Annotated in this window: 134 protein-coding genes, 1 tRNA gene, 6 pseudogenes and 1 other annotated feature (1 of these 142 running past the window's edge); of the genes and pseudogenes, 44 read left to right on the forward strand and 97 right to left on the reverse strand. The window is 39.4% G+C overall.

All coding sequences use genetic code 11. The features are described 5' to 3' along the window. Positions 1-49: 49 nt before the first annotated feature. From pezA to I872_RS04450, 23 genes and pseudogenes are all read left to right on the forward strand, one after another. Positions 50-526 (forward strand): type II toxin-antitoxin system antitoxin PezA, encoded by a 477-nt coding sequence (gene pezA / locus I872_RS04330; RefSeq protein WP_015604930.1) that lies wholly within the window; start codon positions 50-52, stop codon positions 524-526. After that, positions 526-1,293: a type II toxin-antitoxin system toxin PezT gene (gene pezT / locus I872_RS04335; protein WP_015604931.1), complete on the forward strand. Its 768-nt coding sequence runs from the start codon at positions 526-528 to the stop codon at positions 1,291-1,293. The genes pezA and pezT overlap by 1 nt, the downstream gene beginning before the upstream one ends. A 358-nt stretch (positions 1,294-1,651) precedes the next feature. Next, positions 1,652-1,885 (forward strand): Imm74 family immunity protein, encoded by a 234-nt coding sequence (locus tag I872_RS04340; RefSeq protein ID WP_006145693.1) that lies wholly within the window; start codon positions 1,652-1,654, stop codon positions 1,883-1,885. 20 nt (positions 1,886-1,905) lie between these two features. Next, a complete protein-coding gene (locus tag I872_RS04345) occupies positions 1,906-2,460 on the forward strand; it encodes a hypothetical protein (RefSeq protein WP_015604932.1) in 555 nt (184 codons plus the stop codon). Between the two features lie 69 nt (positions 2,461-2,529). Beyond that, the gene (locus I872_RS04350) at positions 2,530-2,952 is read left to right on the forward strand and encodes a hypothetical protein (protein ID WP_015604933.1); all 423 of its coding nucleotides are present in this window, start codon (positions 2,530-2,532) and stop codon (positions 2,950-2,952) included. 141 nt (positions 2,953-3,093) lie between these two features. Next, positions 3,094-3,900, forward strand: coding sequence for an Imm59 family immunity protein (locus tag I872_RS12415; RefSeq protein ID WP_015604934.1), 807 nt, complete (start codon positions 3,094-3,096; stop codon positions 3,898-3,900). Beyond that, on the forward strand, positions 3,897-4,085 hold the full coding sequence (locus tag I872_RS12420; protein ID WP_015604935.1) for an Imm59 family immunity protein: 189 nt from the start codon (positions 3,897-3,899) through the stop codon (positions 4,083-4,085). The genes I872_RS12415 and I872_RS12420 overlap by 4 nt, the downstream gene beginning before the upstream one ends. A 23-nt stretch (positions 4,086-4,108) precedes the next feature. Next, on the forward strand, positions 4,109-4,441 hold the full coding sequence (locus I872_RS04370) for an Imm59 family immunity protein (RefSeq protein ID WP_015604936.1): 333 nt from the start codon (positions 4,109-4,111) through the stop codon (positions 4,439-4,441). Positions 4,442-4,493: 52 nt separating this feature from the next. Further along, positions 4,494-4,967, forward strand: a complete 474-nt coding sequence (locus tag I872_RS04375) for an SMI1/KNR4 family protein (RefSeq protein WP_015604937.1) — start codon at positions 4,494-4,496, stop codon at positions 4,965-4,967. A gap of 89 nt (positions 4,968-5,056) precedes the next feature. Next, positions 5,057-5,392, forward strand: a complete 336-nt coding sequence (locus I872_RS04380; RefSeq protein ID WP_015604938.1) for a DUF7957 family protein — start codon at positions 5,057-5,059, stop codon at positions 5,390-5,392. A 41-nt stretch (positions 5,393-5,433) separates the two neighbouring features. Further along, entirely contained in the window at positions 5,434-5,835 is a 402-nt protein-coding gene (locus tag I872_RS04385) for a hypothetical protein (protein ID WP_015604939.1), read from the forward strand. A 45-nt stretch (positions 5,836-5,880) separates the two neighbouring features. Beyond that, positions 5,881-6,231, forward strand: a complete 351-nt coding sequence (locus I872_RS04390; RefSeq protein WP_015604940.1) for a hypothetical protein — start codon at positions 5,881-5,883, stop codon at positions 6,229-6,231. Positions 6,232-6,249: 18 nt separating this feature from the next. Beyond that, entirely contained in the window at positions 6,250-6,603 is a 354-nt protein-coding gene (locus I872_RS04395; RefSeq protein WP_015604941.1) for a hypothetical protein, read from the forward strand. A gap of 20 nt (positions 6,604-6,623) precedes the next feature. Next, positions 6,624-6,971, forward strand: coding sequence for a hypothetical protein (locus I872_RS04400; protein WP_041826799.1), 348 nt, complete (start codon positions 6,624-6,626; stop codon positions 6,969-6,971). 22 nt (positions 6,972-6,993) lie between these two features. Next, positions 6,994-7,344, forward strand: a complete 351-nt coding sequence (locus I872_RS04405; RefSeq protein WP_041826800.1) for a hypothetical protein — start codon at positions 6,994-6,996, stop codon at positions 7,342-7,344. 18 nt (positions 7,345-7,362) lie between these two features. After that, positions 7,363-7,719 (forward strand): hypothetical protein, encoded by a 357-nt coding sequence (locus I872_RS04410; RefSeq protein WP_015604944.1) that lies wholly within the window; start codon positions 7,363-7,365, stop codon positions 7,717-7,719. A 34-nt stretch (positions 7,720-7,753) separates the two neighbouring features. Continuing rightward, positions 7,754-8,401, forward strand: a complete 648-nt coding sequence (locus I872_RS12425) for an Imm59 family immunity protein (protein WP_015604945.1) — start codon at positions 7,754-7,756, stop codon at positions 8,399-8,401. Between the two features lie 159 nt (positions 8,402-8,560). After that, positions 8,561-9,220 carry a DUF6572 domain-containing protein gene (locus I872_RS04425; protein WP_015604946.1) on the forward strand — a complete coding sequence of 220 codons (660 nt, stop codon included), beginning with the start codon at positions 8,561-8,563 and terminating at the stop codon, positions 9,218-9,220. Between the two features lie 93 nt (positions 9,221-9,313). After that, positions 9,314-9,745 (forward strand): annotated as a pseudogene (locus I872_RS04430) (substrate-binding domain-containing protein); the annotation flags it as partial. Between the two features lie 1,005 nt (positions 9,746-10,750). After that, entirely contained in the window at positions 10,751-10,954 is a 204-nt protein-coding gene (locus I872_RS04435; RefSeq protein ID WP_003010127.1) for a hypothetical protein, read from the forward strand. Continuing rightward, a complete protein-coding gene (locus I872_RS04440; protein ID WP_015604948.1) occupies positions 10,947-11,933 on the forward strand; it encodes an ABC transporter ATP-binding protein in 987 nt (328 codons plus the stop codon). Before I872_RS04435 ends, I872_RS04440 begins: the two co-directional genes overlap by 8 nt. Then, positions 11,930-12,685 (forward strand): ABC transporter permease, encoded by a 756-nt coding sequence (locus tag I872_RS04445; protein WP_015604949.1) that lies wholly within the window; start codon positions 11,930-11,932, stop codon positions 12,683-12,685. Before I872_RS04440 ends, I872_RS04445 begins: the two co-directional genes overlap by 4 nt. A 39-nt stretch (positions 12,686-12,724) precedes the next feature. Then, the gene (locus tag I872_RS04450) at positions 12,725-13,510 is read left to right on the forward strand and encodes an ABC transporter permease (RefSeq protein WP_041826889.1); all 786 of its coding nucleotides are present in this window, start codon (positions 12,725-12,727) and stop codon (positions 13,508-13,510) included. Between the two features lie 447 nt (positions 13,511-13,957). Here I872_RS04450 and guaA read toward each other — a convergent pair whose 3' ends face one another. Beyond that, on the reverse strand, positions 13,958-15,517 hold the full coding sequence (guaA, locus tag I872_RS04455; protein ID WP_015604951.1) for a glutamine-hydrolyzing GMP synthase: 1,560 nt from the start codon (positions 15,515-15,517) through the stop codon (positions 13,958-13,960). Positions 15,518-15,756: 239 nt separating this feature from the next. On the opposite strand from guaA, the gene I872_RS04460 reads away from it, so the two are divergent. From I872_RS04460 to xerS, 6 genes are all read left to right on the forward strand, one after another. After that, complete coding sequence (locus tag I872_RS04460; RefSeq protein WP_015604952.1) at positions 15,757-16,455, forward strand: GntR family transcriptional regulator; 699 nt, start codon at positions 15,757-15,759, stop codon at positions 16,453-16,455. A gap of 115 nt (positions 16,456-16,570) precedes the next feature. Further along, positions 16,571-16,903, forward strand: a complete 333-nt coding sequence (locus I872_RS04465; RefSeq protein ID WP_005590307.1) for a putative DNA-binding protein — start codon at positions 16,571-16,573, stop codon at positions 16,901-16,903. Positions 16,904-16,958: 55 nt separating this feature from the next. Next, on the forward strand, positions 16,959-18,527 hold the full coding sequence (gene ffh, locus I872_RS04470) for a signal recognition particle protein (protein ID WP_015604953.1): 1,569 nt from the start codon (positions 16,959-16,961) through the stop codon (positions 18,525-18,527). A 60-nt stretch (positions 18,528-18,587) separates the two neighbouring features. Continuing rightward, positions 18,588-19,379 (forward strand): alpha/beta hydrolase, encoded by a 792-nt coding sequence (locus I872_RS04475; protein ID WP_015604954.1) that lies wholly within the window; start codon positions 18,588-18,590, stop codon positions 19,377-19,379. Positions 19,380-19,428: 49 nt separating this feature from the next. After that, complete coding sequence (locus tag I872_RS04480) at positions 19,429-19,872, forward strand: MepB family protein (protein WP_015604955.1); 444 nt, start codon at positions 19,429-19,431, stop codon at positions 19,870-19,872. A 181-nt stretch (positions 19,873-20,053) separates the two neighbouring features. Continuing rightward, entirely contained in the window at positions 20,054-21,124 is a 1,071-nt protein-coding gene (xerS, locus tag I872_RS04485; protein ID WP_015604956.1) for a tyrosine recombinase XerS, read from the forward strand. Positions 21,125-21,201: 77 nt separating this feature from the next. Here xerS and I872_RS04490 read toward each other — a convergent pair whose 3' ends face one another. The 37 genes and pseudogenes from I872_RS04490 to I872_RS04670 all read right to left on the reverse strand — a co-directional run bounded on the left by I872_RS04490 (position 21,202) and on the right by I872_RS04670 (position 59,366). Next, complete coding sequence (locus I872_RS04490; RefSeq protein WP_015604957.1) at positions 21,202-21,834, reverse strand: ABC transporter ATP-binding protein; 633 nt, start codon at positions 21,832-21,834, stop codon at positions 21,202-21,204. 1 nt (position 21,835) lies between these two features. Further along, positions 21,836-23,845, reverse strand: a complete 2,010-nt coding sequence (locus tag I872_RS04495; RefSeq protein WP_015604958.1) for a DUF1430 domain-containing protein — start codon at positions 23,843-23,845, stop codon at positions 21,836-21,838. Positions 23,846-24,157: 312 nt separating this feature from the next. Next, a complete protein-coding gene (locus tag I872_RS04500; protein ID WP_015604959.1) occupies positions 24,158-25,147 on the reverse strand; it encodes a lipoate--protein ligase in 990 nt (329 codons plus the stop codon). Positions 25,148-25,161: 14 nt separating this feature from the next. After that, on the reverse strand, positions 25,162-26,865 hold the full coding sequence (gene lpdA / locus I872_RS04505) for a dihydrolipoyl dehydrogenase (RefSeq protein WP_015604960.1): 1,704 nt from the start codon (positions 26,863-26,865) through the stop codon (positions 25,162-25,164). 72 nt (positions 26,866-26,937) lie between these two features. Next, positions 26,938-27,981 (reverse strand): dihydrolipoamide acetyltransferase, encoded by a 1,044-nt coding sequence (locus I872_RS04510; protein ID WP_015604961.1) that lies wholly within the window; start codon positions 27,979-27,981, stop codon positions 26,938-26,940. 219 nt (positions 27,982-28,200) lie between these two features. Beyond that, on the reverse strand, positions 28,201-29,193 hold the full coding sequence (locus I872_RS04515) for an alpha-ketoacid dehydrogenase subunit beta (RefSeq protein ID WP_015604962.1): 993 nt from the start codon (positions 29,191-29,193) through the stop codon (positions 28,201-28,203). Between the two features lie 18 nt (positions 29,194-29,211). Further along, positions 29,212-30,180, reverse strand: coding sequence for a thiamine pyrophosphate-dependent dehydrogenase E1 component subunit alpha (locus tag I872_RS04520; protein WP_015604963.1), 969 nt, complete (start codon positions 30,178-30,180; stop codon positions 29,212-29,214). 297 nt (positions 30,181-30,477) lie between these two features. After that, positions 30,478-31,644, reverse strand: coding sequence for an ATP-grasp domain-containing protein (locus I872_RS04525; RefSeq protein ID WP_015604964.1), 1,167 nt, complete (start codon positions 31,642-31,644; stop codon positions 30,478-30,480). 27 nt (positions 31,645-31,671) lie between these two features. Beyond that, positions 31,672-32,412, reverse strand: a complete 741-nt coding sequence (locus tag I872_RS04530) for an esterase family protein (protein ID WP_015604965.1) — start codon at positions 32,410-32,412, stop codon at positions 31,672-31,674. Between the two features lie 26 nt (positions 32,413-32,438). After that, the gene (locus tag I872_RS04535) at positions 32,439-33,263 is read right to left on the reverse strand and encodes an alpha/beta hydrolase (RefSeq protein WP_015604966.1); all 825 of its coding nucleotides are present in this window, start codon (positions 33,261-33,263) and stop codon (positions 32,439-32,441) included. 104 nt (positions 33,264-33,367) lie between these two features. Next, positions 33,368-34,702 carry a methylenetetrahydrofolate--tRNA-(uracil(54)-C(5))-methyltransferase (FADH(2)-oxidizing) TrmFO gene (trmFO, locus tag I872_RS04540; protein WP_015604967.1) on the reverse strand — a complete coding sequence of 445 codons (1,335 nt, stop codon included), beginning with the start codon at positions 34,700-34,702 and terminating at the stop codon, positions 33,368-33,370. 177 nt (positions 34,703-34,879) lie between these two features. Beyond that, positions 34,880-35,803: a hypothetical protein gene (locus I872_RS04545; protein WP_015604968.1), complete on the reverse strand. Its 924-nt coding sequence runs from the start codon at positions 35,801-35,803 to the stop codon at positions 34,880-34,882. After that, on the reverse strand, positions 35,800-36,300 hold the full coding sequence (locus tag I872_RS04550) for a hypothetical protein (protein WP_015604969.1): 501 nt from the start codon (positions 36,298-36,300) through the stop codon (positions 35,800-35,802). The genes I872_RS04545 and I872_RS04550 overlap by 4 nt, the downstream gene beginning before the upstream one ends. A 55-nt stretch (positions 36,301-36,355) precedes the next feature. Continuing rightward, entirely contained in the window at positions 36,356-38,449 is a 2,094-nt protein-coding gene (gene topA, locus I872_RS04555; RefSeq protein ID WP_095666418.1) for a type I DNA topoisomerase, read from the reverse strand. Positions 38,450-38,533: 84 nt separating this feature from the next. Next, entirely contained in the window at positions 38,534-39,376 is an 843-nt protein-coding gene (gene dprA, locus I872_RS04560) for a DNA-processing protein DprA (protein ID WP_015604971.1), read from the reverse strand. A gap of 106 nt (positions 39,377-39,482) precedes the next feature. Next, entirely contained in the window at positions 39,483-40,046 is a 564-nt protein-coding gene (locus tag I872_RS04565; protein ID WP_015604972.1) for a sugar O-acetyltransferase, read from the reverse strand. A 29-nt stretch (positions 40,047-40,075) separates the two neighbouring features. Further along, positions 40,076-40,843 carry a ribonuclease HII gene (locus I872_RS04570; RefSeq protein ID WP_015604973.1) on the reverse strand — a complete coding sequence of 256 codons (768 nt, stop codon included), beginning with the start codon at positions 40,841-40,843 and terminating at the stop codon, positions 40,076-40,078. After that, positions 40,830-41,681 (reverse strand): ribosome biogenesis GTPase YlqF, encoded by an 852-nt coding sequence (ylqF, locus tag I872_RS04575; RefSeq protein WP_015604974.1) that lies wholly within the window; start codon positions 41,679-41,681, stop codon positions 40,830-40,832. Before ylqF ends, I872_RS04570 begins: the two co-directional genes overlap by 14 nt. A gap of 105 nt (positions 41,682-41,786) precedes the next feature. Continuing rightward, positions 41,787-42,701, reverse strand: coding sequence for an MBL fold metallo-hydrolase (locus I872_RS04580; RefSeq protein ID WP_015604975.1), 915 nt, complete (start codon positions 42,699-42,701; stop codon positions 41,787-41,789). Positions 42,702-42,704: 3 nt separating this feature from the next. Next, positions 42,705-43,817: an acyl-CoA dehydrogenase family protein gene (locus I872_RS04585; protein WP_041826801.1), complete on the reverse strand. Its 1,113-nt coding sequence runs from the start codon at positions 43,815-43,817 to the stop codon at positions 42,705-42,707. An 11-nt stretch (positions 43,818-43,828) separates the two neighbouring features. After that, positions 43,829-44,743, reverse strand: coding sequence for a LysR family transcriptional regulator (locus I872_RS04590; RefSeq protein ID WP_167320510.1), 915 nt, complete (start codon positions 44,741-44,743; stop codon positions 43,829-43,831). 186 nt (positions 44,744-44,929) lie between these two features. After that, positions 44,930-45,583: a 3-oxoacid CoA-transferase subunit B gene (locus tag I872_RS04595; protein WP_015604978.1), complete on the reverse strand. Its 654-nt coding sequence runs from the start codon at positions 45,581-45,583 to the stop codon at positions 44,930-44,932. 1 nt (position 45,584) lies between these two features. Next, a complete protein-coding gene (locus I872_RS04600; protein WP_015604979.1) occupies positions 45,585-46,310 on the reverse strand; it encodes a CoA transferase subunit A in 726 nt (241 codons plus the stop codon). 16 nt (positions 46,311-46,326) lie between these two features. Next, positions 46,327-47,106 (reverse strand): enoyl-CoA hydratase/isomerase family protein, encoded by a 780-nt coding sequence (locus tag I872_RS04605; protein ID WP_015604980.1) that lies wholly within the window; start codon positions 47,104-47,106, stop codon positions 46,327-46,329. A gap of 284 nt (positions 47,107-47,390) precedes the next feature. Beyond that, the gene (locus I872_RS04610) at positions 47,391-48,569 is read right to left on the reverse strand and encodes an acetyl-CoA C-acetyltransferase (RefSeq protein ID WP_015604981.1); all 1,179 of its coding nucleotides are present in this window, start codon (positions 48,567-48,569) and stop codon (positions 47,391-47,393) included. Between the two features lie 18 nt (positions 48,570-48,587). Then, the gene (locus I872_RS04615) at positions 48,588-49,436 is read right to left on the reverse strand and encodes a 3-hydroxybutyryl-CoA dehydrogenase (RefSeq protein WP_015604982.1); all 849 of its coding nucleotides are present in this window, start codon (positions 49,434-49,436) and stop codon (positions 48,588-48,590) included. 94 nt (positions 49,437-49,530) lie between these two features. Beyond that, the gene (gene fadE / locus I872_RS04620) at positions 49,531-50,739 is read right to left on the reverse strand and encodes an acyl-CoA dehydrogenase FadE (protein WP_015604983.1); all 1,209 of its coding nucleotides are present in this window, start codon (positions 50,737-50,739) and stop codon (positions 49,531-49,533) included. Between the two features lie 303 nt (positions 50,740-51,042). Next, positions 51,043-51,381 carry an ATP cone domain-containing protein gene (locus I872_RS04625; RefSeq protein ID WP_015604984.1) on the reverse strand — a complete coding sequence of 113 codons (339 nt, stop codon included), beginning with the start codon at positions 51,379-51,381 and terminating at the stop codon, positions 51,043-51,045. Between the two features lie 15 nt (positions 51,382-51,396). Then, positions 51,397-51,897 (reverse strand): GNAT family N-acetyltransferase, encoded by a 501-nt coding sequence (locus tag I872_RS04630; RefSeq protein ID WP_015604985.1) that lies wholly within the window; start codon positions 51,895-51,897, stop codon positions 51,397-51,399. A gap of 336 nt (positions 51,898-52,233) precedes the next feature. Beyond that, entirely contained in the window at positions 52,234-52,890 is a 657-nt protein-coding gene (locus tag I872_RS04635) for a hypothetical protein (RefSeq protein WP_015604986.1), read from the reverse strand. Between the two features lie 53 nt (positions 52,891-52,943). Beyond that, positions 52,944-53,879 (reverse strand): 4-hydroxy-tetrahydrodipicolinate synthase, encoded by a 936-nt coding sequence (gene dapA / locus I872_RS04640; RefSeq protein ID WP_015604987.1) that lies wholly within the window; start codon positions 53,877-53,879, stop codon positions 52,944-52,946. Positions 53,880-53,958: 79 nt separating this feature from the next. Next, a complete protein-coding gene (locus tag I872_RS04645; protein ID WP_015604988.1) occupies positions 53,959-55,035 on the reverse strand; it encodes an aspartate-semialdehyde dehydrogenase in 1,077 nt (358 codons plus the stop codon). Positions 55,036-55,502: 467 nt separating this feature from the next. Next, a complete protein-coding gene (locus I872_RS12380; protein WP_261765027.1) occupies positions 55,503-55,628 on the reverse strand; it encodes a hypothetical protein in 126 nt (41 codons plus the stop codon). A 197-nt stretch (positions 55,629-55,825) separates the two neighbouring features. Next, positions 55,826-56,479: pseudogene (locus tag I872_RS04655) on the reverse strand (DNA alkylation repair protein). A gap of 3 nt (positions 56,480-56,482) precedes the next feature. Beyond that, complete coding sequence (locus I872_RS04660; RefSeq protein WP_095666419.1) at positions 56,483-57,094, reverse strand: DUF5052 family protein; 612 nt, start codon at positions 57,092-57,094, stop codon at positions 56,483-56,485. Positions 57,095-57,096: 2 nt separating this feature from the next. After that, entirely contained in the window at positions 57,097-57,624 is a 528-nt protein-coding gene (locus tag I872_RS04665; RefSeq protein ID WP_015604991.1) for a GNAT family N-acetyltransferase, read from the reverse strand. 71 nt (positions 57,625-57,695) lie between these two features. Then, entirely contained in the window at positions 57,696-59,366 is a 1,671-nt protein-coding gene (locus I872_RS04670; protein WP_015604992.1) for a formate--tetrahydrofolate ligase, read from the reverse strand. Between the two features lie 207 nt (positions 59,367-59,573). Between I872_RS04670 and I872_RS04675 the strand changes: the two genes are divergently transcribed. From I872_RS04675 to I872_RS04695, 5 genes are all read left to right on the forward strand, one after another. Next, positions 59,574-60,266, forward strand: a complete 693-nt coding sequence (locus tag I872_RS04675) for a phosphopantothenate--cysteine ligase (RefSeq protein WP_015604993.1) — start codon at positions 59,574-59,576, stop codon at positions 60,264-60,266. After that, entirely contained in the window at positions 60,263-60,814 is a 552-nt protein-coding gene (gene coaC, locus I872_RS04680) for a phosphopantothenoylcysteine decarboxylase (protein ID WP_015604994.1), read from the forward strand. The genes I872_RS04675 and coaC overlap by 4 nt, the downstream gene beginning before the upstream one ends. Then, positions 60,798-61,361 carry an ECF transporter S component gene (locus I872_RS04685; protein WP_015604995.1) on the forward strand — a complete coding sequence of 188 codons (564 nt, stop codon included), beginning with the start codon at positions 60,798-60,800 and terminating at the stop codon, positions 61,359-61,361. Before coaC ends, I872_RS04685 begins: the two co-directional genes overlap by 17 nt. A 194-nt stretch (positions 61,362-61,555) precedes the next feature. Further along, the gene (locus I872_RS04690) at positions 61,556-63,274 is read left to right on the forward strand and encodes a phospho-sugar mutase (RefSeq protein ID WP_015604996.1); all 1,719 of its coding nucleotides are present in this window, start codon (positions 61,556-61,558) and stop codon (positions 63,272-63,274) included. Between the two features lie 111 nt (positions 63,275-63,385). Continuing rightward, positions 63,386-63,733, forward strand: a complete 348-nt coding sequence (locus tag I872_RS04695; RefSeq protein ID WP_015604997.1) for a DUF6568 family protein — start codon at positions 63,386-63,388, stop codon at positions 63,731-63,733. Positions 63,734-64,523: 790 nt separating this feature from the next. Here I872_RS04695 and mutY read toward each other — a convergent pair. The 5 genes from mutY to yjbM form a co-directional block, all read right to left on the reverse strand. Then, on the reverse strand, positions 64,524-65,687 hold the full coding sequence (mutY, locus tag I872_RS04705; RefSeq protein ID WP_015604999.1) for an A/G-specific adenine glycosylase: 1,164 nt from the start codon (positions 65,685-65,687) through the stop codon (positions 64,524-64,526). 215 nt (positions 65,688-65,902) lie between these two features. After that, positions 65,903-66,877 (reverse strand): phosphate acetyltransferase, encoded by a 975-nt coding sequence (pta, locus tag I872_RS04710; protein ID WP_015605000.1) that lies wholly within the window; start codon positions 66,875-66,877, stop codon positions 65,903-65,905. Positions 66,878-66,896: 19 nt separating this feature from the next. After that, on the reverse strand, positions 66,897-67,790 hold the full coding sequence (locus tag I872_RS04715; RefSeq protein WP_015605001.1) for an RluA family pseudouridine synthase: 894 nt from the start codon (positions 67,788-67,790) through the stop codon (positions 66,897-66,899). After that, positions 67,787-68,605 carry an NAD kinase gene (locus tag I872_RS04720; protein ID WP_015605002.1) on the reverse strand — a complete coding sequence of 273 codons (819 nt, stop codon included), beginning with the start codon at positions 68,603-68,605 and terminating at the stop codon, positions 67,787-67,789. Before I872_RS04720 ends, I872_RS04715 begins: the two co-directional genes overlap by 4 nt. Continuing rightward, positions 68,589-69,260: a GTP diphosphokinase gene (yjbM, locus tag I872_RS04725; protein WP_015605003.1), complete on the reverse strand. Its 672-nt coding sequence runs from the start codon at positions 69,258-69,260 to the stop codon at positions 68,589-68,591. The genes I872_RS04720 and yjbM overlap by 17 nt, the downstream gene beginning before the upstream one ends. 95 nt (positions 69,261-69,355) lie before the next feature. On the opposite strand from yjbM, the gene I872_RS04730 reads away from it, so the two are divergent. The 6 genes from I872_RS04730 to I872_RS04755 all read left to right on the forward strand — a co-directional run bounded on the left by I872_RS04730 (position 69,356) and on the right by I872_RS04755 (position 74,189). Further along, positions 69,356-69,916, forward strand: coding sequence for a CYTH domain-containing protein (locus I872_RS04730; RefSeq protein ID WP_015605004.1), 561 nt, complete (start codon positions 69,356-69,358; stop codon positions 69,914-69,916). A gap of 95 nt (positions 69,917-70,011) precedes the next feature. Further along, positions 70,012-70,950, forward strand: coding sequence for a ribose-phosphate diphosphokinase (locus I872_RS04735; protein WP_015605005.1), 939 nt, complete (start codon positions 70,012-70,014; stop codon positions 70,948-70,950). Positions 70,951-70,962: 12 nt separating this feature from the next. Further along, a complete protein-coding gene (locus I872_RS04740; protein WP_015605006.1) occupies positions 70,963-72,075 on the forward strand; it encodes a cysteine desulfurase family protein in 1,113 nt (370 codons plus the stop codon). 1 nt (position 72,076) lies between these two features. Further along, complete coding sequence (locus I872_RS04745) at positions 72,077-72,424, forward strand: DUF1831 domain-containing protein (protein ID WP_015605007.1); 348 nt, start codon at positions 72,077-72,079, stop codon at positions 72,422-72,424. Positions 72,425-72,824: 400 nt separating this feature from the next. Beyond that, positions 72,825-73,472, forward strand: a complete 648-nt coding sequence (locus I872_RS04750; RefSeq protein ID WP_015605008.1) for a redox-sensing transcriptional repressor Rex — start codon at positions 72,825-72,827, stop codon at positions 73,470-73,472. Between the two features lie 24 nt (positions 73,473-73,496). Next, a complete protein-coding gene (locus I872_RS04755; protein WP_015605009.1) occupies positions 73,497-74,189 on the forward strand; it encodes a gamma-glutamyl-gamma-aminobutyrate hydrolase family protein in 693 nt (230 codons plus the stop codon). Here I872_RS04755 and radC read toward each other — a convergent pair. From radC to gyrA, 14 genes are all read right to left on the reverse strand, one after another. Continuing rightward, a complete protein-coding gene (gene radC, locus I872_RS04760) occupies positions 74,186-74,869 on the reverse strand; it encodes a RadC family protein (RefSeq protein WP_015605010.1) in 684 nt (227 codons plus the stop codon). The genes I872_RS04755 and radC overlap by 4 nt on opposite strands. Before the next feature lie 133 nt (positions 74,870-75,002). After that, a complete protein-coding gene (locus I872_RS04765; protein WP_015605011.1) occupies positions 75,003-75,317 on the reverse strand; it encodes a hypothetical protein in 315 nt (104 codons plus the stop codon). Positions 75,318-75,334: 17 nt separating this feature from the next. Further along, the gene (locus I872_RS04770) at positions 75,335-75,748 is read right to left on the reverse strand and encodes a hypothetical protein (RefSeq protein ID WP_015605012.1); all 414 of its coding nucleotides are present in this window, start codon (positions 75,746-75,748) and stop codon (positions 75,335-75,337) included. Beyond that, positions 75,730-77,130, reverse strand: coding sequence for a hypothetical protein (locus I872_RS04775; RefSeq protein ID WP_015605013.1), 1,401 nt, complete (start codon positions 77,128-77,130; stop codon positions 75,730-75,732). Before I872_RS04775 ends, I872_RS04770 begins: the two co-directional genes overlap by 19 nt. Beyond that, positions 77,127-77,555, reverse strand: coding sequence for a hypothetical protein (locus I872_RS04780; protein ID WP_015605014.1), 429 nt, complete (start codon positions 77,553-77,555; stop codon positions 77,127-77,129). The genes I872_RS04775 and I872_RS04780 overlap by 4 nt, the downstream gene beginning before the upstream one ends. 299 nt (positions 77,556-77,854) lie before the next feature. Beyond that, entirely contained in the window at positions 77,855-78,271 is a 417-nt protein-coding gene (locus tag I872_RS04785; protein WP_015605015.1) for a hypothetical protein, read from the reverse strand. 237 nt (positions 78,272-78,508) lie between these two features. Next, on the reverse strand, positions 78,509-78,688 hold the full coding sequence (locus tag I872_RS12230; RefSeq protein WP_051089035.1) for a hypothetical protein: 180 nt from the start codon (positions 78,686-78,688) through the stop codon (positions 78,509-78,511). Between the two features lie 49 nt (positions 78,689-78,737). After that, positions 78,738-78,935, reverse strand: a complete 198-nt coding sequence (locus tag I872_RS12235; protein WP_015605016.1) for a hypothetical protein — start codon at positions 78,933-78,935, stop codon at positions 78,738-78,740. Between the two features lie 275 nt (positions 78,936-79,210). After that, complete coding sequence (locus tag I872_RS04795; RefSeq protein ID WP_015605017.1) at positions 79,211-79,636, reverse strand: hypothetical protein; 426 nt, start codon at positions 79,634-79,636, stop codon at positions 79,211-79,213. A gap of 286 nt (positions 79,637-79,922) precedes the next feature. Then, the gene (locus tag I872_RS04800; RefSeq protein WP_015605018.1) at positions 79,923-80,231 is read right to left on the reverse strand and encodes a hypothetical protein; all 309 of its coding nucleotides are present in this window, start codon (positions 80,229-80,231) and stop codon (positions 79,923-79,925) included. 192 nt (positions 80,232-80,423) lie between these two features. After that, positions 80,424-80,732 carry a hypothetical protein gene (locus I872_RS04805; protein ID WP_015605019.1) on the reverse strand — a complete coding sequence of 103 codons (309 nt, stop codon included), beginning with the start codon at positions 80,730-80,732 and terminating at the stop codon, positions 80,424-80,426. A gap of 264 nt (positions 80,733-80,996) precedes the next feature. Further along, the gene (locus I872_RS04810) at positions 80,997-81,419 is read right to left on the reverse strand and encodes a hypothetical protein (protein ID WP_015605020.1); all 423 of its coding nucleotides are present in this window, start codon (positions 81,417-81,419) and stop codon (positions 80,997-80,999) included. Positions 81,420-81,589: 170 nt separating this feature from the next. Next, on the reverse strand, positions 81,590-82,336 hold the full coding sequence (locus tag I872_RS04815) for a class A sortase (protein ID WP_041826803.1): 747 nt from the start codon (positions 82,334-82,336) through the stop codon (positions 81,590-81,592). 7 nt (positions 82,337-82,343) lie between these two features. Then, positions 82,344-84,794: a DNA gyrase subunit A gene (gene gyrA, locus I872_RS04820; RefSeq protein ID WP_015605022.1), complete on the reverse strand. Its 2,451-nt coding sequence runs from the start codon at positions 84,792-84,794 to the stop codon at positions 82,344-82,346. Positions 84,795-85,000: 206 nt separating this feature from the next. Here gyrA and I872_RS04825 point away from each other — a divergent pair, with 206 nt between their 5' ends. Beyond that, the gene (locus tag I872_RS04825; RefSeq protein WP_015605023.1) at positions 85,001-85,987 is read left to right on the forward strand and encodes an L-lactate dehydrogenase; all 987 of its coding nucleotides are present in this window, start codon (positions 85,001-85,003) and stop codon (positions 85,985-85,987) included. 37 nt (positions 85,988-86,024) lie between these two features. Here I872_RS04825 and I872_RS04830 read toward each other — a convergent pair. The 4 genes and pseudogenes from I872_RS04830 to I872_RS04845 form a co-directional block, all read right to left on the reverse strand. After that, positions 86,025-86,282, reverse strand: a pseudogene (locus I872_RS04830) (NUDIX hydrolase); the annotation flags it as partial. Between the two features lie 169 nt (positions 86,283-86,451). Next, a pseudogene (locus tag I872_RS04835) lies at positions 86,452-86,595 on the reverse strand (NUDIX hydrolase); the annotation flags it as partial. 57 nt (positions 86,596-86,652) lie between these two features. Then, a tRNA-Arg gene (locus tag I872_RS04840) sits at positions 86,653-86,724 on the reverse strand. Between the two features lie 272 nt (positions 86,725-86,996). After that, positions 86,997-88,961: a peptide ABC transporter substrate-binding protein gene (locus I872_RS04845; RefSeq protein WP_015605026.1), complete on the reverse strand. Its 1,965-nt coding sequence runs from the start codon at positions 88,959-88,961 to the stop codon at positions 86,997-86,999. A 269-nt stretch (positions 88,962-89,230) separates the two neighbouring features. Here I872_RS04845 and I872_RS04850 point away from each other — a divergent pair, with 269 nt between their 5' ends. Continuing rightward, positions 89,231-89,485 carry a metal-sensitive transcriptional regulator gene (locus I872_RS04850; protein WP_015605027.1) on the forward strand — a complete coding sequence of 85 codons (255 nt, stop codon included), beginning with the start codon at positions 89,231-89,233 and terminating at the stop codon, positions 89,483-89,485. A gap of 200 nt (positions 89,486-89,685) precedes the next feature. Here I872_RS04850 and I872_RS04855 read toward each other — a convergent pair whose 3' ends face one another. The 10 genes and pseudogenes from I872_RS04855 to I872_RS11265 all read right to left on the reverse strand — a co-directional run. Beyond that, the gene (locus tag I872_RS04855; RefSeq protein ID WP_015605028.1) at positions 89,686-89,979 is read right to left on the reverse strand and encodes a rhodanese-like domain-containing protein; all 294 of its coding nucleotides are present in this window, start codon (positions 89,977-89,979) and stop codon (positions 89,686-89,688) included. Continuing rightward, positions 89,976-91,628, reverse strand: coding sequence for an FAD-dependent oxidoreductase (locus I872_RS04860; RefSeq protein WP_015605029.1), 1,653 nt, complete (start codon positions 91,626-91,628; stop codon positions 89,976-89,978). The genes I872_RS04855 and I872_RS04860 overlap by 4 nt, the downstream gene beginning before the upstream one ends. A 13-nt stretch (positions 91,629-91,641) precedes the next feature. After that, the gene (locus tag I872_RS04865) at positions 91,642-91,950 is read right to left on the reverse strand and encodes a rhodanese-like domain-containing protein (RefSeq protein WP_015605030.1); all 309 of its coding nucleotides are present in this window, start codon (positions 91,948-91,950) and stop codon (positions 91,642-91,644) included. Positions 91,951-92,080: 130 nt separating this feature from the next. Further along, complete coding sequence (gene rpmA, locus I872_RS04870) at positions 92,081-92,374, reverse strand: 50S ribosomal protein L27 (protein ID WP_003032879.1); 294 nt, start codon at positions 92,372-92,374, stop codon at positions 92,081-92,083. A gap of 17 nt (positions 92,375-92,391) precedes the next feature. After that, positions 92,392-92,736, reverse strand: coding sequence for a ribosomal-processing cysteine protease Prp (locus I872_RS04875; protein WP_015605031.1), 345 nt, complete (start codon positions 92,734-92,736; stop codon positions 92,392-92,394). A gap of 15 nt (positions 92,737-92,751) precedes the next feature. Then, on the reverse strand, positions 92,752-93,066 hold the full coding sequence (gene rplU / locus I872_RS04880) for a 50S ribosomal protein L21 (RefSeq protein WP_015605032.1): 315 nt from the start codon (positions 93,064-93,066) through the stop codon (positions 92,752-92,754). A 36-nt stretch (positions 93,067-93,102) separates the two neighbouring features. Beyond that, positions 93,103-93,192: a sequence feature (ribosomal protein L21 leader region), on the reverse strand. A 178-nt stretch (positions 93,193-93,370) separates the two neighbouring features. Beyond that, positions 93,371-93,895, reverse strand: a complete 525-nt coding sequence (locus tag I872_RS04885; RefSeq protein ID WP_015605033.1) for a hypothetical protein — start codon at positions 93,893-93,895, stop codon at positions 93,371-93,373. A 74-nt stretch (positions 93,896-93,969) separates the two neighbouring features. Beyond that, positions 93,970-95,184 (reverse strand): tRNA uracil 4-sulfurtransferase ThiI, encoded by a 1,215-nt coding sequence (gene thiI, locus I872_RS04890; RefSeq protein WP_015605034.1) that lies wholly within the window; start codon positions 95,182-95,184, stop codon positions 93,970-93,972. An 8-nt stretch (positions 95,185-95,192) separates the two neighbouring features. Continuing rightward, a complete protein-coding gene (locus I872_RS04895) occupies positions 95,193-96,329 on the reverse strand; it encodes a cysteine desulfurase family protein (protein ID WP_015605035.1) in 1,137 nt (378 codons plus the stop codon). 120 nt (positions 96,330-96,449) lie between these two features. Then, a pseudogene (locus tag I872_RS11265) lies at positions 96,450-96,575 on the reverse strand (phosphoenolpyruvate synthase regulatory protein); the annotation flags it as partial. Here I872_RS11265 and I872_RS04900 point away from each other — a divergent pair. Together I872_RS04900 and I872_RS04905 are read left to right on the forward strand one after the other, a co-directional pair. Then, positions 96,558-96,920, forward strand: a pseudogene (locus I872_RS04900) (putative PEP-binding protein); the annotation flags it as partial. The pseudogenes I872_RS11265 and I872_RS04900 overlap by 18 nt on opposite strands. 171 nt (positions 96,921-97,091) lie before the next feature. After that, on the forward strand, positions 97,092-97,511 hold the full coding sequence (locus tag I872_RS04905) for a DUF6556 family protein (RefSeq protein ID WP_015605037.1): 420 nt from the start codon (positions 97,092-97,094) through the stop codon (positions 97,509-97,511). 156 nt (positions 97,512-97,667) lie between these two features. Here I872_RS04905 and I872_RS04910 read toward each other — a convergent pair whose 3' ends face one another. From I872_RS04910 to I872_RS05035, 26 genes are all read right to left on the reverse strand, one after another. Beyond that, positions 97,668-98,156 (reverse strand): prolyl-tRNA synthetase associated domain-containing protein, encoded by a 489-nt coding sequence (locus I872_RS04910; RefSeq protein WP_015605038.1) that lies wholly within the window; start codon positions 98,154-98,156, stop codon positions 97,668-97,670. A gap of 12 nt (positions 98,157-98,168) precedes the next feature. Then, positions 98,169-98,753 carry a uracil-DNA glycosylase family protein gene (locus I872_RS04915; protein WP_015605039.1) on the reverse strand — a complete coding sequence of 195 codons (585 nt, stop codon included), beginning with the start codon at positions 98,751-98,753 and terminating at the stop codon, positions 98,169-98,171. A 55-nt stretch (positions 98,754-98,808) separates the two neighbouring features. Continuing rightward, complete coding sequence (gene pepV / locus I872_RS04920; RefSeq protein WP_015605040.1) at positions 98,809-100,209, reverse strand: dipeptidase PepV; 1,401 nt, start codon at positions 100,207-100,209, stop codon at positions 98,809-98,811. 71 nt (positions 100,210-100,280) lie between these two features. Further along, the gene (locus I872_RS04925; RefSeq protein ID WP_015605041.1) at positions 100,281-100,886 is read right to left on the reverse strand and encodes a nitroreductase family protein; all 606 of its coding nucleotides are present in this window, start codon (positions 100,884-100,886) and stop codon (positions 100,281-100,283) included. Between the two features lie 220 nt (positions 100,887-101,106). Next, positions 101,107-102,702 (reverse strand): hypothetical protein, encoded by a 1,596-nt coding sequence (locus I872_RS04930; RefSeq protein WP_015605042.1) that lies wholly within the window; start codon positions 102,700-102,702, stop codon positions 101,107-101,109. Positions 102,703-102,819: 117 nt separating this feature from the next. Further along, positions 102,820-103,269, reverse strand: a complete 450-nt coding sequence (locus tag I872_RS04935; RefSeq protein WP_015605043.1) for a hypothetical protein — start codon at positions 103,267-103,269, stop codon at positions 102,820-102,822. A gap of 136 nt (positions 103,270-103,405) precedes the next feature. Next, positions 103,406-103,876, reverse strand: coding sequence for a hypothetical protein (locus I872_RS04940; RefSeq protein ID WP_015605044.1), 471 nt, complete (start codon positions 103,874-103,876; stop codon positions 103,406-103,408). 40 nt (positions 103,877-103,916) lie between these two features. Further along, a complete protein-coding gene (locus I872_RS04945; protein WP_015605045.1) occupies positions 103,917-104,477 on the reverse strand; it encodes a PoNe immunity protein domain-containing protein in 561 nt (186 codons plus the stop codon). A 297-nt stretch (positions 104,478-104,774) separates the two neighbouring features. Further along, a complete protein-coding gene (locus tag I872_RS04950; protein ID WP_015605046.1) occupies positions 104,775-105,155 on the reverse strand; it encodes an immunity protein YezG family protein in 381 nt (126 codons plus the stop codon). 256 nt (positions 105,156-105,411) lie between these two features. Next, positions 105,412-105,744 (reverse strand): DUF7957 family protein, encoded by a 333-nt coding sequence (locus I872_RS04955; RefSeq protein ID WP_015605047.1) that lies wholly within the window; start codon positions 105,742-105,744, stop codon positions 105,412-105,414. A gap of 115 nt (positions 105,745-105,859) precedes the next feature. After that, positions 105,860-106,270 carry an SMI1/KNR4 family protein gene (locus I872_RS04960; protein ID WP_015605048.1) on the reverse strand — a complete coding sequence of 137 codons (411 nt, stop codon included), beginning with the start codon at positions 106,268-106,270 and terminating at the stop codon, positions 105,860-105,862. 186 nt (positions 106,271-106,456) lie between these two features. Then, positions 106,457-106,936: a DUF6985 domain-containing protein gene (locus I872_RS04965; protein WP_015605049.1), complete on the reverse strand. Its 480-nt coding sequence runs from the start codon at positions 106,934-106,936 to the stop codon at positions 106,457-106,459. Positions 106,937-107,052: 116 nt separating this feature from the next. After that, entirely contained in the window at positions 107,053-107,193 is a 141-nt protein-coding gene (locus tag I872_RS12490) for a hypothetical protein (protein ID WP_015605050.1), read from the reverse strand. Between the two features lie 12 nt (positions 107,194-107,205). Beyond that, positions 107,206-107,496, reverse strand: coding sequence for a hypothetical protein (locus I872_RS04970; protein WP_015605051.1), 291 nt, complete (start codon positions 107,494-107,496; stop codon positions 107,206-107,208). Positions 107,497-107,617: 121 nt separating this feature from the next. Next, the gene (locus I872_RS04975) at positions 107,618-107,929 is read right to left on the reverse strand and encodes an SMI1/KNR4 family protein (RefSeq protein ID WP_015605052.1); all 312 of its coding nucleotides are present in this window, start codon (positions 107,927-107,929) and stop codon (positions 107,618-107,620) included. 166 nt (positions 107,930-108,095) lie between these two features. Continuing rightward, a complete protein-coding gene (locus I872_RS04980) occupies positions 108,096-108,923 on the reverse strand; it encodes a metallophosphoesterase family protein (RefSeq protein WP_015605053.1) in 828 nt (275 codons plus the stop codon). A gap of 276 nt (positions 108,924-109,199) precedes the next feature. Further along, a complete protein-coding gene (locus I872_RS12240) occupies positions 109,200-109,493 on the reverse strand; it encodes a DUF4274 domain-containing protein (RefSeq protein ID WP_015605054.1) in 294 nt (97 codons plus the stop codon). 3 nt (positions 109,494-109,496) lie between these two features. Beyond that, a complete protein-coding gene (locus I872_RS04990) occupies positions 109,497-109,982 on the reverse strand; it encodes an Imm6 family immunity protein (RefSeq protein WP_015605055.1) in 486 nt (161 codons plus the stop codon). Between the two features lie 10 nt (positions 109,983-109,992). Then, positions 109,993-110,481 carry an Imm6 family immunity protein gene (locus tag I872_RS04995; RefSeq protein WP_015605056.1) on the reverse strand — a complete coding sequence of 163 codons (489 nt, stop codon included), beginning with the start codon at positions 110,479-110,481 and terminating at the stop codon, positions 109,993-109,995. Between the two features lie 90 nt (positions 110,482-110,571). Beyond that, a complete protein-coding gene (locus tag I872_RS05000; protein WP_015605057.1) occupies positions 110,572-111,045 on the reverse strand; it encodes a hypothetical protein in 474 nt (157 codons plus the stop codon). Between the two features lie 203 nt (positions 111,046-111,248). Then, positions 111,249-111,524 (reverse strand): hypothetical protein, encoded by a 276-nt coding sequence (locus tag I872_RS12245; RefSeq protein WP_015605058.1) that lies wholly within the window; start codon positions 111,522-111,524, stop codon positions 111,249-111,251. Further along, positions 111,521-111,910, reverse strand: a complete 390-nt coding sequence (locus tag I872_RS05010) for a hypothetical protein (RefSeq protein ID WP_015605059.1) — start codon at positions 111,908-111,910, stop codon at positions 111,521-111,523. The genes I872_RS12245 and I872_RS05010 overlap by 4 nt, the downstream gene beginning before the upstream one ends. Before the next feature lie 10 nt (positions 111,911-111,920). Beyond that, the gene (locus I872_RS05015; RefSeq protein ID WP_015605060.1) at positions 111,921-112,301 is read right to left on the reverse strand and encodes an immunity 22 family protein; all 381 of its coding nucleotides are present in this window, start codon (positions 112,299-112,301) and stop codon (positions 111,921-111,923) included. Between the two features lie 526 nt (positions 112,302-112,827). Next, positions 112,828-113,208: a hypothetical protein gene (locus I872_RS05025; protein ID WP_015605062.1), complete on the reverse strand. Its 381-nt coding sequence runs from the start codon at positions 113,206-113,208 to the stop codon at positions 112,828-112,830. Between the two features lie 129 nt (positions 113,209-113,337). Next, positions 113,338-113,649 (reverse strand): hypothetical protein, encoded by a 312-nt coding sequence (locus tag I872_RS05030; protein ID WP_015605063.1) that lies wholly within the window; start codon positions 113,647-113,649, stop codon positions 113,338-113,340. Between the two features lie 40 nt (positions 113,650-113,689). Then, a protein-coding gene (locus I872_RS05035) for a hypothetical protein (protein ID WP_145980501.1) crosses the window boundary here: on the reverse strand, positions 113,690-114,028 show its 3' portion. It continues 27 nt past the right edge of the window; 339 of the gene's 366 nt are visible here — the last part of the coding sequence; the start codon falls outside the window, past its right edge; the stop codon is at positions 113,690-113,692.

Here is a 114,028-nt window from a genome sequence, read left to right on the forward strand (position 1 = left end):
CGTTTTTATTTTTTGTGCTATAATAGAAATAAATAAAAGGAGGAGTTACATGATTGGAGAAAATATAAAAACGTTACGCAAGGCACATAACCTAACTCAGCCTGAGTTCGCAAAGATTGTTGGTATCTCTCGAAATAGCCTAAGTCGTTATGAAAATGGAACAAGTTCAGTTTCGACAGAATTAATAGATCGTATCTGCCAGAAATTTAATGTTTCCTATATCGATATCGTAGGAGAGGAAAAGATGCTCACACCAGTAGAAGATTACCAGTTGACCCTGAAAATTGAAGTGATTAAAGAACGAGGGGCGAATATCTTAGCGCAACTTTATCGTTTTCAAGATGAGCAAGGAATTGCATTTGATGATACTTCTAATCCTTGGGTTCTAATGAGCGATGATTTGTCTGATTTAATTAACACGAGGATTTATCTTGTTGCAACTTTTGAGGATATAGAGCGATTTAATGGCTATTTGGATGGCATTGAACGTATGCTAGAACAAGCTAGTCATCTGGTGGTGGCTTAATGAAACTAGAAGAATTTAGTCAAGATGATTTTGAACGAGCATCCAGACGACTCGTTCGTTCTTTAACTCGTGGTAAAACAACCTCATCTCATCCTAAGGCTATTTTGCTCGGTGGACAGAGTGGTGCTGGGAAAACAACGATTCATCGTATTAAACAAAGGGAATTTCAAGGTAATATCATTATCATTGATGGAGATAGTTATCGCTCTTTTCATCCGAACTACCTTGGCCTACAGGAAAAGTATGGCAAAGATAGTGTAGATTATACCAAAGTGTTTGCGGGACAAATGGTTGAATATCTTGTAGATGAGTTGAGTAAAAAAGGTTATCATTTGTTAATCGAGGGTACCTTGAGAACAACAGAAGTTCCCCGAAAAACGGCCCAATTATTGGCAACTAGAGGATATCAAGTCTCACTTGCACTGATTGCGACCAAGCCAGAATTGTCTTATCTCAGTACCTTGATTCGTTATGAGGAGCTCTACGCCATAGATCCTAGTCAAGCAAGGGCGACTCCCAAAGAGCACCATGATGGAATTGTAGAACATTTAGTTGATAACTTACGAGAGTTAGAAAATGACAAAATTTTTAATCAAATTCAAATTTATCAAAGAGATCAATCGTGTGTTTATGATTCGCAAGTAGACGGAACCTCAGCAGCAGAAGTTCTACAAGAATGCCTATTTGGAAAATGGAGTAAGGTGGAGGAAGAAATGTTGAATTGGGGACAGGAACGGTTGAGAGAGTTGGGGGAAATTGATAAGTGACGAAGGGATAATTTATGAGTACATTTAAAAAAGTAATTTATTTTTGTACCAGATTTAACTACTCATAATCTATGGGAATTGGTTGAACAGTATAAAACAGGGAATTTAAGAGATTATGAATAGGTGCGTTCAAGAAGCGTAAAGAAACATAAAGAAACAAAAGGAACACTGGTTATCCAGTGTTCCTTTTGTTAGTTTTTAACTAGCAAACCCCTCATATCAAGCGCTTGTATGGTATAATAATGGAAAACGTTAACATTGATTTTCAAGGTAGTTCTATCATGCTGAAATACCAAATAAAAATACTATGAATGCTCTACAAGTTTAGTCTAAAAGGAATATAAGAAAAGGAAGAAAAATGAAAATTTCTGGTACAAGGTCTATCATCACATTTGACTATGAAAATGGTTATGTTTTAAAAGCAAAGGGAGAATTGTTGACCGATGGAAGTTTTACTGTATATAGGTCAAGTATACAGAATTGGGAGCCACCATACAACCATATTCGTATCACACAGAACGAGATAGATAAACTTGTCGAGGAAGTGGATTCCATGATGACTGAGCAAACAATACAGATCGAATTTATCTGAGTTAGAGTAGGAGAAGGATGATGAAAATCGATTACAGTGAACAGATGCTCACATGGGAGTGGGATGATTCTGTAATAAAGATAGAACTACCAGATATCATTCATGCGGAATATAATAAAGATGAGAACATTGTTGTCGTCTATAATGGAGAAAACTTTGTAAGTAATATCATTTTCTACTTTAGTTTAGAAGGAAAATTGTTAGGGCAACAAAATCTACTTGAAGGAACCCTAGATTGGAATCATAATGGGAAGCAACAGATTAGTTTTCATCATTTACATTGTCTTCGCTTTAGCCCTAAATGTCAGCGTATCTTGAGCATATTTCGCTCATCCAGCGATTTTGATGTTCCATCAGAACTAGGGGTTTATAATTTAGAAGGTGAAAAAATCTACCAAATTGAATCTCCTGCAGGATTTACAATGCTATATATTTCTGAGATAAGTAAAGAAAAACTGAGAATTGTGTGTGAAGCTCTTAAAGAGGATTGTTTTGATAAATCTGGTCGAAGTGATTTTTATTTTAATTTGGATTTAGAAACTAGAAAAAGGGTAAAAGATGGCATAGCCTATTGAGGAAGAGAAATAGAAACCTGATTTTATGATATTCTGGTTGAGAGAATAACTTGTACTAGGAGAATACAAATGAAACCAACAAACCTACAATGGGAAGATGTTATCCAGTTTGAAGAAGTTGAAGGATACGGGAAATCCATCTGGAAAAATGAGGACAAGTATTATTTAGTTTTAGAAGAAGGAACCGTGGCTTCTTGGTTAGCGGTTTATGAATTACCAAATGACTTATTTTCCTTACTAGAGAGTGGGGAGAGAACACCACTAGAAGTATCTTGGAAGATTCGGAACGATTGTTGGCCACCGACGGAAGAAGAAAAGAAAGCTAGTGAGAAACAATTTATATTAAAAGGCTTAACTCCTTTAATAGCTAGTCCTAAGAGTTGGGAATTATTTACTCAGGAAGAGCTTGAGACATTAATTCCACTTGCTGAACAAAAATGGATTGACTGGAGAGGCAAACTTCCAGATGATTATGTATCGCCACTTAAGTAAAAGAAGGTATAAAATGAAACCAATGAAGTAGCTGGAAAAATTCAATCAAAAATATCAAGAGAATGAACGGTTTTCCATTATTGAGTGATAGTGATGGGAGTTGTAACTCTGTATAGATGAACTGTCAGTTGGGATAAAAATATGAATGAGAATTTAAATTTTGATTTGTTAAAACAAGATGTAGAAAAAGAAGTCAGAGAAAAAGGCTTTGAAAATCTTTATTATGCATTATTTGATGAGGACAGTAATTTGCCTTGGGCTATTCACCTGTATTATAAAAATAATAAATTTCTAGTTAATAGTCGAGATGATCGTTCCTATATTATTGGGAAATCATGGGAATTTGAGAACTATGAGGAGGCAAAACATTTTTTTATCAAAAAAATGGAAACCTTTGTCCAGTTAAATAGACTTGAAATTCAAACTGGACACCCTCCATATTATCCATCACCATTATGGGATGAAAAAGAGGATTACCCAAAGATGAGAGACGAATCCAAAGAACGTTCTGAACTTTTATTAGCCATTCAAGAGTTAGGTTACGAGAGTTTGAGATATTCCATTTTCAACGATCATAGCCCAAGGGAGTGGGAAACAAGAATAGAATATAATCCTGAATTAGAAGTATATGAAGTATATTCGACAATGGACAGAGCAAGTACGAATGGAAAAGATTCATACCAAAACTTTCAAGAAGCACGGAGTCGTTTCATAGAAATTCTTGAAAATGTTGTTTTCATAAATAGATATTATGTTGACGAGGGTATAGGTGCAGAATACTCCTCTCCATTATGGGATAAATCGATGAATGATATTGAGAACATGAAATGTATAGTCGAACAAGAGATTAAAAAACGACATTTTGAGAGCTTACAGTATGTTCTTTTTGATGAAAACAAAAATTTCCATGGGCATTTCACTTATTCTATAGAGATGGGAAATTTATGATTAATGGTCGAGATGATAGATCATATGTGATGGGGAATACGATAGAGTTTACTCGTTTTGAAGACGCAAAAATAGCTTTTTTGGAACGATTAGAACATTTTGTAAAATCTAATCAATTAAAAGTACGGATAGGGAAAAAACCGTATTATTCTTCCCCACTTTGGGACAATGAAAAGGCGGATTGATGGTTAATTGCAGGAGATAATGTATGAAAAATTTAGATAAAGAAAAGCAAGAACTCTTATCAGCTATTCAAGATTTAGGTTACGAGAGTTTGAGGTATTCTATCTTTAACGAATATGGTCCTGGTGAATGGGAAGTGGTAATCGAATATGACGATTTTAAGCAAGTCTACAATGTCTACGCTACCATGGATAGAGCAAGTAAGGGGGGAATTTTCAACTTTACAGACTTTTCAGAAGCAAAAGAGAAATTTTTAAAACTTTTAGGAGATATTATTTTTTTCAATCGTTATTATGTTCAGGAAGGAATGGGTAAGATGTATTCCTCTCCATTATGGGACAAGGAAGAGACTGATTAATTTCTCAGAGCTAGTGGTATAAAGATTTTAAATAGAGAAAGAAGCTGAAAATATGACTCAGAAAAAACAAGCAATCATCTCCCCTATGCCAACTGATGCCTTATTGCATGAAAGAGAAGTAGCGTGGAGAGTTAAACTACCTGATGATTATAAGAAATTTATAAAGAATGAGAATGGATTGATTCCGTCAAAACGGTATTTTCATTTTGGGAATAATGAGAAAGTAATCGAGCACTTTTTAGCCATACTAGCTATTTCAGGTGAGAAGGCAGAAGAGGCTTATGATATCGGAGTTGTGAGTACACAATTGGAAGGTCGCATTATTTTTGATGAAGATTATGTCGGATTGCAACTAATCCCAATAGCAGCATTGTTTGGTGGTGATTTTGTTTGTCTAAATTATGTCGAGGATTCCGAAAATCCAAGCATGTGTATCTGGTACCACGAGGAATCCTACGAGCTAGAGCCAGCTATAGAGTTAGTAGCAAATAACTTTACAGAGTTTTTAGCTATGTTACAGGATTAGCTATGTGCTGGATATTGATTTAACACGAAGACGAAGAAACGATTAAAAGACTGTTTAACGTAGGAATTCTCAGATGAAAGGTGGATACAGTGCTAGAAAATAAAAAACATCAGCTAATAGTAAATGGTGAAGTTATAAAATCTTTTACATTTGAAATCCGTAATATCATTGAACTAGGTGATGGATGTATTGTTTTATTAGAGATTCCTTTTGATAATGAGATTGAAAAGAATAACATTTTAAGAGTTGATGCTAGTGGAAATGTGGTTTGGAAGATTGATAATAGTGGATACAGTAATAATATTTATCCCTTTGAACAGATGACTTTGAGAGATGGCTGGCTTTATGCGACTGATTTTTATGGCAGAAGATTAAAAGTCGATATAAAAACGGGGAAAATAGTTGATTTGACTCTATCAAAGTAATAGAAGTTTGAGAATTTCGAAAATATGTGGAGGTCTCGTAAATGAGCGAAGGTTACTTACCTACAAGAGATAGTTTGGGTTATCAGAATGTCAAACAAGCTTTAGAGAAAATTTTTTCGATTGACCTTGATACGATTGCCATTCATGAAGGAGAAGATGAAAATTTTAATTTTCCGTTCATGTATAAGGGTTATCATATGACGATGGGGATATCATCAACTGGTAAAAATACCCAATTAGAAGCTGGAGAGGGTGGCTTGTTTAACATTTGGTTCACTCAAGCTGATGAACAGAGATTTTCAGTCACATTGTTGTCACAGATAATTGATGACAAAAGCATAAAAAGAGTGTATGGCCGTGATAAAAAGTCTGTTGAACACACCTTGCAACTATTGAAAGACTTTCTAGATTCAGATAGAGCAGAAGTTTTATTAAAGAATTGATCAAATAGATTTTAGAGAAATGATGTCTTTGAGGAGAATAGTGGTATGGAATTAAATGAAACTGAGAAGTTTGCTGTAGAAACGAGCAGAATGATTCGAACTTATTTTGATCATAAGGTGGACTCTTCTGGCATTTATGATGTTGTTGAAGAAGACAACCATCGCGCGTTTAAAATAGACTTTAGGGCATATGATTACTTTACTATTGAATTTGATTATGAGAATGACCTCTGCGAGTTCTTCATTGTCTTAACGAAAGAAGTGAAATTATCCCTGACTAAAGAACCAGCTGTTTACAGCCAGATATCAGATTGGGATGAATACCTAAAAGGAATCAAGGATGAGCTCGAGCTTCGCATTCCAGATAAGTTTTTAAAAGCCAAGGGCTGGTTGTAAGAGAAAAGGAGGAATCGAATGGAAGATAATAAAATGCTTCGACTAGCAGAAGAAACGAGAGAAAAAATCAAAAGTGTATTTGGTGATCGCATCACTGAACCGAAAATCGTAGATGTTGTTGAATATCCGCAGTACAGAGCTTTTAGGCTTGAATTTATAGCGTATGATTATTTCTTTATGATGTTTAACTATGAAGCTGATTTTTGTGGATTTACAATCTCTATTGGTGATCGTTACGGTGCTTCTTTGAACAAAGGGGATAAGCCAACTTTTTATAGTGAGATTAGAGACTGGGACAAATACTTGAAAGAACTCATGATAGAAGTTGAGTCTCGCATTCCCGACAAGTTTTTAAAAGCTAAGGGATGGTAGAAAAGAAGAGGTATATTGCAATGTTTGAAAATGAAATGGATATTTTAGCGGATAAATTCTGCGATATATTGGATAGAGTGTTTGCCAAGCGAATTGGAACATTTTGTATATACGATATAGTTGATGAACCCAGTCATCAAACTTTTAAAATAGAATTTGAGGCTTACGATTTTTTCGCGATTGAATTTGATTATGAAAATGACATGTGTGAGTTTTTTATAGTTTTGACAAAAGAAGTGAAGGTGTCAATCACTAAAGAGCCAGTCGTATTTAGCCAGATAACAGATTGGAACAGCTACTTAAAAGAAATCATGGCAGAGATTGAACTTCGCATTCCAGACAAGTTTTTGAAAGCCAAAGGATGGTAGTAAGATGAAAGAGGATCGGAGTATGCAAATAAACGATATGCTAGAGCTCGCAAGAGAAACTAGAAAGCAAATAAGGAAGGTATTTGGAGAAAGAGTGGATACGATTACTGGTTACGATTATGTTAATGAACCCAGTCATCAAACTTTTAAATTAGACTTTGAGGCTTACGATTACTTCTCGATTGAATTTGATTATGAAAGTGATCTCTGTGAATTCTTTATTGTTTTATCGAAAGAAGTGAAGCTATCCCTTACTAAAGAGCCAGCTGTCTATAGCCAGATAACAGATTGGGATAGTTACTTAAAAGAAATCATGGCAGAGATTGAACTTCGCATTCCAGACAAGTTTTTAAAAGCCAAGGGCTGGCTATAAAGAATAGAAGGAGTTTTTATGGAAGAGAATCAAATATTTCAACTAGCATTGGAAACTAGTGAAAAAATCAAAAGTGTATTTGGTGAGCGTATCACTGAGCCAAAAATTGTGGATGTTGTTGAGTACTTACCGTATCAGCGATTTGGAATTCGGTTTGTTGCGTATGATTATTATTTAATATTCTTCAACTATGATAGAGGATTTTGTAGCTTTTCTATTTTTGTAGGTGAGCGATACGGAGCCTCTTTGAATGGCGGCAAAAGTATGATAGTTTTTGGTGAAATAAAAGATTGGGACAGCTACTTAAAAGGGATCATGGCAGAAATTGAGCTTCGCATTCCAGATAAGTTTTTGAAATCCAAGGGATGGTTGTAGTTTAGTCTGAAACTCTTAGAGGAGAAAAGGAACTATGTTTAAAAGAGAGCAAGAACGAATGGAGCTTTTATCAGAGATTCAAAAACTAGGCTATGATAGTTTGAGATTTTCTATTTTCAACAACCATGATCCCTGGGAGTGGGAAACGAGAATTGAATTCAATCCTCAAACTCATAAGTATGAGGTATATCTAACAAGGGACAGGGCTGGAAAAGGAAGAGTTTTTGAGTATCCTGATTTTCCTCAAGCAAAAGAAAAATTTTTAGAGTTGTTAGACCATACTGTTTCAAGAAATAAGTACTATATTTCCAATGGCTGGGTGCCACAATATCCTTCCCCACTTTGGGGTAAACCAGAAATCGATATCGAGTCTTTGAAAAATATAGTGGAAAAGGAGATTAAAGAAAGAGGTCTAGAAAGCTTGTCTTATGTCTTATTTGATGAAGATAGCAGCCAACCATGGGCAACACATTTGTTTTTTAAAGATAACAAGTTTCAAATTAACAGTAGGGATGAACGCTCATATATTGTGGGGAAAACATGGGAGTTTGATACGAGGAAGGAAGCAAAGGATGAATTCTTTAAGATTCTAAGTCAGACAGTTCATGCGGAACAGTTGGCAAATGAACTTGGCTTTTCACACCCCTATCCTTCGCCATTATGGGACGAGGAAGGAAAATGATTTAATTTGAGACAGGATATACGAACCTTGTAAAAGATGTGTTTAGCTTTCTAGGTCATTGAGAACTAGCTAAAGTTTGGTTAGTACAAAAGAGAAGATAAATGTGTTTTAGGGAAGAAATAATCAGTAGACATTTAGTAAAAGACAAAGGAGATAAGAATGGAATCAATTTATGTAAGTCAAAAAGATATGTTGGAAATCTGTCAAGATGGTGATAAGTATTTCTTGCGTTATCCAACTTTTAATATTACCTGCCCAGAAGTGGTTCAAGAAATCCCAAAGGAAGCTGCCGATAGCTATATTTCGGGAGAACATACTGGCAAAGAGTTGATGAATTATGCGCAGTATGGTTTTTGGAAATCTAAAAAACAGTATACACAAGAAGAGTCAGACAAAATTTTTATACGAAATAATCCTGATCTAATTTTTAATGATTTGTCTGATAATCAAAAAATATTTTCTTCTGAAGAGTTTACTCAAATTGTCACCCAAGCCATCGCTTCAAAATTGAAACCTAGCGAACTTGACGCAATTGGTACAGTTGATAGTCATTTAGAACTTCTTCTGGTGGATCCAGTTGGCTGGGAGGAAGAGATAGAAGCAGTACATCTGGAAGTTTTGCAGGAAAAAATTAACAATTATATTCACTTCCTCGAAAGCAAGCAGTATGTGGAGCGATATGGTGATAAGTTTGACAAAAAAGTTATCCATATCACGTTCCAGTATTCTCCATCAGACAACGGTCTATCATTCCTCGCAGCCGTTCAGAAAGTGTTACAACCGACAGATATGAGCTTGAAGGTAGAATTGCCGGAGTGAGTTGGATAAAAAGTTAGCGAAATTTTTGACCAAAATTGACCAAGTAAGATAGAAAAGCCTTTAGAATAAGGCTTTAGGACTGATATTTTATTCCTGCAGGGGGAATCTCTTGTTAATAAGGATCGTGAAAAAGGTATTCGTACTTTTTTGACTGATAAAAATTATTTAATGGATTTGCAAGTTATTTATGGCTTAACTACAATTGATTCAGTTTATTCATATGCAATAAATAATTTATCTAATCAAAATCATCCGGATATGATATTTGTTTCTGGGGATGAGAAGGTTCAAGGGCTGATTCGTGCGTGCTATGAGAAGGGGATTACCATTCCTGATGATATTTCAATAATTGGATTCGATAATATTCCTATTTCGCAATATTATACTCCAGCTCTGTCTACTATTTCTCCTAATTATGCTATGTTAGCTCAAAAAATGATAGAAGGTGTTTTAGCAATCATTAACGATAAAAATATAGAATCCGTTGAAATATCTTCAAAAATTATTAGAAGACAAAGCTTTTAATCGGTAAAAAATACCGATTTTTTATTTGATAAAATATTAAAATAGTAGTAGAATGCAACTTATGACACCGATGTCATTTTAGAGTAGGAGGGATTAATGTCTACAATTTTTAATCATTCATTTAATAGTATTGTCGAGTTAAGGTATATAAAAACAGGCCTAAGCCTGCTCTGTTTTTTGCCCTGTTTTCTACCAAAGTTCATTTTATAAAAAAGTAGAGAAAACACAAAGGGTAACTAAAAGGTTAATTAAATTGATGTGTTCAGTAAGCAAGTAAAATATAATAAAAGTTTCCATTCCTATAAACAATATAGGAGAATATTAACAATTTAAATGGTGTGAACTTTTTAGTAAATTCTAGCTCAATTCGTGTATTTTTAGGGTAAAATTCACACCATTTAATTGAAACTTATTCAAATTAGATGAAATTGGTTTTCTAAAAAAAGCGGGGAAACGCTGATTTAAAGGGGATTTTGAAACTTATTCAAATATAAATGTATCCAACCAGGTCTTAAGAAAGCTCGTAAAGCATCACAATTATCAAAACGTTAATCAACACGCTTATATCAACGTTTACAGACATTTAAGAAATTTCTCTTGGATGTCTTTTTTTGTCTAGCTAAATTTTACAAATTGGGCAATTTAGGTTACTCAATAATATAAAAAGATAAAAATTTAAAGTTCGAATTTTAATTTTAAAAAAAGTAATTATTATTGAATATCTGTTCAAACATTTTTTCTTTTCTAAGGTTAATATAAGTATATATACTTTAAAAAAGGAAGTCAAACATCTTGCTCATAGATTTTTGCATTTTTAAAAAATACATTTTGTCATATAATAATGTGGAAAATTGACGGATTCCTTAAATAATCATATAATATGAATATGTAAACCCTTACATACTATTCTACTTATACTTGATAAAATGCAAGTTCTTGAGGATCTATAAATATATAGACACTCTTCTATTTATAAAGTGAAATAAAGAATCACGGAGAAAGTTTATGGATATTAAAGAGACATTCAACCAGCTAGACAATACAAAATTTAATGATTTCAATAATCGCCTTGAAGGTTTTGAGAAACTTTTTAAAGACAAATATTATTTTACCCATCCCGAAGATTTTAGCTCAATCTTTAGCATTTTGGTAAAGTATGGAAAAAGTACAAGTAAATATATTTTATCGAAAGGAGAGATATATGAGTGAAATAGTTATTAATGCTCAGAATTTATCTAAAAATTTTTATAATTTTGATTCAAGACTCCCATTTATCAAGAGATTTTTGAAACGTAATCAAATAACGATTCGAGCTGTTCAAGATATTAGTTTTACGATTAAGAGAGGGAGTATAGTTGGCTTTATTGGGAGTAATGGAGCTGGTAAATCCACAACGATTAAAATGTTGACTGGGACTCTTTATCCTAGTTCCGGAAAATTAGAAGTGAATGGAGAAATTCCATTTAAAAGAAGTATAAATTTTAGAAAAAAAATTTCAATAGTAGTAGGAAATAAATTACAGTTATTTCAAGATGTTTCGGCTATGGATTATTTTCAATTGATTGGTACTTTATATGAGGTAGAACCGGCGATTTTACAAGAACGAATTCAGGAATTAAGCAATTTGTTGAATGTAAAAGATCAGCTTTACCAGCAGGTCCGGACCCTCTCTCTTGGACAAAAAATGAAAATGGAGTTTATCGCGGCATCTTTAACAAGTCCGGAAATATTATTTTTAGACGAGCCTACTATAGGGTTAGATATACAGTCTAAAAAAGATATCAGAACATTTTTAAAGAAAATGAATGAAGAATGTCATACTACTATTATTTTAACGAGTCATGATATGGATGATATTTCGTCTGTTTGTGACGAATTAATCGTCATTGACAAAGGAAAAATTATTTTGCAGGAGTCAATGGATGTTATTTTATCTAAATTTTCTGATTTTAAATATTTAAAGATAAAAATGACATTAGATTTGGTACCAGAGTTATGCTATGTTAAAGGAGTAGTAGTCATTTCTCAAACAAAATCGGAATGTATACTAAAAATACCTAGAGATTTTGTCTTTGAGACATTAGAATCAATCAATAAGCTTGTAGATATAGAAGATTTTGAAATATCAAATCTTTCTTTAGAAGAAATTATTTTACAAAACTATTTTACAAAAAAGGAGCACAATTGAAAAAAGAAATGTCTATTATTCTGATATCATTTCGATCTATTTTGAACTATAAATCAAGTGTACTATTGTTAATGTTACAGGCAAGTATACAAATTATGATATCAGTATTTTTATGGACGTATATATATCAGAGTAACCAGATAAATATAGCAGGATATGATTTTACCTCAATGGTTCAATACTATTTGGGGACTATAATTTTTTCATATTTTGTTTTTTATCCAGTTGATTGGGAAATCAATGACGATGTTCATTCAGGAAATTTTTTTAGCATATTAATAAAACCTGTTACTTTTTATAAGTATTATTTTTGTAAAATGCTTGGAGATAGGCTTGCTCATTTATTATTTATCATCATTCCTGTCATTTTATTCTCCAGTGTTTATTACAAGAATGAGTTATTAACCATTGAAATTCTTATTTTAGGAAGTATTGCAATTATTCTATCTATGGTTCTATGGTTTTTAATATCATGTTGTGTAGGTATGCTTTCTTTTTGGTTAGAAAATATATTTTTTGTCCTTACTGTTAAAGAAATAGTAATTCAGTTTTTATCAGGAATATTATTGCCTTTAAGTTTTTTTTCAAATAATTTTCGTCTGTTTTTAGATGTATTACCTTTTAAATACTTAGTATATGAACCGCTTCAGATGTTTAGTAATGATACATATAAATTAATAGACTATTTGAGAATTATTTGTATTCAATTGATTTGGTGCATCATTTTTATATTATATCAAGATTCATATTGAGAAAAGGAGTGGAGCACTTCTCAAATGTGGGAGGATAAAATGTTTAGAATAAAAGTAATTTTTAGGCTACTTCATTTTGGTTTTAAATCTGATATGAATTTTCATTTTGACTTCTTTTGTGGTCTATTTTCGTCGATACTGTGGATTGGTTTACCTATTGTATTTTTTAGATTGATTTTCTTAAACATAGACTCTTTTAATGGTTGGGACTATTATCAAATTTTATTTTTGGTAGGTTCCTACACTATTGTAGATGGAGTTATGATGGGATTGTTAATTAGAAGTATGGGAATTTTAGAATCAGATATTTTGAGTGGTAACTTGGATCAAATTTTATTGAGGCCGTTTGATACTCAGTTGTTCTATATTTTTAGATCATTTAATTTAGTTCAATTCGTGAATACTTTTTTTTGGTCTTGCGATCATTTTTATAAGTTATGGAAATTTAAATGTACATTTAAATTCATTAAAATATTATTTTATATCCTTTCTTTAATGTGTGGTTGTATTATATATTATTCAATTTGGTTTCTAATAACGATTAGTTCATTTTGGTTCCCAACTAAATTTTCAAAAGTAGATGTATTTTTGAATTATATTGGAATTTCTAAGTATCCATATAATATTTTTACAGGTATTAACAGATTGATCACTATGTTATTTGTTCCCAATTTATTAATTGCCAATCCTGCAGTATTAATATTTTTAGGGAAAGATACATTGAACCTATTTTTCTATCAAATAGTTTTTACAGTTTTTTTGATTATTATCAGTCGTACAATTTTTAGAAAAGGATTGAAAAAATATGAAAGTGCAGGAAGATAAACAATGTTGTTCAGTTATATGTTTGACTAAAGGAAGTGATTCGCTGTACTTTGTTTTGTGGTCATTGAAACATCAGATAATTATAAACTATAATTTAAAGAATAGTATTATTAACTTATAGGTGCTAAGAAAAAATTTAAAGAAATTCCCTCATTCAATCAAACTTATTCATATTTTTTAAAATAAGAAAATAGTTGGATTTTGATGATGGTTGATATAAAGCTAAACTGAAAGTACCTGAAATCCAACTGTGTCAAACCAGGTCTTAAGAAAGCTTATAAAGCATCAAATAATAGAAAAATAAAATTTAATATAAAAAAATCCCATCAGAATATTTCTGGTGGGATTTTTGGTGGGGAACCAATCAATTTTGATTTATTTTTAACCTTTTATAACAACTGAAAATGCTGTTAAATCAACCATTTCACTTCAAATCATATTTATAAATCATTCCCACTCCACAGTTGCAGGTGGTTTACTTGTAATATCGTAGACGATACGGTTGACGTGATCTACTTCGTTGACGATACGGACAGAGATCTTTTGCAGAACTTCCCAAGGGATCTTGGCAAAGTCAGCTGTCATACCATCGATAGAAGTAATAGCGCGAATGGCAATCGTGTAGTCATAAGTCCGACCGTCGCCCATAACACCTACTGAACGAACGCCTGTGTTGACAGTGAAGTATTGCCAGATGTCTCGGTCAAGACCAGCCTTGGCGATTTCTTCGCGGAGGATAGCGTCCGATTCGCGGACAGTTTCTAATTTTTCCTCAGTGATTTCACCCATGACACGGATAGCAAGCCCAGGACCTGGGAATGGCTGGCGCCAGACAATTTCATCAGGCATACCAAGCTCTGTACCCAAAGCGCGCACTTCATCCTTGTAAAGTGTATTTAGAGGTTCAATCAACTCAAACTGCATATCTTCTGGCAGACCACCAACATTGTGGTGAGACTTGATAGTTTGAGCAGTGTCAGTCCCAGATTCGATAACGTCAGTATAAAGTGTACCTTGAGCCAAGAATTTCACATCTTTCAGTTTGCTGGCTTCATCGTCAAAGACATAGACAAACTCGTTTCCGATGATTTTACGTTTTTGCTCTGGATCTGAAACGCCAGCAAGTTTGTCAAGGAAACGCTTCGCTGCGTCCGCTTTAACGATATTAAGGCCAAACTTGCCGCCCAGCATCTCCATAACTTGATCAGCTTCGCCTTTACGCAAAAGACCGTGATCTACAAAGATACAGATCAATTGATCGCCGATAGCTTTCTGCAAGAGGACACCTACGACAGAAGAGTCAACACCACCTGATAGACCGAGCAGGACACGCTTGTCACCGACTGTTTCACGGATTTTTTGAATCTGCATATCGATGAAGTTATCCATAGACCAGTCGCCCTTAGCGCCACAGATATTGAGAGCAAAATTGCGCAGAATATCATAACCGTACTCAGAATGACGAACCTCAGGGTGGAATTGAATTCCGTAGATTTTCTTGTCAGGATTTTCAATAGATGCAAATGGACAGTCTGCAGATGTACCAGTGCGTACAAAGTCTGCAGGAATCTCTGTCACCGCATCACCGTGGCTCATCAGGACAAGCTGCTCTTCTGGTGTGCTTTCAAAGAGAGGGGAAGTAGTACGTGTTAGTTTTGATTGTCCATATTCACGATTACCTGCGTCACCTGCTGGCACCACCTTCCCGCCCAATTTATGAGTCAAAAGCTGCATACCATAGCAAATCCCCAAAATTGGGATCCCCAACTCAAAAATCTCTGGGTCAATATCAAATGAATCTTCTTCATAAACTGAGTTAGGTCCACCTGAAAGGATAATCCCGACAGGACGGATAGCACGAACTTCATCCGCTGTGATCTTGTGGCTCTTGAGTTCAGAAAATACACCAATTTCACGGATACGGCGTGAAATCAGCTGGTTGTACTGGCTGCCGTAATCAAGCACGATGATTTTTTCAACATCTTGCAATTCAGTTGTAGTTGTCATCTTTTCCCTTTCTTAAAAGAAGTAATCTTTTCCCCTCATTCTATCACAAAAATCAAATTTTTCCAAGGTAATAGGGCTAGCTGCAAGTAAAATAACTGAAAAGCTAAGATATTTGTTCTAAAGAATGATAATCAAATAGGATTTCCCTACAATGATTGATATTTAGTTTGACTTTTAAACTAATTGATAATACAATAAATGTATAAAAAGCTGCTTAAAATCAGAAAAGAGGGCTATTGATGTTACCTGCTTATGTGAAAATACATGATCAAATAAAAAAAGATATTGACGAAGGGGTTTGGGATATTGGCGAGCGTTTACCAAGTGAACGTGATCTTGCTGAAACTTTCGAGGTTAGCAGAATGACCCTGCGCCAAGCGATCACTCTCTTGGTCGAAGAGGGGGTTCTTGAGCGACGAGTCGGCAGCGGGACTTATGTCGCAAGTACACGCGTTCAGGAAAAAATGCGTGGAACAACTAGTTTTACAGAAATTATGAAGTCTCAAGGAAAAATACCGTCCAGCCAGCTGATTTCCTACCGTCGGACGCTGCCTAGCGAGCGAGAGGTCGAGAAGTTGGGCATCCATAAGACAGAGAACATCATCCGCATGGAACGGGTTCGCTACGCTGACGATATCCCTGTAGTCTATGAAGTTGCCTCGATTCCAGAGAAATTTATAAAGAATTTCAAAAAAGAAGAAGTGACCAGCCATTTCTTTCAAACCCTGCAAGAGCACGGCTATAAAATTGGCAAGTCCCAACAGACCATTTACGCTCGTTTGGCCAAGGAAAAAATCGCTAAATACTTGGGAATTCCCCGTGGTCATGCTATTTTAGGCTTGACACAAGTTTCTTATTTTGATGATGGAACGGCCTTTGAGTATGTAAAAAGCCAGTATGTTGGCGAACGCTTTGAATTTTATTTAGAAAACAAATGATTACATAATTTAAATTACGTAATAAAACTGTCGATCGACAGTTTTTTATAATCCTCTATTTTCAAATATACCGAAAGAGTGGAGTTTAAAGGGATTATTTGGTATAATATTCTTTATGGAAATTGAAAAAACAAATCGAATGAACGCTCTGTTTGAGTTTTATGCGGCTTTGCTGACCGACAAGCAAATGAACTATATCGAACTCTACTATGCTGATGACTACAGCCTTGCTGAGATTGCCGAGGAGTTTAATGTGAGCCGCCAAGCTGTCTATGACAATATCAAGCGGACAGAGAAAATTCTGGAAGACTACGAAATGAAACTGCATATGTACTCTGACTATATCGTCCGAAGTCAGATTTTCGATCAGATTATGGAGAAATACCCTGATGATCCCTATCTGCAGGAGCAGCTTGCGGTTTTGTCCAGTATTGATAATCGAGAATAGGACGGATAGAAATCTGTCCATTTCCATCATTTGATAATTAAGAGGAGAAACATTTATGGCTTTTGAAAATTTAACTGAACGTTTACAGAACGTCTTTAAAAACTTACGCAGAAAGGGAAAAATTTCTGAGAGTGATATCCAGGAAGCGACCAAGGAGATCCGCCTTGCTCTTTTGGAGGCTGACGTTGCCCTGCCTGTTGTCAAAGACTTTATTAAAAAGATTCGTGAGCGAGCTATCGGACACGAAGTTATTGACACGCTCAATCCAGCTCAACAGATCATCAAAATCGTAGACGAAGAGCTAACAGCCATTCTGGGTTCTGATACTGCCGAGATTATCAAGTCACCAAAGATTCCGACTGTTATCATGATGGTCGGTTTGCAGGGGGCTGGTAAAACGACCTTTGCGGGTAAATTAGCCAATAAACTCAAGAAAGAAGAAAATGCTCGTCCTCTGATGATTGCGGCGGATATCTACCGTCCAGCGGCTATTGATCAGCTGAAAACACTGGGGCAACAGATTGATGTGCCAGTCTTTGCCTTGGGTACCGAGTTTCCAGCAGTAGAGATTGTCCGTCAAGGTTTGGAGCAAGCCAAGGCTAATCACAACGACTATGTCTTGATTGATACGGCTGGTCGCCTACAAATTGATGAAAAGCTCATGCAGGAGCTAGCTGATGTCAAGGCATTAGCACAGCCAAATGAAATTCTGCTGGTGGTCGATGCCATGATCGGTCAGGAAGCAGCAAACGTAGCCCGTGAATTTAACAATCAACTCGAAGTAACCGGGGTTATCCTGACCAAGATTGATGGGGATACCCGTGGTGGTGCAGCTCTGTCAGTCCGTCAGATCACTGGCAAACCAATCAAGTTTACTGGTACCGGTGAAAAGATTACCGATATCGAAACCTTCCACCCAGACCGTATGTCTGGCCGTATCCTCGGCATGGGGGATATGCTAACCCTGATTGAAAAGGCCGCTCAAGAGTACGATGAGAAAAAATCGCTTGAAATGGCTGAAAAAATGCGGGAAAATACCTTTGATTTCAACGATTTCATCGACCAGCTGGATCAAGTTCAGAACATGGGACCTATGGAAGACCTGCTCAAGATGTTGCCAGGTATGGCCAATAACCCTGCTCTTAAAAACATCAAAGTAGATGAAAAAGAAATTGCCCGTAAACGTGCCATCGTATCCTCTATGACACCAGCCGAGCGGGAAAATCCAGACCTGCTTAACCCAAGTCGTCGTCGTCGGATTGCAGCTGGTTCTGGTAATAGCTTTGTCGAAGTCAATAAGTTTATCAAGGACTTTAACCAAGCCAAACAGATGATGCAGGGCGTCCTATCTGGAGATATGAACAAAATGATGAAACAGATGGGGCTCAACCCTAACAATCTTCCTAAAAATATGCCGGGCGGCATGCCGGATATGTCAGCTTTAGAAGGCATGATGGGGCAAGGAGGTATGCCGGATTTATCTGCCCTAGGCGGAGCAGGAATGCCAGATATGAGTCAACTTTTTGGCGGTGGCCTCAAAGGGAAAGCGGGAGAATTTCTCATGCGCCGCAGCATGAATAAAATGGCCAAGCAAATGAAGAAAAACAAGAAAAAACGGAAGTAATCGTAAATAAGTTACATAATTTAGTTTATGTAACTTATTTTGTACATTTAGGAAAAAGAAATGGAAAAGTTGATTAAGTATCTAATTCGATTTTATAACGACATACAAGCGAAACTCACTTCCTATCCCATCAGTCATCTGCCCTTGAGCAAAGTTGACATACAACCAATTATTATGATTCCGGGCAGTTCAGCAACAGAGAATCGTTTTAACAAAATGGTCCAAAAGCTCAATCATGGCCAACATCCGCACCATAGTCTTATTCGCATCAAAGTCTGGAATGACGGTCGAATGACTTATCGTGGGCATTTGAAGCGAAAGGACAGAACCCCCATTTTTGTGATTGGTTTTCAAAATAATCGCGATGGTTATAAAAATATCAAGAAGCAGGCTGCTATGTTTAACGCTGCCATAACTATTTTGCGAGAGAAGTACCCTTTTACCAGCTTTAAAGGCTTGGGGCATTCTAATGGCGGACTGGTTTATACAGTATTCCTGCAGCAATACCTAGCAAACCATTCTGGGTTAGAGATGGAAAAGCTCCTGACTATTGGCAGTCCTTATAATCTAAACAAGAAGAATCTCAATCATCGAGTCCCAATGCTAGATGACTTTGTAGCCAATCGGGAAAAACTGCCTAAGAAGCTGCAGCATTTGTCGATTTTGGGAATCTTTTTCCGAGATGGAGATGGCATTGTCCATAGAAGCAGTGTAGAGGCTGGGAGCTTGATTTACAAAGGAAAGATTGCTTCGTATAGAGAAGTCGTCATCACAGGCAAGGCTGCTCATCATTCATCTCTACCACAAAATGAACAGGTAGTTGATTTGATTAAAGGGTTTTTATTTCAATAATTATTTTACATAATTTAAATTCAGTAAAAATCAGAAAGACAATAAAACAATGAAAATGGCAGAGATTCTTCATAGGTATTATGGTGATTTTGATCTGATAAATGAAAAATGGAACGAAGACTATGAAAGTATTTTAATTAAGCCAAAGGTTGATCACGAATATAAAAGATGCCGTTTGGCAAAGAAAACACCCAAAAAAGAAGGATACTTTACAGTCTTTTGGAAAAAAGACCAAGACAACAAGAATATTCCTTATACTGATAGAGACTTGGGTGATGAACTGGTTATTGTCGTCATCGACGACTGTCATTGCGGTTTATTTATTATTCCCAAAGAGGTGGCTATCAGTAAAAAGATTCTTTCTACAAAGGATTGTAAAGGAAAGATGGCTATGCGGTTTTATCCGTCCTGGTGCACACATTTAAATAAAACAGCTCAGACAACACAAAAATGGCAACTGGATTATTTTCGAACAATCCAGTTAGAAGAATAAGTTTTAGTGAAACAAGACAGAGTTTAGTTTCTCAATTCTGTCTTGTTTTTATTATCTGTTTTGTAGTGAAGTTAGGTCATATACCTCCCCTCCAACATCTTTCCGAAAAACTATAATTTTCTTGATAAATATAGCTAGTTATGCTATACTTCTTTTATAGAAAAATCATGAGGAAGATGGAATGGAACGCGAGATTTTATTGGAACGAATTGATAAACTGAAGCAGATTATGCCCTGGTACGTTCTAGAATACTACCAATCCAAGCTGGCAGTGCCTTATAGTTTTACAACCTTATATGAATACCTCAAGGAATACGATCGATTTTTTCGCTGGGTTTTAGACTCCGATATTTCTGACGCTTCAGAGATTGCTGAGATCCCTCTTTCTGTCTTGGAAAATATGAGCAAGAAAGACATGGAGGCCTTCATTCTGTATCTGCGAGAGAGGCCGCTCCTCAATGCCAACACGACACAAAACGGTGTTTCCCAGACAACCATCAATCGGACTCTGTCAGCTTTGTCCAGCCTCTACAAATATTTGACTGAGGAAGTGGAAAACGAGCAGGGTGAGCCCTACTTCTATCGAAATGTAATGAAAAAAGTTGCTACTAAGAAGAAAAAAGAAACTCTGGCTGCTCGTGCAGAGAATATTAAGCAGAAGCTCTTTTTAGGGGATGAAACCGAGAAATTTCTCCAGTATATCGATACGGAGTACCCTAAGAAGCTCTCTAATCGGGCCCTGTCCTCTTTCAACAAAAACAAGGAACGAGATTTAGCCATCATTGCCTTGCTGCTAGCCTCTGGTGTTCGTCTGTCTGAAGCTGTTAATCTGGACCTAAAAGATATCAATCTCAAGATGATGGTTATTGAGGTGACAAGGAAAGGTGGCAAACGTGACTCAGTCAATGTTGCTGCTTTTGCCAAACCCTATTTAGAGGAATATTTGAGCATTCGGAGCAAACGATACAAGGCCGAAAAGACGGATACAGCCTTCTTTTTGACTGAATACCGTGGCACTCCTAACCGAATCGATGCTTCCAGTGTCGAAAAAATGGTGGCCAAATATTCTGAGGACTTCAAGGTGCGGGTGACACCTCACAAACTCCGCCATACACTTGCTACACGTTTGTATGACGCAACAAAATCTCAAGTTCTCGTCAGTCACCAGCTAGGTCACGCCAGCACACAAGTCACTGACCTCTATACCCATATCGTCAATGATGAGCAAAAGAATGCTCTGGATAAGCTCTAGTTTACAGAACTAAAATTATGACACATATAACAGTAAATGCTCTATGAACAAAAAATCATAGAGCATTTTTACCTAACTTAAATAGTATTTAACCGAATAACTTCATCAGCTTTTTCCCAAATCGCTGGATTATGCGTTGCAAGAATCATCAAGCGGTCTGGCTTTTTCAATGATAAAAGCAAGTTCATAATTTCTTGTGAAGTTTCTGGATCAAGTGCTGCAGTCAGTTCATCTGCCAAAATCAAAGGAGGATCCTTGAGGATGACTTTGGCCAAGGCGACACGTTGCGCTTCTCCACCTGATAATTCATAGATTTTTCGATCGAGTGTGAGATAATTCAATCCCACCTTTTCTAAGACTTCTTCTTCTCGCTGCTTCTTCTCTTGTTTAGTCCATTTTTGACCAATCAATCCAAGTTCTAAATTGGCCGCTACGGTCTCGTTTTCAAGAAGACCAAAATTTTGAAAGAGATAGCCCAATTCATTTTTGAAAAAGTGATGAGATTTGATTTGCTTAAGCTCTTGCCCTCGGTAGCTGATGCTTCCCTTATCATAAGGTTCTAGCTTAGCCAGGATATTGAGCAGGGTTGTTTTGCCACAACCGCTATTTCCGATTAGCGCATAGACTTTTCCTGCTGTAAATTGCAGATTGATATCCTGAAAGACAGTCCGTTCTCCAAATGATTTTGCCATGTGTTCTATTTTTATCATATTAGGCTCCTTTCAGAATAATGGGCAAGAAATGCTCCTCTTTATGCGAGCGGTAAAGGAGAATCAGCCATGCATTGGCCGCAAACAATAAGAGCGTGACGAGAGCAATCCACCATTCCTGTGTGAGAAAGAAAATCAGGACACTACCTAATAGCAGCATGACAATCTCTGATATGAGCATGCTTTGGTGAATTTTCAAAAAGTCCATACCCGCAATCTTCTTCAGGAATATCGGTCTTCTAAACTCTTCAAAATAGAGGAAATTCATGGTGTTAAAGAGTAGAATGGAGGTCGCCATTCCGAAGATACCGCCAGCAATGGCCATGAGGTTCTCTAATTGAATGGATTGCATCATCTGCTGATAGACAGCTGCTGCATAGTCGTATTGACTTACGTTTTTTTCAAGCCCATTCTCAGCTACTAGCTTCTTGCTTTTTTCAAGTCCATCAAAATACAGATAAGGATTCAGATGAGAGAAATAAGGATTGTCGTAGCCACCAAAACTTTTAGGTCGAACAACAACTAAAATCGGGTCTGTCAGAAATTGCTGATAGTTCATCGGTGTATTATTATAAATAAACCGTTTTTGGTTGTTAGGAAGATAGGTCACCCGTGCTTTCATGGGTAACTGGCTCTTTCCTTGATCATCTCTAAGAGTCAGATAATCTTCATAGCGTTTTTTCAACTCCTCTTCTTGACCCTTTAACTTTTCAGGGAGCAAGAGTCCAAATTCTCCAGCTTGCAAGTGATTCAAGCGCTTTTTTTCCTCAGGAGAAACTGAGATCCTTTGGATATCAAGATAATTTGGAGTGACATACAGGGTATTGGCAAGAGGATCGTAATCTGTGATCGAAAGATCTCTCCCTGTTCTAGGATTATTCATGAAGCCTTTTGAATCAAAAGATGCGAGCTGATGATGGACCAAGAGACCACCTTTTTCGATGCCAGACTCGATGAGCTTAGACCATTTGGCTCTGTTCTCAATTTGCGTCTCTTTGTTTGTACCCTGTGAAAAATCCTCCCGATTTACACCAATTTGAACCCAATTCGTCTCTTTAGACCAAGCCAAACTTCCCTCTTGATAAGTCTGCCAGACAGAACCATAGATACTGACTCGATGGATAGCAAGGCCAATGAGAGCAACAGCGAGAAATTGACAGGTAAAGAGAAAAACTAAAATCCTTTTTACTGGAATTTTCCCTTTTAAAAGGCTAACCAAGTGCACCGTCTGGATGCTGAAAGCAAAGATAAAGGACAGGAGAGCTGATACGATGAGTAAGAGCATATTGTAAATGATACTACTCGAAATGATGAAGGAATAGGCAAAGGGGGTTAATTGTAAACAATAAATCAAAATGGATCCTAAGGCACTGGCTCCAATACATCCTAAAAGCAGCTCTCTGCTGTCTTCCATGAGAGAACGTCCAAAGAGTTGGTAACGTCTCATCCCTGCAATGTAACGAATCCCTGCACTCCTCAATTCAAGTGTTTTTTGAATAATGGCCAATGCACTAAAGCTAAGAATAAAAATAACCAAGGCTAAGGATTGGGAACCGGAACCAAAAAATGCCATAAAATTCTGCAAGAGATTAGGCTTATTCATGAAAGTCTTTGAGAAAGCAAGTTCGTGTAGTTTTTGATCCAACTTTTCGAGTGGTAACTTCCCTGAGAGTATATAGTAATTGGTAAGTAAGCTTTTCTTAGAAGCGACTTCTTTATCTGCTTTTTTGATGCCCTTTGGAAGCTCTCCCTCTCCGTAGATATCATAGGAGAACTTGATCTGACCTTGCGAATCTGTTTGTTGAATCTGGCGAGCGATTACACTATTGCTTTCCCTTGCTAACTGATCTAAGTTGGCCGAAAGCTCCTCATTGGTGATATTTCTTTCTTGTTTAAGAACTCCTACCACAGGGAGACTTCGGTGGATAAGCGTATTTGGCGAAATAAAGGCAATCCAAAGAAGAAAGCTGGTGACAAAAAGATTAGAAAAGATAATAAAGACTCGTTTCATAAGATCACACTTTCTAAAGAGAGATTGAAGAAAGATACTTCAAACTTTTCAAATGACTTTATCCATCTATAGTATATCATAAAAGCAACATATTAGAAATTATTTATAGGTAAAAATGAGTTCAAAAAAGAGGCTAGGACAGAAGTCCTAGCCTCTCAATTGTCTTTGGATTGTCGAGCAAGACGCAGTGGCTGAGTGGGCTCTACTACGCCAATTTCATCAGCTTTTACAGCCCTACTCAACTGTGCGGAGGTGGGACGACGAAATCGAATTCTAACGAATTACCGATTTCTGTCCCACTCTCTTATGATTTTATCCTACTACTGCTTCAGCGATTTCTTCACGACTGATACCGGCAAAGTAGCGGGTAATATCTATTGTTTCCAGTGCTTTGAGGACATCCTCACGTTCATATCGAACACCGCGAAGGACATCTTCTACTGCTGCGACGTCTTCGATACCAAAGAAGTCACCATAAATCTTGATGTCTTGGATTTTAGACTCGATAACATTGGCAAAAACTTCGACCTTACCACTAGGGAATTTTGTTCCACGACGGACGTTAAACTCAGGTGATTTACCGTAATTCCAGTCCCAAGTACTAAATTTAGTATCCTTGATACGATTGATTTCCGCCAATTCTTCTTCTGAGAAGACGTATTCTGTCATCTCAGGGTATTCTTTTTTCATATAAGCCAGGAGAAGATCTTTAAACTCTTCAACAGTGATTTTCTCTGGTAGCTCGTCCACAATATTGGTCACACGAGCACGGACAGATTGAACTCCCTTGGATTCAAACTTATCCTTAGAAACCTTAAGGGCATTGGCCAAGACTGACAAATCCACATCAAAGAGCAGACAGCCATGGTGCATGATACGGCCATTGATATAGGCTTGGGCATTGCCACAGAATTTCTTGCCATCAATTTCTAAGTCATTCCGGCCAGTGAATTCAGCCTTTACACCAAGTTGAGCCAAGGTATTGATTACTGGCGTTGAGAAAGATTTAAAATCAAAGGCTTTATTCTCATCTTCTTTGGAAATAATCGTGTAGTTGAGGTTGTTAAGATCGTGGTAGACAGCTCCACCACCGCTAATGCGGCGCACAACTTCGATACCATGTTCCCGTACATAGTCGCGGTTGATTTCTTGGATGGTGTTTTGATGGCGCCCGACAATAATTGATGGCTTATTGATCCAGAGCAGGAAAATTTGATCCTCATCAAGGAGATGCTTAAAAGCATACTCCTCGAGAGCGATATTAAAGGCAGTATCATTGCTATTGTTAATGATATATTTCATTGACGAGACATCCTTTATTTTTTCTTAGGTGAGTGGATAGCCATTCCCAAAACATCCGCAAACGCTTCGTACATCACTTCAGAATATGTAGGGTGTCCGTGGATGGTCTTGAGCATTTCTTCAACAGTGATTTCCATTTCGATGATGCTTGATGCTTCGTTGATCAATTCTGCAGCTGCAGGACCAATGATGTGAACACCAAGGATTTCTCCGTACTTCTTATCAGCGATAACTTTCACAAAACCTTGAGCCGCGTCAGAAGCAATCGCACGACCGTTAGCCGCGAAGTTGAATTTACCGATGGCAACATCGTATTTCTCACGAGCTTGTTCTTCAGTCAAACCAACTGCAGCAACTTCAGGAAGCGTGTAGATAGCGGCTGGAGTCAAGTTGAGTTTCGCTACGACGTGGTTTCCTTTAAGCGCATTTTCAGCTGCTACTTCACCCATACGGAAGGCTGCGTGGGCCAACATCTTGGTACCGTTGATATCGCCCGGTGCGTAAATACCTGGAACAGATGTTTCCATGTACTCGTTGACTTTGATACGGCCACGATCCAATTCGAACTCGACATCGCCAATACCTTCTAGATCTGGCACACGACCAATTGAAAGAAGGGCTTTGCTTGCGATGATATCATCTTTTCCTTCAACCTTGATACGAAGTTTGCCGTTTTCTTCGATGATTTCTTCCAACTTAGTTTCAGTCAGAATTGTCATACCCTTGCGCTCCAAGATGAGACGAAGGTTCTTAGAAACTTCCGCATCCATGGCTGGAACGATACGATCCATCATTTCAACAACCGTAACTTTTGAACCAAAGGTCATGAAGGCTTGGCCAAGCTCAATACCAACAACCCCACCACCGATGATCACGAGGCTTTCTGGCACTTCGTTCATTTCAAGAATGTCATCACTGGTCATCACAAGAGATGATTCCATACCAGGAACGTTAATCTTGCTGACTTTTGAACCACCAGCAAGGATGATCTTCTTAGTTTCAAGCAATTCTGAACCATTTACCAAAACATTCTTGTCTTTAGTAATGGTACCGACACCCTTATGAACATCTACGCCATAGCTGCGGAGAAGACCGGCAACTCCACCTACCAAAGTATTGACAACTTTAGACTTGGTTGCTAGGAGTTTGTCCATATCGACTGTGAAGTTTGGATTTTCGATGACAATACCACGGTTTGCTGCATGACCGATGTTTTCGATGATTTCAGCATTGTGAAGGTAAGTCTTGGTTGGGATACAGCCACGGTTCAAGCACGTTCCACCGAGTTCAGATTTCTCAACAAGGGCAACCTTGCCACCAAGTTGAGCCGCTTTGATGGCAGCTACGTATCCAGCAGGACCACCACCGATAACAACGATATCGTAAGCATCATCGCTCTTACCATCGTCGTTTGAGGCACTAGCTGAAGGTGCAGGGCTAGCTGCTGGCGCTGCTGCTCCTGCCGTTGGGATATTTTCGCCTTCTTCACCAAGGTAACCGATAACTTCCGTTACAGGGACAGTTTCGCCATCACCCTTGAGAATGGCAATCAGGTAGCCATCTTCTTCTGCTTCCAATTCCATGCTGACCTTGTCAGTCATGATTTCCAAAAGGATTTCCCCTTCTTTGACAAATTCGCCGACTTTTTTATTCCATTGGACAATTTGTCCTTCGGTCATATCCACGCCGGCTTTTGGCATAATTACTTCTAAAGCCATTTTTCTTTCCTTTTCTAATTAGTTCTTCATTTGCTGAGCGATTCTTTGCTTTTCAGACTAGCAAAGAAAATCTTATACCAACATTGAAATTGGGTCTTCAATCAGAGCCTTCAAGTCCTTCATGAACTTAGCTCCTGCCATTCCATCAACTACACGGTGGTCAATGGTCAAGCCCAAGCTCATAATTGGACGGATAACGATTTCTCCATTCACAACGACTGGTTTTTCAACCGTTGAGCTGACACCCAAGATAGCAGAGTTTGGTTGGTTGATGATTGGTCCAAAAGACTGTACACCAAACATTCCCAAGTTACTAATCGTGAAGGTTGAGTTTTGTAGCTCGCTCGGTGCCAATTTGCCATCCAAAGTACGTCCGATAACGTCTTTAAAGGCCACAACTAACTCTGACAAGCTCATTTTTTCTGCGTTGTAGACGACTGGCGTCATCAGACCATTGTCCATACCGACCGCCATAGCCAAATTCACATAATTGTGAGTGATGATCGTCTTACCTTCGTCCGTCAATGAAGCGTTGAGATAAGGGTGCTTCATCAATGTCTTGACAACAGCAAGCGAAAGCAGGTCTGTCACCGTGACTTTCTTGCCAGTTGCTTCTAGGATTGGCTCTAGAACTTTTTTACGCAGAGCCAACATCTCTGTCATGTCAACATCATAGTTGAGGGTAAAGGTTGGCGCAGTTAGGTAAGATTCAACCATCCGTTGTGCGATAACCTTCCGCATTGGCGTCATTGGAATCCGCTCAATTTCACCGTAAGGAGTGATGTTGTCTGGAACTTCTTCCACTTTCTCGATTTGAGCAGGAGACTTAATCGTATCCGACTCAATATTTTCAGGCAGAAAGGCAAGGACATCTTTTTTCATAATCTTGCCACGATGGCCAGTTCCTTGAATTTCTTGCCAAGCGATATTATGTTCTTGGGCAATTCGTTTTGCCAGTGGTGAAATCCGCACCACGTTTGTATCTTTAAAAGTTTCCACGTCTTCTTTGTGGACACGACCGTTTGCGCCTGAGCCAGAAACATCATAGAGGTTGATTCCCAAATCATCCGCTAACTTTCTGGCAGCAGGAGTCGCTCTTAGCTTATCATCAGCCATGACCTCTCCAATTCTAATTATGATACTAAGGGCACTGACTGCAAAGAAAAATAGTTTCAATTCCTTCCAGTCGTAACCCTACAAGTTATTTTAATGCTATTTGTAACGACTAGCAGCCATCACAAAAGTTTTAACTTCTTTGACCCTCTACACAAGATTAGATTACATAAATAATTCTATGTAATCTAATCCACGAGAAAGCCTTTTCTTTATTATACCTTATTCTTTATGATATGTCTTCCGAATAGCGTCTTTGATGCTTTCAACAGTCGGAATCATCGCGTTTTCCAAGTTTTGTGCATAAGGCATTGGCACATCTTCACCAGCACAACGGCGGATTGGTGCATCTAGATAGTCAAATGCTTCAGACTCGGCAATAATCGCTGAAATTTCACCAATAAAACCGCTGGTTTTGTGAGCATCATTGACCAGAACGACCTTACCAGTCTTTTTAACAGAGTTAATGATAATGTCCTTATCAAGCGGCACCAATGTACGTGGGTCAACGACTTCTACAGAGATACCTTCTTCTGCCAATTCTTCAGCTGCCTGCATGACACGACGCAGCATTTTTCCGTAGGTAACAACTGTTACATCAGTACCTTCTTTTTTGATTTCGCCAACGCCAAGCGGAATAATATACTCAGGATCGACTGGCACTTCCCCTTTTTGGTTAAATTCAGACTTGTATTCCAAGATAATGACTGGGTTATTGTCTCGGATAGAAGCTTTGAGGAGGCCTTTCATATCAGCCGGAGTACCTGGTGCTACTACCTTCAATCCTGGAATGTGGGTAAACCAAGATTCCAAAGACTGAGAGTGCTGGGCAGCAGAGCCAACTCCATTACCAGCTGCGCAGCGAATGGTCATTGGAACTTGCCCTTTACCGCCAAACATGTAGCGAGTTTTAGCCGCTTGGTTGACGATATTATCCATGGCAATCACAGCGAAGTCCATGAAGGTCATATCGACGATTGGACGAAGGCCAGTCATGGCTGCTCCTGCTGCTGCTCCAGAAATAGCTGCTTCTGAAATCGGACAGTCACGTACACGCTCAGGTCCAAACTCTTCCAGCATACCAACGGATGTTCCGAAATCTCCACCAAAGACCCCGACATCCTCTCCCATCAAGAGTACATTTTCATCGCGACGCATTTCCTCAGACATAGCGAGGATAATGGTGTCACGAAAAGACATAGTTTTAGTTTCCATTTTCTTTTCCTCCTCTCTTTAGTCTGCGTAAATATCTTCAAAGGCAGATTCAAGCGGCGGGAATGGGCTTTCTTCTGCAAACTTGACAGATGCTTCTACTGCTTCTTTGACTCCAGCTTGGATAGCTTCTAGCTCTTCCTCGCTTGCAATCTTGTTTTCCAGCAGGTATTTACGAAGATTTTCGATTGGATCTTTCTTCTTCCATTCGTCTACTTCTTCACGAGTACGGTATTTACCTGGGTCAGAAGATGAATGTCCCAACCAGCGATAGGTCACACTCTCGATTAAGACAGGTCCTTTACCACTGCGAACATGCTCGACAGCCTTTTGGAAGCCTTCATAAACATCCAGAACATTATTGCCATCTTCGATGAACATACCTGGAATGCCATAGGCTGCACTACGTTGGTGAATATGGTCAACATTAGTCATTTTCTTAATATCAGCAGAAATACCATAGCCGTTATTGATACAGTAGAAAATAACTGGCAGATTCCAGATGGAAGCCATGTTAACAGCTTCGTGGAAAACACCTTCGTTGGTCGCACCGTCACCAAAGAAGCAGACAACAATCTTGCCTGTCTTTTTCATTTGCTGGGTCAGAGCTGCTCCGACAGCGATTCCCATACCGCCACCTACAATACCATTGGCACCAAGGTTTCCAGCATCCAGATCGGCAATATGCATAGAGCCGCCTTTTCCTTTACAAGTACCATTATACTTACCAAGGATTTCAGCCATCATACCATTCAGGTCAATGCCTTTAGCAATGGCTTGACCGTGTCCACGGTGATTAGAAGTGATTAAATCATCCGGGTTCAAAGCTAACATTGCACCAACGTTTGCTGCTTCCTCACCAACTGAAAAGTGAGTCATGCCTGGAACTTTTCCTTTTTTTACAAGTTGCGCAATTTTCAAGTCCATGCGACGGATCTCTTCCATCTTACGGAACATCTCTAATAAGAGAGATTTATCTAAAGTTGACATTTCTTTGCCTTTCTAAAACGCTGTTCAATCGTGAACTAAGACAATCGTTGGTAGCTGACCAAGTCGTACTGAGCTTTCATGAATATCACACGCGCTCGAATTGTCCTATAATTCCGAATGATACAGGGTATAAGCATTATTTATTTCTATTCTATTCTAGCGAATATTGAAAGCACTGTCAAAGTTTTTGCTCAAATTTTTTCACAAAGAAAAATCAGCATATCGCATGGATACGCTGATTGATGAAACAAAAATAACAATTTCACAAACTATTATTCCTAGATTTTTTGAATGCTTCTATTCTGCTTTCTTTCCAAAGTCAGCAATCATTTCTTCCATCTGCTCCCGACTTGGAGTGGTCAGCATGTAGAGATAGTCTCCTTGCAACTCTGCAAAGGCCGCTGGCATGTCTTTTTTGACTTTAAAATTATCCCGATATTTCTCTAGCAAATCCGCCTCTGAATAAGCATAATGAGAGCTTGCGCGACGAGACGTTGCCAAGCAGAATAATGGCTCTACGTCTGACTCAGGGAAAGGCTCACCCACCACAATATTCGCGTATCCACGATAGAGATCAATCGAATGAGCATAGTTATAAACATCGATGGTAAAGCCACCTGCTGGACGATTATTGTATTCGATAGCTATGTAATCACCGTCTTGACGGAAAAACTCGATATGGAAAAAGCGCTCTTTCATGCCAAATGCTTGGACGATGGCCTCGCCATAAGCACGAAGTTTTGGATCCATCTCCTTGAGGATATAGTAAGAATTATCCATTTTATAAAGCATGAGGTCTAGCGGGGTATAGGCGTAGTCAAAAGTCGTTGAAAAGACTATATTTCCCTCAGAATCAATCAGCCCATCAAACGTACAAATCTCACTAGAAGTCACAAATTTTTCAAAGAAATAGACGGTTTCCTGATCCCACTCAGCCTTGAAATGCTCGACATCTGCAGCTGTTTCAATCTTAAACGTGGCTGCAGCTCCTACTCCATTATCTGGCTTGGCAATCAGAGGCAGACCGATTTTTTTGACAGCCTGATCCACATCCGATAGTTTTTTAACAACCTGGCCTGGAACGACTGGCACACCAGCTTTTTTAAAGAGTTTCTTCATCTCTGATTTAAACTTGGTCTTTTTCAGATCATTCGGTTTGGCTCCAAAAACGTTGAATTGTTCCCGCAATTGGGCATCTTGCTCCAGCCAGTATTCATTGTGGGATTCAATGCGGTCAATCGGTCCATGTTTGTAGAAAAGGAAGGCTACCGCACGTTTCACTTCGTCCAGATTTTCCAAATTGTCAACACGGAAATACTCGGTCAATGCGTTCTGGAGGCCTGGACCTAACTGCTCATAGGGCTCCTGTCCGATACCAAGCACTCTAACGCCCTTGTTAGCCAGCTCAATCGTAAACTGCTGGAAATTTTCCGGATAATAAGGTGAAATAACAATATAATTCATAGTAAGACTTCCTTTCTACTTAACATTTTAGAGATTTAACTGGCTCAAGAAATAAGGCATCTGCTTGCGCCACCAAATCCAATCATGGGACACATCATGGCCCCATTCAGCAAACCAGGCTGGAATATTTTTGTGTTCGCAGGCTTCTTTCAGTGTATAGAATGAAGGAAGACCATCCTGCTCCCAGTCGCCCAAACCGGTACAAACAATAATATCAGCCTGTCGATAGCGGTCAATAAACCAGCCATCATTTTGGTTCCAGATATAGTCAGCAGGTGAGTTTTGATAAATGGCTTCGTCGTTCAAATTGTCACCAACAAAGAAGCGTGCGTCATAGACACCACTGAGGGCAATCACTTTATTGAAAACATCTGGATGCTGGAGGAAGAAATTGACAGCATGATAACCCCCCATAGAGCAGCCTGTCGTCATCATTGGGTTAAACCAGCCTGTCTTGTGTTTGATAAAGGGAATCGCTTCTTCAATAACATAACGCTCATAAGCACGGTGCATCTCAGCACGGTCATGGGGATGTTTCCAGTCCGCCAGCCAGCTTTCGCTATCTACGCTGCTCAAGGTGAAAAATTGCACCTTCCCTGTCTCAATGAACCAAGAGCAGGCTTCAATCATGCCGAAGTCAGCATATTCGTTGTGAGAACCACCTGACGAAGCAAAGACTACCACTGGAATTCCAGCATGACCGTAACGATTGACATACATTTCACGGTTCAAGTGACCGCTCCAATGACTTAAAAATTCTACATGCATTTCTTTTCTCCTTTTTGCTTCTTTTCCTACCACTTTTCACTGATAAAGCGGAAACAGTCGGGCAGATTTTCCGCCCAGTCCACTTCATTGTGAATCGCTCCTGACTGGATTTTGATGTGGAGATTGTCCAGCTCCACACCAGCAGCGATCAGCTGACGGTAATAACTGAGCGAAGAATCAATGTAGGCTTGTTTGATATTGCCTGCCATGAGGGTCTTGTCAGTATCATCAGCTTCCTCTGTTCCAACATAGATGAATACTCGCTGGTCAGAGTGCAACTTCTGGCGTTCTATATAGCGATCAAAAGCTTCCTGATGGAGCCAGTTTGCTGATGAAAAAACGCCCAGACAGCCGACCTGATCCTGATATTCAATGCCAATAAACTGGGTAATATTGCCACCCAATGAAGAACCAATCATAGCTGTATGCTGGCGGTCAGCCTTCGTCCGATAGTTTTCGTCAATAAAAGGTTTGACGACATCCATGACGAACTCAGCGTACTCTGTGCCCTTACCACCAAACTGGACACCAGGAATATTGGATTCTTGAAATTTCCAAGCGGAATACTCATCCATCCGTCGTGGTCCATCATTATCAATGGCCACGACTATCATTTTTTCAATATCGGGATTGCGCTTGATTGTCGGAATCACTTTCCAAGAATGGCCACTGAAAGACTCCTTGCTATAAAGGACATTTTGGCCATCGTGAAAATAAACGACAGGATAGGTCTTTTTAGTATCTTGTTCATAATTTTTAGGAAGCAAGACTCGCACGCGCCGCTTTTGTTTAGTGTAAGGAACCACCAACTCATGAGTTTTCATATCAAGATAGAAATAGGATTTATTCATTTTCAGAAAACTTTCTATTTTCAAAATTTTATTTATTATATCATAATTTAAGCAAAAAAGTTAGGAAATACCTAACTTTTTGAGATTTTCAGGGAAAAATTACTCTACTTTTCTAAATAGGGCGCTAAATCTGCCAGTGCCCGCTCAGCAATCTTCTCATAGCGCTCCTTCTTATCACGAATCCGAGGGCCTTCCAGTTCTTTGATGATACCAAAATTAACATTCATGGGTTGGAAATGCTTGCTGTCAGCATGAGTGATATAATGCGGCAAACTACCGATAGCTGTTGTTTCTGGAAAGACAAGCGCTTCTTCTCCATTGAAGAGTCGAGCGGCATTGATACCAGCTACCAAACCAGAAGCTGCTGACTCTACATAACCTTCAACACCTGTCATTTGACCAGCAAAGAAAAGATTGGGCTGTTTCTTAGAGCGGAAAGTCTGCTCCAGCAGGTTTGGAGAGTCCATATAAGAGTTTCGATGCATGACACCGTAGCGAACAAATTCGGCATTTTCAAGGCCGGGAATCATCTGAAAGACCCGCTTTTGCTCGCCCCATTTGAGATGGGTCTGGAAGCCAACGATATTGTAGAGACTGCCTGCTGCATTATCCTGACGAAGCTGCACCACAGCGTATGGAGTCTTATATTCACCATCCCGAGGACCTTGGTAATCATCTGGGTATTCCAAGCCAACCGGCTTCATCGGTCCATAAAGCATGGTTTTAATGCCTCGCTTAGCCATAACTTCAATAGGCATGCAGCCTTCAAAGTATTTTTCCTTCTCAAAGGAATTAAGCGGTGCTTCCTCCGCATTGACCAAAGCCTCATGGAAATCCATAAATTCTTGCTTGGTCATGGGAGCGTTGAGATAGGCTGCTTCCCCCTTATCATAGCGTGATTTGAGGTAGACCTTGGTCATATCAATGGTATTGACATCAATGATTGGTGCTGCCGCATCGTAGAAATAAAAGCCGTCGCCGCCGTTGAGCGCGTGAATTTTTTCGGCCAAAGCATCGCTAGTCAGCGGACCTGTCGCAATGACTGTAATGGCATCTTCTGGAATTTCGGTGATTTCCTCGCGCATGACTTCAATCAGTGGATGATTGGATACTAGCTCAGTCACCATCTGCGAAAAACCTTCTCTATCAACTGCTAGAGCACCACCCGCTGGCACCCGAGTCGCTTCTGCTGACTTTAAGATGACTGAGTCCAACCGTCTCATTTCTTCCTTGAGCAGACCGACTGCGTTGGTCAGCGCATCTCCTCGCAGAGAGTTAGAGCAGACCAATTCTGCAAAGTCTGCAGTTTTGTGTTGAGGCGTCGACTTGACACCCCGCATTTCATAGAGTTTAACTGGAATTCCACGCTTAGCAATCTGATAAGCCGCTTCGCTGCCAGCAAGACCAGCTCCGATAACATTGATATAAGATTGAGACACGACACTAATACCTCTTTGGGTGGAACCTAAGTCCATATCAAAACAATCCACTGAACTGTTTGCACCCACAAATCTTTCTAAATTAATACTTGGTCCATTATACCAAAAAGCTAAGTAAAAAGACAGACAGGAGAATTCCTGAATGTCTTTCATAAATTAATGTTTGTTGAAGCTGAATTATTTAAAATCATACCATTTTAGTTTGCTTCCATATTTTATAGTAAAACCTACTTCTGTATTCCTAGGTAGTTTTTCAATTTCAACTATTTGAGCAAGTAAATATTGGAAATCAGAGTCTGTCCAATTGTCAATATTTTCATTAGTTACTTGGAGATTTTGTTTTCGTACCTGTTCTATATCAGTGTGTATGTGGATACTAAAGGTCGAACGACTATCAACAACTCTTTTTAAGAGTATATCTTGATTTCGAACAAGCACCTCTTCATCAAGATTGTTGACTCTACTTGGGTCTAAATCCTCAATTAAAGGAGTGAGTTCTTCTACATCCGCCTTCAAAATTGCCTCTCTTTTTTCTCTCTCTTCAAGACGGGTTTTAGGATTGCCACTATACTCTTCTTTTGGAACCAAAGAATAATATGAGTCAAATGAGTCCAATTCAATTGAGTTTTTAATATAAAGTTTTCTAATCGCATCATCGCTTAAATATGTTGAAGTCAAGCTACCACTTTGAAGTAATATATTATAAGCTTCCTTAAGCCGATCATAGTTGTCATCACCAGAAACATACTCCATTTCTAAACGGTAGACTGTTTTCTTGGAAAAACCAAAGAATTTTTTCTTTTCAACTTCTTTAAGCCTCGGATTGTATTTAAGGACTGGAGTGCTCTCAACATAATCTTTTTCAAAATCCACATAGACATCAACAAATTTCTTATTTCCTTCAACGTAAAACGGAGATCCATAATATCCAAAGGTATCAGCTGTCGAGTATCCTTCTGCTTCTAACCCTGCAGCTTCTACTACAGAACGAATGTTTGAAATAGCTGTTTTAGCTAAATCACGATCGACTCTGTTGTTACATGCAGACAAGATAAATAATGCGAGAATGGAAAACAGTACACTAATTACTTTCTTAATCACTTTGCTTTTAACTTCTCCTCCAAGTAAGCAATCTTAGCAAAATCCTTATGATTGTTATTTTCATTTCGGTAAGAATCTTGGGAAGAGGCACGGTAGATCGCCAGAAATTGCTCTGATGTCGGCAGTAGAAATTCAACACCTTCCACTTTTCTCCGAGTCAGCGCCGCTATTGGTACACCTGAAAAGGACTCCAAAGTTTCCATGACCCCAAGTTCAACAGACAAGTCTTCTTTTTGAAATTCATGCTCATGCAGGTCAACTAAACGATAGCCTAGCCGCTCCATCATGGGCTCAATCTTGTCCATATCGTAAATACGCTCTTCGTCAGGTGCTTCCCAGCCACGCTCATCGCCATGAACGTGAATGTCGATATCGCGCGCTTGCCAGTCTTGCCCAGTAACTTGCTCCAGACCTAGAGAACCCATCAGCAGTGGAACAATTCCCATCTTATTCAGTTGAGACGCGATTTTTAGAAATTCTGCAAATTTATCTATCATAAAACTGCACCTCTTCTTTAGGAAAATATTTTACGTAATATAAATTATGTAAAAACTATTTCACTTTTTCTTCTTGATAGTCACCATTGCTGCAGACCACTTGCTTGCCGCCACCGCGAACTTTCTTTTCAACTAGATAGTGGTCGCATTTTGGACAATTGCGTCCAACTGGCTTGTCCCAAGATGTGAAATCACAGTCTGGATAACGATCACAGCCGTAGAAAATGCGATTTCGTTTAGTCTTACGCTCGATAACTTGACCTTTTTGGCACTGCGGGCAGGTCACGCCGATTTCCTTGACGATAGCCTGAGTGTGACGGCAGTCTGGGAAATTGCTGCAGGCGTAGAACTTGCCAAATCGACCCAACTTGATAACCATGGGACTGCCGCAGACCTCACAGTCAAAACCGGCTGGCTCATCCTTGATTTGGATTTTCTCCATCTCAGACTCAGCTTTTGCTACTTCCTTTTCAAAAGGTTTGTAAAATTCGTCAATAATCTTCTGCCACTGCTCTTTGCCAACTTCTACATCATCCAGCTTTGCTTCCATTTCGGCTGTAAATTTCACATTCACGATGTCTGGGAAGAATTCGACAATTAGCGAATTGACAATCTCACCTAGTTCAGTCGGTTCAAAGCGCTTGGAAACTAGCTTAACATAGTAGCGTTTCTGAATAGTTTCAATGGTCGGTGCATAGGTAGACGGCCGGCCAACACCATTTTCTTCCAAAGTTTTGATGAGAGTTGCTTCAGAATAACGTGCAGGCGGCTGGGTAAAATGCTGTTCTGGATTGGTATTGACACGTTTGACGGTATCGCCCTTTTCCATATCTGGCAGCATTTTATTCTTGTCAGAGTCGTTGTAAATAGCCAGATAACCATCAAACTTGACCTGACTGCCGTTAGCTGCAAATTGGACACCGTTTTGCTCTAGTTTCACATTCATAGTATCAAAGACCGCTGCTGTCATTTGGCTGGCTACAAAACGGTTCCAAATCAGAGTATAGAGCTTAAGCTGATCCTTATCCAGATACTTTGCGATACTTTCCGGTGTATTGAAAACGCTGGAAGGACGAATGGCTTCGTGGGCATCTTGAGCGCCAGAAGCGTTCTTGGCCTTGCTGCCATGTTTGGAATATTTTGCACCAAACCGTTCCGTAATAAAACTTGCTGCTTCATTTTGCGCCACAGGGCTGATACGAGTCGAGTCGGTACGCATATAGGTAATGAGACCTTGTACGCCAGAACCGATATTAATCCCTTCATAAAGCTGCTGAGCCACCATCATGGTCTTACGAGTTCGGAAATTAATCTTATTAGCGGCATCTTGCTGCATAGAGGAAGTCGTGTAGGGAAGCGGAGCATTGCGTCGGCGCTCCTTCTTTTCAACGCTGTCGACAGTAAAGTCATCACCCTTGAGGTGAGACAGAACTTCTTTGACCTCATCGTTGTTGGTCAGCTTCATCTTCTTGCCATTCATGCCGTAGAAGCTAGCCTGAAACTGACGAGTTCCTTTCTTGAAGGTTCCGTCAATTGTCCAGTATTCTTCAGGTTTGAAGGCATTGATTTCATTTTCCCGGTCGATAATCAGCTTGAGGGCGACAGACTGCACCCGACCAGCTGATAGGCCCTTTTTGACTTTCTTCCAAAGAATAGGAGAAATGGAGTAACCAACCAAACGGTCCAGAACCCGACGAGCTTGCTGGGCATTGACCAAATCCATATCAATCTGACGTGGCTCTTTAAAAGCATTCTTGACCGCATCTTTGGTAATTTCGTTGAAAACGACACGGTTTTTCTCTTTTTCATCTAGATCGAGAATATGAGCCAGATGCCAAGAAATAGCTTCTCCTTCGCGGTCCGGGTCACTTGCTAGAAAGACTTGCTTGGCTTTCTTGGCTTCTTTTTTCAAATCGTTAATCAAAGGACCCTTACCACGAATATTGATGTACTGTGGCTCATAGTTGTTCTCAAAATCGATGGACATGGTAGACTTTTTCAGGTCACGAATATGCCCGACACTGGCCAAAACCTTATAGTTTCGTCCCAGATATTTTTCTATTGTTTTTGCCTTGGCAGGCGACTCTACGATGACAAGATTCTTCTTGACCGCAGACTTTTTCTTTGTTTTTGTTACCAAATTAGACACCTTCTATAAGAAATAAATCTTATAGAGTTTAAACTATTTTTTGATAGATGTCAACTCGTAACTATTTCTATAGGAAAACTTATTTTAAAATTTGAACTCAGAAAGGACGTCAGAACCTGATGTGATGCACTTTGCTCCCTCTTGAATCAAATGATGACAACCGTCCGATTTTCCATCCAAAATGGACCCTGGAATGGCAAAGACATCCCGCCCCTCTTCCATTGCCCGCTCACAGGTAATCAGACTGCCCGACCGCATCTTGGCTTCCGCCACAATGACTCCACGGCAGAGACCAGCGATGATACGATTTCGCTCTGGAAAATGAAATTTCAAGGGTTGCTCACCCGGCCCATACTCCGTCAGCAATAAATGATTTTTGCCAATATAAGCCTGCAGTTTTTGATTGGCCTTGGGATAGAAGACATCTAGCCCCGTTCCAATGACAGCAATAGTTTGGCCACCATTTTGCAGGGCAGCCATGTGGGACACAGTATCAATCCCACGAGCCAGCCCGCTGACGATAACCAGCTCATTATTCAACTCCTTAATGATTTTCTGCACAGCAGCATTTCCCTGCTTACTGCTATCTCGACTACCGACAATGGCTATCTTGGGCATTTCTAGCAAGTTTAGATTTCCTTGATAAAATAGCAAAGTCGGTGCATCATAAATCTCGCATAAATCCCAAGGGTAAACATCATCCAAAATAGAAAAGGATGGAAATCGGTCAAACTCTTCCTTCAAAGCTTGCAGATCGAGCCGCTTGTACTTCTCCATAAAGAGAGCAGGATTGCGGCACTCAGAAACGACTGCCTTGTCTCGCAAAGATAACTCTCCCTCTTTATTTTCTGCATACCTCAAGATATTTAAGACCTGTTGATTGGTCAAGCCAGCTTTTTTCATTTTATAAATTTCAAAATTATTCATTTTTATCACCTCACTTTCTTATTCGTAAAAAAGTTCAAAAAAAAGAACTGCAATACAGTTCCTTGTTTCTTATTCGATTAATTATTGAAAAAATGGTTAAGTTCTTCTATTCTTTATGAACAGAAATTTCCTTAATAATCTTAGCAGGATTGCCGGCTAAGACTACATTATCGCCGAATGATTTAGTCACAACTGCACCTGCTCCGACTACCACATTATCTCCTAGAGTCACTCCTGGCAGAATGGTTACACCACCGCCCGCCCAGAAATTGTCACCAATCTTAATGGGAGCCCCATATTCAATACCGGAATTTCTTTCCACTGGATCAAGCGGATGCAGCGGTGTCAGAAACTGGCAATTGGGTCCCAGCATGGCATTCTTTCCAATGGTAATAGGACATACATCCAGCATGGTCAAATTCCAGTTAGAATAGAAATTCTCCCCCAAGTGAATGTTAACTCCATAATCACAGACCAAATCTGGATGCAACCAAAGATTCTCCCCTGTACTGCCAAACCACTCCTTGACGATAGCACTCCGTTTCTCAATATCTCGTTCTTGGTTAAAACGATACTGAAAATCTCTTGAGCGAGCAGCCAATGCTCTCAATTCAGGATCTTGAGGGCTGTAGTTCTCTCCTCCAATCATTTTTTGGTATTCACTAGTCATACTTGTCTCCTCATAACGATTAGGATTTCTTATGAATTTGTCATGGATTTAATCGGTTCAAAGCTTCTGCGGTGAATCAGTGTGATACCGTATTTTTCCAAGCCTTCCAGATGTAGCTTGGTGCCATAACCAGCATTCTGGGCAAAGTCATAGCCCGGATAAACCTGGTCAAATTCTGCCATTATCTTGTCCCTCGTCACCTTGGCTACGATAGAAGCCGCAGCGATGGACAGAGAATTGGCATCGCCCTTAATAATGGACTGCTGAGGCAAGGGCAAGTCTAACTTCATTGCGTCAATCAAGAGGTAATCTGGCTTAATCTTGAGCTGGCCTACAGCTTCTGACATGGCTAGCTTGGTTGCTTCATAGATATTGACTCGGTCAATCATTTGATTGTCCATAATGCCCAAACCAACGGCTAAGGCCTGATCTAGCACCGCTTGATAAATTTCCTCATGCTTTTTCTTGGAAATCTTTTTACTGTCATTCAGCCCTTTGATTTTGCAGTTAGGAGGCAGAATGACTGCTGCTGCGACTACTGGACCAGCTAAAGGACCTCGTCCAACTTCATCAATGCCAGCAAGGGCTTTGAATCCTTGACTGTAGAGTTCTTTTTCATAGCGCAGCATGTACTCTAGGCGTAAATTTTCATCCAGCTCTGCTTGGATTTCTTTTTGGCGCTTGAGTAGCAGTTTTTGAACACCGCTCCGCTCATCCTGCTTTAAAGCCTGAAAAAGCGGATCCTGTAAGTCAGATACTTGAGCCAACTGCTCTTGGATTTCCTTAGTTGTGGCCATCCAATTCCTCCAGACCATCCAGTGTATAACGCCCTAAGCGTCCATCACGCACTTCCTTGACAAAGAGACTGTAAAAGCGATCGTAGTCCTCTCTAAAGCCCAATTTCTGGGTCATATCCATAATCATGTCTGGCGCTTCCAGTTCTAAATCCAGCTGCTTAAAGCGCTCCTGCAGTGCCTTAGGATAATGCTCTTTGAAATAATTGAGTCCAAAAATAGTAACTTCATCCATTGGCAGCAAATTGTCCTTGATAGCACCCGTCAAAGCGAGTTTCAAAGCCACCATTTCATCTTCAAATTTTGGCCAAAGAATCCCCGGTGTATCTAGAATTTCCAAATCCTTATTGGACTTGAGCCATTGCTGCCCTTTGGTAACCCCCGGTTTGTTGCCGACTATCGCAATTTTCTTACCAGCCAGCCGATTCATCAGCGTTGACTTTCCAGCATTGGGAATCCCGATAATCATAGTTCGCAGAGTCTCGATTTGAATTCCTCTTTCTCGCTGGCGAGCTAGCTTATCAGCCATCAATTTCTTGGCTGCTTCAGTCACTTTTTTGACTGCAGATTGCTCCTTAGAATTAATAGCCAAGGTTTTGATTCCCTGACTTTCAAAATAGGCTTGCCATTCCTTGGTTAAGTTTGGATCCGCTAAGTCGGCCTTATTTAAAATCAATAACTTGGGCTTGTCCCCAACAATTTTGGTCAACATAGGATTTTGACTGGACAAAGGCAATCTCGCATCCACCAAAATCGTCACAAAATCTACAAATTTAATACTTTCTTGAACCTGTCTCCGAGCCTTGGACATGTGCCCCGGAAACCATTGAATCGTTGCCATTAAAAACCTCTTTCCTACACTCTTCTAGTATCTCATTATACCAAAAAAATAGAGAATAAAATAGTAAAATCGCTCCCTCAGATTGATAGAAGCGATTCTCTATTCTTATAAAAATGATGGTTTGCGGTCTTGTTTATCTGTGAATGGAACTCGCGGTTCACGAATCCTAGTCACATAATCAACAAACTCCTCGCCAGTCTGATCAAACTCAGCAACTGCGAAAAATTGATCGTGGTAAAAGAAAAACTTATAGTGGTTTTCAAAAGCTTCGTTGAGCCATTTGTCCTTAGCTGCGATTGAACGCATTGGATAATCATCTACCGCAGCAACCCATAGAGGTTTCCGATGAGCATGGGTCAGCACCAAGTCAGCCATATGAATCATGGTTTCCTCGCCCTGTTTCAGTAAGATGATGCTGTGACCATTACTGTGACCGCCTGTATGAACCATTTGAATTTCTGGAATGACGTTCAGATATTCAGTAAAGGTTTCAACCTGATCTTGGATTGGCTCCCAATTTTCCTTCAGATAAGTTCCCCTTGTACGACTATTGGGATTTCGCATTTCGTACCATTCCATCTCATTTACAAAAATCTTTGCATTTGGGAATTTTGAAACAAGCTGATTGTTCTCATCTAGTCCAGTCAGACCGCCAGAGTGATCATGGTGCATGTGCGTCATTAAAATATGGGAAATATCTTCCGGTTTTAATCCCAAGAGAGCCAAACTTTCTTCAACACGGCTCTCAGAAAGAATACCTAGATTGCGACGTTGTTTATCAGAAAGCTTAGCCGTATCAAAACTCGCATCAATTAAATAATTTTTCCCCTTGTATTGAATCAAAATCGGATCTGTCAGTTCAGCCATCATATTTTCTTCTGTTGTTGGATAATAACGCGACCAAACAACCTTTGGTACAGGGCCAAATAAGGTACCTGCATCTGTGAGCTTATCCGCTCCACGCAACCAAGTCAGCTTCATTTCCCCAAACTGATACTCTTGTAATTTGAGTTCTGTCATTTTTTACTCCTTTAACCATCTTTCTGCGATTTCTTTTCTGATCGAATTTCCTGACCGTCCATAATTCTCAATAATTTCAGCATCTTTAAAATAGCGTTTAATGTTCACATGATCAAATTTTTGTAAAGGTCCGATAAGACGGAGGATTTCATCTGTAACCTCTAGCGCTACTTTAGTCATATATAGCTTTATCCGTGAAACAGACTTGGAATCTTCTTCTATTTGATTGGGATAGGACGAAAAATAAGCATCCGCAGCAGAAAGTTTATTGTACAAATCTGCAAACTTGTACTGATGCAACTCAACATCCATCAGTCGCTTGCCAAATCCTCTTTTTACACGTGCAAACTCAAGGCCCTTATTAAAGGCGCCCTCCGCAACTCCTAAAGCAACCGCACTTAAGCCAAGTTGCATATTCTTTATAATGTTATTAAATTGTTCATTTCCAGCCAAGACTCCGCCTAATAAGGCAGTTTCTGGCAGGTTTACCTTGTCCAAGGTAACAGAACTTAGTGGAAGTCCTAGTAAACCTTGCTTTTCTATCTGCTCACCAATGAGCACACCCGAAGCACTCGTCTCCACAATGAAGAATCCGTAGGAATCGGGCTTTCCAGCCTCTCTTACTTTGGCTAAGATCAAGAGAATGTCCGCAATGCTGCTATTTGACACCTTAGCTTTTTCTCCCGAAAGTTGCCAACCTGTCTCTGTCTTAATCGCATAGGTCTCCAAATCTGCCAAACTATTTAGATGTTTAGACTCAGAAAATCCAAGACCTGCTATACAAGTTCCCTTTACCAATTTGTCCAGATAACGCTCTTTCTGTTGCCCCGTACCAAAATTCAAAATCGGATAAACACCATAACAACCTTGGGTCAGCAATATAGTTGAAAGAGCTGGAAACTCATTCGAAATCATTCGAATAGAGCTGATAAAATCAGAAGCCAAAGCCTGGTTGTCTTCTGACAAAATCGGTGAAAAAATATCAAAATCCGTCGTCAATTCTTCCCAAATCTCCTGAGGAAAGTCGACTGACTCATCATGATTTTTCATGTAGTCTCTAATAGCTGTATTTACATATGAACTCAATGCTGCTGTTTTAGTACTGGACTTCATCATCAATTCTCCCTCTATGAATGTGGCTCAGAAAGAGGCTGATAATAACCTTTTAAAAGCTCTTCATATACGTATGCTTCTACCTCATTATAGTTTGCTTTATAAGGCCGGCAGAACCAAATATTGAAAGGCACCGGATCCTTAAAGCGTACAACCTTAAATTTATTCTTATCAACAAAATACTCCAAAGGACGAGGTAAAAGTGCAATCATATCATTTTGATAAGTTGACTCTATCAAGAAATCCCATGTCGATGATAAATAGGCAAAATTTGCTTTTATCTTTTTACTCTTTAATTTTTCAGTGATTAAATCGTAGGTTGTAAATGATTTATTAAAGGTCGCTAAACCGTACTGAGCTATATCTTTCCATTCCAATAATTCTTTGTCCGCCAAAGGATGATTCTTATCCATATAAGCTACGTATTCATCAACTTGGATGATATACTGTTCATATTTCTTTGGATCCAGGTTGGTAGGTTCAATCACTACCGCAAAATTCAAATCACCCGTAACCAACTTTTGGCGCAATTCATTACTTCCATCCTCAGTAACCTGAATGTTAACTTGCGGATTGTCTTGTAAAAATTTTGGTAAAATACTAGAAAAATATACTCGTAAAATCAATGATGGAATGCCCAAGTTAAAGGTCCCTTTTTGTTTGAGGGCTTCCATATGAATCATTGATTGCATCTCTTCATGCCTGTTGACAATCTCTGTGGCAAAGCGGTAAATCTTACCACCAGCTTCCGTCAGACTCTCTAATCTTCCATTTCTACGATTGAAGAGCTGGATTCCTTCCGTTGATTCAAAATTTGTGACAAACTGACTCAAGGCTGACTGACTGATATGAATTTTCTTAGCCGCGATAGAAAGATTGCATCCACATTCGACGATATTGATAAAGTAAGTCATTTGAATTATATCCACTTTTCGTCTCCCATCTTTCAAATTTTCACGAGGTAATTTGCCATAAATAAAACAAGCAACTGGCCCTCGAAAGCATGATGACCAGTTGCTAGTATTCTGATTAAAAACTAATCATCGCTCAAGTTGTCATAAACACATACTAACACACTTTCAGAGAAAGAGCAGAATAATTGCTTACTAACTTTATTAGATTGACATCGTTTTCAAGTCTTCTGAGACAATTACTTCTCCTGCTGTCTTTTCAAGCACTTCCTCTAAGGTAACGCCAGGAGCAAGTTCTTTCAAGAGGAACTTACCATCTTGGAAACCGAAGACAGCCAACTCTGTAATGACTAGATCAAGAACACCTTTAGCAGAAAGTGGCAAAGTGCACTCTGGCAAGAGTTTAGATTCACCATCTGAAGTAGTATGCTGGATTGCACCGATAACACGTTTCGCTCCAACCAACAAGTCCATAGCTCCACCCATTCCTGGTGCAAACTTACCTGGAATAATCCAGTTAGCGATACTACCATCTTGACTTACTTCCAAAGCTCCTAGCACGGTCGCATCAACGTGTCCACCACGGATGATCGCGAAGGAAGTCTGCAAGTCAAACAAAGCTGCTCCAGGTAAGAGAGTAATTGGCGCTCCTCCAGAGTTTGCTAGGTTTGGATTGTAATTATCTTTCGTTGGTGTTTCACCAAAGCGAAGAGCTCCATTTTCAGCCTGAAGAATAACGTTTACTCCGTCAGGAATATAGTCAGCAGATGCGTTTGGAATACCAAATCCTAGATTGACAACATCCCCATCTTTAAATTCTTGTGCAACACGTCTTGCAATAATTTCTTTTGCTTTCATATTAGTTCACCCCCGCCAATTTTTTAGTCTCAGTCCAAAGATCACCCATCATCTTATGGTGTTCTTCTGGAGTCAAGCTTTGTACGACATAGTCAACAAGGATGCCCGGAATATAAATATCATTCGGATTAATTTCGCCAGCTTCAACAATTTCATTCGCTTCAACGATAACAGTATCTGCTGCGAGAGCTAATTGCAAGGAAATATTTTTTGTAGTGCCATCGATATACAAGTTGCCATATTTGTCAGCTTTAGTCGCTTTGATCAAGGCAACATCGATTTTAAGTGGATCATAGACCAAATATTCACGGCCATTACGTTCTACTTTTTCATAATCTTTTTCTAAGATTGTTCCAACACCTGTCGGAGTCAAGACAGCTCCTAGGCCAGCTCCAGCTGCATGGAGACGTTCAACAACAGTTCCCATCGGTGTAAATTCAACTTCCATAGCCTTGCTGAAATATTCACGTTGAGCTGCTGCAGATGTTCCTACGTGGGCTGCAATATATTTTTTAACTTGGTGATTTTCACAAAGTCGTCCAACCCCAACTTCTTTACCAGGATGAGATGTTACCACTGATACCAAAGTCAAGTCTTGCTGGTTTTGTTTCACTAATTCTTCAATCAGTTCAAAAGGTTCACCGACTCCGAGGAATCCTGAAATTCCAACGATGTCACCCGATTTGACCTTAGAAATAGCTTCTGATAATGATACAACTGATTTCATGCTGATACCTCCTCTTTTACTTACGATTGAAAACAGCTTTGCGTTTTTCAACAAAAGCACGCATTCCTTCTAGTTTGTCTTCTGTAGAGAAGAGCAATGCTTCTGCTTCTGTTTCCAAACGGATTGCATTTTTAAGAGGAAGTTCCGCACCAACTTGAATGACATGTTTTGCTTTTTCAACAGCTAACGGTGCATTCTTCATGATGGCTGCGGCTAATTCTTCAGCTGAAGACAACAATTCTTCAGCAGGAACCAGTTTGTTAAGAATACCTAAGTCATAGGCTTCTTGACCTTTCACTGTACGAGCAGTGAAAATAAGTTCTTTGGCACGGCTAGTTCCAATCAAGCGAGACATCCGTTGAGTACCAGCAAATCCTGGAATAATACCCAAGCCAACTTCTGGGAAGCCAACCACTGTTTTTTCAAATCCGATACGGATATCAGTTGAAAGTGCTAGCTCCATACCACCACCGAGTGCATAACCATTGAGGACTGCGATCGTTGGTTGGCGTAAATCTGAAAGGCGAGTAAATGTATCATTTGCAAATGTCATGTATTCAAATGCTTGAATAGGTGACATCAAATCCATTTCCTTGATGTCAGCTCCAGCGACGAATGCTTTCTCTCCTGCTCCAGTTACGATAACAACGCGAATTTCTTCGCTTTTCTCAACTTGATCAAGAACTTCATTCAAATCAGCCAAAACTTGAGAACTCAAGGCGTTCAAAGCTTCAGGACGGTTGATAGTGATATATCCAATCCCGTTTTTAACTTCTAATAAAACAGTTTTACTCATTTTTATGCTCCTACTTATAAAAATTGAATGACTAAGTATGGTGTCAACAAATACTTAAACCCAAAATGTAAGAGCTTACATTCTTATGATATACCATTTCTCACACTTCGTCTACTTAATCATAATTTATACATCGATAAGTTTAGCTTATAGTTTTGATGTTCAAATTAAATTTCCGAAGAATAAAACAAGTCCCATCAAGGCTTGTTTGCAAAAAACAGCATATCGATAGGACTTGTTTATATAGTAGAAGCAAATGGAAAACTTCAAAAATGAACTAGGGTTTAGCGTTCTACGATGACCGCTGTACCCATTCCGCCACCGATACAAAGGGTAGCAAGGCCACGTTTAACATCACGTTTTTGCATTTCATGCAAGAGTGTTACCAAAATACGGCAGCCTGAAGCACCGATTGGGTGACCAAGAGCAATCGCACCACCATTTACATTGACTTTTTCAGGATCAAGATTCAATTCTTTTCCAACGGCACATGCTTGCGCTGCAAATGCTTCATTGGATTCAACCAAATCTAAATCTTCCACTGTAAATCCGCCTTTTTCAAGAGCTTTGCGAGATGCGTAAATCGGACCGCAACCCATAACTTTTGGATCTAGTCCAGCGCTTGCGTAAGATTTGATCGTTGCCAAGACTGGAACGCCCAATTCTTTAGCTTTATCAGCACTCATAACAACAACTGCTGCTGCACCGTCGTTAATACCTGAAGCATTACCAGCAGTTACAGTACCATCTTTCTTGAATACTGGACGCAATTTACCCAAACCTTCAAGAGAAGCGTCTTTTCTTGGAAATTCATCTGTATCAAATACGATAGGATCGCCTTTACGTTGCGGAATTTCAACAGGAACAATTTCTTCTTTGAAACGACCAGCTTCGATAGCTGCAACTGCACGTTTTTGAGATTGCACAGCAAAGTTATCTTGGTCTTCACGTGTAATTCCATATTGTTCAGCAACGTTTTCAGCTGTGATTCCCATATGGAAACCTTCAAATCCATCAGTCAAACCATCGCGAAGCATCGTATCGACGACTTTAGAATCACCCATACGAGCGCCCCAACGTTGATTTTGAAGAACATAAGGAGCTTGGCTCATGTTTTCAGCTCCACCAGCTACAACGATATCAGCATCTCCACACAATACAGCTTGAGCTGCCAATTGTACTGCTTTCAAACCAGATCCACAAACTTTGTTAATAGTGAAAGCTGGAGAAGCTACTGGAACACCTGCGTTAACACTCATTTGACGAGCTACGTTTTGACCAAGACCTGCACCCAGAACGTTACCCATGATAACTTCATCAACTTGTTCTGGTTTCAAGTTTGCTCGTTCAATAGCACTTTTAATAACCAAAGTACCTAGATCAACAGCCGAAACATTTTTTAAAGTTCCACCAAAAGAACCTAAAGGTGTGCGGACTGCTGCTACAATAACTGCTTCTTTCATTTCTTGCTCCTTATTATCTTAGTATTTAAAGAATCCTTCTTTAGTCTTGCGACCAAGCTTACCAGCTTCAACCATCTTCTTCAGAAGTGGAGCAGGACGATACTTAGGATCTCCAAATCCATTGTTTAACACTCCCATGATAGCCAAGCAGACATCAAGACCAATCAAGTCAGCCAATGCCAATGGGCCAATTGGGTGATTAGCACCTAGTTTCATTGCTTCGTCAATTTCTTCTGCTGAAGCAACACCTTCACCCAAGATGAAAATAGCTTCATTGATCATTGGAATCAAGATACGGTTCACAACAAAACCATAAGAATCTTTCACGTCTACAGCTGTTTTACCGATTTTTTCAGTCAATTCACGAACGGCTTTCACAACTTCATCTGAAGTTTGAAGTGCACGGATAACTTCGACCAATTTCATAACTGGTGCTGGGTTGAAGAAGTGCATACCAATAACGCGTTCTTGATGAACTGTCGCTGCTGCAATATCCGTAACAGATAGAGATGAAGTGTTTGAAGCCAAAATAGTTTGAGGGTCAGTCAACTCATCCAATTGTTTAAAGATGCTCAATTTGATGTCGCGATTTTCAGTAGCCGCTTCAATAACCAATTGAACATGTTTAGCATCTTCATAAGATGTAGAAGGAATCAGATTTGCCAAAATGCTGTCTTTATCTTCCGCTGACAAACGACCTTTTTCAACAGAACGAGACAATTGCTTAGCGATACCATCTAGTCCTCTTTGAACAAACTCTTCCTTGATATCATTGAGATAAACTGTGAAACCTGATTGAGCAAAGACTTGTGCAATACCGCTTCCCATTTGACCTGATCCAATGATCATCACTTTTGAAATACTCATTTTTTTCTCCTATTTACTATCAAAATATAAACTTCAAAAAGAAAGAATCGGAACGATTACTAGCAAATGCTGAGCAATCGTTCCAAATTCATTATTATACAAATGCTCCAACACCAGTAATCTCACGACCAACAATCAAGGCATTCACTTCGTGTGAACCTTCATAGGTATAGATTGATTCAGCATCTGCAAAGAAACGAGCAACGTCTGTCTCAAGTGTAATACCATTACCTCCGCAAGTTTCACGAGCAAGAGCAACTGTTTCGCGCATTACCAATGAGTTGTGCATCTTAGCAAGTGCAGAGTTAAGCATCAATTCGTTACCTGCTTCTTGCATTTCTGCAATACGAGTTGAATAAGCAATAACTGCTACAGCATTTGCTTGCATACGAGCCAATTTTTCTTGAACAATTTGGAATTTGGCGATTGGACGTTTGAACTGTTCACGATCTTTAGCATATTTAAGAGCTGCAACATATGATCCACAAGTCACTCCCATAGCAATGTGAGCAACGTCCGCACGAGTGAAGGTCAAGATACGGGCTACATCACCAAAACCATTGATATTTACCAAACGGTCTGAATCTGGAACCTCTACATTCTTCATGGTAATATGGCCATTACGGACACAACGAAGAGCAATCTTGTGTGGGATTGGTTCTGCATGATATCCAGGAGCTCCCTTACGAACGATAAAGCATTTCACTTTTCCATCTTCAACGTCGCGGGCAAATACTGGAACAACATCAGCTGTATCTGATCCACCGATCCAACGTTTTTCTCCGTTCAAGATCCATTTATCGCCAACACGCTCAGCTGTTGTAGCAAGACCTCCAGCAATGTCAGAACCTGACAACGGCTCAGTCAAAGCGAAACATCCTTGCCAGTCAAATGCAGCCAATTTAGGAAGGAATTCTTTTTGTTGACGCTCGTCACCACCAAGCAAGATTGTGTTGTAGCAAAGTCCACCATGAACTGTGAAGAAAGTTGCTATAGACGCATCAAAACGAGCTAATTCCAAATACAAGAATGCGATATAAAGTTCTGATGGTTTGTAGTTGCCTTCGCGACCTTCGAACAATTTAGGGTTGTTCATGATTTGAGCGCCTTTAGCAACAGCATAGAATTGTTCGAATGGGAAATCAGGTGCTTCCCAATATTCATTGATTACAGGACGAAGGTGTTTTTCAATCAAACGACGAGTTTCTTGTAATACTTCAGCTTCTCCCAATGTCAAGCCATCTGCATAGTGGAAAAGATCCTCAGGGTATAGTTCACGCAAAATTTCTTCTTTAGTTGCCATTTTATTGACTCCTTTTGTATAGTTTTTATTTGTAATAAGAGCGCTTTCATTTTGCGACTCAGTATTTGTTGACGCTTTCATTTTATATCTAATATGTTATAATGTCTACTTAAGAAAGATTAATAAGACCATAAGTTGAGATTATACATATTGATTTGACTGGCTTTGAAAGGTCTTTTTCTAATAAAAACTAGGAAAAAATCTTTGAATGCGGTTACAAACTTTGAAGAAAGATCTACCTTGAACTGACTTTTTATATTGAGTTTTGAAAAAGAAAAAGCCCGTGTGGGCTTTTCAGCATTTTTATCGGATTTGTTCAAAATGCAAATGGACAGCGATATGATCACCGTAACCACTGCGCTCCAAATCACGCTGCAAGCGGTAAGAAATATAATGCTCAGCAATGGTGATATAACCTGCTCCCAAGAGACGATTTTCAACCATAGACTGAATCATACTGATAGTCGCACGCTCAACCTTGGCTTCTTCCAAATCTAACACGACTTTTTTTGTCACCAAGGCTAGATTTTGACGGAGGTCATCTGTCAAGACGTAAACAGTTTGAGCTGCTTTTAATACCGCTTGATAGATTTTATCTGGGTCAAAATCAACGACTTCCCCACTACGTTTAATAACTTTCATAAAATACTCCTTTATTTATATATTTCTGATGTAATGTAAATCTCTGGCTTGACTGCTATCAATCCAATTTTCAGTAGCAGAGTCAAAGACAAAGCCCTCTTTTTCATAAAAAGGAAGACCAATAGCATTTCCTTCAGTTACTGTGACGGCTTGTTCTTTAGCATGATATTGTGATTTTTGATAAGTTGTCAAGGTCTCAAGTAACTCATGACCAATTCCCAAACGTTGAGCCTGAGGCAAGACATAGAGAACGTAGACATTGGCTCTGCCGTCCTCGCTCATTCCACCACCAATACAACCTAGCACCTGCCCATTCCTTTCTGCTAGCCAATAGCCGTTCCATTCGGTAGAAAGTTCAGTCAAGTCCTTGTGCAAACGTTCTCGGCTATAGAACATGTCAAACACTCGTTCTATGTAGGAAGAGGAATAAATATCTTTATAGGTAGTCAGCCAAGTTTCTCTACATATTTTTTGGATTTGATGCCAATCATCCTTGCTTGCCTTACGAACCCGCATTTCATCACCTCTCAAGCTAGAACTTACCCTATCATTATACAATTTTTTCTTGTTTTTTTCAAAAAGAATGGAACATTTAGAAAAAGGACTGCAGAGATGAACCGAGCCACAATCCTTATAATTTTATCTAACGTTTGATGTACCGTTCAAATGCAATCCTTTTGAAATATTTTTCAGACAACTATAAATGCTAGTCCTTTTATCAAGTTAATAGAACTAACTAATAAGAGGCTGGGACAAAAGTCCTAGCCTCTCAATTGTCTTTGGATTGTCGAGCAAGACGCAGTGGTTGAGTGGGCTCTATTACGCTGATTTCATCAGCTTTTGCAGCCCTACTCATCTGTGCGGAGGTGGGACGACGAAATCGAATTCTAACGAATTACCGATTTCTGTCCCACTCTCATTTTGCTCTAATACAATATCTTGTTTCTTGTATCGATAATGCATTTTCCAATGATTTTCAGACACTTCTTCTAATTTCAGAGTTTTGTTAATCTTATTAAAAGGCAATTTCTCTTCCTCAACTTTCTTTAGGAGCTCAACTAATAAGTCACCCCCAGCGTTTAGAGAAATTAAACTATCATCCTCGCTATCGTATTGAAGTAAAACTTTCTTCGTCGGTTTGTGAACGACATTATAAAGATTAAAAGCCCTTTTAATGTCAAAATTCTTCTCTTTGTCGGCTATCATTGGCACAGTATGCAACTCTAACCGACCAATTTTAAAAGCCCTGAAAAGACTGACAACAATCCCTAATCCAGCAAGTGTTTCCCAGATGAGAGAGAAAAGTTTTAAATCCCAATCTGTTATAAGGTTAAGGAGTAGATAAAGAGCCCCCAAACCAAACCCTAACAAAATTAAACCTGCGCCATAGAAACTTGCCTTATCACCAGTTCGAATAATTGGCTTGTCGTAAACTCTCTTCCCCTCAAGTTTTTCCAGACTGCGCTTTGCCTTGTACTCTTCGATTCGTTGACTATACTTTTCTGTCATACTATTTAATTACACCTTACTTATCTATATAAACTCTAAACCAAAATTACCGATCAATAATCTGGTCTTAGAACCCCTTTAACAGTCTCTTTAGTCGCTTCATAGTCGCCATCAACCACAACCTTGATAATACGCTTAGCATCTTCCTCAGGAGCTGGCACAAGCGGTAAGCGGGTTGGACCTGCTGCAAAGCCCATGTAATTGAGGACGGCCTTGACTGGAGCAGGGCTTGGGTAAGAGAACAGGGCATTGACTTTTGGAATGAACTTCCGCTGAATGGCAGCCGCTTTTTTGATGTCATTGTGCTCGATAGCGTCCAGCATTTCAAACATTTCATCACCATTTGTGTGAGAAGCAACGGAAATAACCCCATCAGCACCCAGATTCATAGCATGAAAGGCATCGCCATCCTCACCCGTATAAATCAGGAACTCTTCTGGACGATGTTCAATCAGATAGGCCATATTCGCCAGACTGGTACATTCTTTCACGCCGATAATATTTGGATGTTCTGCCAGCCTCAACATAGTTTCAGGTGTCATCTCAACTACTACCCGTCCTGGGATATTATAGATAATGATAGGCAAGTTTGAAGCATCCGCAATGGCTTTAAAGTGCTGATACATACCCTCTTGAGAAGGTTTATTGTAATAGGGAACAATGGCCAACCCAGCCGCAAAACCACCAAAGGCATCTACTTCTTTGACAAATTCAATGGAGTCACGCGTTTCGTTGGTACCAACACCAGCTATCAAAGGAACGCGACCCTTGACAACTTCTTGAACAGCCGCAAATAATTCCAACTCTTCATCGTGAGTCAGAGTTGGACTCTCTGCAGTCGTTCCAGCTAGCAAAATCCCATCCGTATGGTGAGCCAGAAGATGCTCAATCAGATCTGGAATGGCCTCAAAATTGATGGAGCCATCTTCATGAAAAGGCGTGATAAAAGCTGTGATGATTTTACAATTCTTCAAATCTGCGTATGCCATAGACTTACCTCTCTTTGTATGAAAAGAGGATTGAATGACAGATATTCAATCCTCGATCTGTCACGTATTTTTAGACAGCTTATTTTAATTCAAAAACGACTTCATCTGTTGGACGAACCAAGCCACGCTCATGCAGTGTTTCAGCGATTTGGACAGAATTCCAAGCAGCACCTTTGAGAAGGTTATCTGAAACAACCCACATGTGAATTCCTTTTTCGGCATCCAAGTCTTTACGGATACGACCAACAAAGGTATCACGTGAACCTACTGCATTGATAGCTTGCGGATAGATTTGATGAGCCACATCATCCTCCAGAACTGCACCTGGGAAGGCTGCAATGGCTGCTTTGACTTCTTCGATTGGAGCCACTTCTTTTGTTTCGATGTAAACAGACTCAGAGTGAGCTGACAAGACTGGAATACGCACACAGGTTGCAGATACTGCAATACTGTCATCTTCCATGATTTTCTTGGTTTCCTTGGTCATCTTCATCTCTTCGTAAGTGTAATCATTGTCCGTGAAGACATCAATTTGTGGAAGAGCGTTGAAGGCGATAGGATAGTGTTTTTTGTCCCCACCTGAAGGTAAGATTTCCGCATGCAAATCACGTGGATTTACACCATCATTCAAGACTTCACGAAGTTCACGCTGTGTTTCAAGAATCGCTCCCATACCAGCACCTGAAACAGCTTGGTAAGTTGAAACAATGATACGATCCAAGCCCCATTTTTGACGAACAGGCTCAAGAGCTACCATCATCTGGATAGTTGAACAGTTAGGGCAGGCAATGATTCCATTGTGGGCATCCAAGGCATGAGCATTTACTTCTGGGACCACCAAGGGTACATCGGGATTTTGACGGAAATAAGATGTATTATCCACCACTACCGCTCCAGCTTTAACGGCGTATGGTGCATACTTAGCTGATGTAGAACCACCTGCTGAAAAGAGAGCAATATCCACACCTTCAAAAGCTGTCTCAGTCGTTTCCTCAATCGTAATATCTTGGTCTTTAAATTTCAAAGTCTTACCTGCTGAACGTGCAGAAGCCAAATAACGAATCTTGTCAATTGGAAGCGATGATTCTTCCATCATTTTAATCATTTGAGCGCCAACGGCACCAGTGGCACCAACCACAGCAACTGTATATCCCATACAATCCACCTCTGAATTTTCTAAAAATTTTGTATATTCTAGTATTATACTATTTTTGATGAAAATTGCAAACATTTCTGAAGGATAAGCCAGGCTTTTTAAAATGTTGCTGCTATTCTAAGACTCAACTGCCTTCTGCTTAGTTGTTTCATCAAGAGTAATAGCACTCACGATGACGACCGTTTCAGTATCAATGCCTCTAAGTTCGGCTGAGACAAACCATCTTGCCTCTCTAAGAGAGTTTTCAAGGTTTACAGATTTTGTTCTCACGAACAAAACTGCATCCATTGCTCTACGACTCAACTGCCTTCTACGAAGTTGTTTCATCAAGAGCAATAGCATTCACGACGACGACCGTTTCAGTATCAATGCCTCTAAGCTCGGCTGAGACTAACCGTCTTGCCACTCTAAGAGAACTAGCAAGGTTTACAGCTTTTGTTCTCACGAACAAAACTGTATCCACTGCTCTAAGACTCAACTGCCTTCTGCGAAGTTGTTTCGTCAAGAGCAATAGCACTCACGACGACGACCGTCTCAGTATCAATGCCTCTAAGCTCGGCTGCAACTAACCGTCTTGCCTCTCTAAGAGACATAGAAAAATCCCCAATCCGTAGACTGGGGATAAGGGCACTTTCGTGTGATCAGCAGGTTCACACAACTGATCAAGGTCCGCTCCTGCGTTATGACCTCCCATGCTTCAATTTGCAGATAAACTGCATATCGACTCATCGCACCTATCTATCATAAGCTATCGCGTAGAAAATGTCAAGCTATAAAGATTAGTCAACCATCACAGATACTTACTTCCCTCTCGAATACTAAGCGCAGCCATCTCTTCCCGATGTCGCTGGATAAAATCTCTGACCCAGTCTTAATTAGTTTTGGAATAATCTCTCAGCGCCCAACCGATGGCCTTGTTAATAAAGAATTCAGTTTGGCCCAGATTATTCAGTAAAATTTTCTCCAACAGCTCTGTGTCTGTTTCTTCTTTTCGCAGCAACTGATGGTCAATAGCCAAGCGCCGCAGCCAGATATCCTCATCACAACTCCAGGATAAAATAATCTCTTTGGTTTCTGGAAACCGTGCAATGATTGATCCGACCAAGCGGTCCAAAAAGTCAATAGTGTCCCACCAAGACTTGATTTGAGCCAGCTTTTTTAAGCGTGGCAAATCAGATGGGGTCAATAGCTTCTTGTAAATCTCCAGATAATCCAGCGCAGCATATTGCAATTCTCGATAGGGATTATTCCAAGCTGCATTTATGAAATCCCAGTCAATGACGGAGTCAGTCTGCTGTTTGAAAAAAGTTTTTGCGAACTTCCGTCTGGCTGGAGTCTTGACTCCGAGAAACTCAAATTTATTTTTCATATAGGCTTTCATAGCCACTGCATCATCAGGGTTAGCTACAGCTTTTAACTCTTTTACCAATTCCTCTACAATCATAGCTTACTCCAGCAATTCTCGGTCATAAATAGTGTAGTCGCAGCGGTAAATCACCAATCGCTTACCGTCAATCAACAATTCAGAGGTTTTTGGAGCATCTGACTTATCAAGAGAAACACGATCGCCAGCATAAGCAGCCAGCGGAGTCCCGTTTTGCGAGCGAATCAGAATGACTTTCTTCTTGCCCGTAAACTCATTTTTGAAGGCTGAAATCATGCGATTCAAAACGGGGACTGCATGGCTGTTTTCCTCAACATCAGCAGTCTTTTGATACTGGGCAAAAACATCTTTCAAGCCTTTTTCTTCTGCAATCAAGGAAGAGCCCACATGGTCAATCTCATATTTACCCAAGGTAATTTTGAGAACAGATGAGTCTTCCTTGGAATTTCCTTCCGCATCAACTGAGTCAAATTCCTCGTTGCGTGAGATAGATAAGGACTTGCCCGACATCTGGTCAATGAGCTGGGAATTCTCATCGTAGGTTCGAACTGTCATCTCCAGCCCCAGCCATTCCTCTTTGGCATTTTTGAACCATTTTTCAACGGACTGACAGCCTGACAAGGTCAAAAGGGCAATACTTAGGAGAGTTATTATTATGTATTTCTTTTTCATCATTTTTACTCCATTTCTGTTAAAAGTTTGATGGATCCAGCTTGCTTTTCTAAGGATTTTTGCAGCCAAACAATATCATGCCAACGTTCGAATTTATAGCCAATTTTAGGGAAATGTGCTACTTGCTGATAACCTCGCTTGGCATGGAAAGCGAAGCTATCCTCATTTGGCAAAGAGATACAGGCTAGAAAATGCATATATCCCATCTGATCTAACAGGCCTTCAAGTTCATCATAAAGCTTGCTGCCGACTCCTTTTCCTCGAGTATCTTGGCTGACATAAACGGATAATTCCACAGCCCAATCGTAGGCTGCACGCGCATAGTAAGTTGAAGCATAGGCATAACCTAAGACTACACCATCTTCTTCCGCTACCAGATAAGGATATTTTCCCAACGTTTTTTCAATCCGATTTGCGAAATCCTCAATGGTCGGTACTTCGTATTCAAAAGTGATGACTGTATTCTCTACATAAGGCGCGTAAATAGCTAGCAAGGCCGCAGCGTCTGATTTCTTAGCTAATCTTATATTCATAAAGACCCCGTGTTTACGTTATTTCCACTATTATATCAAAAAAAGGCTCGTTAGAGCCTTTATAATGGATCTTAGAACAAACCAATCGCTGTACCGTCTGCCGCCACATCCATATTAAGTGCTGCAGGACGTTTTGGTAGACCTGGCATTGTCATGACATCTCCTGTCAAAGCCACGATAAAGCCTGCCCCAAGTTTTGGTACCAATTCGCGAATAGTAATTTCAAAGTTTTCTGGCGCCCCCAGAGCAGCAGGATTGTCTGAGAAACTATACTGCGTTTTGGCCATACAAATTGGCATCTTGTCCCAGCCGTTCTTGACAATTTCCCGAATCTGAGTCTGCGCTTTTTTCTCAAAGTTCACTTTTGAACCACGATAGATTTCTGTGACAATCTTCTCGATTTTCGCTTCAATTGTTGAGTCATTGTCATAGAGACGAGTGTAGTGTGCTGCATTTTCGTCAATGGTTTTGACAACAGTCTCAGCAAGAGCCACACCGCCTTCAGCACCATCAGCCCAGACACTAGCAAGCTCAACCGGAACCCCGATTTCTGCACAGAGTTCCTTAAGAGTAGTAATCTCAGCTTCCGTATCAGTGACAAATTCATTGATAGCTACTACCGCTGGAATACCGAACTTACGGATATTTTCAACGTGACGTTTAAGATTAGCAAAGCCAGCACGTACCGCATCAACATTTTCTTCAGTAAGTGCATCCTTAGCCACACCACCATTCATCTTGAGCGCACGCAAGGTTGCCACAATCACGACTGCATCTGGAGAAGTTGGCAAGTTTGGAGTCTTGATATCCAAGAATTTCTCAGCACCTAGATCCGCACCGAAACCGGCTTCTGTCACCGTATAATCAGCCAAGCGCAGCGCTGTACTAGTCGCTAAGACAGAGTTACAGCCATGGGCGATATTGGCAAACGGTCCGCCATGAACAAAGGCTGGTGTTCCGTAAATAGTCTGTACTAGATTTGGCTTAATCGCATCTTTTAAGACCAAAGCCAGTGCCCCTTCTACCTCAAGGTCACGAACATAGACTGGCGTGCGATCATAGCGATAGCCGATAACGATGTTAGCCAAGCGATTTTTCAAATCTTCAATATCCGTTGCCAAGCAAAGAATCGCCATGATTTCAGAAGCAACCGTGATATCAAAACCATCTTCGCGCGGAATACCGTTGAGCGGGCTGCCTAAGCCAACCGTCACATGGCGCAGTGCTCGGTCATTTAGGTCCACAACACGTTTCCAGATAATGCGACGTTGGTCGATACCCAGCTCATTTCCCTGATGTAAATGATTATCGATGAGAGCAGACAGAGCATTATTAGCAGTTGTGATGGCGTGCATGTCACCAGTAAAATGCAAGTTGATATCTTCCATAGGTAGCACCTGTGCATGACCCCCGCCAGCTGCTCCCCCTTTGATACCCATCACTGGTCCAAGGGATGGTTCGCGGATAGCAATCATAGTTTTCTTGCCAATCTTGTTAAGCGCGTCAGCCAGTCCAATGGTAATGGTAGACTTACCTTCTCCAGCTGGAGTTGGATTGATTGCCGTCACCAAAATCAGCTTGCCGACAGGATTTTCTGCTACTTCACGAATCTTGTCAAAACTGAGCTTGGCCTTGTACTTTCCGTACAGCTCCAAGTCGTCATAATCAATGCCAATCTTTTTTACTACATCCACAATGGGCTGTAATTCAACACTCTGAGCAATTTCGATATCTGTTTTCATTAAGGAACTCCTCTAATTTGATAAAACTATTATAACAAATATGATATAAAACTGCACATTTAAACTCCAATAACAACACAACGTTCGGTAATTACTCTATATTCTTTTAGAGGATATAGAGTTTTCATAGAAAAAATAAGTTTAGCTGAATAAAACTTTAAGTTTATTTTATTTTACTAAATTCGTTTTTTCTTGTAGAATAAAGCTATGAATATATTGATTACCTCTGGCGGAACGAGTGAAAAAATCGACCAAGTCCGCTCTATCACTAATCATTCGACGGGTCAACTTGGGAAAATGATAACTGAGCATTGCTTGGCGGAGGGTTCTTCGGTGACTCTGCTGACAACGGCAAAAGCTGTTAAACCGGATCCGCATCAAAACCTAACGATTAAGATCATTGAAGATACGGAGCAGCTCCTGACAGCTATGGAAGGGCTGGTGCCTGCTCATGACGTACTCATTCATTCGATGGCTGTTTCTGACTATAAACCAGTGTATATGGTAGGATTTGAGGAGGTTCTTGCCAGTTCAGATTTGGCAGAATTTCTGGGAAAAAGTAATGCTGAAAGTAAGATTTCGTCTGCTGATGATTATCAGGTACTGTTCCTCAAGAAAAATCCTAAAATCATCAGCAAGGTCAAAGAATGGAATCCAAATATTCGATTGATTGGCTTTAAGCTCTTGGTAGGTGTTTCTAAAGAAGAGTTACTGGCTACTGCTAGAGCCAGTCTTGAAAAAAATCAAGCTGAATTAATTGTAGCCAACGATTTGACTGAAATTTCTAACGGGCAACACCACGCCTATCTCCTAGGAGCAGACACTGTCACAGAAGCTTTCTCCAAGGAAGAAATTGCTGAACAAATGTTAAGCCATATCCAGAAAGGAGACAGTTCATGACCCATGTTACTCTTGCTGTTACAGGCAGTATTTCAGCCTATAAGGCAGCAGATATTACGAGCCAGCTGGGTAAGCTAGGCTATGGTGTATCTGTTCTCATGACGGAAGCTGCCAGTCACTTTATCACCCCGCTGACCTTACAGGTTTTATCAAAAAATCCTGTTTCCCTTGACCTTATGGACGAGCCGAGGCCAGAAAAGGTCAACCATATTGAAATCGGCAAAGAAACAAATCTTTTCTTAGTCGCTCCCGCAACAGCTAATACCATCGCCAAACTGGCTAATGGTCTAGCAGACAATATGGTAACCGCTACAGCCCTTGCTCTCCCATCTCATGTCAAAAAAGCCATCGCGCCAGCCATGAATACCAAGATGTATGAAAATCCACTCACTCAGCACAATTTGGAAAGATTAAAAAAATTTGGCTGGGAGATTATCGAACCGCGTGAAGCTGTTCTAGCTTGCGGAGATCATGGGACTGGCGCTCTAGCTGATGTCAATATTATTATAGAAAAAGTAAAGGAAATTATAAATGAGAAAACAATCTAGTATCGCGCAAATTGCTATCTTTTTTGCTATTATGTTAGTGCTCCATCTGCTGAGCTCTGTTATTTTCAACCTACTACCGGTTCCGATTAAACCGACCATTATTCATATTCCAGTCATTATCGCTAGTATTATCTACGGACCGCGAATTGGAGCTGTTCTTGGAGCCCTAATGGGAGTAATCAGTGTGGTGACCAACACCGTTGTCCAACTGCCAACTAGCTACCTCTTCAGTCCTTTTGTAGAAAACGGCAGCATCAATTCATTGATCATCGCCATGGTTCCACGTATTCTAATCGGAATCACTCCGTATTTTGTCTACAAATGGATGAAAACTAAGCCAGGTTTAGTTTTAGCTGGTGCCGTAGGCTCAATGACTAACACCATCTTCGTTCTTGGAGGAATTTTCATTCTATTTTCATCTGTTTACAATGGAGATATCAAAGCCATGCTTGCATTGATTTTTTCAGCTAATGCAATCTCAGAAATGATTATTTCTGCTATCCTTACAGTTGCAATCGTTCCAGCACTTGAAAAACTTAAAAAATAATCACCTAGCGTGATTATTTTTTTGATCCAAGCATGCTCGTTTTTTCAAAGTATTTCATTATTTTTTAGGTCGGCACTTTCAAAAATTATGAAAATATGTTACAATGAAAGCGATTGAACAAACAAGAAAATCTTGTGCCCCTTCTTAAAACCACACAGTGATTTTCTATCTTAAATATAAAGGAGACTCCACCTATGACCTATCAAGATAACTTCCAAAAATGGCTTGATTTTGCTGAACTTCCAGACTATCTTCGGAAAGATTTAGAAGGTATGGACGAAAAAACTAAGGAAGATGCCTTTTATACAAACCTTGAGTTCGGTACTGCCGGTATGCGCGGTCTGATTGGTGCTGGTACCAACCGTATCAATATTTATGTTGTCCGTCAGGCAACGGAAGGTTTGGCTCGTTTGATTGACGAAAAGGGAGATGAGTTCAAGAAACGTGGTGTAGCAATCGCCTACGACTCTCGCCACTTCTCACCAGAATTTGCCTTTGAATCTGCTGCAGTCTTGGCTAAACATGGCATCAAGTCTTATGTATTTGAAAGCCTGCGTCCAACTCCAGAACTTTCATTTGCAGTGCGCCATTTGGGAACTTTTGCTGGTATCATGATTACAGCCAGCCACAACCCTGCTCCATTTAACGGCTACAAGGTATATGGTGAAGACGGCGGACAAATGCCTCCGCATGATGCAGATGCATTGACTGATTACATCCGTGCGATTGAAAATCCTTTTGCGATTGAGGTCGCTGATGTTGAAGCTGAAAAAGCTTCCGGCTTGATTGAAGTGATTGGCGATGCTATTGATGCTGAATACCTCAAGGAAGTTAAAGATGTCAATATCAACCAAAAACTGATTGACGAATACGGCAAGGACATGAAGATTGTCTACACACCACTTCATGGTACTGGGGAAATGTTGGCCCGTCGCGCTCTTGCCCAAGCAGGATTTGACTCTGTCCAAGTCGTTGAAGCACAGGCTGTCGCTGATCCAGACTTCTCTACTGTTAAGTCTCCAAACCCTGAAAGCCAAGCAGCCTTTGCTTTAGCTGAGGAATTGGGTCGCAAGGTTGGTGCAGATGTCTTGGTTGCAACTGACCCAGACGCTGACCGTGTTGGTGTAGAAGTTCTGCAAAAAGACGGCAGCTATCTCAACCTTTCAGGTAACCAAATCGGAGCCATTATGGCTAAGTACATCTTAGAAGCTCATAAGAGTGCTGGAACTCTGCCAGCTAACGCAGCTCTTTGCAAATCCATAGTTTCTACCGACTTGGTAACTAAGATTGCTGAAAGCTACGGCGCAACCATGTTCAACGTCTTGACTGGTTTCAAATTTATCGCTGAAAAGATTCAAGAATTCGAAGAAAAACACAACCACACTTATATGATGGGATTTGAAGAAAGCTTCGGTTACTTGATCAAACCATTCGTACGTGATAAAGACGCCATCCAAGCCGTTCTAGTCGTGGCTGAACTTGCCGCCTACTACCGTTCACGTGGTTTGACACTTGCTGATGGTATCGAAGAAATCTACAAAGAATATGGCTACTACGCTGAAAAGACCATCTCTGTTACCCTTTCTGGTGTCGATGGTGCAGAACAAATCAAAGCAATCATGGCTAAGTTCCGTAATAATACTCCAAAAGAATGGAACCAAACAGCTATTACTGTCGTAGAAGACTTTAAGGCGCAGACTTCTACCGCTGCAGATGGTACTGTTACAGCTCTTACAACTCCTCCAAGCGATGTGCTGAAATACGCCTTGGCTGATGGTTCATGGATTGCTGTCCGTCCATCCGGAACAGAACCAAAAATCAAATTCTACATTGCCGTTGTGGGTGAAAGCAACGAAGATTCACAAGCTAAGATTGCAAATATCGAAGCGGAAATCAATGCTTTTGTAAAATAAAGACCTATAAAAGATGAGACCAAGCAATCTCATCTTTTTTTCGTATCAAATCTAAGCAATTTTAAGAACTTTATGGCATACTAGTTTTATCAAAAGAAATGAGGATTATTTATGGAACAATTTGCTCAAAATATTAAAGACTTGGAAGTCACAACTGTTGACCGAGCTCGCCAAGCTATTGCTGACAAAGAAACTGCAACTTTCTTCGTCGGTCGCCAATCTTGCCCATACTGCCGTAAATTCGCTGCTACTCTTGCAGGTGTTGTCGCTGATACCAAGGCGCATATTTTCTTTATCAATAGCGAAGAAGCTAGCGAATTAGAGAAACTGCAAGCCTTCCGTTCAGAATACAGCATTCCTACGGTTCCTGGTTTTGTTCATGTTCAAGACGGCCAAGTAGCTGTTCGTTGTGATTCTTCTATGACTGCAGATGAGATTAAAGCTTTTGTTGGGATTTAAGCACAAGTTCCCATTTAAAGGGTAGTTTATTTGCCTCTCTCTTTACAGAGTGAGAAGGACTATAAGTTATTTTAAAAACGAAAAAGACAAACAATATTGTTTGTCTTTTATTTTTCTTTCAAAGTATATATCGGAAAGCCGCGTTCTACTATTTTATCATCTAGTTTAAAATAATTTTTAAACCAATGCTTATATTTTTTAAATAAAGCTTCAATAGAGATATACAGGATGATTAGTGAAAAAATAAATAGAAAAGCGTGCCAATCTTGAAATTCCGATGAACTCTCAATGAAAATACCCCAGTATACACATGAGAAGAGCAAAAGAACTCCTAAAATTAAATTTACATATAAAATATAGCTCACAAAGAAGAGAAATTGATGTTTCTTTGATCTTTTACTGTAATAGATTTTATAGTTTTCGGTGTGTCTTTCGAAGACAGGCAAGTGAAAGGAATAGCGTCCGCTCCCGAACTTGACTAACTCAGGTAAGGCATGATAGCCACACCAATGGAAGAATTTATAGATGAACTCGCGAGTCAAAAAATAAATATTTAAACCTATAAAAATTGGAATAATGACGAAGTCAGGTTTCACCGTTGGAGAAAATACCCGCTGAAAATAAAGAAGGCAATGTAAGAAATTCAAAGCGCCTAATATAAAATAAATGACACTAGCAAGTTTGCTACGACGTCCAATAAAAGTTTTATCTGGAGGACTAGAGGTAGGGGACATATTTTAGTGATTTCCTATTCTTCGTAAATTTAATCGAGTACAACAGACTATTGACTTTAGTTTCCATCTTTTACGTTCCTAAAAGCCTCCCACATCTTCTGCTGGGGCTTGGCAAAGGGGTACTTGCCAAATTCTTCTGGATCAAGCCACAAGACCTCTCCCTCAGCTTCGTGCTGGCTATCTTTGACTCGACCATAAGCCAGCTGGATATGCCACTTACGATGACTGAAAACATGCTGCACCTTCGGAAAGGACTGTTGCTGCCAATCGACAATCAACTCATAATCCTGCTCAAAGCTTTCTTGAGGAGACAAGTCCAGATTGGGCTGATTTTCAGCCACCTCAAAGAGAGACATCTGATTATCTGATTGAAATTCCTCGACTTCAATCAAGGGAAAATGCCAAAAACCTGATAGCAAGCCAGCAGCTTCATTCTTTTCAAGCAAGAACTGTCCTTGCTCGTTTTCGATAATCAAGCCCTGCAAATAGACCGGAACTGGCTTCTTTTTAGGTGCTTTAATTGGATATTTATCCATTGTTCCGTGCAAATAAGCTGCGCTGAACTCTTTTACAGGACTGTCTTCTGGATGAGGATTAATAGGAGCTTCAATATCCGATCCCAAATCCATCAACGCCTGATTGAAATCTCCAGGTCTGTCTGGATCAATCAAAATCTCCATCATAGCCTGAAAAACCTTACGATTGCTAGGTTGGCCAATATCTAAATCAACCTCAAACAATCGACTCAGCACCCGCATGACATTTCCATCCACCGCGGGTTCAGGAAGGCCAAAGGCAATACTAGCAATGGCGCCAGCCGTATAAGGTCCAATTCCTTTGAGGCTAGCAATTTCCTCATAGTTATCAGGAAATTTTCCATCAAAATCCGTCATTATCTGCTGGGCTGCTTTTTGCATATTTCGCACCCGTGAATAATAGCCCAACCCTTCCCAAGCCTTGAGCAATCTCTCCTCTGGCGCATGTGCTAAATCAGCTACTGTCGGGAACCAGTCAAGAAAACGCTCATAGTAAGGAATCACGGTATCCACACGTGTTTGCTGCAACATAATCTCAGAAACCCAGATATGATATGGATTGTTTGTTCGGCGCCAAGGCAGGTCGCGTTTGTTTTCATCATACCAAGTCAATAATTTCTTGCGAAAAGAGGCAATTTTTTCCTCTTCCCACATTTCAATTCCAAAATTTTTTAAATCTAACATTTTTCTTATACTTAAGTAGACTAAAAAGAGAGTGGGACAGAAATCGGTAATTCGTTAGAATTCGATTTCGTCGTCCCACCTCCGCACAGTTGAGTAGGGCTGTAAAAGCTGATGAAATCAGCCTAGTAGAGCCCACTCAACCACTGTGTCTTGCTCGATAATCCAAAGACAATCGAGAGGCTAGGACTTTTGTCCCAGACTCTTTTTTAGTTATTTTATTGGTCAACACATTGTGCAGCTGTAATCAGTGTTAAGTTATAAACGTCATCTGAATTACATCCGCGAGAAAGGTCGTTTACTGGCTTATTCAATCCTTGAAGAACTGGACCGACTGCTGAGAATCCACCTAAACGCTCTGCCATTTTATAGCCGATATTCCCTGCTTCAATGCTTGGGAAGACAAAGACAGTCGCTTTACCTGCAACCTTGCTTCCTGGAGCTTTCAAAGCTGCTGTGCTTGGTACAAAGGCAGCATCAAATTGCAATTCTCCGTCAACTTCTAGGTCTGGGCGCAATTCATGAACCAACTTAGTCGCATGAACCACTTTATCAACGCTTTCTCCAAAACCAGATCCTTTAGTTGAATAGCTAAGCATGGCAATCTTCGGATCAATACCAAACATTTTGGCAGTCACAGCTGAGTTAATCGCAATTTCTGCCAAGGCTTCTGAGTCAGGATTGATGTTAATGGCACAGTCACTGAAAAGATAACGTTCTGAACCACGCACCATGAGGAAGGCACCTGAAGTTCTTGTTACATTTGGACGCGTTTTAATGATTTGCAAGGCTGGACGCACTGTAGCAGCTGTAGAGTGGATAGAGCCAGAAACCATACCATCTACGATACCGAGGTAGACCAGCATAACTCCAAAATAGTTAACGTCTGTTCTTAAAAGCTCGAGAGCTTCTTCTTCACTGATTTTGCCCTTACGACGTTCCACAAGAGCAGCTACCATTTCTTCCATTCTGTCATAGTTTTTAGGATCTATGACTTCATATCCGTCCATAATGTTTTCGATTTCCAGGTAAATACGGATTTTATCTGGATTTCCCAAAAGAACTGGTGTAACTTCTGACTCTTTTACTATGCGTTTCACCGCTTGAAGAATACGCGGTTCTTGCCCTTCTGGCAATACAATACGAACATTTTTTCCAACAACTGTGTCTCTTAGACTTTCAAAAACTTCCATGAGTTTCTCCTTTAAAATTTTAATTATTTTTTGTTAACGATGTAATAGTATTTTGGAAATCAATCGGCAACTGGGATTCCAATTGAAGCTGCTTTTCCAAAAATGGATTATAAAAAGATAAAGAGTGACAATGCAAGGCCTGACGTGTAATTCCCGCTTCCAAAGTCCCGCCATAGAGATCATCTCCAAGGAGCGGAAAGCCAAGATGGGCAAAGTGCACACGAATTTGATGGGTTCGTCCAGTGTGCAAGCGAATATCTACCAAATAGATATCTCCAAACTGCTCTACAACCTTGTAGCTGGTATGAGCATATTTGCCATCCTTTGTCACACATCTGGTGATGATGCTATCAGGGTCGCGCCCAATTGGCGCAATAATGTCCCCCTCTGGTTTAAGCTCACCGCGCCCCTGAACGAGCGCGTAATATCGCTTCTCAATCATTTTTTTCTGCAGTTGCTTATCCAGTCTTGCATGGGCATAGCCATGTTTTGCAAAGAGCATGAGACCACTGGTGTCACGATCCAATCTTGTCACAATGTGAACCTGCTGATTTTCATAATCTTGACGAATATAGTAGGCCTTGACAAAGTTTGCCATCGTATTCGAATGATTGACACTGGGGATACTGGCCACCCCTGCAGGCTTGTCTAAAACCAGAAAATGCGCATCTTCATACACGATTGACAAATCTCGATCCACGGCTTCTAGGCTTTCAAATCCCTTCTCAGAGGGAATATCTACCGTTACCTTATCGCCAATATCCAGTAAATAAATAGCGTTTTGAGGCTGATTATTGACAAGAATATTGCCACCTGCAAACTTGACCTTGGCCAAAAGCCCTTTCGAAATCTCATGCTTTTTCAAAAATGTTTTGACTTTGACATGCTCATCCGCAATAAATTCAAATCTCATTCTTGGCACTCCTCGATAAAGGAGTCTCTCACGCGATTCCAAAAGCTGGTATGGCTAGGCGAAGCTACAAAGTTAATCTTATGATTATCGATTTGGTACTCGATACGGACAATATTTTTATAAGAAAACGTTTGATTATCGACCGCTATGGTATAGTAATCATTACGTGTCGGCAGCAGTTCAATCTTATCTTTTTTAGGAACAATAACTGAGGAACCCAAGGTACGATACACACGATTGTTGAGACTAGCAATCTCTGTCACTTGCAAGGCTTCAATCGTTGGGTGTAGGACTGCTCCTCCTAAAGATTTATTGTAGGCCGTACTACCAGTCGGCGTTGAGACAGAAATCCCATCGCCTCTGAAACGCTCAAAATGAACATTATTGATGACCACATCAACAACCATTGTTCTATCGGAGCGTTTAATGGTTGCTTCATTAAGCGCTCGAATAGTTCGCGTTTCACCATTTTCAAAAGTCAGCTTGACATTCAAAATCGGATAAGAGACCTTAGCACCTGTGTCCAATTTCAGATTTTCCACTAATTTGTCGATTTCAAAGTCTCGATAGTCCGTATAAAAACCCAAATGTCCCGTATGAACACCGACAAAGCGAACCTTATCCAGCTGATCTTCATACTTGTGGAAGGCTGATAGCAGCATCCCATCACCACCAACAGAAATCACGATATCTGGATTTTTGGGTGTCAGGATAAAGCCTGCTTTCCGCAATTTTTGCATCAGAGCTTGAAATACTTCCTCACTCTGCCTTTTGCGATTGCGGATAATCGCAATTTTTTTACCTGTATTCTTCATCTGTATCGTCACTATTTCCAACACCATCATTTAACTTGCGGTGCAGAGGATCAAAGAGTGCTTGTGCTTCTTGGATGGCATCACGAATGGCTCCCATCTCTTCGTCTAGCTGGTAGGCCAGATTGGCCGTTATCTCCAAGCGTTTCTTGATCTCCTCCGGAAATTCTCCTTTATACTTATAGTTTAAAGAGTGCTCAATCGTTGCCCAAAAGTTCATGGACAAGGTACGAATCTGAATTTCTGCTAAGATAACTTTGTTTCCGTTAATCGTATCTACCTGATATTCAACGATGGCATGGTAGCTACGGTAACCGCTGGCTTTTTGTTTTTGTATGTAATCACGCTCCTGGACGATACGCATATCTGTCCGATTTCGCAAAACTTCCAAAACTTCATCCACATCGTCTACAAATTGAACCATAACACGCAAACCAGCAATATCCTGCATCTCTTGGGCTAAGTTTTCCTCAGTAATCCCTCGAAGCTCCATTTTCTCCTTGATGCTTTCAATATGCTTTACGCGACCAGTTACAAACTCAATTGGTGAATGGCGTTGCTGTTTGCGATACTGTTTGCGAATACCGCGAAGCTTGATTTTCAACTCACCAACTGCCTGAATATATGGATCCAGAAAATCTTCCCAATCTATTGTCATATACATACCTTGTCATCTATTCGTTTTTTGTATAAAATAAACACAGTTGTTATTATAACATAAAATCGCTTTCAGATAAAGAAAAGGATTTAAAAATGAACCATTTAGAAATAGAATACAAAACAATGCTAACAGAAGACGAACATAAACGACTTCTGACCTTCTTTGATCATGTCCAGCCAATTTTCCAAGTCAACTATTATATTGATTCGGCTGACTTTGCTCTCCGTGAAGCTCGTATGGCTCTGCGAGTCCGAACCACTCCTGAGGATGCAGAGTTTACTCTAAAAATTCCTCAAAAACTTGGAAATTTCGAGTATAACCAAGCCTTGTCCAAAGATGAATTTAAGAAAATTACAGAAAAATTGCAATTCCCTCAGGGAGAAATCCTAGACAAACTTCAAGAGAAAAAAATCCCAGTTGACAAACTGACAATCCTCGGAACCCTTGAAAATATTCGCTACGAAAAACAAGATACACTCGGTCTTTTTGCCTTGGACGAAAGCCGTTACTTTGGTAAAAAAGATTTCGAACTAGAATTAGAAATCAATAATATCGAAGAAGGGGAACAGAAATTCAAAGACTTTTTAAATGAAAAGCAAATCCAATACAAGCCTGGTAAAAGTAAGATTGCTAGATTTTCCGAAAACTTGTAAAAATGCTGAAATAATCTCATTTTTTTGGTAGAATAATACTTATAAATCTAAAGAGACAAAAAGAGGATGGTCATTCTAATGTCAGACAAAAAAATATGAAGCTTTTCTCCCTCAATTCCAATCACTCAATCGCTGAGAAGATTGCTGAAGCTGCTGGTCTACCGTTAGGCAAGCTCTCTTCCCGTCAATTTTCTGATGGCGAGATTCAGATTAACATTGAGGAGAGTGTCCGTGGCTACGATATTTACATCATTCAATCCACCAGCTTTCCGGTCAATAATCACTTGATGGAGTTATTGATTATGGTCGATGCTTGTAAACGAGCAAGTGCCAATACCGTGACCGTTGTCATGCCCTATTTCGGTTATGCCCGCCAAGATCGGACGGCTGCTCCTCGCGAGCCAATCACTGCAAAACTCGTTGCCAATATGCTGGTTGGAGCTGGCGTAGACAGAGTTATCTCACTTGACCTTCACGCCGTCCAAGTACAAGGCTTCTTTGATATCCCAGTCGATAACCTCTTCACAATTCCGTTGTTTGCTGAACATTATTGCAACATGGGCTTAACTGGTGAGGATGTCGTCGTTGTCAGTCCGAAAAATTCTGGCGTCAAGCGCGCTCGTAGTTTGGCAGAATATCTTGATGCTCCAATCGCTATCATCGACTATGGTGAAGATGAAGCAGGACGCTCTGAAGGCTATATCATCGGTGATGTTGAAGGCAGAAAAGCGATTTTGATTGACGATATCTTAAATACTGGACGTACTTTCTCAGAAGCTGCTAAAATCGTCGAACGCGAAGGAGCTGTCGAAATCTATGCCGTATCTAGTCATGGCTTATTTGCAGATAAGGCTGCAGAATTGCTAGACAATGTCCCTATCCGAGAAATCTTGGTGACTGACTCTGTTGATACGAAAGAAAAGACTCCGAAGAATGTTCACTACATCACAGCCAGCGAGTTGATTGGCGATGCTATCGTGCGTATCCAAGAAAGAAGACCAGTCAGCCCACTATTTGCTTTTCAAAAGAAATAAGAGATAAGATTCGTGATTTATTTAGATAATGCTGCTACGACTGCCTTGTCGCCTGCCGCAATTGAGTCCATGACTCAGGCAATGACAATCTTCGGAAATCCATCCAGTACCCACAGCCACGGTCGAGAAGCCAATAAGCTGCTTAGGCAGGCTCGCGAAGATATTGCCAAGGTTCTACACACACAGAGTAAAAATGTTCTCTTCACCTCAGGAGGAACTGAAAGCAATAACACTGCCATTAAGGGCTATGCCCTGCGGCATCAAGATCAAGGCAAACATATTATTACTACTGCCATTGAACACCATGCGGTTTTAGAACCTGTTGAATACTTGGTAGAGCACTTTGGCTTTGAATCCACTATTATTCAGCCAGTGGATGGGCAAATCCGAACTGAAGATATCAAGAATGCCCTCAGACCGGATACTATCCTCGTCTCAGTCATGGCTGTCAATAATGAAACAGGCTACATTTTGCCGATTCAAGAAATTGGTGAATTGCTAAAAGATCATCCTGCTGCTTTTCATGTCGATGCAGTCCAAGCTGTCGGCAAGCTCCCTATCTATCCTGAAGGATGGGGAATCAATTTCTTGAGTGCCTCAGCCCACAAATTCCACGGCCCAAAAGGAGTCGGATTTCTCTATGCTGACCAGATGGATTTTGATAATTTCATGCATGGCGGCGATCAAGAAAATAAGCATCGAGCAGGTACAGAAAACCTCGTTTCGATTGTTGGGATGGCAACTGCCCTTTCTGAAAGTGTTGCCCATTTAGAGGAAAATCTGGCGCATGCCCAGCAGTTAAAAGATACTTTACTGGACAACCTAACGGATATAGACTACTACCTAAACGAAAGTCAGCCTAGCCTGCCTTATGTTGTCAATATTGGATTTCCAAACCAAAAGAATGATCTTATCTTGCTTCAAATGGACCTTAATGGCTTTTCAATCTCGACTGGCTCTGCTTGTACAGCAGGAGCTGTTCAGCCCAGCCATGTCCTTCAAGCCCTCTATGGGCGAGATTCTGAACGCCTAAAAGAATCCATTCGTATCAGTGTGTCAGACCAAACTAGCATCCAAGAAATCAAACTCTTCAGCCAAAAACTAAAAGAAATACTAGGAGGATAAGATGGCTTTTCAAACATCTGTTAGCTTAGCAAACTGCAACTTCACCTATTCGCTCCATCCAAACGTTAAAAAATTTGCCTTGCGGGACAACACATTCGTTGAAACAAAAGTTGGAAATTACGAGCTTTCTCGCTTACTAGAGGAGGTGCCCAACAGTGGCGATGGATTCTTGCTTAAGATTATCATCAATAAGGATTTAAACGGAGCAAAAATCAATATTACCGACAAATCTGGTTTAAGACTGGTTAATATCTTCAAATCAGAAAAACATGATATCATTCAGCAAAAATTCTATTTCCTGATGGATAGTTTAGTTGAAAGAGACATTTTTGAAAAAACACCCCAATAAAACGGTGAGACAATGAACTAATTGTTCAAAAATAGAGCTTGCTCACTTGTTTCTAAACTCCCAAACCCTTGAGCTGGAAACTATCTCATCACAAGCTTTTGAACAGGATAAAAAAGAGGCTGGGACAAAAGTCCTAGCCTCTCAATGGTCTTTGGATTGTCAAGCAAGACGCAGTGGTTGAGTGGGCTCTATTACGCTGATTTCATCAGCTTTTACAGCCCTACTCAACTGTGCGGAGGTGGAACTACGAAATCGAATTCTAACGAATTACCGATTTCTGTCCCACTCTCTTTTCTGCGCTATTAGTTTTACTTATTGGCATTAGCATATTTTGCTCATCAAATTAGTTGATTTTTTCACAAACTTTCTATAAAATAGAAAATAGAAAGGTCGTGATTTTGTGAAAACTGAAAAAAGCAATTCTATTCCCCGTGCTACTGCTAAGCGGCTCTCGCTCTACTATCGAATTTTCAAACGATTTAACTCTGAGAATATCGAAAAAGCCAATTCAAAACAAATCGCAGAGGCGATTGGAATCGACTCTGCTACTGTTCGGCGTGATTTTTCTTACTTCGGTGAGTTGGGGCGCAGAGGTTTTGGCTACGATGTCAAGAAACTCATGAATTTCTTTGCCAATCTTCTCAACGATAACTCGATTACAAATGTCATGATTGTTGGTGTCGGAAATATGGGACGTGCTCTTTTACACTACCGTTTTCACGAACGCAATAAAATGAAAATCGTGATGGCCTTTGATACAGATGATTATTCTGATGTCGGAACCACCACAAATGATGGAATTCCTATTTACGGAATTTCTCAAATTAAAGAAAAAGTCCAAGAAGGAAATGTAAAGACTGCCATTCTGACAGTACCAAGTGTTAAGGCGCAAGAAGTCGCATCCATCTTGGTAGATGCTGGTATCAAAGGAATTCTCTGCTTCTCTCCTGTGCACTTGTCTGTCCCTAAAGATGTTGTTGTGCAGTACGTAGACCTAACCAGCGAACTCCAAACCTTGCTCTATTTCATGAGAAAAGATGATGAGTAAGATGAGAAAGGAAACATCCACTTTATGAAAAAACCGATTATCGGTATAACAGGAAACCAAAGGGACATCCCAAATGACCAATTCATTCATATAAGTTATACTGCAACTGGCTTTATTGAGGGAATCAAACAAGTCGGAGGCATTCCAATTATCTTGCCCATTGGTGATGAGGAATTAGCCGAGTCTTATATTACTATGATTGACAAACTGATTTTGACTGGTGGGCAAAATGTCAACCCTCATTTCTACGGCGAAGAGCAGACTATCGTAAGTGACGATTATCTGCTTCAAAGGGATCTCTTTGAACTGGCTCTCATCCGAGAAGCGCGAAAGCAAAACAAGCCTATTTTTGGCGTCTGTCGCGGTACCCAGCTTTACAATGTCGCCATGGGTGGCACACTTCACCAAGACATTGAAAATCACTGGCAAGATAGCACCGCTCAATATACCACACAGACTATGGTCACTAAAAACGGCTCCATCCTCCATGAATTATACGGTTCTACTTGCCAAATTAACTCATTCCATCACCAAAGTATCAAAGATTTAGCAAGAAATTTGGAAGTTATTGCCTACGATCCTAGTGACAAGGTCATTGAGGCGGTTACCTCGACTGATGGGAGTCCCTTCCTCGGTGTTCAGTGGCATCCAGAATACCTCTTCCCTACAAGACCAGGGGATTTAGCCTTGTTTGATTATGTGGTTCATAAACTTTAGATCAAATCCGTTTTTTCACGATAGCTATAATAATCATGTTTTGAGACGATTAAATGATCTAAAAGAACCAAGCCCATTAGCTCACAGGCCTCTTTCATATGTTTGGTGACTTCGTCGTCATTCTTACTTGGCAGTGTTACTCCAGAAGGATGATTATGCACAAGTATAATAGCGGTCGCCAAGTGTTTAAGCGCATAATGCAAAATTTCGCGCGGTTCAGCAATGCTTCTAGTTACCGTGCCTACAAAGATTGTCTGCTGATGGATAATCTGGTTTTGACTGTTGAGATAAATAGCGACTAAACACTCCTGCTTTTTATCTCCCAATTCTACCTGCATTTTACGAGCCAGTTTTTGACTTCCAAGAATTTGCTCCCTCTCCAGCACTTCCGCCTTATTGATACGGCAGCCAAGCTCAATAATAGCCTGTAACTCAACAGCCTTCACAGGCCCAATTCCCGAAATTGTCTGCAATTCTTGCAAAGTCAGATATTTCAAATCATTCAAACTAGAAATCGATGATAAAATCTTTTGAGAAACTTGAAAGACAGTTTCTTTTTTGCTGCCTGTTCGCAAAAATATAGATAATAATTCCTGATTACTGAGTTTATCCGCTCCTTCTCTTATCAGCCGTTCACGCGGCATCATGCTTATGTCATCCTGCAATGAAATACGATACATATCAACCTCCTTACCTATTAATTCGATATTCAGTAAAAAAAGAACCTAAATAAATGAACTACATACCAAAAGGTTAGACACAAAATCTATCGATTAGGCGAGTTCATTTATTTAGGCTATTTATTATTAATTGCTAAATCTTATCATATTTGTTGCTTGCTGTTGTAACAGCCTCTCTAACGGATGTAGACCATTGTCCCTTGATGGCACTATCTAAAGTATCATTAATCCCCTTGATAGCCAACTTTCCTTCCTTTGCAACTTTACTAATCGCTTCCTTAGATTTGGTCTTAATACCATCACTTTTACTAAGAATATGTGGAGCATAAACATTTGTTATCAAAGATTTTTCAATCTGTTTTTGAATAGCAAGCAGACGCGTTCCTAAATCATCGAAATTTCCTACAGTAAATACACCTGTAATATCCTCAGTTAATGTTGTTGCCATTTTAGCATCACTTCCTTTTACTCTCTAGTTTTATTATTGTCATCTGCGGCTATTCTCCTACGCAGATAAGCCTCCTCTAACTTATCATCTAGATATCGTCTTTCTCGTCGGAAATTATCACTCTCTTTTAAAGATTCTAATTCCAATATTTTTTGCGCCTCCGTCAAGGCATCTTCCGATAACATTTGGTAAGATTCCATCTCTCTATTAAGAATCCTATAAAAATCCTGATCCGCATCAGTAGATTTCAAATAATGTAACGTTTTTTCGTACTTTTCATCAAGAATATTTTGTATGGCACGACGCGCAGTTTGAAAATAATCAATTCTTTCCTCAAATTCTTGCAACTTTTCTCGATGCCGCTCTTCCAATTCTTCTAATTCTTTAGTTTTCTTTTCGACTTCACGTTGTGCTAATTCAAATTTCTCCATTGATTGAATTCCCCTGCTAAAGCTATGTCTTCTTCGAGTTTTTTGTTTATACCAGCTGCAATTTTATCTTTTAATTTAGTCATTTCGTCTAATATTTGACTCGCTTTGTTGAGCTTATTTTGTAGAGAGATTTCTACATTTCCGACAACACTATCATGCGTGACACCACCAGCTGCAAAAGCCGATCTAATCTCATCAGGACTAAGACTACTGACCATAAACGGAGACTTGGTCGTTTCAAATAAAGACTCAACTTCTTCTACCCCTCTTTGTTTCTCAATCTTAATCTGATCCAAAACTTGCTGAGCAGCATTAACAAGAGCATTTGCACCAATAGTAGCTTGCTCGCTGTCTAGAAAAATTCGTTCGTTACTACTTAAGCCACCTCCGCTTTCTGTAAGTAAGCTTTTCATACCATAATACCGCAACATTCTTGTTTTTGTTTCTAGGATGAGGGCATTCGCATTTCCTTTTGCTGTATTGGTCACAACATTGCCGTTTTCATCAATGAGTTGACCTTTATTATTAAATCTCCAAGTATTATAACTATGATATTTATCCCCCAGACTATAGATCTTATCTGCCTTTTCTTTCCAAGAAAGTTTATCATCCTGTAAAATTCGTAAAGATTCATCAACAAAACTAGCATCTGTCATATTGACATAAATGGCAACGCCTGTTTTATTCCCCAAAATGTTCCCCAAAAACATATCATTTGGATTTCTAAAGTTACGAAATTGCTCTGGATGCGCCTGCATATAGGCTATTTCTTCTTCCGAAACAATATTATGAATATCTGGACCATTAAAGCCAACATTATTCCATCCCATTTTTAAGGCAGTATAAAGTGCCATAGACTCTCCCAAAGAATGACCATTCGTTGTTATAATGGCATTGGGATTTTCTTTACGAACCTTTTTCTCTACTCGCTGGGCAAACTCTAATGCTGTTTTTGACTGAACATCTACAATGTTTTCGACAACTTCCTTTTTAACACTATCGTTAAAATGTCCTTCTAGAATGCCTTTGCCCATCCCTGAAATTGAGGGGAGACCTGTTATCATTTTATCCGTAAAACCCATACCTAGATTTTCAATGTCATTCAGGACATCTTTTTTATCTCCAAAATTGGTTCCAACATAAGAAACCACTACCTGACTGTAGTCTACGTTCCCTTTATCATCAATAGGAGCAACAGCCATAGCTTGCATACTATTATCCGTTGGTTCAGCAGAATTACCAATAGCATCAATAACTCGGAACTGACGGCCGTTTATGTCAATCGTTTCTCCAACTGATAATTGCTTATCAGGATTGTCTACTGGGTCAATCTCATAAACACGTGTTGCAATTTTATTATAATCCGCATCTGTTATGTTCATTTCTTCTCTCCATAATATATAACATTTATTTGGGTTTCCGATAATTTTGTATAACTAGTTGGAACTTCCTTTCGTTTTAGTACCTCCGAGTTATTATGATAAGATAACCCATAATGCTGTATATCGTAACTATCTTCTAAGTCTGTTGAAACTTCTATTTTATCGTTTACCGAGAAATAAATGAATCTAGGTCTACCAAATCCGCCTTTTGAAATACTTTCAAACTCTATTTTATGAACATCTTCAAAATTATTGACCAAAAATAAAGCAAGAGCCTCTTCTTGTTTTCTAATTATCTTTTTCTCTTCTGCTGTCAATGTTACTTCCTCCTTCTGTTCTGTTTTTTTCTGCTGACTACAGGCACTGAGCGTTCCCAACCCTAGAAATCCAATAAATACTATCAAAAGTAACTTAAATATTTTCATAAATACTCCTTTCCTTTATAGAGTTCAAAATCTTCAACTATGCTGACATAGTTATATTATAGCAAAATAATTATAAAATAAGCAAGCGCTTACATCTTTCGTAATCCCTTTTAATATAATAAACTAAATCTTATGTACTTTTACTGACTCAACAGAAGCATCAATGACTCGGAATTTCGACCGTTAACGTCAAATTCCTTTCCCACACTAAATTGTTCTTCTGCTTTATACTCTTTTGGATCCAAACTATAGGCTTTATTAGATATTATGTTGTAATCTTTATCAGTCAATCGCACTATTTAATAATCCTCGTAATAAATAACCTCTACTCCGTCTAAACTAGTTAACTGTGTTGGAGGTTTCTTCTCTATCAAATGAAAGTCTTGAGGATCATATCCTATTGAATAATATCCATCTTTACTTTCCAACTCTGTTGGTAAAATATAACTATTATCATTGACCTTTATAGTGATTGTATCACCCGTCCCAAAACCACCTTTATGAAAATTTACAAATTCTATTTTTTTCACATCTTCATAATGATTAACCAGATACAACGCGATTTTTTCTTCTTCTTTACGAAGTTTCTTTTTCTCCTCTGTTGTCAATGTAACTTCCTCCTTCTGTTCTGTTTTTCTTTGTTGACTACAGGCACTGAGTGTTCCCAATCCTAGAAATCCAATAAATACTACCAAAAATAACTTAGGTATTTTCATAAATACTCCTTTTCTTTATAAAGTTCAAAATCTTCAACTATGCTAACATAGTTATATTATAGCAAAATGATTATAAACCAAGCAGGCGTTTACATCTACAGAAGCATTAATGACTCGGTATTTCAACTGTTGACATAAAAAATTTGACCTAATTTCTTTGCGAGTCTTCATTGTTTTTAGGAGCTAATTTGTAAAACTTTTTTGCTATTTATTTGTAAACTTCATCAGTTACACTATTCATTTTCTTCCCTCATAATAAATCACTTTCTCTTTCAGCTCATCTATATTTGAAAATGAAGAAGGAGCTTCTTTTCTTACTAAAAATTTTGAACTTTGATGATAACCCAAAGAATAATGATCAATATCATATGTGTCCTGCAGACTAGAATCCACAAGAAGTTTATCGTTAATTTTCATATATGCCACATCGGAAGTTCCAAACCACCTTTTACTATACTTATAAATTCTATTTTTCAATATCCTCAAAATTATTAATCAAAAATAAAGCAAGAGCCTCTTCTTGTTTTCTGATTATCCTTTTTTCTTCTGCTGTCAATGTTAACTCCTCCTTCTGTCCTGTTTTTTTCTGCTGACTACAGGCACTGAGTGTTCCTATCCCTAGAAATCCAATAAAGACTATCAAAAGCAACTTAGATATTTTCATAAATACTCCTTTCCTTTATAAATCTCAAAATCTTCAACTATTCTAACATAGTTATATTATAGCAAAATGATTATAAACCAAGCAGGCGTTTACATCTTTTGCAATCCCTCTAATATCAATAAAACTAAATCTCATCTACCATCATAGAATAACTCAAAATTTTCGACCGTGACCATCAATCAATTCTCCAACTGATTATTGTTTCTCTGAATGATCTAGTGTATCAAACTCATAAACATAGGTCGTAATTGTATAATAATCTGCATCCGTTATATTCATTTATTTTCTCCATAATATACAACATATAATTGAGCCTCTGATAATTTTGTAAATTTAGAAGGAACTTCCTTACGTTTTAGTTCCTCTGAGCTATTATGATAGACCAAGCCATAATGCTGTATATCGTAACTATCTTTTAAGTCTGTTGAAACTTCTATTTTATCGTTTACCGAGAAATAAATGAATCTAGGTCTACCAAGTCCGCCTTTTGAAATACTTACAAACTCTATTTTATGAACATCCTCAAAATTATTGACCAAAAATAAAGCAAGAGCCTCTTCTTGTTTTCTGATTATCCTTTTCTCTTCAGCTGTCAATGTTAACTCCTCCTTCTGTCCGTTTTTCTGTTGACTACAGGCACTGAGTGTTCCCAACCCTAGAAATCCAATAAATACTATCAAAAGTAACTTAGATATTTTCATAAATATTCCTTTCCTTTATAGAGTTCAAAATTCTCAACCATACTAATCTGGCTATAATGTAGCCAAAAAATCATAAATAAAGCGAGTACTTATATAATTTGCAAAACTTTTCAAGATAGATCGAACTAAATCTTACATACTATCATAGAATGACTCGGGATTTCAATAGTTTATATCAGTTGGATCTCCAATTTGTATCTACTGTTCACTTTTATATTCTTCTGGATAAAATTTATACACATTACGTGCTAATTCTTTATAATCTTTTTCAGTAATTTTCGACATATTATGTACCTAAATTATATATTACTTCAATTCCTTCAAGTGTCTCAAAATCAGTCGTTTTTTCCTTTTTCATTAAAGTCTTCTCACCTTTTTTATAGGCTAAACTATAACCATTATCATAATTGTCATCTAAAAACGAACTAATACTAATATTATCATTCACTTTTAGAAAAACACTTCTAGACTGGGCAAATTCTTTTCTAGAGACATCTGTGAACTCAATTTTATTAATCCCTTCATAGTTATTCACTAAAAACAAAGCTAGATTTTTTTCTTGTTTTTGAACTTCTTTTTTCTCTTCTTCTGTCAATGTAACTTTCTCTTTCTGTCCTGTTTTTTCTGCTGACTACAGGCGCCGAGTGTTCCCAATCCTAAAACTCCAATAAAGACTATCAAAAGTAACTTAGATATTTTCATAAATACTCCTTTCTTTATGCAGCGTCATCAATAACTTGAAATTGACGATTTCATACCTCAATTATATTATCTTTCTATAATCAATTTACTTTTCCTCATAATATATCACTTCAATCCCATCAAGACTGGTTAATTCCGTAGAATTTTTCTTTTTTATTAAATGAAAATCACTCGGATCATAATCAACAGAATATCTTTCACTATCATCGTTAAATATAATTGGTTTTATGTAACTATCATCATTGACAATAACACTTATTGAATCTGCTATCCCAAATCCTCCCCTGTGAAGTTTATCAAACTTAATCTTTTTCACATCTTCGTAATGATTCACCAAATACAAAGCTATTTTCTCTTCCTCTTTACGAAGTTCCTTTTTTTCTTCTTTTGTCATAGTAACTTTCTCTTTCTGTCCTGTTTTTTCTGCTGACTACAGGCACTGAGTGTTCCTAACCCTAGAAATACAATAAATACTATCAAAAGTAACTTAGATATTTTCATAAATACTCCTTTCCTTTATAAATCTCAAAATCTTCAACTATACTGCCTATAGCATATTTAATAAAAACAATCATATATCAAGCAAATTTGTTCGTCCTTTGGTTCAAGTTATACGCCTCTTTTGCTAATTTATTATGATTTTTATCTGAAATGGAGATCACCTTTCTATCTCCTCATAATATTTAATCTCAATATTTTTTAGATTATCTGATTGAGTTGGCGGATTCTTTTCATTCAGATGAAAGTTCTCAGGATTATAGCTAATAATATACTCGCCACTTGGATCTCCTAAAGTAATTGGTTTTATATAATTATTTGAATTTACCTTAACAGATATAGAATCACCCGTCCCAAAACCACCTTTATGAAAATTTACAAATTCTATTTTTTGAACATCTTGATAATGATTTACCAGGTACAAAGCAATTTGCTCTTCTTCTTTACGAAGTCGCTTTTTATCTTTTACTGTCATTATGAATTCAAACTTCTTTTCTGCAATTTTGGGCTGGCTACAGGCAGTGATACTTCCTAAACATATAAATGCTATAAAAAATATTAAAAGTGATTTATATATTTTCATGATAATTTCCTTTCCTGACTAAAATAGTACCATACTAAGATGAGTATAGCACAATCTAATAAAGAAGGCATATATTTTGAAAGCGTTCTAGTATCTGTTCGTATATCATTTTAGTTTCATCAATCAAAAAACGAAGTGACTCTTGTTACTTCGTTTTGACAATATTTGCATTATAGCTGCATTTGATTATAAGATCGACTAAAAGCATCTAAAATGTCTTTTGGTGCCTTGTCATAGTCAATCGTACTTTCCAAGGTTCCTTTAACAATAGTTCGACTAGTTGCTGCCGCATCCTCACATGTGACTAAAGTGATTTCAGCCACTCCCTCTGTGTCATTGATAACATCCACGCGCTCTGGTGCGACACTTTCTATACTAGAAATCGTATAAGTATAGATCTTTTCCTTATCCGTGATATAGATTTTCATCCCTATTTTGGCACGATCTAGTGGAGAAAAGAGCATGTCACTGGCTCCAGTAATTCCAAAGACGTGATGACTGGCTAAGGCGTAATTTCCTTGTCCCATCTGTTGATCTTCTTTCATGGTACCAGCACCATAGTAAAGTCCAACATTATCCAAGCCCTTGAAAATTGGCAGATTCATCGAAACATCAGGAATTGAAATACCACCGATAACTGGCAATTTTTGAGCCTGCCACTGAGCATTGATCACCGCTTCTGTCGAAAGAGATTGGACTTCGCTAAACTCAAAACTCGATTCGACTGCCTTATTTTGCTTGATTTCTTCCTTAGAGACCTTGCTAACCTGGTATTGATTCGTGTGCCAAACCATGATCATATTACGAATTGAGGAGTTGAAAATCAGAGCTAGGGCAACTAGAAATAAAAGGAAAACCGCACAGTTAATGATAAAATTTCTGAGCTTGAATTTTTTCTTAGATTTCTTCACATTCATTCTCCTCTTATTCTACTTCTTCCTCATCGTCTTTTGCGTCAGGCGCAACCGTTGTAAAGGTGACAATCTGGGCATTTTGATCCAGACGCATAACCTTCACTCCCATGGTTGAACGACCTGTCTGAGAAATATTGGCCACGCTTGTTCGGATAATGACACCTGTATTGGTGATAATCATCAAATCTTCTTCGCCAGTGACGGTCATCAGACCAGCGAGAGGTCCGTTCTTATCAGTGATATTGGCTGTTTTAATCCCTTTACCACCACGTCCCTTGGTTGGATATTCACTGGCAAGAGTTCGCTTACCGTAGCCTTTTTCAGTGATAACAAGCACTTCATCGCCCTCAGTAATCACACCTGCTCCAACGACCTGGTCGCCGTCCCTCAGATTGACCCCACGAACACCAGTCGCACTACGGCTCATGCTCCGAACAGCTGTCTCATTGAAACGGACCGAATAACCAAACCTAGTACCAATGATAACATCTGCAGCACCATCCGTCAGAAAGACGTTGATAAGCTCGTCTTCATCCTTCAAATTCAAGGCCTTGAGACCATTTTGACGGATATTAGCAAACTCTGTTACGCTGGTTCGTTTAACCACACCTAGACGGGTTGTAAAGAAGAGGTAGGAATGATCGCTACTGTCCTGCTGGACGTTAATAATGGTCTGAATGGTCTCTCCTTCATCCAGTTTCAAGAGATTGACCACTGGCAAGCCCTTGGCTGTACGGCCGTACTCAGGGATTTCATAGCCTTTGAGACGATAAACTCGGCCTTTATTGGTAAAGAAGAGCAGTCTATCGTGGGTACTCGTTGAAACCAGCTCTTTAACGAAGTCATCGTCTTTGACACCTGTTCCTTGAACACCGCGACCACCACGTTTCTGAGCAGTGAATTCTGCCTGATTTAGACGTTTGATATAGCCTTTATTAGACAAGGTAATCAAAACATCCGCTTCCTCAATCAAATCTTCATCTTCAAGAGAAAGAACTTCTCCCACCATCAGCTCAGTTCGGCGGTCATCAGCAAATTTACGTTTGACCTCATCTAGCTCTTCCTTGATAATTGCGACAACGCGCTCTGGCTTAGCCAAGATATCAGCCAAGTCCGCAATCAAAGCAATCAGTTCGTCGTATTCTGACTGAATCTTATCACGTTCCAAACCAGTCAGACGACGCAGACGCATGTCGAGGATAGCCTGACTCTGGCGCTCAGACAGCTCAAACTTAGCCATCAATTCAGCCTGGGCTTCTGCGTCCGTCTCACTATTACGGATAATGCGAATAACTTCATCAATGTGGTCCAGTGCAATCAGCAAACCAGCCAAAATGTGAGCTCGCGCTTCCGCCTTTTCTTTATCAAAGGCCGTCCGTCGAGTCACTACTTCTTTTTGGTGCTCAATGTAGGCCAACAAAATCTCACGTAGAGACAGAATCTTCGGCACACCATTTTGAATAGCCAGCATATTGAAGCTGAAATTGGTCTGCATCTGAGTCAGCTTGAATAGGTTATTTAAAATGACATGAGCAGAGGCGTCACGACGAACCTCAATGACAAAACGAACCCCTTCACGATTGGACTCATCACGAACGGCTGTGATACCGTCAATGCGTTTTTCCTGCACCAGACGAACAATATGCTCGTGAACCTTAGTCTTATTAACCATGTAAGGGAACTCGGTTACGACAATTCGCTCGCGGCCATTTTTCATCTCTTCGATTTCAGTACGAGAACGAAGAACAATCGAACCCTTCCCCGTTTCATAAGCCCGGTGAATACCAGACTTACCCATCACCAGTGCTCCTGTTGGAAAATCTGGGCCAGGCAGGACTTCCATGATGTCACGAGTCGTTGCTTCTGGATTGTCCATGACCAGCTTAACTGCATCAATAGACTCGCCTAGATTATGTGGAGGAATATTGGTCGCCATCCCAACAGCAATCCCTGTCGCTCCATTTACAAGCAAATTAGGAAAGCGGGCAGGAAGAACGACAGGCTCTCTCTCGCTGGCATCATAGTTGTCGATATAATCAACAGTATTTTTATTGATATCACGAAGCATCTCCAGAGCAATCTTGCTCATACGTGCTTCTGTATAACGCTGGGCAGCGGCCCCATCTCCGTCCATCGAACCGAAGTTTCCATGACCGTCTACCAGCATGTAACGATAGCTCCACCATTGAGCCATCCGCACCATCGCTTCATAAATAGAGGAGTCTCCATGCGGGTGATACTTACCCATGACATCCCCTGTGATACGAGCTGATTTCTTATGAGGCTTATCAGGCGTAACGCCCAGCTCATTCATGCCATAAAGAATCCGGCGATGAACCGGTTTAAGACCATCGCGAACATCTGGAAGCGCCCGAGCCACGATAACACTCATTGCGTAATCGATGAAACTGGTCTTCATTTCACTGGTCAAATTGACATTTACTAAGTTTCTATCTTGCATTAAAAAATGCCTCGTTTCAATATTAAATCACTATCTCATTATACCACATTTTAGCTATATTTTCAGTATTTAATGCCGAATATAAAAACGTTTACATATCCTTTAGGGGTCAAAATCCCACGGTTAGCCGTGACAAACTGTCTCAAAAGTGGTAGAATGTAGGTGTATGGGGAAAATCCCTAAAAATAATAAGGAGATGTTTAGAAATGACTGCTACTAAACAACATAAAAAAGTCATCCTTGTCGGTGACGGTGCCGTAGGTTCATCTTACGCATTTGCGCTCGTTAACCAAGGAATTGCACAAGAATTGGGTATCATCGAAATCCCTCAATTGTTTGACAAAGCTGTTGGTGATGCTGAAGACCTTAGCCACGCGCTTGCTTTCACTTCACCTAAGAAAATCTACGCAGCTAAATACGAAGACTGTGCGGACGCTGACCTCGTAGTCATCACTGCAGGTGCCCCTCAAAAACCAGGTGAAACACGTCTTGACCTTGTAGGTAAAAACCTTGCTATCAACAAATCAATCGTTGAACAAGTTGTTGCTTCAGGCTTTGATGGAATCTTCCTTGTGGCAGCTAACCCAGTTGACGTCTTGACTTACTCTACATGGAAATTCTCAGGTTTCCCTAAAGAACGCGTTATCGGTTCAGGTACATCACTTGACTCAGCTCGCTTCCGTCAAGCTTTGGCTGATAAAATCGGTGTTGATGCTCGTTCAGTCCATGCCTACATCATGGGTGAACACGGTGACTCTGAGTTTGCTGTATGGTCACACGCTAACGTTGCCGGTGTTAAATTGGAACAATGGTTGCAAGCAAACCGCGACTTGAACGAAGCTGACCTTGTAGATCTCTTCATCTCTGTTCGTGACGCTGCTTACTCAATCATCAACAAGAAAGGTGCAACTTACTACGGTATCGCTGTAGCTCTTGCTCGTATTACTAAAGCTATCCTTGACGATGAAAATGCAGTTCTTCCACTTTCTGTCTTCCAAGAAGGTCAATACGGTGTTGAAAATGTCTTTATCGGCCAACCAGCAATCGTTGGTGCACACGGTATCGTACGCCCAGTAAACATCCCATTGAACGATGCGGAAACTCAAAAGATGCAAGCATCTGCTAAAGAATTGCAAGCAATCATTGATGAAGCATGGAAAAATCCAGAATTCCAAGCAGCATCTAAAAACTAATCAGAAAAAACATCTCCTTGCTAAAAGGGGATGTTTTTTACATGGATTTATCATCAAAAATATCAATCATATATGGAACAATCAGCTCTCCCTCCATATCTTCCAAAGAAGAAATCCAGACAAAGTCCGTATGCTCTTCTGGATCTAATATAATATCACGCTGCTCTATAGTCCTCGCCCCATAAACCAAGCGTGTAAAAACAGCATTTTTACTTGAGTCAAATTGACTATCTTCATGAATAATCCTATCAAGCTGAATCTTTTGATTGACTTCCTCCATAGCTTCACGTAGAGAGTGGGACAGAAATCGGTAATTCGTTAGAATTCGATTTCGTCCGTCTCACCTCCGCACAGTTGAGTAGGGCTGTAAAAGCTGATGAAATCAGCCTAGTAGAGCCCACTCAACCACTGCGTCTTGATCGACAATCCAAAGACAATTGAGAGGCTAGGATTTTTGTCCCAGCCTCGTTTTCCTCTACACTTCCGCCTGGAATATTCCAGTAGCCCGAATAGACATTAGGAAGTCCACGCTTTATTTTAGAGCGTTTGATAAGCAAATACTGCCCATCCTTCTCAATCAAGGTATGAGTGATTAACTTTACTGCCATAGCAATTTCCTCCCTTAGATGACAAAAAAGGACTCTCACGAGTCCAAGCTTAAATCATCCACCCTGAGAGAATCGAACTCCCATCTCAAGAACCGGAATCTTACGTGATATCCATTACACTAAGGGTGGCAACTCATTTATTATAACTAATTTTTTACAAAAAAACAAGCCTAAATGGCTCCTTTTATGAAATTTCTAATCTAGGGCAAATCAAAAGAGAGTAGGACAGAAATCGGTGATTCGTTAGAATTCGATTTCGTCGTCCCACCTCCGCACAGTTGAGTAGGGCTGTAAAAGTTGATGAAATCAGCCTAGTAGAGCCCACTCAACCACTGCGTCTTGCTCGACAATCCAAAGACAATTGAGAGGCTAGGACTTTTGTCCCAGCCTCTTTCTATATTTTATTTCTTTTCGATATGATCTGCTAGTTCTTCTTGGGCTTTTTGGTTAGATTCCAATGTTTTTTCTTGCCATTTTTTCTTAGCTTCTTCATATTCTTTGGTCGTTACAATCTCGCTTCTGAGCTTGGTATATTTAAAGTTAAAGCCAGATCCCTTGATTCCAACCAGTGAGTAAGCACGACTGAAAGGTTTGGACTTACTTACAGAAGGACTACCGCCTCCTGAAATGGTCGGCATGATAATGCCGCTATCAAGCAACCAAGCTTGCGCATCCGCATATTTTTCATAGCGAACTTTCACATCTTTTGTTTCAGCATTTGCCTCTTCTAACATCTTGGTATAAGTATCCAAGCCCAGATCTTTCATCTTGTCCATATCTTGGCCTGGCTCAAAACCAAAGTTTTGCAAGCTAGCACCATTATTTACATTTAGAGTATCTAAGTAGGTAGATGGATCTTGATAGTCAGCTGACCAGCCGCCTGTGTAGAAGTCATAATCTTTTTGAGCTGCAGTATTGGCAAAATAGGTGACATTATTCAAATCATCTACACTAATCTTCTGCAAGTCAATAACTACATTTTCTGCACCCAAGGTTGATTCGATGGATTGTTTCACTGAGCTTGCCCATTGGATTCCCACCTTATCAGCCTGGTCCACAGGAAGGTCCAAATGAATTGGGAATTGAACTCCCTTAGCTTCCAAAGCTTCCTTAGCCTTGGCAAATTTTGCCTTGGCTTTGTCTGGGTTATAGTAGGCATCTTGAGCGTCAGTGAGATCAACGTTGGCCCATTCTGTGCCGTAATTTACTAGTTTAGAAGCAACAACTTGCCCAAATGTTTGATCGCCGATTTGAACAAATGTTGGTGGAACAAGCGTATTTCTTAACTGCTTGGTAGCTCCGTCTTCACCATTACTTTGTGCACCATAGGCAGTCCGATCAAGGGCAAAATTGACAGCCTGACGGAAGTCCTTATTTAGGACTGCTTCTTTTGTTGCATTCTTCTGATCATCACTTGTTTTGGAAGTGTGATTGTATGATTGACGATTGAAGTTGAAATTAAAATAATATGAGGTCGCATCCTGCGGGCTGTAAAGGATATTATCCGCATATTTTTTCTTAACTGTTGCAAATCCTGAAGTATTTGGATAGAGACGAGCACCGCTATAAGCACCATCGCTGAAGTTGCGAATTAAAGATTCTTGGTCTGACCCATCATAGTAGGTTAATTTGACATCTTCTAGACTGACCTTGTCTTTATCGTAATAATTTGGATTTTTAACGAATTCCATAGACGATTTAGAAGTCAAAGATTTCAAAAGGAAAGGACCGTTGTAAAGAATACTTGATGGATCAACAGAACCAAAATCTTTTCCTTTAGACTTCAAAAATTCTTCATTGACAGGGAACAAGATATTATTCGTAGTTTTAGAGTTCCAATAAGGCTCTGGGCGTGTCAGCGTGTATTGAACAGTATAATCATCTATTGCCTTCACCCCGACTTTTGAAAAGTCTTTTTCGTCGCCTTTGACATAGGCATCTAAGCCACTAATCGAGTCCTGAATCAGGTAAAGGGCTTCAGACTTTTGGTCAGCAACATATTTAAGTCCAGTCACAAAGTCTTGAGCTTTCACACTTGCAACTTCTTCGCCATCAACATTGAACCACTTAGCATCCTTACGAAGCTTATATGTGTAAGTCAGGCCGTCTTGGGAAACTGTCCATGATTCCGCAAGAGAAGGAACTAGATTTCCATATTCATCATTTTCCAAAAGACCATCTACAAGGTTTGTAATAACGTCTGATGTAGTTGCACGGTTAGTGGTCAGGTAGTTCAAGCTGTCTGGATCGCTGGCATAAACATAAGAATACGTTGATGTACTAGATGAGGATTTGCCACAAGCTGACAAGAACACGCCTGCACTAAGTACCACTCCAGTAGCTAAAAGCATTTTTGATACTTTCATAAATACACCTCCAAAAATCGAGAGAAGCCTAAGAATAAGAGAAGTAAAAATAAAGCCATTCCTTTATTTGATCCAATATTAATCTTAGTCCAATTTCTATGTTACATTTTATAACATAAACTATTATACCAAAATTATGATGAAAAGTAAATAGAAGAATCAGAGAGTCATTATGGAAAATTTCTGAAAACTGCCTCCAACCAATCCAATTGACAAATATACAGATTAAGCATATAATAAACTCAATGTAAACAAACGAGGAAATCACCGTGAATTCTAATTATATTACTCGCCTCAAGCGCTCTGAAGGTCAGTTGAGAGGCATTCAAAAAATGATTGAAGAGGACAGGGAATGTTCAGATATTCTCACACAGTTATTAGCCGTCCGCTCCAGCGTTGACCGTGTTATTGAGATGGTTATTACTGAGAATTTAACGGATTGCCTAGAAAATCCATCAGATGATCCGAAAAAACAAAGGGAAAGAATAGAGAAAGCTATTCATTTTCTGGTAAATCGAAAATAAGAAGAACAGGAAAAAAGAGGCTGGGACAAAAGTCCTAGCCTCTCAATTGTCTTTGGATTGTCGAGCAAGACGCAGTGGTTGAGCGGACTCTACTAGGCTGATTTCATCAGCTTTTACAGCCCTACTCAACTATGCGGAGGTGGGACGACGAAATCGAATTCTAACGAATTACCGATTTCTTTCCTACTCTCTTTTATCTTTTATTCAATCTCTCCAGACCAAGCATTCATGCCACCTGATACGTTGGTCACATCAAAGCCCTGCATGGCAAGAAATTGGCAAGCAGTCGCTGAACGCGCTCCTCCTTGGCAAATGACATAGTATTTGTAGTCAGGATCCAGCTTTTTATAGCCAGTTTCCAACTCACTGAGCGGAAGATTTCCAGCATTTGGGATATGACCCGCTTGAAATTCATGCCTTTCGCGCACATCTACGATGGCCAATTTTTCAGATTGATACTGCTTTTCTAAGTCAGCTGCTGATATAGTTTTCATTTTTCTACTCCTTCTGGTTTTACCATTTTGTACAAAGCATAAGCTCCGTCTAGATTTTTCACTGCAAATCCTGCTTGTTTTAAGATTCGCTCGGCAATATAGCTGCGCAAACCGCTGTGACAGCTTACGATATATTCTGCTTCTTTATCCAGCTCAGTCAAGCGTTCTCTGAGTTCATTTAGAGGAATATGGACTGTCTTGTCCTCCTTCAGGCGTCCTTGATTAAACTCATTAAGTGTCCGGACATCTAAAAAGACTTTCCCGCTTGCTAACTCGTCTTCCAGCTGGTGCCATTGGATATTTTCACTCAAGCCTTCTGCTAGATTCATCGCTGCATAGCCCAGCATATTGACTGGATCCTTGGCTGAACCAAAAGGTGGTGCATAGGTAAACTCCAGCTCTGGCAAATCAAAAATCGTCAGATTTCCTTTAATAGCCGTCGCCAGGATATCAATCCGCTTGTCAACGCCTTTTTTACCAACACCTTGAGCACCATAGATTTTTCCAGTTTTTGGCTCAAAGAGCAATTTCAAGGTCAAGTCAGTCGCACCTGGATAGTAGCCCGCATGATCCTTACCGCTGACATGAATCACTTGGTAAGGAAGCTGATTTCGCTGAAGGAAACGCTCGTTCAGACCTGTTAAAGCTGCTGTCATGTCAAAGACACGCACAATAGCCGTGCCAATGCTTCCCTTATTCTTCCGCTCCAAGCCAGCAATCACATCTGCTACCTGACGGCCTTGACGATTAGCAGGTGAGGCTAAGGCAATCAGAGCATCTTCACCAGTAATTTCCTGCTTGACAAGGATGGCGTCTCCGACTGCAAAAATATCTTTCTGGCTCGTCTCATAATGCTCATCAACTAAGATGCCCCCACGAAGACCTGTCTCAATGCCTGCTACCTTGGCCAAGCTATTTTCAGGTTGGACCCCGACAGAGAGAATAGTCACATCTGAAGCTAATTTTTGACCATCTTCCAAGACGATCACTTTGCCCTTTTCTTCGAAGCGATTAGCCGACTGGGAAGTGATGACTTTCACTCCCTTATCGGCTAATTCCGCTTGGACAAAAGCTGCCATTTCCTCATCCAGTGGAGGCAAGACATGCGGTGCCTTTTCTACGATTGTCACATTCAGGCCACGCTTACGCAGATTTTCAGCCGTTTCTAGGCCGATAAATCCAGCACCGATGACCACAGCCTCTTGTGGCTCTTCATCCAAGGCTAACATGATCTGATCCAAGTCTGGAACATTGCGTAAAGTGAAGACATTAGTTGCTTCTGAAAGTCCTTCAATCTCAGGAATAAAAGGCTTCGCCCCAGGTGAAAGAATCAGCTTGTCATACTGCTCTGTGAACTCTGAACCATCATGAGCCACCGTCACCGTGTGCTCTTCAGGCGAAATTTTCACCACCTCATGAAAAGGTCGCACATCCAAGTTAAAGCGTGCCTTGAGACTTTCAGGTGTTTGAACCAAGAGAGCTTCTCGCTCAGCAATTTCACCAGAAATATAATAAGGCAGGCCGCAGTTCGCAAAAGATACAAAAGGACCTTTTTCCAAAATTACAATTTCAGCATCTTCCACCAGCCGTCTTAAACGTGTTGCTGCAGACATACCGCCTGCAACTCCACCAACGATAATAATTTTCATTGTTTAACCCCTTCTACTTAATGGTTTTCCCTGTCCAAGCGCTCATACCACCGCAGACATTGACAACATCATAGCCCTTTTTCTTCAGCTTTTTCGCTGCCATCTTGCTCCGCACGCCTGAATGGCAAATAACGTAAATCGTCTCCTTTTTAGCTGGAGCAAATTGACCAATTTGGCTCAAAGGAACATTCTGGGCCTCTTTGATATGCCCTCTACGAAATTCGGATGGTGTCCGTACATCAATTAGTTGGATATTGGACTTCAATCGCTTCTCCAACTCATCCGTTGAAATACTATCTATCTTTGTAAAAAAATGAAACATATTTTTCTCCTTTATACCCCTATAGGGTATATTAAAACACTAAGAAGAGAAAATGTCAAGGAAACGATTTCAAATTTATCTCAAAAATAAAAATCCCAATCTTGAGACAGGGATTTTTATCAATAATGAATTATTTCGCAATTGGGTAAACTGATACTTGTTTTTTATCGCGACCTTTGCGTTCAAAGCGTACTACGCCTTCAACTTTCGCGAACAATGTATCATCTCCACCGCGGCCAACGTTAACACCTGGGTAGATGTGAGTACCGCGTTGACGGTAAAGGATAGATCCTCCAGTTACTGTTTGTCCGTCAGCTGCTTTAGCTCCAAGACGTTTTGCTTGTGAATCACGTCCGTTTGACGTTGAACCTCCACCTTTTTTGTGGGCGAAAAGTTGCAAGTTTGCAAGATTCATTTTTAACATAGTGTTTTTCCTCCGTGTTAGTTTTCTGTGATAACTTTGGTTTGGACGAACTCAGATGAGTCCTCCGATAAGTTTGCCATCCCCAAGAAGAATGATTCAAAGAAAAGTTGAGTCATTTCTCTCTGGTGCGGCGGAATATCCGTTGGTATTTCTACTCGTAAAAATCCGCCTTCTTCTTCGTTTAATTCTAAGATTGGTTCGTAGCCTGCAAATTTTTCAATTGAATTGATAAAATTTATGGCAAGCGTAGAAACCGATGCACACACGACATCAAAGCCGTATTCGCCACTTTCGGCGTGTCCAGTAATTTCCGCACTCCTCAGCTCGCCATCTTCGGCTTTCTCAAAGACCGCCTGTATCATGTGTTCTCCTATAAATTAAGCGTTGATTGCGTTAATGACAACTTTAGTGTAAGGTTGACGGTGACCTTGTTTGCGGTGGCTACCTTTTTTAGGTTTGTACTTGTAAGTAACAACTTTCTTTTGTTTTCCTTGTTTTTCAACAGTTCCAACTACAGTAGCTCCAGCAACAAGTGGAGTTCCGACAACAGTTTTATCACCACCAACAAGAACAACTTCGTTAAAAGTCACTTCTTGACCAGCTTCAACATCCAATTTTTCAACGTAGATAGCTTGACCAACTTCAACTTTAACTTGTTTTCCGCCAGTTTTAACGATTGCGTATGTGCTCATTATGCACCTCCTATGATTTTTTTGGGATTTCCCCGTATTTTTGTGAAGACTCGCCTAGCATCGTGGGACGAACCACTTAATACTCGCTAAATGTGAGCTACGATGTTCGAGCGGTTGCACAGGCTGTGCATAGTCAACATTCTTAGTATAGCACTTCTACTAACCTTTGGCAAGTGATTTTATTTAATGAAAACGGATTTTCAATTAAATATCCTCATACTTTACTTCCATTTATTTCAAATATACAATCTGCCCTTCTTGATTGACATGAACATCAATAGCTATCGGAGGCTTCAAATGTTTTTTAGTCTGATCTGGCAAGACTTTTATTACTATCTGAAACATTGACTTCTCGCTCTCTCCCATCAACCGTAATAGTGAAGGTAATACGAGAATAGGTAGACTTGCTTCCTCCGGTCTCGGTATCAACACCAGTCACTAAAGCCGTTTTTAGCTCGGTTGTCTGATTAGTAAAGTAATGATAGCGCCAGATACCATTGGTCATTCGATAGCCCGCATAGAAGGGAATTGCAATGAAAATAATAGGTAGGCCAAACACAAGACTTAAAATACTTTTGACACGTCCATTCGTAGATATATTATAATTCCAAGAGTTTCTGAAAGCTCCCTTCCAAGAACCGGCTCGAACTTTATTTTTATAAAATTCAAATAGGATTAACCCCAAAAATCCTATGATAACCAAAAAGTGAATACCAAGTCCTAATAAATAAGTCCAACTGGGCATTCCAAACAGCAAAGCATTATCTTGTCCATCTTTCCAAGACAATGCTCCCATGAGTCCACTCAAAAAGGAATCCCATTCGTTCATAAATATCCCCTTTTATCTACATCATCAATAGATAGTTTTCCAGATTCATTCGGTAGAAAGCTACTTCTAAGCTCCTATAACAACCCCTCAATCAGCTCGTCAACTTCATCAGTCTCTGCCTGTGGTCTGATTTCAGTGATCATGATGCCTGCAACAGCGCGTTCTACCAATCTTTCAACATCTAAGCGAGCTTCATACTGCTCAGCATTCTTGATTTTTGGATTGGTTTTAGGCCGATCTGGCGCAAAAATAGTACAGCAGTCTTCAAATGGCTGGATAGAGATTTGGAAAGTATCAATTTTTTCTGCAATCTCAATGATTTCCAGCTTATCCATAGTCACAACAGGACGGATAACCGGTGTATTGGTCACGGCGTTAATAGCCTGCATACTCTCGATGGTTTGACTTGCCACTTGACCAAGACTTTCTCCATTGATGATGACTTGCCCGCCCCGTTCCTCTCGAATCCGATCCGTAATACGCATCATAAAGCGACGAGTCAGTGTCATCAGGTAAGCTTCTGGAGCCTTAGCTTTAATCTCCTCCTGAATCTCCGTAAAAGGAACTTCGATAAACTGGATATTGCCACCAAACTTGGTCAGTTTTCGCGTCAAATCTTGAGCTTTTTTCAACGCGCCTGGACTGGTGTAAGGCGGACTAGCAAAGTGAACCGCCTCGATATCCACACCGCGCTTGAGAGCCAGATAGCCAGCCACCGGTGAGTCAATCCCACCAGACAGCATAAGCATGCCTTTTCCTGAAGTGCCAACTGGCAGTCCCCCAGCACCACGAATGGTCTCATAAGAGATATAAGCCGCTTCTTCACGAATTTCGACACGTAGGTCAATATCTGGCGCTTTCATCTTGACCTGAACATTTGGAATGGCCTCAAAAACAGCATCCCCCAATGTCTGATTGAGCTCGCGGCTATCCAATTCAAAGCTGTGATCACTGCGTTTGCTGGAAATCTTAAAGGTCATACCTTCTTGATAAACTTCCTTCATGATGGTTTGGACAGCTTCGATTAGAGCTGGTACAGACTTTTCGATTTTATAAGACGGCGAGAAATTCTGAATCCCAAAAATCTGCTTGAGCGACTCAGCAACAGGCTGATAGTCTGTTCCATGCAGATAGACATGGGTCCGGTCACGGTCAGCCTTGACATGGACCTGCGGATAGACTGACAAGACAGCTTGGATATTGCGTTTGAGTTTGTTGATAAAGCGCATGCGGTTCTTGCCCTTAGTAGACAGCTCACCGTAGCGCACCATAATTTCTGAATATTGCATTGTTTACCTTACTTTTCTGGTTTTTCGTAAATGATTTTAAAGGTCGTTAAAAATTGCTCTATCTGGCTCATATCATTATCAGCATCCAAACTGATACGGACAGCGGTCTGAGCGAGAAACTTTTCGACGCCCATAGCAATCAGGGTCCCTGCTGGCTTACCAGCCTTGGAAGAGCAAGCGCTGGTCGTCGAGATATAAATCTCATAGTCTTCAAAGGCATGGACGACAACTTCACCTCGTACTCCCTTGATACCAAAGGTCAGGATATGAGGCGCAAAATCTTCCATGTCTGAGAAAATCACCACATCTGGATACTTCTGTAGCTCTTCAAGAATAATCGCCTTCATCTGAGCCGTCCGCTGGGCAAATACTTCTTGCTTTTCCATGGACAAACGCAGAGCCTTGGCCGTGGCTGCGATGCCGGCGAGATTTTCCGTTGTGGAGCGCTTATCCGACTCCTGACCACCACCAGTCAAAAGCGGACTAATTTTCTTGCCAGACTTGATATAGACAAATCCTACGCCCCGAAGGCCGTGAAATTTGTGACTGGAGAAGGTTGCAAAATCCACGCGATCCGTCAGATAAGCGGCTGTCGGAATCTTCGTAACAGCCTGCACAGCATCCACATGAAAGGAAATAGTCGGCTTGTCTGCTAGCAGTTCTGATATTTTCTGGATAGGCTGAATACTGCCGATTTCGTTGTTGACAGCCATGATAGAGACCAGAGTGGTGTCTGGTCGAATCAGCTCTGCCAGCTTATCTACATCAACAAAACCTGCCTTATCAACTGGAGCAAAATCGACTTCAAATCCCTGATTCTGCAACCAGAGAGCTGATTCTTTAACCGCAGGATGCTCAATGTTGGATACGATAATGTGTTTACCAAAGGGAATCTTTTCAAAAGCTACTCCCTTAAGCACCCAGTTGTCCCCTTCAGTCCCGCCAGACGTAAAAAAAATCTCCGACGAAGACTTGCCTAAAAGCTCTGCTATTTGCCGACGAGAAGCTTCTAAGAGACGGGTCGCCTGACTGCCCAAACTATGCAGACTGGAAGGATTTCCCCAGATTTTAGAAGCCACTTCTGTGTAGGTAGCCAGCGCCTCTGGATAGGGATTGGTCGTCGCTGAATTATCTAAATAAATCATCTTTTTCCTCTGTTTTTATCAGTAAAAATCAATACTCCTATTGTAACACGAAACGAGGATAGGAACAAGAAAAGGGCGCAGTTCCTACCTGATAAATTTAGGAACCGGCCCTGAAGACGATTACTTCGCCTCACCAATCATATCTAACTTTTTTAAATAATCTTCAATCAGGAAAGCTGTCTCTTCAATGGATTCATCTGTAATATTTATGACCTCCGTCTGATATTTTCTAAAGACTTCTTCAGCTTTGGAACCAATGACTTGACCCAGATGACTTTTGGCTTTTCAAGGGATGATATCGGAAAATTCCTCAATGATTATAAAGAGAAAAAGTTGCTCACTCAGGATCCTTTCCAAAGCCTTGATCAAGAAGGTGTCGGCCAATTGATGAAATTGGCCATTGAAAAAGCTCGCCAAATAGAGCCAAACCTGTCCATCGGAGTTTGTGGTGAAGTTGGCGGTGATCCGGCTTCCATTCCTTTCTTACAAGAAATCGGTGTCACTTATGTCTCCTGCTCTCCTTATCGAGTCCCAGCTGCTCGGCTTGCCGTGGCTCAAGCTGCCCTTAACTCTGAAAGGACACCAAAATAGCTCTAACATTTTGATAAAACTAACAGCTCTAAGAGGCTTATCTCTCCGCCTTTTAGAGCTGTTGTTATTTATCTTTTGTGTACGTTTTCATTTAAAAAATTCAGATTTTTGGAAGACTTTTCTAAATAAAAGACGTATAATAAATTAAGAACGAAAAGGAGCGACTTTTACATGGAAAACTATTCTCGCAGAGAAAAAAATAACAGCACTTCAAATCGAAAACCGACAAGTCAGCATATTAAAACGGGCTTTTCCGCCCTACAAAAGACTATTGCTACAATTGCCAGTCTTCTTTCAATCGTCATTGCTTGCTTTACCATCATGAACCTTATGAACAACAATGACTCAAAATCAAAAACTGATACAGGTAGCTCGACAACGACTACTACCATTATCAAGGAAGTAGAAAAGGAATCGACATCTGTTAGCTCGACTCCAACAGAAACCTCTGCTGCTACTGAGACCGAAACACCATCAAGCTCCTCAAGCGCAGAAACGAATACGAGCCATACAACTACTTCCACTGACAGCAGTTCGACAAGTCAGGACCAACATACAACAACAGAGTCCAGCACTCAAGCATCCAACTAAAAACTCTATTCAATCTATCCAAGAAAGCCTGAATATCACTCAGGCTTTTTTCTATTTCTCTTCTTCTCTTGCTCTTTGAGAAGAATGATAATTTTCCTAACGTTTTTGTGTCAAGAAAAATACTGCAAGGCAAGAAGCCCCACAGCATTTTCAAAATTATAGTTCCAAAATTTGATAATCATAACCCAGATGAGTCAAGAACTTGAAGAGATCTTGGGTCGCAAGGAAAATCGTCTTTTCATTAGTATTGGGATGGAAAGCCATGATATCTTCTGATACAATGTCCTTATCAAAATAAACTAGAATGTCTTTTTCTTCATTATTTAACAAACCAAAAGGTGATACCGTTCCTGCTGGTAGGGTCATTTTCTCAGCCAAGGAGTCCAATGAGGCCATTCGAATCCGATCGGCTCCCACTTGAACTTTAAAGTCATCCATATCCAATCGTTTCTTGTCATCCATTATGAGCAGATAGTACTGAGTTTTCTTTTTATTGGTCAAAAACATGGACTTAGTCCGGACTCCTTCCATTCCTTCAATATAGCTATCTGCCTGCTCTGTCGTAAATACAGGTGGGTGCTCCACCACATCAAAGGTAATTCCCAACTCTTGCAACTTATTAGCCACTTGTTGATAAGCATCCATAGTTTTCCTCCTTTATTGATGAATAATCTTTTGTACCAATGCTTTCAAATCTGGCACCACTTCTGACTCAAACCAAGGATTCTTAGCCATCCAGATTTGATTACGGGGCGATGGGTGTACCAAGGGAAAAAAGTCTGGCAGGTAGTCTTGATAATGCTGAACCGTCTCGGTCAGTTTGACATTTCCTTTTTGCTGCAGATAATATTTCTGCGCATACTGGCCAATCAAAATAGTCAGCTCAATATCTGGTAGGAGCTCTAAAATCGGCTGATGCCATTTGTCTGCAAAGCCCTTACGAGGTGGTAAGTCCCCAGACTTACCATGCCCAGGGAAATAAAAATCCATGGGCAAAACCGCAAAATATCCAGACTGATAGAAAGTTTCCTCATCAACACCCAACCATTCTCTCAGCCGGTCACCACTCTTGTCCTTCCAGTAAAGCCCTGCCTGCTGGGTTTTCAGCCCCGGCGCTTGACCGACAATGTTAATCCGAGCATTCTCAGGCGCAGCAAAGAGTGGCTTAATGCCCTGCTCTGTGAAAGTTTGATTCTGTGGGTCAGCTATAATGGCCTTGGTAATATCTTCTATTGTCCGCATCATATTTCCTTCCTTGAAAAGAAACTCACCTGGCATAGCCAAATGAGTTCTTATCTTATTTGATCAATTCGTAGATAGCTTCAGCATAAATTGCAGCCGCGCGAAAGAGATCTTCCACATCGATAAATTCATTGGCTTGGTGCATAGTGTCGATATAGTCTGGGAACATCGCGCCGTAAGCGACACCACGTTTTAAGAGGCGTCCAAAGGTACCACCACCGATAACTTGCTCATGACCTTTCAGTCCAGTTTGTTTTTCATAAACAGCCAGCAAGGTCTGCACCAACGGATCTTCCATCGGTACATAGTGAGGAGTGTGTCCATGCTCAGACAAGGTCACTTTGGTCACTGGCAGCTGCTCTAAAACATTTTGAATGGCTTCTGGACTAGTTCCCTTAGGATAGCGAATATTGAGGGCAATTGTGTTGTCAGCCTTATTTTCGTCAAAGCGGAAAACGCCAGCATTCATTGATAGAGATCCCATCTTCTCATCCACATGAGCAATCTTTAAGTTCTTACCTTCATGGTCATTTAGGAGAATATTTCCAGCCACATCTAGGTAATCCTTAGCTAGGCCAGCAAAGTCAAACTGCGTCAGGAATTTGGCCAAATAGGTTGCACCATTGACACCAGACTGAGGAGAAGCACCGTGCGCAGACTTACCGATAATGGTTACAGTGACTTGGCCACCGGCTAGTTCTTCATAAGTAAAGTCTAGCCCATTTTCCTTAGCAAATTGCTCCAATGTATCAACTAGATTTGGCAAGTGACCTGATACGATGGCTGTCCCAGACTCAGGTACCATGTTCTCCCGCAGCCCACCAGTAAAGCTATGCAGGCGTGCTGCGCCAGCATTTTCACCAGCAAAATGCAGGTACTCTGTGATATTTCCTTTTTCACCATTGATAATCGGGAACTCAGCGTCTGGTGAGAAGCCAAAATCAGGCTCAGGCAGGCCTACATGAGCAAAGTAATACTCCATGTCTTTCCAGCCAGACTCTTCATCTGTCCCCACCACAAAGCGCACGCGCTTAGAAACCGGCAAGCCCAAGTCTTTGATGATTTTCAAGCCGTAGTAACATGCCATAGTTGGTCCCTTGTCATCACTAGAACCACGGGCATAGAGACGGCCTTCCTTAATCGTCGGTGTATAAGGGTCTGTATCCCAACCACTTCCAGCAGGTACCACATCCATATGGGCAAAGATACCCAGCTCTTCTTCTCCTTCACCAAAAGTAAAGTGACCAGCATAATTGTCCACATTTTGAGTTGGATAACCATCGCGTTCAGCAATTTCCAAGAACTTATGCAAGGCCTTTACAGGACCAGGTCCAAAAGGATGCTCCTTGTCTGCCTTTGAGTCATCCCGCTCTGAATTAATTTCTAAAAGGCTGAACAAGTCTGCCAACAGAGCTTCTCTACGTTTTTCAACTTCTGCTTTAAAATCGATTGTCATTTTCTCACCTCTATAAAACACTTCGATTTAAAATATCTAAATTAAATCGCGATTTCTGTTTTTTTACTTTATTAACGCTTTTCGATAATCTCGTCAACTGGTAATCGATAGCTAGGCTCTAGCTTGTCGTCTGTATAACCAACAGTAATCAAGAGTTCCGGGCGGAAGCGCTCATCAATTTCCAAAACTTCGTTGACTTTTGATTTATCAAATCCTAGGATGATATTTGAGCCAATCCCTTGGTCAGTCAAGGCCAAAACAAGGTTCATAGCTACCAAGCCAGCGTTAAGGGCCAAGTAATCACTCTTTTGCTGGTCATTATAGCGAGCAAACTCAGCTGGCAAATTCTGCATGTAAAATTGAAGCTGTTCATCAGAAAAATTTCTTACTCCAGCGACACGCGCGATTTTTCTTGCCCGCTTAGCCAAATCCGTATCTGTAAAGAGGGCAATTGTCACCGGAGCTTCCTTGATTTGATCTTGGTTAGAGCCAAAAGCAATGCCCGCTAGGGCTTCATTTCGCTCACGCACTACTACAAACTTCCAAGGCTGACTATTATGAGCACTTGGTGCCAAGGTCGCAATCTCAATAGCTGTACGGACATCTTTAGGATCTACCGGTTTGTCATTGAAATGCTTAGTCGCATGACGCTTTTTGTTTAATTCTAGAAATTTCATAATTGATTTCCTTTTCTAATTTCTGTTACTCTTATTTTACCACAAATTGAAAGAGCTTGCAGAGGTTTTTCACGAAGGATTTTTTCATTCTCTATCGAATAAAGCTGTCTGCCCTTGCCACTTGATAAGATTATCCCTTTGTAGAAGTTTCACTTTCTCCATTCTGACTACTTGAATCTCATAAGCTCTTTTTCAAATCACTACATCCTGAGTTTCTTTCTTAGTCAAAACTTCTATATAGTTCTTGATTTAACTTAGGGATTTCAACTTTTGATTCAGGTTTGCGCACAGAATAATCAATAGCTCCAAGCAGTAGAACCAGCAACAAGACTAATATTGTCCACAAAGTCTCTTTTTTTGGAAGAGGCACTCCTTTGGTCGGGAAACCTTTCCAACGAGGATACTGCTGCAAAAATTCATTTATCTTCATCCCATTGGGGTAGAGTGTCAAAAAACCATACATGGTAAGAAAGAAAAACGAAAAACTATGCATAGATACCCAACTAAACCGAATCCTCATTTTGAAGGCTTTATAGCCTGACCTAGCCATATAAATCTCTAAGCCAAAAGCTATAATCATCAAGATAAAGAACATGAAAACCTGCAGTTTCCAGAGCTTTCTCAATCCTAAGTAAGCCCGTTTATCTGCCTGCTCTTTCGCACTGTCTTTAGTTTCTCTCTCTTGAGTCTGAATTTTGGGTGTAGGTTCAGTTACTTCTTGACTTGCTTGAATCTCCTGAACCACCTCATTTTCAATCTGCGGCTTATGTTTTAGACCATACCCCACCACTTCTTTTAAGACTAACTTCAGATTTGTTTCGGTTAGTTTGTAGGGATACCCGCGTAACGTCCATTTCTCTCTTAGTTCTGGATGATCTGGAAGAGACACCATTACGTAAAAGTGCTGCCCAATCAACGTAATCGTGAAAGAAACCCGATAAAATCTAGATCTTACAAAGAAATAGGCCCTATAAAGGTAGTCACCATCCATTTCCTTCGTCGTTTTGTCAAATTCAATCTTACCTAAAAACAGCTCTTCTATAATTTTCTGTATTTCTAAAACCTTTGTATCAACCGTATCCAGACTAAGGGGAGCCTTTAAAATAAGCTCTAAATCAGACATAGAATCCATAGAAAAACTTATGCTAGATTTGTCTTTTTCTAAATGTTCTTCTAAATAAGTCTTACACTTGCTCAGAAAAGAGGATAAATTAGAGGAATTTAACTGGACTGGACAATCAAGCAACGATTCTTGACTTCCTACACTAAAATCTAAGGGGACAATATCTCTTACAATGAAATCTTGTTCTAGTAGCTCAAGAGTAAAAGAAGCTTTGTAGCTAGGTAGGATGCTTGTAATAATGACTCGATAATTTTCGCCCTTTTCGACAGGTTTTTCCCACTTATCCGTTTTCGTTTTCCCATCAAAAATATTCTCAATCATCGCTTCAATAGCTCGTATTTTCAGATAATTATTTTCGGGAGTAAGAGGTTCAAGAAAAATCTGCTCTGGCTTATCTAGGTAGTTTTTTATTCTTCCCAGTCCTTCCGCCAATGTTTCTGGCCGATACTTGTATTGTATCCCGTATGTAGGCTTTTCGCCCCACTTCAAGTGTAAATCGCTGCCGTCTACTAAAATATCCAATTTTTCTTTATAATCTTCTAGATTGATTTTAAATAGAAAAGTCGGGCAGTATGAACTCAAGACAATATCAGAAATGCCTTCTATTTCAAAAGCAGATCCAAATTTTTTCTGGAGTTCTGCACGGATATCCTTCTCCAAATGTTCTTTATGCTTGTCAAAATTCAGCCCCATCTGTCTTCAACTTTCTTTTTGTTTTACTTTTCAAAAACAGCCCCACCACACGCTTAGTCGCATGGAAAGCATTTTGCCTCTGATTTTCTATCATTCAACTAGAGATTGTCGCAAGCATTAAGCTTGAGTACTGTTCTTCACTTCCTCAAACCATTTTTCAAACTCTAGACGTGGAAGCAATTCTTCATCCTTATCATAACGCCCTTCATAGCTATAGCGACTGTCAAGGCTGTTTTTCTGAGCGTCATAAATCAGCCACATTTCAGTTGGGTGTTCGAGGTCATATTCTTGGCAAATATCAAGCATTGTCTGTATATCTTCAGCTCCATATCTCAATACAGCGAATGCCATATTGTCAGAATCATCTACTTTTTTTGTTGCAACTTCATTAACTTTATCCATTTCTATTACAACACCATTAATCTTATAAAATACTTTATATGATTGTAATGCTTCTTCAGAAATGCAATAAATATATACTTTTTCTGCCTGATCTTGTACATATTCCAGAGCTAACGAAATCATGCTAACCTGAACTTCCATAAATTTATCTTCAAATTGTGTCATTGTTACATTCCTATTTTATAAAATCTTTAATTCAATAAAACTGCTTAAATTTCCAATCACTGAGAATCAATTAGCTTCTAAGTCACTTCCAGTCAATAGTGCTATAAGCTAACAAGGTTTTCTTTTATATTTCTCCTTATAAAACCTTATAGTGCCCCTTGGTATAACCACAAGGAATGTAGCCCGCTTGATATAAAGCATACAAATCATCGAAAAATGTTGACTCAGCTTGAGGAACCACGTTTTTAATGGTCAAGTAGATAGCCAAGCCAATGAAATCAAATTCAATCTGATCTTTCATAGATGCTACAAGTTGACCTTCCGCAATCAGGTTGTCTAAACTTTCTTTAATTTGAGGAATGATTTCCTCTTTTACACTATCTACTAGTTCATTCCAGTGCTTATAAATGTCACCATGATTTTTAAAAAGATAAACAGTAAAATCACCACGTTTATCTAAGACAAAATTCTCCCATTTTAAACTATTAATATTCTTTTCAGCTTCCTTTACAGTCTTTAACTGAGTAATCGGTATGTTTGTTTCTCTTTCTTCCTTCAAAAAGTCTATATTTATTAATTCATTTATCACATCTGAATGGATCTTCATCTTTATCCCCTTTCGATCAACTTATCTTTCAAATTCAGCATTATTTCCCTTGGACTAGGAGGTCATACGGAAAATACTCCAAATCCTTCAAGCGTTCATCGTAAATTCCTTTGATCTTGCAGGTTGCGGCGGTGTCAAAACTCCAGTAGCCCACATAAGTATCTTTGGTATGATTATTATACCACGGAGCATCTGAGTGGCTATAGTACCAGAAACCTTGCGCCTTGGCTACACTCTCATAAGTGTCCTCAATCATATTTTGATACTCTAAAATTGAATGAAAAGGGACTATCTTATCATGGAATAGATAGACCATGTAGTACTCAATCAAGCCATCTGTATGGTCCATCTGCGCATAGATATCCTTCAAATCATCTAGAAACTCCTCCTTGCGCTCACTATAGAGAACTCCCAAGGCAAAGACATCAACCGCACGATAAAAGGAAACTCCCTCGGAGGCAATGAGCTTCAAATTAGAAAGGATCCCTTGATAATAGGGGAAAATCTCCTCTTTCGAAGCCCCTATAGAATAGGAAAGTTTCACTAGTTCTTCATTGAACAGAACCAAAAATTGGTAATGGACTTCTAGATAATCTTTCATAATATCTTTACTTTTACTTACTTTCCTTTTTTAAGCGTTCTTGTAAACAATTCAAACGTTTTTCAAAATACGCTCGATCTTTATGTTTATCTCTTATCATATACTAACTCCCTTTCTAGGCTTAATCCCCCTGCACCAACAAATCATAGGGAAAATACTCCAAATCCTTCAAACGTTCGTCGTAGATATTTAGCTTTGTTTTTTATATTCTTCCATTTCTTTAAAAAGTTGAAGTAAATCATTATTTTCAGGTTCTTCTCCTAAACATTTATGTTTAAAAAAAAGAACAACCTTTGATTAAAGGTAAAAGGGACTGGCAAACCAATCAGTGTAATCAAACTCAACTTTTAATTGCTTCCGAGATTTTACTATTAAAACCATTGCATACCATTTAGGTTGATTATTATTTTCTAAAACCTCTAAAATATTTCTAGAAATACTCATTAATTGATTAAAGGAGTCCATATATTCGGAAAATGGAATATCATAGCTTACTGGTATATCATGTGAGAAAATATATTTTTCAGGACTTTCTTTCGTATTAAAATAGAAAAAAACTTCTCCATCCCCTTCCTTTAACTCAACATTAAAGTAGAAATCATTCCACGTTACCGGAATCATACGATTTACATTATTTGCTATATCATTAAACAATTGGCTTAATTGATTTTCAAACATTTTTAACCTCTTGGTTTATTCCTTATCTGATTAATTCTTCAGGAGGAATATCATTTAATTTAGCTTTCCATGCATGCTCCATAGAATACCAAACTCCACCACTCCTGCTAATACTACTATTCATAAGAAAAAGATTATTAATATCGAAAGCCACCCATAAATGGAAGCAAACAAGTTCATTGCTTTGATTTTAAATAATGCTTTATTATTTTGATTCATTATTGCGATTCACCTTTCCACGAATAATTTCAGATGGTTATTTGAATGTAGACACATCCACTATTTTTCCTGATCTTATATCAATTTTGCATCTTCTAGCGTAAAAATCCGTCGCATAAAGCCAGCCATCTCTCAAAATCATCTGTTCAAATGGATAAGTCAGCTTATTGTATCCACTGTTAGCAATGGTCCAAACTACAGTTCCTCTACAATCAAGTCTGATAATATTATTTTTCTCCAAACTATCAAAAGGTATTTCTAATAAAACAATACACTCCTCATCTACTTCTATTAGATCTCGTATACCAAACTGAAAAGTTCTAATAATTTCATCATTCACTATTAGTTTGTTGTTGTCATATTCTACCATTGAACTAACCTTTCTATAATCTATTCTGTTTCTTTTCCTATCATGCTTAAAATCTCACTGTTGGTACGTCGATATCTTTTACTAAGAAGGATAGTACATAGAAAGTCTATATTTCTTAAAAAAGACTCTCAATTAGACTAGAAAAACTGGAACAAACAAAGGTCGCTTCTTTAAATTCATCATAGTTCTTTTCATGATTCCAAAAAACGATGCTTTTATCAGCTGAATAATCAAAACATAATAAATTTCCAAAACTATCTTCCGCAAAGGGAATCAGCTGATCTCCTATTCGATTCTGTAAATCTTCTAGAATCTCATATATATTGTTGCAGTCGTTTTCATCTAGGCTGATTAAATTGTTGAAAATTTCTATATTTTCGCCTACCTTAAAATGATTGGGATTAGGATAGCCACCATCATATTTCAAAACGACTTGCTTATAATCATCTGGTAGACTAACCTGCAATCTATGCTCCACACTTTCTATTATATCCTTGGAAATTCCCTTATAATGTAACCACTTCATATTCGTACTTGATTTCCTTTCTCCCAATCCTCTAAACAGCTCTAGCTCCTATTAAACTTTGGATTTTTCTAAAATCTTTAACAAGTCTTCCATAGGAGGGTTGAAGCTGAAAGGCATGTGATAAATGTGACTAAATGCTTGTTATTCAATGAATATAAAAGATAGATAAATTTATGAATGATATACTTATAGAAGTATATCTTGATAGCCAATTTCAGATAAAAGGCCATTGGTAAATTTTATTCCTATACCATTTTCTTTGTCCCAATCACAATCACATAAAAAGCCAAATTCTTCAACACTTTCATCAAAGGTTAGAGGAAACATGATTTGCTTAGGCTGCAACAGAGAATAAATTTGCTGATCATCTCCAATTTTATTTAAAAAATATTGTCTTTCAGCTAAATTTGTAAAACTGGAAACAATATCTGATATTTCACGATTATAGTACGATAAAATAGCAGAATTGACCTCTGTTACAATTTCATCTAAGTGTTCTTGAAAAAATGTATAGGCTTTTTCTTGGTTGATTTCAAATTCTGCATCTTCATCTGCATCAATATTTATCTCTAAAACATGCTGCTTACCGAACATCGTTATAGAAATAGGTCTTGTCCAGCCATTATTAAATTCTATGTTACCGAAAATTTGATGATCCAATTTCATTGTTCTCTTTATTCTCCAAGTTCATTAACTAGTTGACCGAAAAAATCTTTCCTACCTTCTATGCAGTCTTTTTCCCCTGCTTCATCAATTCAATGCAATTTCATTGTCGAAAACAGTTATTGGCCTTGCACTTCCTCAAACCACTTTTCAAACTCTATACTAGGCAGTAGCTCTAAGTCATCATCCTTCTCATAACGGCCTTCATAGCTATAGCGACTTTCAAGCCTGTTTTTCTGAACATCATAGACAAGCCACATTTCAGTTGGATGCTAGCGACCGTATTCTTGGCAAATTTTAATCATATTTTCTACATCCTTGATACCTTCTCTCAGTAAGATTGATTGTAGATCGATATCAACTTGAGAATCATCTGGTAAGAAATTATTTACCAAGTGTTTATGTACAACGTTCCCTTTTATTTCATAAAACAAATTAAAACTATATAAACTATCTGCTATTGCATAAATGTATATTTTATCTGCCTGATCTTGTACATATTCCAGTGCTAACGAAATCATACTAGCCTGAACTTCCATAAATTTATCTTCAAATTGTGTCATTGTCATCATCCTATCTAGTTCATTATCTTTTGAAGTTAGTCGATACTATTGATTATGCACTCGACCTTTTCAACATGATTATAAAAATCGGTATTTCTTTCTGTTCGCCAAAAAACTCCAGCTATATCAAGTCATAATAGAAAGTATCATCTTCCATAAGCCGTTCTAGAAACTCTACTAAATTAGGAGCAATTTCCTTATCATAATAGTAGATTTTCCCCTTATTTTCAGCAGCAAATCCGATAGATAGCAGTGCTACTTCATTGGCTTCAAAGAAAACTAATTTATCATCCTCAAATTGATTGTAGATTTCAATATCTGGATAAAACTCAAAATCATATTGCCTCAACCTAAAGTCTAATACGGACTCTGGATCCATGATACGATTTATATTGTCCACCTTGCTTTTTAAAAAGCCATATCCAACTTCCACGTAAAATTCCTTGAGGAACTCAGGGATTGAATAGCTAGCTTTGATTCACTATTTTTCATCTCATCTAGTTTCACTGGATAAAACTGGTTCAAAGGCTCTAATTTAATCTTCTCAAACATCTAAGCCCTTCCTTTAAAACTCAATGCTATCTCTCTTCAATTTTCACCTATCTGAAAAACTGCCTAACATCCTCTACGTAACCATACTTGTCATTCAAGTAAGCCAATAATTCTCGGTTATGGCCTTGGTAGTTATCTTCGCGACGTAATTCTTCATACATTTCGATGAAAGGAAGAGCTTTTTCTTTGGCCAATTCCAACTCTGCCTCGTAATCATAGGCGACTTTTCGGAATTGGATATTCACCAGTTCCCCGCCTTCAACTTCTAGCAAGGCATACTGGGCACGGTGATTTTTCAAGGTCGTCCAATCAAAATAGGGCATACCAATTGAACCGGGATTGATAATTTGTTGCCCTTGGCTGCCATAGCGAAGCAACTGCTTGTGGACATGACCGTAAACTGCCACATCTGTCTCCTCATACAGTAGCTGGTCAAATTTGTCCGTATCATTGTCAACCAATAAGTCACTCCCATAGTTTTTATCAGGCAAATTATGAGAGAGCGAAAAACGCAGTCCATCAATTTCTTTCCTCGCAACCATGGGCAGACTCCGTAGCCAAGCGATCAGATCAGGATCCATTCGCTCCATCAAATACTGCGTCATACGCAAGAGCTGGACTTCCTGTGGGTCTTCTAAGCCATATTGCCCATCTAAAGCCTCTAATACACAATCATCCCAGTTTCCACGGACAGTCGCTGTGATAGGCAGGTCTTTTAACAAGGCTAGCAAATCATTTTCCCCCGGACCAGGGAGAAAAATATCCCCCAAAAGCCAATACTCTGTCGCTTCCTGTCTTTTGGCATCTGACAGAACTGCCTGCAAGGCCGTAGTATTCCCATGTATATCAGAGAGAATTGCGATTCTATGTTTCATATTTACTCCTTCACGAACGATTGCTAAGTTTGAATCTAGTATAACAAAATATCTCCAAAAACGTAAAAACCATCCCTAGTCCTTTGGATGGCTCTACCATTTATTTCATTAAATGACTACATTCAAATCTTTGCCCGAAATGCCTTCAAGGAATCGTTCATCAATTTCTGGTTTTATTTTTTTTTAGTTTAAATTTTTGAATCTTCGTTATTTCAGGCTGAAAAGAAATAGTCCCGCTTGGAAATTGCCCTCTGAGAATTTTGGTATAAACATTTTTTACAAACCTTCCCACTCCGTTGATAGCGAATTTGCAAAGGCTACCTCTCCCTCAAGTAAATACCTGATGCCATCTGCACGATAAAAAGCTAATAAAGCCACTGAAAGACTACACTTGGGATGAGTTAGCACTGCTTTTGGCACTTCAAATCCATTATCCCAGTTAAAATTGTCCAGCAAGACAAACAGTTCATCCTCCGTTTGAAGCTGCTCAAGGCTCGCCACAGCTTTAGCATTGCTTTCAGCATACAAAATATCAGATATTTGTTGACGTTTGATACTTATCCATTTCAAACGTCAACTCCCTTCTAATAATCCTAATCTTTCCAATGTTTGCAAGGCAGTATTTTTTGAAGGAGGACAATCATTCTTCAAAAAGTTCTTAATTTCTTCAAGATGATTATAAAAATCGATATTGATTTCTTTTAAATTCGCAATAAATAAGTCTATTAAGCTTGAATCAATATTTTCTAAAGGGGAAGGCAGTTGTTGATTGTCCAGTAGATAGGCTTCCTTGGCAGTTGCTCCGATTGCATAGCTAAGATTGTCCCACGATAGAAGATTAGCCTCATTCTCGTCTAATTGCATATAGATGAATATTCCCTTAAAATCGGTTCCAGCATCTAGCAGACTATAAAGCTCTTTGCCCGTTTTGTTTTTATTTTCCACAAAACTCCAGCAAGCATCCAAAGCAACTCGAATTTGTGGCTTATATTCTGTTTCCATATGTCTTAAGATAGCTTCTGAATAGACCAGCATGAGATAAAGTTGATTGGCATTCATATGCTCGCATTTACTCCTCAAACAAAAATTTTAAATAACTGCTAACAGACGGATCTACGAAGCTCGCTTCCTCCTCAAGCAATTTCGTTCTCCTTGCAATGTCATTGTACCTTCTAACCAGTTGTTTATAATGAATAAAATAATCTTCGAGCGTATCTTCATCAACACACTCTATGGTTTGGGGCAAATACCGCTGTCCAACAGCTTTGTATGACTGATAAACTACTAACGCAAGGAAAGCATCAATACATCTCCACACAGCTGGATTAGTGCTTCTATCCAGCTCCGAATAGGTTAAGATGTCTTCCTCGTCTAAATTTTCCAATCTATCATACAGAAAGTCTGGGTCGGACTCACTAAGCCTATCAATAAATCGGCCTGCAATTTCTAACGTTTCATGCACATATTCCTTATAATACGAGTTTCCTATATATGTTTCTAGCGGTTCTGTTAATTTCCGCATAAATTGCAAAAGATCTAGATTAAGAGTAAATTCCATTTTGATTCCTTTCTGAATCTAGGACACTGAAAAAGCTATCATAGCTCTAGAAAATTGATTTGCATTCAAGCTAGTGTCTAATTTCATTCTTCATCTCCTGCAGCCAGCCTTCAAAAAGGCTTGCTTGAAATCCTCATACATTTCGAAAGCGATTTTCATGACATCTCTAAAATCAACGTAATCAGAAATTACGGGATCCAAAATGATATAGTCTCTTGATATTAGCCATTTGGCATAAGATGTAAAGGGGCTGCCCATGATGGCTTTATTTCCCTCATAGATGACCCAAATCAATTCTAATCGACCACGTTCAAAGGCAAAATGAAAACCAAAGCGAAAATGTCCAATTTCCTCTAATTCAATATGGAAAAAGCGTTCTTGTTTATCATACTGAACTTTGTAACCTAATAATTCCACGATCTCCATCAAAAAATCGCCGTCAAAGTAATCAAGCTCTTGACCCTTTGGTGTTCTTTTCTGGCTATAATATGTCGATAATTTTTCATATCTCTCTACAAAGTTGATGTCGATTAAAGCCTGTTTAATTCTAGTATCTAAGTTCATCTCTCATCTCCTGTAGCAGCTTTCAAAAATGCTTGTTTGAAAGCTTCATACATTTCAAAAGGCAATTTTCATGACGTCTCGAAAATCAACATAGTCGGAAATAATTGGCTGTTTTATAATATAATCACGCGCAATCATCAACCTTGGATATCTAGTCCAAGGAGAACCAAGGACAACTTTATCTCCTTCATAAACAACCCAAATCAATTCCAATCGACCATGTTCAAAAGAAAAATGAAAGCCAAAATCGAAAAATTTCCGATTTCCTCCAGATCAATATGGAAAAAACGTTCTCGTTTATCATACCGAACTTTGTAGCCTAATAATTCCACAATTTCCATCAAAAAATCGCCGTCAAAATAATCAAGCTCTTGACCCTTTGGTGTTCTTTTCTGGCTATAATATGTCGATAATTTTTCATATCTCTCTACAAAATTGATTTCGATTAAGGCTTTTTCAACTCTAGTATCTAGCTTCATTCCTCATCTCCTGCATCAACTATTTCAACATTTAAAATACCATCATCCAGGAATTCTTCCTCAGATATTTCTCCACTTTCATACATAAAGTGTTTATTCATTACTATTGAAACGTGTTTTAGTTCAGAAAATACATCCTCCAGACCGTCCAGAGCTAGAAAGATATCTACAAATCCAGATGTATAAGAGGGATCTTGAGATGATGAAATTTCATTTTTCTTTTTTTCTAACAAGCTAAGCCCGCTATTTAATTGATTCAAACATTCATTCATAGCTTTTTCACAGTTTTTTAAATCATCTAGCCTGCCACCACTTAAAATATTTCCATTGCAGTTCTGATTTAAGTTCTCCCAAAAGTTGATATATCTCGTTACTAGCTCATTCATTTTCCTCTACCTATCTATAATTGACTGTCGCAATAAATTTGATATTGGGCTGTTCTTTAACTTGCCCACAATATTTATAATTGTAAAGTAAAATAATGGCATTACTTTCAGGTATCGCTAGGTCATCTTCAATCTTCTTTAAATTATCCATGACAACATCTGCATATGAGGCTCCGATTAAATGGTCATATACATTTAAAAATCTTGAATCAAGGTATTCTTTTTCGATTAGGTATTCGTCAATATCATCGATATCAATTTGAAAAGCATCATAAAACTTGGAACTGACAATTTCTCCGTCATCATCATACCTTAAGTCGATATAGGTATCCAGCTCTTCCCTACTTGCAAAATTTCCAACCCAAATTGATACTGTATTTTCAGTTTCCATACTCTCACCTCTATTTATACTGAAATCCTGAAAGTTGTACTATTAAAAATTCTAGGTTCATTCTAAAAATGCTACTGATACTAGAAATTATAGCTTTTATCCCTCACTATCAAATATGAGTTCATCTAGTTTTTCTCTATCAGCAGCAATATTCTTATAGGTTTCAATGGTATTATTTAGAAATCCCATATCCACTTCAGCTTGTCCTTTGTACAAGTTAATTTCTTGCACCTAAAACCTATGAGACTAGCGAGAATTTCTTGCATCACTATTAACTGGTCTAGATCCAGATAATCACTTTCTAGCAAAGCCTCATTTTTTTCTATTCTTGTCTTGATTTCATCAATTGGTAAAGTGCTATGTTTCCTAATTATTTTACATGCCTGTAAGATATTATCTGACATTTTGATCTTTGCGTAGATTATTGACACCATTTGCTCCTTTATAAATATCTTCCATTAAACATTCCTTCACTCGGTCAACCTATCTCTCGTTATTCTAACAACTTGATTTAGTCTGAGTCATTTTATTCATCCAGATATTTAACATTTAGGATTCCATCATCTAGGTATTCTTGCTCAGATATTTCCCCACTTTCAAACATCAATTTCTTATTCAAGGCCACCAGCAAGTCATCCGCATCATCCAATAAAACCTCTAGTCGTCTCAGTCCCCAAAAAATTTCAAGAATCCCTTTTGTATAGGCGCTGTTTCTTGAAGATTCAATTGATTCAACCTGACTTTCCAAAATCTGAAGACCACCTCTTAACTGTTTGAAACTTGAATCCCAGTCATCACGAAGGTCCTCCAGAAAATCATCTAACTTCTCCTGATCAAGCAGTTTTCCATTAAATTTATCATTAAGTGTTGAGCATGCCTGATGCAAATTTTCTAATACTTCTTTCACTATCTACTTTCCTTATATATTTATCATCTACTTCTATCTTCAAAGGACACAATCTTGACTAAGAGGGGACAATTCCGCATTATTATTATGTTGGAAAGTCGGAACCATTACTTCGCATCATCGAACATATTAGAAATCGTCTTCCTCAATTTGATTTTTGGTATCTTCCTGCGACTCAATAACATGACTCAAAAATTGTATGGTTACCTCTTCATCATCAAGGAATAGTTGAAGCTCCCCACCCAATTCTCTTATCTCTTCTACTGTCTTTTTAAAGCTCTTTAGTCGCTCTAAATTCAGATATTCTGTTTCAAGCACAGCCATGTGATAAGTCATTTTTTCTTTGATTGCTCCGATTGGTTCATGACTAAAATCTCTAATTATTTTCAAAATTTTCGTATCGCTATTATTTGACTTTATTTTGGCACTAAATTTATGCATGCCTGCTCCTTTTTAAAATCTATCTATTCGCCGAGTAAACTCATTTTATATCTTCTCTGCCAATCACATTTTCATCAACAATTTCGCCATTGATTTCTCTAATCTTCTTTGAAATGTGAATGTGAATCTCCCTTAAATCGGCTACATAATTTTCAATATTTAGCAATGAAGTATAGATATCATACATTCCATTGAGATAGGCTGGATTATCTGTATCATGTATTGATTCTAAGTCTAAATTTTTCATTGTAGCAATCCCTCTGGCAAGATTATCGAAGTCTTCTTGTAACTCTTCATGAATGTCATCATAAACATCCGATATCTTTTCTGGATTTATTAAATGCTCATTATAATGGGAATTTAATTTTGAATAAAGGGT

The sequence above is a fragment of the Streptococcus cristatus AS 1.3089 genome (genome assembly GCF_000385925.1).
GTDB lineage: Bacteria > Bacillota > Bacilli > Lactobacillales > Streptococcaceae > Streptococcus > Streptococcus cristatus_B.

Excerpts from the sequence above, each read along its gene's own strand:
- rpmA (WP_003032879.1), bottom strand. The coding sequence starts at position 92,374 with ATGTTAAAAATGAATCTTGCAAACTTGCAACTTTTCGCCCACAAAAAA.
- I872_RS04745 (WP_015605007.1), top strand. The coding sequence starts at position 72,077 with ATGGCTTTTCAAACATCTGTTAGCTTAGCAAACTGCAACTTCACCTAT.
- I872_RS12420 (WP_015604935.1), top strand. The coding sequence starts at position 3,897 with ATGATTAATGGTCGAGATGATAGATCATATGTGATGGGGAATACGATA.
- I872_RS04515 (WP_015604962.1), bottom strand. The coding sequence starts at position 29,193 with ATGGAAACTAAAACTATGTCTTTTCGTGACACCATTATCCTCGCTATG.
- I872_RS12230 (WP_051089035.1), bottom strand. The coding sequence starts at position 78,688 with ATGAAAATTAACGATAAACTTCTTGTGGATTCTAGTCTGCAGGACACA.
- rplU (WP_015605032.1), bottom strand. The coding sequence starts at position 93,066 with ATGAGCACATACGCAATCGTTAAAACTGGCGGAAAACAAGTTAAAGTT.
- I872_RS12425 (WP_015604945.1), top strand. The coding sequence starts at position 7,754 with ATGTTTAAAAGAGAGCAAGAACGAATGGAGCTTTTATCAGAGATTCAA.
- I872_RS04885 (WP_015605033.1), bottom strand. The coding sequence starts at position 93,895 with ATGAACGAATGGGATTCCTTTTTGAGTGGACTCATGGGAGCATTGTCT.
- I872_RS04625 (WP_015604984.1), bottom strand. The coding sequence starts at position 51,381 with ATGAAAGTTATTAAACGTAGTGGGGAAGTCGTTGATTTTGACCCAGAT.
- I872_RS04385 (WP_015604939.1), top strand. The coding sequence starts at position 5,434 with ATGAGCGAAGGTTACTTACCTACAAGAGATAGTTTGGGTTATCAGAAT.
- I872_RS04755 (WP_015605009.1), top strand. The coding sequence starts at position 73,497 with ATGAAAAAACCGATTATCGGTATAACAGGAAACCAAAGGGACATCCCA.
- I872_RS04945 (WP_015605045.1), bottom strand. The coding sequence starts at position 104,477 with ATGAAAGATTATCTAGAAGTCCATTACCAATTTTTGGTTCTGTTCAAT.
- I872_RS04795 (WP_015605017.1), bottom strand. The coding sequence starts at position 79,636 with ATGAAAATATCTAAGTTACTTTTGATAGTATTTATTGGATTTCTAGGG.
- I872_RS04865 (WP_015605030.1), bottom strand. The coding sequence starts at position 91,950 with ATGTTTCATTTTTTTACAAAGATAGATAGTATTTCAACGGATGAGTTG.
- I872_RS12245 (WP_015605058.1), bottom strand. The coding sequence starts at position 111,524 with ATGAAGCTAGATACTAGAGTTGAAAAAGCCTTAATCGAAATCAATTTT.
- I872_RS04685 (WP_015604995.1), top strand. The coding sequence starts at position 60,798 with ATGAGAAAACAATCTAGTATCGCGCAAATTGCTATCTTTTTTGCTATT.
- I872_RS04390 (WP_015604940.1), top strand. The coding sequence starts at position 5,881 with ATGGAATTAAATGAAACTGAGAAGTTTGCTGTAGAAACGAGCAGAATG.
- I872_RS04565 (WP_015604972.1), bottom strand. The coding sequence starts at position 40,046 with ATGACTAGTGAATACCAAAAAATGATTGGAGGAGAGAACTACAGCCCT.
- I872_RS04395 (WP_015604941.1), top strand. The coding sequence starts at position 6,250 with ATGGAAGATAATAAAATGCTTCGACTAGCAGAAGAAACGAGAGAAAAA.
- I872_RS04535 (WP_015604966.1), bottom strand. The coding sequence starts at position 33,263 with ATGAATAAATCCTATTTCTATCTTGATATGAAAACTCATGAGTTGGTG.
- I872_RS04965 (WP_015605049.1), bottom strand. The coding sequence starts at position 106,936 with ATGAAATTGGATCATCAAATTTTCGGTAACATAGAATTTAATAATGGC.
- ffh (WP_015604953.1), top strand. The coding sequence starts at position 16,959 with ATGGCTTTTGAAAATTTAACTGAACGTTTACAGAACGTCTTTAAAAAC.
- I872_RS12235 (WP_015605016.1), bottom strand. The coding sequence starts at position 78,935 with ATGAAAATATCTAAGTTGCTTTTGATAGTCTTTATTGGATTTCTAGGG.
- I872_RS04610 (WP_015604981.1), bottom strand. The coding sequence starts at position 48,569 with ATGAAAGAAGCAGTTATTGTAGCAGCAGTCCGCACACCTTTAGGTTCT.
- I872_RS04905 (WP_015605037.1), top strand. The coding sequence starts at position 97,092 with ATGGAAAACTATTCTCGCAGAGAAAAAAATAACAGCACTTCAAATCGA.
- xerS (WP_015604956.1), top strand. The coding sequence starts at position 20,054 with ATGGAACGCGAGATTTTATTGGAACGAATTGATAAACTGAAGCAGATT.
- I872_RS04775 (WP_015605013.1), bottom strand. The coding sequence starts at position 77,130 with ATGAACATAACAGATGCGGATTATAATAAAATTGCAACACGTGTTTAT.
- I872_RS04460 (WP_015604952.1), top strand. The coding sequence starts at position 15,757 with ATGTTACCTGCTTATGTGAAAATACATGATCAAATAAAAAAAGATATT.
- I872_RS04660 (WP_095666419.1), bottom strand. The coding sequence starts at position 57,094 with ATGATGAAAAAGAAATACATAATAATAACTCTCCTAAGTATTGCCCTT.
- I872_RS04510 (WP_015604961.1), bottom strand. The coding sequence starts at position 27,981 with ATGGCTGATGATAAGCTAAGAGCGACTCCTGCTGCCAGAAAGTTAGCG.
- I872_RS04675 (WP_015604993.1), top strand. The coding sequence starts at position 59,574 with ATGAATATATTGATTACCTCTGGCGGAACGAGTGAAAAAATCGACCAA.
- fadE (WP_015604983.1), bottom strand. The coding sequence starts at position 50,739 with ATGGCAACTAAAGAAGAAATTTTGCGTGAACTATACCCTGAGGATCTT.
- guaA (WP_015604951.1), bottom strand. The coding sequence starts at position 15,517 with ATGACAACTACAACTGAATTGCAAGATGTTGAAAAAATCATCGTGCTT.
- I872_RS04930 (WP_015605042.1), bottom strand. The coding sequence starts at position 102,702 with ATGGGGCTGAATTTTGACAAGCATAAAGAACATTTGGAGAAGGATATC.
- I872_RS04595 (WP_015604978.1), bottom strand. The coding sequence starts at position 45,583 with ATGAAAGCAAAAGAAATTATTGCAAGACGTGTTGCACAAGAATTTAAA.
- I872_RS04635 (WP_015604986.1), bottom strand. The coding sequence starts at position 52,890 with ATGACAGAAAAGTATAGTCAACGAATCGAAGAGTACAAGGCAAAGCGC.
- I872_RS04980 (WP_015605053.1), bottom strand. The coding sequence starts at position 108,923 with ATGAAACATAGAATCGCAATTCTCTCTGATATACATGGGAATACTACG.
- I872_RS05000 (WP_015605057.1), bottom strand. The coding sequence starts at position 111,045 with ATGAACTTAGATACTAGAATTAAACAGGCTTTAATCGACATCAACTTT.
- I872_RS04785 (WP_015605015.1), bottom strand. The coding sequence starts at position 78,271 with ATGAAAATACCTAAGTTATTTTTGGTAGTATTTATTGGATTTCTAGGA.
- I872_RS04730 (WP_015605004.1), top strand. The coding sequence starts at position 69,356 with ATGAACCATTTAGAAATAGAATACAAAACAATGCTAACAGAAGACGAA.
- I872_RS12490 (WP_015605050.1), bottom strand. The coding sequence starts at position 107,193 with ATGTGGCTTGTCTATGATGTTCAGAAAAACAGGCTTGAAAGTCGCTAT.
- I872_RS04500 (WP_015604959.1), bottom strand. The coding sequence starts at position 25,147 with ATGAAATATATCATTAACAATAGCAATGATACTGCCTTTAATATCGCT.
- I872_RS04375 (WP_015604937.1), top strand. The coding sequence starts at position 4,494 with ATGACTCAGAAAAAACAAGCAATCATCTCCCCTATGCCAACTGATGCC.
- I872_RS04475 (WP_015604954.1), top strand. The coding sequence starts at position 18,588 with ATGGAAAAGTTGATTAAGTATCTAATTCGATTTTATAACGACATACAA.
- I872_RS04810 (WP_015605020.1), bottom strand. The coding sequence starts at position 81,419 with ATGAAAATATATAAATCACTTTTAATATTTTTTATAGCATTTATATGT.
- I872_RS04605 (WP_015604980.1), bottom strand. The coding sequence starts at position 47,106 with ATGAGTAAAACTGTTTTATTAGAAGTTAAAAACGGGATTGGATATATC.
- I872_RS04940 (WP_015605044.1), bottom strand. The coding sequence starts at position 103,876 with ATGAAGATCCATTCAGATGTGATAAATGAATTAATAAATATAGACTTT.
- I872_RS04770 (WP_015605012.1), bottom strand. The coding sequence starts at position 75,748 with ATGGAGAAATTTGAATTAGCACAACGTGAAGTCGAAAAGAAAACTAAA.
- pezT (WP_015604931.1), top strand. The coding sequence starts at position 526 with ATGAAACTAGAAGAATTTAGTCAAGATGATTTTGAACGAGCATCCAGA.
- mutY (WP_015604999.1), bottom strand. The coding sequence starts at position 65,687 with ATGTTAGATTTAAAAAATTTTGGAATTGAAATGTGGGAAGAGGAAAAA.
- I872_RS12380 (WP_261765027.1), bottom strand. The coding sequence starts at position 55,628 with ATGTCTCTTAGAGAGGCAAGACGGTTAGTTGCAGCCGAGCTTAGAGGC.
- pezA (WP_015604930.1), top strand. The coding sequence starts at position 50 with ATGATTGGAGAAAATATAAAAACGTTACGCAAGGCACATAACCTAACT.
- I872_RS04520 (WP_015604963.1), bottom strand. The coding sequence starts at position 30,180 with ATGTCAACTTTAGATAAATCTCTCTTATTAGAGATGTTCCGTAAGATG.
- I872_RS04530 (WP_015604965.1), bottom strand. The coding sequence starts at position 32,412 with ATGCATGTAGAATTTTTAAGTCATTGGAGCGGTCACTTGAACCGTGAA.
- I872_RS04925 (WP_015605041.1), bottom strand. The coding sequence starts at position 100,886 with ATGAAATTTCTAGAATTAAACAAAAAGCGTCATGCGACTAAGCATTTC.
- I872_RS04780 (WP_015605014.1), bottom strand. The coding sequence starts at position 77,555 with ATGAAAATATTTAAGTTACTTTTGATAGTATTTATTGGATTTCTAGGG.
- I872_RS04495 (WP_015604958.1), bottom strand. The coding sequence starts at position 23,845 with ATGAAACGAGTCTTTATTATCTTTTCTAATCTTTTTGTCACCAGCTTT.
- I872_RS04995 (WP_015605056.1), bottom strand. The coding sequence starts at position 110,481 with ATGGAATTTACTCTTAATCTAGATCTTTTGCAATTTATGCGGAAATTA.
- I872_RS04960 (WP_015605048.1), bottom strand. The coding sequence starts at position 106,270 with ATGAAGTGGTTACATTATAAGGGAATTTCCAAGGATATAATAGAAAGT.
- pta (WP_015605000.1), bottom strand. The coding sequence starts at position 66,877 with ATGGAAGTTTTTGAAAGTCTAAGAGACACAGTTGTTGGAAAAAATGTT.
- I872_RS04525 (WP_015604964.1), bottom strand. The coding sequence starts at position 31,644 with ATGAATTATATTGTTATTTCACCTTATTATCCGGAAAATTTCCAGCAG.
- I872_RS04665 (WP_015604991.1), bottom strand. The coding sequence starts at position 57,624 with ATGAATATAAGATTAGCTAAGAAATCAGACGCTGCGGCCTTGCTAGCT.
- I872_RS04405 (WP_041826800.1), top strand. The coding sequence starts at position 6,994 with ATGCAAATAAACGATATGCTAGAGCTCGCAAGAGAAACTAGAAAGCAA.
- yjbM (WP_015605003.1), bottom strand. The coding sequence starts at position 69,260 with ATGACAATAGATTGGGAAGATTTTCTGGATCCATATATTCAGGCAGTT.
- I872_RS04915 (WP_015605039.1), bottom strand. The coding sequence starts at position 98,753 with ATGCGGACAATAGAAGATATTACCAAGGCCATTATAGCTGACCCACAG.
- I872_RS04550 (WP_015604969.1), bottom strand. The coding sequence starts at position 36,300 with ATGATAGATAAATTTGCAGAATTTCTAAAAATCGCGTCTCAACTGAAT.
- pepV (WP_015605040.1), bottom strand. The coding sequence starts at position 100,209 with ATGACAATCGATTTTAAAGCAGAAGTTGAAAAACGTAGAGAAGCTCTG.
- I872_RS04345 (WP_015604932.1), top strand. The coding sequence starts at position 1,906 with ATGAAAATCGATTACAGTGAACAGATGCTCACATGGGAGTGGGATGAT.
- lpdA (WP_015604960.1), bottom strand. The coding sequence starts at position 26,865 with ATGGCTTTAGAAGTAATTATGCCAAAAGCCGGCGTGGATATGACCGAA.
- I872_RS04400 (WP_041826799.1), top strand. The coding sequence starts at position 6,624 with ATGTTTGAAAATGAAATGGATATTTTAGCGGATAAATTCTGCGATATA.
- I872_RS04370 (WP_015604936.1), top strand. The coding sequence starts at position 4,109 with ATGAAAAATTTAGATAAAGAAAAGCAAGAACTCTTATCAGCTATTCAA.
- I872_RS04570 (WP_015604973.1), bottom strand. The coding sequence starts at position 40,843 with ATGGCCACAACTAAGGAAATCCAAGAGCAGTTGGCTCAAGTATCTGAC.
- I872_RS04690 (WP_015604996.1), top strand. The coding sequence starts at position 61,556 with ATGACCTATCAAGATAACTTCCAAAAATGGCTTGATTTTGCTGAACTT.
- radC (WP_015605010.1), bottom strand. The coding sequence starts at position 74,869 with ATGTATCGTATTTCATTGCAGGATGACATAAGCATGATGCCGCGTGAA.
- I872_RS05015 (WP_015605060.1), bottom strand. The coding sequence starts at position 112,301 with ATGGAAACTGAAAATACAGTATCAATTTGGGTTGGAAATTTTGCAAGT.
- I872_RS04340 (WP_006145693.1), top strand. The coding sequence starts at position 1,652 with ATGAAAATTTCTGGTACAAGGTCTATCATCACATTTGACTATGAAAAT.
- I872_RS04715 (WP_015605001.1), bottom strand. The coding sequence starts at position 67,790 with ATGAGATTTGAATTTATTGCGGATGAGCATGTCAAAGTCAAAACATTT.
- I872_RS04615 (WP_015604982.1), bottom strand. The coding sequence starts at position 49,436 with ATGAGTATTTCAAAAGTGATGATCATTGGATCAGGTCAAATGGGAAGC.
- coaC (WP_015604994.1), top strand. The coding sequence starts at position 60,263 with ATGACCCATGTTACTCTTGCTGTTACAGGCAGTATTTCAGCCTATAAG.
- I872_RS04425 (WP_015604946.1), top strand. The coding sequence starts at position 8,561 with ATGGAATCAATTTATGTAAGTCAAAAAGATATGTTGGAAATCTGTCAA.
- I872_RS04490 (WP_015604957.1), bottom strand. The coding sequence starts at position 21,834 with ATGATAAAAATAGAACACATGGCAAAATCATTTGGAGAACGGACTGTC.
- dprA (WP_015604971.1), bottom strand. The coding sequence starts at position 39,376 with ATGAATAATTTTGAAATTTATAAAATGAAAAAAGCTGGCTTGACCAAT.
- I872_RS04465 (WP_005590307.1), top strand. The coding sequence starts at position 16,571 with ATGGAAATTGAAAAAACAAATCGAATGAACGCTCTGTTTGAGTTTTAT.
- dapA (WP_015604987.1), bottom strand. The coding sequence starts at position 53,879 with ATGGCATACGCAGATTTGAAGAATTGTAAAATCATCACAGCTTTTATC.
- I872_RS04815 (WP_041826803.1), bottom strand. The coding sequence starts at position 82,336 with ATGAATGTGAAGAAATCTAAGAAAAAATTCAAGCTCAGAAATTTTATC.
- I872_RS04735 (WP_015605005.1), top strand. The coding sequence starts at position 70,012 with ATGAAGCTTTTCTCCCTCAATTCCAATCACTCAATCGCTGAGAAGATT.
- I872_RS04435 (WP_003010127.1), top strand. The coding sequence starts at position 10,751 with ATGGATATTAAAGAGACATTCAACCAGCTAGACAATACAAAATTTAAT.
- I872_RS04450 (WP_041826889.1), top strand. The coding sequence starts at position 12,725 with ATGTTTAGAATAAAAGTAATTTTTAGGCTACTTCATTTTGGTTTTAAA.
- I872_RS04630 (WP_015604985.1), bottom strand. The coding sequence starts at position 51,897 with ATGCGGGTTCGTAAGGCAAGCAAGGATGATTGGCATCAAATCCAAAAA.
- I872_RS04765 (WP_015605011.1), bottom strand. The coding sequence starts at position 75,317 with ATGGCAACAACATTAACTGAGGATATTACAGGTGTATTTACTGTAGGA.
- I872_RS05030 (WP_015605063.1), bottom strand. The coding sequence starts at position 113,649 with ATGCATAAATTTAGTGCCAAAATAAAGTCAAATAATAGCGATACGAAA.
- I872_RS04895 (WP_015605035.1), bottom strand. The coding sequence starts at position 96,329 with ATGATTTATTTAGATAATTCAGCGACGACCAATCCCTATCCAGAGGCG.
- I872_RS04350 (WP_015604933.1), top strand. The coding sequence starts at position 2,530 with ATGAAACCAACAAACCTACAATGGGAAGATGTTATCCAGTTTGAAGAA.
- I872_RS04955 (WP_015605047.1), bottom strand. The coding sequence starts at position 105,744 with ATGGTAGAATATGACAACAACAAACTAATAGTGAATGATGAAATTATT.
- I872_RS04875 (WP_015605031.1), bottom strand. The coding sequence starts at position 92,736 with ATGATACAGGCGGTCTTTGAGAAAGCCGAAGATGGCGAGCTGAGGAGT.
- I872_RS04910 (WP_015605038.1), bottom strand. The coding sequence starts at position 98,156 with ATGGATGCTTATCAACAAGTGGCTAATAAGTTGCAAGAGTTGGGAATT.
- I872_RS04825 (WP_015605023.1), top strand. The coding sequence starts at position 85,001 with ATGACTGCTACTAAACAACATAAAAAAGTCATCCTTGTCGGTGACGGT.
- I872_RS04720 (WP_015605002.1), bottom strand. The coding sequence starts at position 68,605 with ATGAAGAATACAGGTAAAAAAATTGCGATTATCCGCAATCGCAAAAGG.
- I872_RS04440 (WP_015604948.1), top strand. The coding sequence starts at position 10,947 with ATGAGTGAAATAGTTATTAATGCTCAGAATTTATCTAAAAATTTTTAT.
- I872_RS04845 (WP_015605026.1), bottom strand. The coding sequence starts at position 88,961 with ATGAAAGTATCAAAAATGCTTTTAGCTACTGGAGTGGTACTTAGTGCA.
- I872_RS04970 (WP_015605051.1), bottom strand. The coding sequence starts at position 107,496 with ATGACACAATTTGAAGATAAATTTATGGAAGTTCAGGCTAGTATGATT.
- I872_RS04860 (WP_015605029.1), bottom strand. The coding sequence starts at position 91,628 with ATGAAAATTATTATCGTTGGTGGAGTTGCAGGCGGTATGTCTGCAGCA.
- I872_RS04585 (WP_041826801.1), bottom strand. The coding sequence starts at position 43,817 with ATGATGAAGTCCAGTACTAAAACAGCAGCATTGAGTTCATATGTAAAT.
- I872_RS04580 (WP_015604975.1), bottom strand. The coding sequence starts at position 42,701 with ATGACAGAACTCAAATTACAAGAGTATCAGTTTGGGGAAATGAAGCTG.
- gyrA (WP_015605022.1), bottom strand. The coding sequence starts at position 84,794 with ATGCAAGATAGAAACTTAGTAAATGTCAATTTGACCAGTGAAATGAAG.
- I872_RS04695 (WP_015604997.1), top strand. The coding sequence starts at position 63,386 with ATGGAACAATTTGCTCAAAATATTAAAGACTTGGAAGTCACAACTGTT.
- I872_RS04410 (WP_015604944.1), top strand. The coding sequence starts at position 7,363 with ATGGAAGAGAATCAAATATTTCAACTAGCATTGGAAACTAGTGAAAAA.
- ylqF (WP_015604974.1), bottom strand. The coding sequence starts at position 41,681 with ATGGCAACGATTCAATGGTTTCCGGGGCACATGTCCAAGGCTCGGAGA.
- thiI (WP_015605034.1), bottom strand. The coding sequence starts at position 95,184 with ATGCAATATTCAGAAATTATGGTGCGCTACGGTGAGCTGTCTACTAAG.
- I872_RS04480 (WP_015604955.1), top strand. The coding sequence starts at position 19,429 with ATGAAAATGGCAGAGATTCTTCATAGGTATTATGGTGATTTTGATCTG.
- I872_RS04670 (WP_015604992.1), bottom strand. The coding sequence starts at position 59,366 with ATGAAAACAGATATCGAAATTGCTCAGAGTGTTGAATTACAGCCCATT.
- I872_RS04935 (WP_015605043.1), bottom strand. The coding sequence starts at position 103,269 with ATGACACAATTTGAAGATAAATTTATGGAAGTTCAGGTTAGCATGATT.
- I872_RS12415 (WP_015604934.1), top strand. The coding sequence starts at position 3,094 with ATGAATGAGAATTTAAATTTTGATTTGTTAAAACAAGATGTAGAAAAA.
- I872_RS04950 (WP_015605046.1), bottom strand. The coding sequence starts at position 105,155 with ATGTTTGAAAATCAATTAAGCCAATTGTTTAATGATATAGCAAATAAT.
- I872_RS04855 (WP_015605028.1), bottom strand. The coding sequence starts at position 89,979 with ATGAAAACTATATCAGCAGCTGACTTAGAAAAGCAGTATCAATCTGAA.
- I872_RS04805 (WP_015605019.1), bottom strand. The coding sequence starts at position 80,732 with ATGACAAAAGAAGAAAAAAAGGAACTTCGTAAAGAGGAAGAGAAAATA.
- I872_RS04990 (WP_015605055.1), bottom strand. The coding sequence starts at position 109,982 with ATGAATGCCAATCAACTTTATCTCATGCTGGTCTATTCAGAAGCTATC.
- I872_RS04600 (WP_015604979.1), bottom strand. The coding sequence starts at position 46,310 with ATGAAATCAGTTGTATCATTATCAGAAGCTATTTCTAAGGTCAAATCG.
- I872_RS05010 (WP_015605059.1), bottom strand. The coding sequence starts at position 111,910 with ATGAATGAGCTAGTAACGAGATATATCAACTTTTGGGAGAACTTAAAT.
- I872_RS04645 (WP_015604988.1), bottom strand. The coding sequence starts at position 55,035 with ATGGGATATACAGTTGCTGTGGTTGGTGCCACTGGTGCCGTTGGCGCT.